We start from the raw sequence: 115,343 nt of genomic DNA on the forward strand, positions 1-115,343 counted from the left end.
CTTTTTATAATCAGCATAAAGGGATCAGAGCTGCATTTGTAAATTGGAGAACCAATGAAAATGATATAAGTATGGTTTTTGATCTCATGAAGGAGATATCAAAGACATTGAACTAAAAAATAACGCTGTAGAACCAATCGTTCTACAGCGTTTTATTTTTGATCAGATCACAAAACCAAAAGACATATTCATCACCATTTTCATGATCCTCTGCATTTGGTTTTGGATAGGTTTTTTTTACAATATCACCAATTTCAAACTGAATTGATGTTTTAAAAATGGGACCATCAAAAGTAAAAGTATGGAACTCGCCATTTTCTCCGCAAGGGTCTACATTTTCAGGTAAGTCCGAGATGAAATTTTCATCAATAATCCTCCCTGCAAAACTTTTATCTAAATAGGTTTCATTGACGCAGGTTACGATCGTTTTAAAACCCAGATCAAGAAATTCATGAATAAGTTTTTTCGTATCTTTTTTCCAAAGTGGAAAAACAGCTTCCATCCCGATGGATTTCAATTGGTCTTCCCTGTATTTTCGCAGATCTTCGAGAAAAATATCTCCAAATATGGAATGGGTGACTCCACGGGACTTTATACCGGTCATCGTTTTGTTCATGATGTCGCGGTATTGTTCCATAGATGGTTCTTTAGGAAGTTCCATTTTAATTAAAGGAAGTCCTATGCTTGAAGCTTGTTCTTCCAATAGAGAAACATGGACCCCATGCATGGAAATCCGCTGATATTCCTGATTGATACTGGTAAGAAGACCAATTATATCTAATTTTTCCTCTTTAAAGGTTTTATATAATCCAAGGGCAGAATCTTTTCCGCTACTCCAGTTGAATAAGGCTTTGGGTTTCATGTATTACTATTTCAGATGCCTATTTTTGGATTTCTTTAATCGGAATAAATGCACCATTAAGGTAGTCAATCTTTAGTTCAAATGGGTAAGCAGAAGATGAACTGGAAGCAATTAAGCCTCCGACAATCCCAAAAAATATAGACGCTGTGACCACATCTCCCATTTTTGCGCTTCCTTTTACTTTACCGGTAAAATAGAAATCACCATCCTTCTTTTCAGCTTTTGAGAAAGCATTTTCCATCGGGACATAGATATAAGGAGATCCTTGATATACCAATGCATAATAGTCATTTTTTTTGATCTCCTTTTCTTTTGTATCAATAGTTTCGTATACCTTAATGATCTTTGGAGATTTGCCATAAAATTTGGCATTGGCAATTTGTTTTTCAGGTTCCTGATTTTTAAACGAATTATAATCTTTATATAAACCTTCCTTGAGTTGATCAGAGCTGTACAGACTCAGTTTTTGCTTTTCAATCGCATCAAAATTCTTTACATCTTCCAGAGTATAATGATCTGTTGCGGTTGCTTTTTTTGAAATATTTTTGCTGATAAAATTACTCACCATCTCACTCCCTTTTTTCATCGTTGCTTTGGTAACGTCCATTGAGGAATGATCAATAACAGAGTCGATTTTGTCAAGATAGGAGTAGGTTCCATCATCATTTTTTGCAAATAAAAATGCCTGAAAATAGCAATATCCATGTTCACTGAACGCTCCTGTTACTTCTGCAAAGTATAATTGTTTAAGATACATAACGATGGTGCCATCTTCTACATTGCTTCCATTAATATGGTTCAAAAGATTTTGAAACTGATTGGCAAGGCTTACTACGGGAACAACCTTAGCCTTTGCGTTGAATGCTCCTTTCTGTACAATCCCCAGTGAAGTGGTATCTGTCCTTATGTCAATAAGCTTAATGGTTTTATAATAGCTTTTCTCCAGTTTTTGATCAGGAAAACTGATTGAGAAATCTTCTGTGCGTTTTTGAGAAAATAGAAAGATAGAGAACAATAGCATTGAAAGAATGCTGATTTTGTTGATGTATATTTTCATGACAATGAATATAATGATGATGTTTTATTTGCGAAAATAAAGAATCTGCCTGAGATTTAATAGATTTTTTATTCGTATAAATATTTCAATCAATGATGAGAAAAACTTATTAAATTTAAGAACGAAATTTATTAAATACTATGAAAAACTTACTACTGGGGACAGCTGTCCTATTTTTTACAGGAACTATTAATCCTGTCTTTTCACAGAGTACCGAGACTCCTAAATTTATTGGCAATACGGAAGGTATTAAAGAGTATACTCTTAATAATGGGATGAAAGTTCTTTTGATTCCTGATCCTTCCCAAAGCAATATGGTTGTGAATATTGTGTATAATGTAGGATCAAAAGATGAAGGATATGGTGAAAAAGGAATGGCACATTTGCTTGAGCATATGTTGTTCAAGAGTACCAAAAACCTTGGAGATATTAAAAAGCAGCTTTCTGATAAAGGTGGGCAGGCTAATGGGACAACCTGGTATGATAGAACAAATTATTATGAAATTTTCCCATCCAATGAAGAAAACCTGAAATGGTCTTTACAGATGGAAGCGGACAGAATGATCAATGCTACGATTTTACAGAGTGATCTGGATAAAGAGTTTTCAGTGGTTAGAAACGAATTCGAAATTGGAGAGAATAATCCTACAAGAGTGATGATGCAAAATGTATTTTCTAATGGATACGTTTGGCACAATTACGGGAACAGTACAATTGGCAGTAAGGAAGATATTGAGCGTGTAAAAGCTCCGACCTTAAGAAAATTCTATGAGAAATATTACCAACCGGATAATGCAACTCTTATTGTTGCAGGAAAATTTGATGAGAAAAGCGCATTGAAATATATTTCTGATTATTTTTCAGTAATTAAAAAACCTTCACGTGAATTAGGAGGAACTTATACCGTAGAGCCAGCTCAGAACGGAGAAAAGTATTTTGAAATCAAGAGAAATAATGATCAGCAGATTATAGCTGCAGGTTATCATACTTCTGCCTATGCAGATAAAGATTATGCTGCCTTATCTGCACTTTATGAGATCCTTACCTCAAATCCTTCCGGATATTTGTATAAAACTCTGGTAGAAACTCAGAAGGTTTCCGGAGTCTGGACATTCAGCCCTGTTTTAAGAGATCCGGGGATGGTGTATTTTAATTTTGATGTTCCAAAAGATAAGAACTTAGACGAAACCACCAAACTCGTAAGGGCAGAACTTGATAAAATCTCTTCCATTCAATTTACTCAGGATGATCTTAAAAGAGCGAAAGCGAAACTGATTAAAGACATCGAAAACCAGAAAAATAATACCATTAATTTTGCAATTAATCTTACCGAAATTATCGGAGCAGGAAACTATAAATTAAATTTTCTGTACCGTGATCATGTAGAAAATCTAAAACTGGAAGATATCAGCAAGGTTGCTCAAAAATATTTTAAAAACAACAACCGTACGATGGGTGTTTTCCGGCCTTCTCCTAATGAAGAAAGGGTATTCCCTACAGAATTCAGGGATAACCAGATTGCAGATCTGGTAAAAGATTACAAAGGAAGAGCTTTGGAGAAAGAACCAGCCCCTTTCGAAGCTTCGATTGCAAATATTAAGAAAAACCTTACTGAAGGAAAGTTGTCTAATGGGATGAAGTATGGGCTTATCAATAAAGAGCTTAAAGGAGAAAAAATTCAAGCGAATTTCCGTTTAAGAATCGGAAATGAAAAAGACCTACAAGGCAAAGAAGCTATTGGAAATATTACTGCTTCTTTATTGAAATCGGGAACCAAAACCAGAACAAAAGAGCAAATAAAAGATGAATTAGATCAAATGAAATCTTCTGTGTATGCTTACGTATATGACCAGAATTTAATCATTGGAGTGAATACTTACAAACAGTATTATTCAAAAGTAATGGCCATCGTACAGGATATACTGACAAATTCTACTTTCCCGGAAAACGAAATTGCTAAAACTATTACTGAAGTAAATACTCAGTTGGAAGGACAATTAAAGGATCCTCAAGCTATTGCAGGTAATGAGTTACAGAGACTGGCATCCCCATACCCTAAAACGAGTATCTTCTATGTAGCTTCCCTACAGGAGCAAATTGATGAAAATAAAAAAGTAACTAAAGCCCAGATTGTTGATTTCTATCAGAATATTATGGGAGCATCCAATGGCGTAGGTACTGTAATCGGGAATATTGATCCAAAAATTGCTTCTTCTGAATTAGAGAAAACATTTGGAAAATTTACTGCTAAATCAAAATTTGTAGAGGTAAAACCAACATTCTTTGAAACTAAAAAACAAGATAAAAATATCATAACTCCAGATAAAGAAAATGCAGTTGCCCTTGGAACTTCAAGCTTCAAGATGTCGCAGGATCATCCTGATTACCCGGCTTTAGTGATGGCAAATGAAATTTTAGGAAGTGGAGGATTCCTTTCTGCAAGATTACCAATGAGGTTGCGTGAAAAAGAAGGGATTTCATATGGAGTTGGTTCATATCTGGATGTTCCTGTTTCAAATGATGTTGCTTCATGGAATTATTATGCTTTTTTAAATCCTACAAAAAGAAATGCTGTAGAAGCTGCTATTAAAGAGGAAATTAACAAAGCATTAGCTTCAGGTTTTACGCAGGAAGAACTTGATTCCAATAAAAAAAGTTATGCTAATGAAAGGAAAACCAGTTTAGGCTCTGATGGAACATTGGTTAACCTTGTAAATACTCAGCTTCTTTTTGGAGTTTCATTGGATAAATTTGATGAACAAAATACAAAAATTCAGAACCTGAAATTATCCGAAGTGAATGCTGCTTTGAAAAAATATCTTTCTGAGAATAATATTATCTCTGTTTTCGCCGGAGATTTCAATAAAAAATAGAAGTCTTATCAGATACAATTCAAATAAAAAACCGCAGAAATCCTGCGGTTTTTTATTCATAATATAATATTGATTACATATTACGTCTGTATTTACCTCCTACTTCAAATAAAGCATTAGTAATTTGTCCAAGAGAGCAATATTTTACAGCATCCATCATAACAGCAAAGAGGTTTTGCTGATTAATAGCTGCATATTGTAATTCTTTTAAAGCTGCCTCAGATTTATCAAGATTGGCTTGTTGGAAATTGTGAAGTGTTTCAATCTGAACCTGCTTTTCTTCTTCAGTAGATCGAATAACTTCTCCCGGACGAACAGTTGGTGAGCCATCTTTACCCAGGAATGTATTTACTCCGATTATAGGATATTCTCCGGTATGCTTCAGCCATTCGTAATGCATGGATTCTTCCTGGATTTTTGAACGTTGATACATGGTTTCCATCGCCCCAAGTACACCTCCTCTTTCTGTAATCCGGTCGAATTCTGCATACACGGCTTCTTCAACCAGATCCGTTAATTCTTCAATGATGAATGAACCCTGAAGCGGATTTTCATTTTTCGCCAGACCAAGCTCTTTATTAATGATCAGCTGGATAGCCATTGCTCTTCTAACGGATTGCTCTGTAGGAGTTGTAATGGCCTCATCGTAAGCATTCGTATGAAGTGAATTACAGTTGTCATAAATGGCATATAAAGCCTGAAGAGTTGTTCTGATGTCATTGAAATCAATTTCCTGCGCATGCAGTGAACGTCCGGAAGTCTGAATGTGATACTTCAGCATCTGACTTCTTTCATCTGCTCCATATTTTATTTTCATGGCTTTTGCCCAGATTCTCCTTGCAACACGCCCGATCACTGAATATTCGGGATCAATACCATTTGAAAAGAAGAATGAAAGGTTAGGAGCAAAATCATTGATGTCCATTCCTCGGCTTAAATAATATTCTACATATGTGAAACCATTAGCTAATGTAAATGCTAACTGGGAAACTGGATTCGCCCCGGCTTCAGCAATATGATACCCGGAAATGGAAACAGAATAGAAGTTTCTTACTTTTTCTTTTATAAAGTACTCCTGAACGTCGCCCATTAATCTCAAAGCAAATTCCGTAGAGAAGATACAGGTATTTTGTGCCTGATCTTCTTTTAATATATCGGCCTGTACAGTACCTCTTACAGTGGCAATCGTATGAGCTTTAATTTTTTCATATTCTTCTTTAGGAATAATTTCATCTCCGGTAATTCCCAGTAATTTTAGTCCTAATCCATTGTTGGAAGGAGGAAGCTCTCCATTATAATGGGGCCTTTGCAATCCTTTGTCATCGAACTTGGCTTTAAGGACAGCTTCTACTTTATCTTCAAGTTTATGCTCCGCAATATATTTTTCAACATTCTGGTCTATCGCTGCATTCATAAAAAAGGCAAGCAACATAGGAGCAGGTCCGTTGATGGTCATAGAAACCGAAGTCATTGCATTAATAAGGTCGAAGCCGGAATACAATTTTTTAGCATCATCCAGTGTCGCAATAGAAACTCCTGCGTTTCCGATTTTACCATAGATATCTGGGGGTAAGGCAGGATCCTGGCCATATAATGTTACTGAATCAAAAGCTGTAGATAAACGCTTAGCAGGCATTTCCGCAGAAACGTAATGGAATCTTCTGTTCGTTCTTTCCGGGCCACCTTCTCCCGCAAACATCCTTGTAGGATCCTCTCCGGTTCTTTTGAAGGGATAAATTCCGGCAGTGAAAGGGAAGCTTCCCGGAAGATTCTCTTTACCTTTCCATAAAATAAGATCTCCCCAGTCATTATATTTTGGTAATGCAATTTTAGGGATCTTCAGATGAGACAGGGATTCTGTTGAGGTTTCTACCTTAATTTCTTTTCCACGAACAAAATAAGAATAGAATTCCTGATGAAATGCTTTTTTGGTATCATCCCAGTTTTTAAGGAAATCAATATTCTCCTGCTGGAGGTCCTTTTCTGCCTTTTGGTATTCGGCATCTAAAGTTTCGTTAGAGATAATTTTTTTCACACCATCAATATGATACATTTTTCTGGCAAGCTCAGCCTGCTTTTCAATGTTTACATCATACTGCTTATTGTTTTCCACGATCTCTGATAAATAACGAACTCTTTTAGGTGGAATTATGGTCACTTCATCTGTGATTTCCTGCTCAACGAAAGTATTGAGGTTTAGCCCCGAAAATTTGTCGTTAACTTTAGAAATTAATCTGTTGTATAGTTCTGTAGTACCGTGATCGTTAAACTGTGAAGCCTTTGTAGCATATACCGGCATGTCATCCAATGGGCTCTCCCATAAAAGATGGTTTCTCTGGAACTGTTTTCTCACGGCCTGTAAAGCATCCAATGCGCCACGTTTATCCGATTTGTTTAGAGCTACAAGATCTGCATAATCAAGCATGTCTATCTTTTCCAGCTGTGTAGATGCTCCGTATTCAGGAGTCATTACATACATGGAAACATCTGCAAAGTCTGAAACTTCAGAGCCTGATTGTCCGATACCGGAAGTTTCAAGGATAATAACATCCGGGTGGGCAAGTTTTAAAACATTCAAAGCGGAATGAATAAATGGAGAAACGGATACATTGTTTTCTCTGGTTGCCATGGACCGCATATAAACTCTGGGATCATTGATCGCATTCATACGGATTCTGTCTCCAAGTAATGCTCCTCCTGTTTTCTTTTTAGATGGGTCAATAGATATAATCGCTATTTTCTTATCTGTATTGGAACGCAGAAAACGTCTTACCAATTCGTCAGTCAATGAGGACTTACCGGCACCACCGGTACCTGTAATACCAATAATGGGAATATTTAGATCTTTTGCTTTTTCATCGATAGCTTTAACAAGCTCCGGTTTTTCATCAGAGAAGTTTTCAACAGCAGAGATAATTTTAGCAATGCTGGTTGAATTTTCGAAATTGATAGAGTCCAGATCCTGTGCTGTTACATCTTTTCCTGTGGCAAAATCTGATCTGTTAACCAGATCATCAATCATTCCCTGAAGGCCAAGCTCTCTTCCATCATCCGGGGAATAAATTCTGTCGATTCCGTAAGACATAAGATCTTGGATTTCTTCCGGCAGGATTACTCCTCCTCCTCCTCCGAAGATTTTGATTTGTGGCGAATTTTTTTCTCTCAGAAGGTCATAAATATATTTAAAATATTCATTGTGTCCTCCCTGATAAGAGGTTAAAGCTATAGCATTTGCATCTTCTTGGATGGCAGTATTTACAACTTCTTCAGCTGATTTGTCATGTCCAAGGTGAATGACTTCGCAGCCGGTTCCCTGAATAACACGACGCATAATATTAATTGCCGCATCATGTCCGTCAAATAATGACGCTGCTGTTACAATTCTAACTTTGTTTTTAGGGGTATATTTTTGGGTTTCCATAAAAAATCTAGAAAATTTCTGAATTTCCAAATATAACAATAATACAGAACATAATATTGAACTTTATATTCCTTTAATTCAAGTGTTTAGGTGTTTTTGCCGAAATTAAGGTTCTCCATTTCCTTTGCATTCTGCACGGAAATAATAGGTAAATTAATTACTTTTGCATCATATATTATTATATGCAGAAAGCTTCGATTTATTTTGCGATAGGAACTGTGATCAGTTTTCTTATTAACTATTTCTTCTTAAGCAGTCAGAATATCGGGCTAGACCTATATTATGCTGTTGCTTTTGGTTTTGCGTGGGGATTGGCTTATTATTTAGATACGCCTAATTTTTCACTGCCTCAAAAGTTGGGATTGTCTTTCGCGGCAATGGCTGTTTTGGTGTTGGTGGGATCTGTTCTTTTTGATTTGAAACTTGCGATTCCTTCTATTCTTAAATTTTCTACTGTATTTGTTGCTTATTATTTAATTGCGAGTTTTAGAGGCAGTAAGTCTTTACGTAATTAATGCATCGTTATAAAACTGATGTAGCTTAATATCATTAGCATAAAGAGTAATCCGATACAGTTGATGATAAATAGCAATGAACCTTTTAATATGCTTTTCCTCTTGCTGTTTTCATAAAGCCTGTGGTGGGCAATAAAGAAATAGGCTGAGGTATAAAAGAATAAAGCACAATAGAATAATCCAAAAATAATTTTGATAGGGGTATAGTTGGGCAGTATTGCTGTAAGATGGTTGGTGAGAATGAAGATCAGGGTAGTTAATAAGAGAAAAGAAAAGTAATGAAGGGTAAATATTCCATGATCAAAATACCACCATTTTTTCTTATTGTGAAATACCCATAGAAAGAATGCAAATATAGGTAAGTAAAGAAAAAGGGCTTTTGGGAAAGAGTGGATGAATGTATCTACAAAACGGCCTATTATTTCTTTTCTTTTCAAACCTCTGTCCTGTAAATGGAATATTTTTTTAGCAAAAGGTCTTAAAGATTTATAATTCCCTCCTCCTTTTTTGCTTAGCGAATCATATTGTTTCATTGATGTCGCTCCTAATATTGCAAATTGGTCTTTTTCAGAACTTAGCACTTCTTTTTTGTCAATAAGATCCTCAATTTTTTTTATTTTGGATATGCTTTTATGTACAATGCTGTCATTTTTATTATACCCTTCTGCAAGCATTCCGGATTTTACACTATCAATTATTTTTGCAGTCAGTTCTTTTTTCTGCTCTTTTTCTTTTTGTATGGAATGTTTTTCAGTTGCTTCATCATCTGTATTTTCTGGCTGGGGGAAAAGGGTAGGGACGAAAAAAGTTATAAAACTCACAAATATGTAAAGCTTTACAGGGGCCACGTAAATTTGTCTTTTTCCGGATAGATATTCTTTGGTTAATTTTCCCGGCTGGAATAGCAGGTACTTTATCGTTTTCCAAAATTGTCCATCATAATGAGTAAAATCTTCAATGAAATGGGTGAAAAGAAAATAGAAGGGTTGTCTCGGTTCTGTATTTTCCTGTCCACAGTGTGGGCAGAATCTCTCTTCTACAAGGTGTCCGCAGTTGAGGCAGTTTTTTTCTTCTCTTATTTTTCCGTGACTCATGACTATTAAGGCTTTGCGGCAAATATAATTATTTCGAGAGTGAAAAATAATTTTTTACATCAAATTAATGTAAAATATAATTTCACGGATAGTTAATTGATAATAATAATGGGGTATCTTTGAATAAAAGTTAATAAAGTAAGAGTTTAGTGACTAAACTCTTTACTTTATCACCTGTGTTTTTAGAATCTTCTAAAACTTTTTTTTCATCGAATATGATTTTGCAATATCTGTGCCAAGAATATTTTCCATAGATGAAATCTGTCGAATCGTTTAAGCTAAACCCATAACCTGCATATTAAATCAAATATGTTTTTCCATTACAAATTTAATTTGTATCTTTGCACACCCTTAGAGGGAAAATTATGTTTAATCTTTAACTAAAACGTGTGAATACATTAAGTTACAAAACTGTTTCAGCGAACAAAGCTACTGCTAATAAAGAATGGGTTGTGGTAGACGCTGAAGGACAACCGTTGGGAAGACTAGCTTCTCAGGTTGCAAAGATTTTGAGAGGTAAGCACAAAACAAACTTTACACCTCACGTAGATTGTGGTGATAACGTTATTGTTTTGAATGCTGGGAAAATTACGCTTTCCGGAAACAAGTGGGAAGATAAGACTTACATCTGGCATACAGGATATCCAGGAGGTCAAAAATCTATGACTGCGGCTGAACTTCAAAAGAAAGATTCTTTGAAAGTATTAGAAAAGTCTGTAAAAGGTATGTTACCTAAAAACAGATTAGGTTCTGCTTTGTTCAAAAACCTTTACTTATATGAAGGAACTGAGCACAAGCATGAAGCTCAACAGCCTAAAACAATTAATATTAACGAATTTAAATAATTAATATGTCTACAGTTCATAAAATTGGTAGAAGAAAGACTTCTGTGGCAAGAGTTTACGTAAAGCCAGGTACTGGTAACATTACAGTAAACGGTAAAGATGCTAAAGATTATTTCTCTACAGACGTAATGGTTTACAAGTTAAATCAACCATTTATCCTTTCTGAAACTGTTGGTCAGTACGACGTTACCGTAAATGTTTTCGGTGGTGGAAATACAGGACAAGCAGAAGCTATCAGATTAGGTATTTCAAGAGCTTTATGCGAAATCAACGCTGAGTTCAGATTAGCATTAAAGCCAGCTGGTTTACTTACAAGAGACGCAAGAATGGTGGAAAGAAAGAAGCCAGGTCAGAAAAAAGCAAGAAAGAGATTCCAATTCTCAAAACGTTAATTTTTTTCAGACATCAGATTGGAGACATCAGATTTCAGACTTTTTCTTATCTGGTATCTTATATCTGAAATCTATTAATCTAAATTTTAAATTGCCCGTTACGTTTAGCATCCAAACGCTTCTCCCATCTAAAGAAGTTGTTGATTGTTTAAAAGACGGAAAGTAAACTAACAAAAACAGAAAACATGGCAAAAGCAAATGTAAAAGACCTTTTAGAGGCTGGTGTACACTTCGGTCACATGACTAGAAAGTGGAATCCAAATATGGCTCCATACATTTTTATGGAGAAAAATGGTATTCACATTGTAGACTTACATAAAACAGCAGTAAAGTTGGATGAAGCTTGTAGCGCTTTAGAAAAACTTACTTCTGCAGGTAAAAAAGTTCTTTTTGTAGCTACTAAGAAGCAAGCAAAAGAAGTTGTTGCTAAGCACGCTTCAGAACTTAATATGCCTTATATTACAGAAAGATGGCCAGGAGGAATGTTAACAAACTTTGTTACAATCAGAAAGGCTGTTAAGAAAATGAACTCTATCGATAAAATGAAAAAAGATGGAACGTTCGAAACTTTATCTAAAAAAGAGAGACTTCAGGTAGACAGACAAAGAGCTAACCTTGAGAAGAACTTAGGTTCTATCTCTGACATGGTTCGTCTTCCTTCTGCAATATTTGTTGTTGATATCTTAAGAGAGCACATCGCTGTAACTGAAGCTAAAAAATTAGGTATTCCAGTTTTCGGTATCGTAGATACCAACTCTGATCCTAGAAAAGTAGATTTCGTTATTCCTGGAAATGATGATGCTTCTAAGTCTATCGATATGATCTTAAATGTTGTTTCTGATTCTATCAGAGAAGGTCAATCTCAGAGAAAAGCTGACAAAGAAAAATCTAAAGAAGAAGGAGAAAAAGTATCTGCTGATACAGATGCTGATTTCGATGCAGAATAATTAAAGATTTTCTTTATTATATAAAAGGCCACTAATACAATTAGTGGCCTTTTTTTATGATATAAAAACTTTAGTTGGATAAAGTGATAGAGTAGGAGTTTGTAATAAATTTTGTCGATTGATATACAGAGTTGCAGACCATCCCGGAAAGCTTATAACTTTGATTTTTGGGAAGCATTACGTATCCTATTTTGTTTGCTCCAATCGGTATTTTTCTGTAGTAATTGTTTCCGCTTATTGTAAGGACCATATTACAAGGAGATTTATTCTCTACAGAAAAAGAGGTTTGTGTACTCCCTGATGAGTCATTTAACAGGTCATTTAATACTTCAGTTGTTTCAGGCTTATAAGTCTTCATTAATTCATTATACTCACGTTCCGTACTTACGCGTGATGATGTTGCAGAAGTGGATGGAAAAGGATTTCTCCTGATTGGATAATTATTATAATTTACACTACAGCTGATCATTATTAATGAGAGAATGATGCCAGGTAAGAGTAATTTCTTTTTCATATATATTTTTGAACAGTAAATGTATGATTTTACTTTTTATCTATAAAATTCTATTTCCCTATCTATTCGCATCCTATTAAAGTCAGAATAGTTGTTTTCATCAAATGTGTGTACATATAAAACTTAACTTATTCTAAACTTTATATAAGTAATAGTCTTTCCTTTTGCGGAAAAAAGTGCTTCATAATATGTTTTTATATCCCTTAAATATTTTGTGTCGGGATCATACTCCGGAGCTCCGTAAATGTCGTGATGGGCAGTGATTATTTCATAGCCGGCTCCCTGTAGAAAACCTAACGTATAGCCATGTAAAAATTCGGAATCTGTTTTCAAATGAATGATTCCGCCTGGTTTTAAGAATTTTTTATACCGATCCAGAAAGTCAGGATGAGTCAGCCTGTGTTTTGTACGTCTGTATTTTATTTGAGGATCCGGGAAAGTGATCCATATTTCATCCACTTCATTTTCTGCAAAGAAGTGATCTACAAGTTCAATCTGAGATCTTAAAAAAGCAACATTAGGCATATTGTTTTCAACAGCCTCTTTAGCTCCGAACCAGAACCTTGCTCCTTTAATGTCTATCCCTATAAAGTTCTTTTCTGGGAATGCTTTTGCAAGACCAACAGAATATTCTCCCTTTCCACACCCTAACTCAAGAACAATAGGATTATTGTTTTTAAAGAAATCAGTTCTCCAATTTCCTTTAAGTTCGAAACCACTTAAAACTTCTTCCCTTGTCGGTTGAATGACGTTAGGTAATATTTTGTTTTCTTCGAATCTTGCTATTTTATTTTTACCCATGACTATAAATGAAAATCTGGCAAAAATAGTGATTTTTATGCATAACTGGCTCCTTTTGCTCTTAAAAAGAAAAGGTTAATTTTTAGGTTCCGAGGATCCCAGTGCAACCATAATCGGTTTTTGAATCGTTTTTTGAGAGGCATATTGTGCTCCGCAAACAATGCTTGTAAAAAGATAATCTCCTTTTTGTACAACTATGGAGTTTTCATTATGTGCCGGAACAGCGAGTCTGTATTTTGTAGTACCAACACCTTCCATTCTCACGATCATGTTACAGTCTGATTTGTTTTCTATAAGCACGATACATTCTTTGCTCATAGGATCATTATCAAACAATGAATTTAGGATCTGTACTGTCCTGTTCTTATGTTCCGTGGGAGAAACTGCCATCAGCATATTGAATTCTTCTGCTTCAGCATCTGGAATTGCTACCGTTGTTGAAGATGTGTTGACTACAATTGCATTTTGTGCATTACTGGGCGTATAAACGATTGAAGATTGTTTGGCAGCTAATTCTGCTTTGTATTTTGCGATCTGCTTTTGTTTAATGATAGCATTCATTTCATCAAAAGTGATCTTGGTAGATGGCCTCCTTTTAAGCAAAGCAAGCATTTCCTGCATTTCTTTTACTTTTTGATCTGCCGGGTGAGCATTCTTGATGTACTCCCTCATCATATCCATTACTTTAGGTTTTAAAACTGATCTACGGGGATCATCCGGATGGGCATCTCTAAGAAAAGCATTGATCTCATAAATGTTTTTACTTTTTAGAATATTCGTGTAGTCCTTTCCTCTTTTCTGAGCAGAAAGGCTAATAAATAATAGTGTACTAAAGAATAGAAGTAACTTTTTCATCTGACAAATATTAGGTTAAATGGTATCTCTCCTTAATTTGTATTCAGGTCAGTTAGTCTTTAAAAAGATAACGTACCAATATAATTTTTATTTTACACTAGTACGTGAGATAAATTTAAGAATATATTGTATATAAATACAATTTTTTTGTAAATATCTCAATAACTGTATGTTATTTTACAATATCTTGCAGATGGGAGTTCTTTAGCCTTCTTTGATAGATGGGTAAATATTTTTCAATTGGAATTTTTACAGCTTCAAAGTTACCTGCCTGTACATAAGGTTGTATATTCTCTGAAGAATAAACAAATTGTAAAAAGTTATCAATTAAATTTTCAGGAATTTTAAATTTCAGGAAATAATCTTTACCCAAATAGTTCTTTATTTGAGTCACCGAATTATTCATGTTCTCGTAAGCAACATAACGTTGTTTCTTTTTTCTTTCTCCAGATAAAATATCGTAAATGCTTTCAAGACTAAATGTTAAGCCACCGTCACGAAGTCCCGCTACCGGAAGCTGTGGCGGATTGCCATCTCCCTTAGGCTCCGGAAGCCCAATTACTTTTTTCAGCTCAAGGGCTTTATCTTTCTTAGCTAAGGCATTAACATCATATCGTAAATTTCCTGTAGGTTTAAATCTGCTGATGACAACCTCCTGGATATCATGATAGGCAATTTTCAGCTCGATCAGGCTTTTAATGCCGAACATCTGAGGGGTAAGGCGGATATCTTTTCTTTCTGTAACGATTGAAGTAAAACGTATAACATCTCCAGGGTTAGCCTGAATGTTAAAATCACCATTATAATCAGTAAGAACGGTTCGCTGAGTATTCAGGTTTGTTACATAAACCTGATTTAAATATAATATGGAATTGTCTCTAAGGAATACTTCCCCGGAATATATTTGAGCATTGATCTTTGCAAGAAAAACCAATAGCAAGAGCGTTATAAGTTTCTTCATATAATGTGGCAAAATTACATAGAATTACATCAATTTATACCTAGATAGATAGTGAAAACAGGTTAAAGTTATATTAAACTTTAGTTCATAAGTGTTAATGAATGTTATAACGTTGATTTTTTAGATCATTTTCTTCTGTTGATGTTTTGCTATCTGTTTTTTACCAAAAGCCAGCTAGAATATTTTACGACAGTACTTGCCCCGTACTCAGTCCAGCTGATGGTATACCAGTATGTTGCTGTATTCACAGGTCTTCCTCCCAACTTCCCATCCCAGGTATAACGATTACTAGCAGTGCCTCTGAAGATTTCCGCGCCGTACCGGTCATAAATTCTAAACTCAATATTATCTTTTGTCATCAATGCGGAATAATCTATTCCATCATTATGACCATCATCATTTGGAGTGATGGTGTTGATCAGATTGATGATGGTAAAAGGCCTCTGAACTTCATTACATCTTTTGGAATCCCTTACATAAATAATATAGCTCCCTCGTGGCAGGTTTTGAAAAACGTTTGAAATCTGCCAGGTCGTTCCATCGAGTGAGTATTCATAAGGAGGAGTTCCTCCACTTGCCCCTATAGTTACTGTATTCCCGTTAATCTCTATGGAAACAATGGCTGGAGATTGAGATTCGGTAACATTTACAAACTGTCTGTAAATACAACCATTGTATTGCAGGTCTACCCAATAACTTCCTGCAGGTACATTGGAAATAGAAGATGTTGTTGCCCCCGTGCTCCAAAGGTAGCTTTCAAAGCCGGGACCTGCATCTAAAGTTGTTTTGGTATTAGGGCATATAATCTGATCAGTAAGTAAGTCTGATCGTTTAGGCGTTTTTATGGTTATGATTATCTTTCCTATTTCTGCACAAGCTCCCTGCTTTTGAAATCTTACGAAAGTAGTTTGTGTGCCCGTAAGGATTACGGGGTTATTGATTGGATTGATGTTATTCTGAGCATCTGTAAGAGTTGCAAAAAAAGTAGCGTTTACTGAAGGGTCTGTTGTAAATTGTGTGATATACTGACTTAAATTTACTTGTTTTATTCCGTCCAGATCATCATCACAAAAACTTTCCGTTACTGTATTTTTAAGTAAAGGAACTCTTGCACCTAGTGTAAATGTAAGGGGTTGGATTACCTTTGCACATCCGTCGGGAGAATCTACCCTTATGTAAATGGTTGTGGTAGCACTGTAGCTCCAGGTGTTGGGTAAATTATTGGCATTTCCGGCATCAGCATCAGCTAGATTTGCATAATATCTTACGTTTGTAAAATAAGTACTGTTTGAAAGCACCAAGGGAGTAATATTTGATAGTATAACCGTTACTATACCATCAAAATTATCATCACAGAAAGTACCATTATAATTCTGCAGAACAATTGCTACCGGGTACAGATTGAGTGTGATCTGGGCAATGCTTTTACATCCGGAAGGGTTTTTTACCACAGCATAAATGATAGTTCCATTCGGAGCTGTATAATTATTGGGATTTGTAATCAGAGCAGTGGCATTTTCTGTTTGCGCATCAGTCAAGGTAGGGTAATAGGTAATGGTTACAGGTGTACTGGTAGTAACATTCGCTGAAGTGAGATTGAAGGTGCCCTGACCGTTGATATCGCAGGCAGATAAAGTAGCATTAGTTACCGTTAAAACCTGAATGTGTATCGTAACAGTCACAGTTTCGCAATCAGGAAAATCCGGATCGTTTCCACAAAATGTGTAAGTAAAGGTATCTGTTCCGGCAGTTCCCGGATTAGTTACATTATATGTGATGGCCCCTGTAGTAGGATTTATCGTTGCTGTTCCTAATGTAGGGGGCGTTAAGATGGCTATTGTTGAGATTACAGGTGTCTGGGTAGAAGAACTAAATACAGGATTAATTGTATGGCTTGTACAAACATCATATGAGGCGGTGCTGAGTTTAGTACAATTTAAGACTTTATAAGGCTCGGTAATTAATGGAGCACAGCTACCCATTGTAACGGCGCAATTATAATTTCCGGACTGGGTTGGGGTATATGAAACATTCGTTGCTCCCGGAATAAGAATTCCATTGCGATACCATTGATAGGCGTTATAAATAACAGGGTCTACAGTAAGAACAATTCCCGGAACACAATCGCCCCCTGATTTTAAAATAACAGGTTGGGTCGGGAAGCCTGCAAAAAATCCTCCATAACCAACAGCGTCACTTCCGGCATTGATTCCGGCCGTAATTGCTTTATCGGAAACAACGGTAATGGTTCCCGTAACATTGGGAATTCCATAAGTTACCCAGTTATTTGTTCCTGTCATATTAAACGGTCCCGTTGTAGCAGGTGGTGTAATGCCGTTCACTGTTACATTGGCTCCTTTTTCGGTGATAAGATTAAGTTTTGTTGGAATGCTGAGGATTCCATTTGGATTATTATTGGAGTGGACAAAATTTTCATCTATAAATCCCAGTTCATTAATTTGCTTGGGAAGATAACAGTTGAGGGCAGGAATAAAATTAAAGCCCCCTGTAGCCACCTCATTTCCTGCGGTTGCATCCCCGGCTAACATCTGATATACGTAAGTATTTTTTGTCGTTTTAATATATAAATTATAGTGACCGTTTCCTTGCAGCTGGTACTTGGTATCTGGAATAATAAAGTATTGTCCTGTATTTAATGTAGCAATAGGAACGACTTCGTTATTTACACGGATTTGGGTATTATCTTCTGTTGCAATTACTAATGCCTCCTCCATATTGGCGCCGATATTTCCGTTTCCTTTGACGAGCGCAAATTCATTTCCAAGCCTGTCAACGGGGACAGCCTGATCCATTAGAATATCTGAACTGGTGGGGTAATTCCCTGCATACTGGCCATTAAAATTTCCATTGGTGATATTTACAGGTTTATTAGCGGTTATTTTCGCTCCAATAAATCCGTCAAAGTTTCCGGCAATATCTCCGATACCATCTATAATGTAAGATTTCCCCTTATTAAGTGTAAATGTAATCACAGGGTTAGTAGCTCCTGTTGTTCCATTTGAAAACTGGACAGTAGGCTTATATCCAGATATAGTAACCGTTGTATTGTCCTCAGTGGCCAGGATACTGGTCATAAAGTTTAAAATAATATTAGTAACACTGATCGGAGCATTGGCTGCGTAAAAAACTTTTCCAGTTGAGGGAATACCTTTTGAAGTGATAATTTCAGCATGGTTGAATACGGAAAATCTCAAATTTGCGTAAAAAGGAAATTCTGCTTTTAAATAAAGGCCTTTAGATGTGGGAGTAAATAGGTCCGTTTGCTGTGTTGTGATGATATAATCCCTTAATACATCAAATTTTTGAGGATTATTCTTACTGATGTTTACGGTACCGATTAATACATTATTATTATAAATACTTACAGGGAATGATGTTGTCCGGTTGGTAGAAAGATACAGTTTCTGATAGGGATTCGGATTTCCGGTTCTGTCTACCATCGGGGCAAACCAATGTTCTCTGTCCAATTGGGCAGATACAGACGAGAAAATATAAAATATAAATAAAAAAGATAGAATTTTATTCATTTAGTACTAGCTTTTAACGCAAATTTAATAATAATAAGTAGTAATATGTTGAAAAAATAATAAAAAAACCACGATTCGAAATCGTGGTTTTTATTATTATTCAAGAAAATCTTATTCTCTGTTTTTTACAAGGATCCAGCCGGAATATTTTATTGGTGTTTGCTTTTTATTAGGCTCATTCCAGCTAATATCAAACCAATAGTTTCCTGTAGATACTCTTTTACTTCCATTGGTTGTTCCATTCCATTTATAGCCATTGGTTTTATCTCCCTGATGGATTTTAGCACCATACCTGTCATAGATATTGAATGTTAAATTTGGTTTGTATGATAATGACGAATAATCAATTACATCATTTACACCATCATCATTTGGTGTAATTACATTAACCAGGTTTGGAATAGTAACGGAAACAAAAATAGGATCACAGTCATAGGCGTCTTTAACATATACAACAGCATCTCCACGTGGAATATTATTAAATACATTAGAGTCCTGCCAGTTTATGTTATCAATAGAATATTTATAAGGAGGAGTGCCTCCTATAGCATATACTGTTATGGCATTGCTCGTTATGTCAACATTAGAAATAACAGGTTGCTCTGCGGGATATACATTAACCGTTTGTGTTGTTGTACATTCACCCGTTTTTAATTGGACAGAATAAGTACCGACTCCCACGTTAGTAATAGACTGTGTAGTAGCTCCTGTACTCCATAGATAAGAAGCAAATCCGGGGCCTGCATCAAGTGTGGTTTTATCTTCCATACAGATGATTTTATCAACCAGTACTGTAGATTTTACAGGTGCCAGAACAGTCAGGGTAACTTCCGCAACTCTGTAACATCCATTGGCATTGCTTACTTTAATATACACAACTCCGGTTGGTGCAATGTAGGTAGTAGGATTTGTAATTTCATTTGTCCCATTTACTGCATCAGTAGGTGATGGGTAATATTTTTTTGTAGTTCCAGCCTGTGTGGTTACTGCAGCCAAAGTAAGATTAAATAGTCCGGTTGACGGATTTTGCTCCAGGAAGCAGGCTCTCAATGCTGCATTGGTAACAGTTGGCGTTGAAGAAACTGTTAAGTTTAACGTTACCTGTTCGCAATCAATAAATTCCGGGGCATTTCCACAGAATTTATATACAATAGTATCCGGACCAAAGTATCCGAAATTCGGAACATAAGTGATAACACCGGTTACAGGATCAATTGTTGCTGTTCCATTCGCTGGTGGAGTTACAATGGTTACCGTTCCCGGAACATAAGTTTGGGTTGAATTTGTAAATTCAGGGACAATCGCCTGGTATCCCTCACACATGATTAGAGATTTTGTAGATTGTTCAAGGCAAGAGAATACTTTGTATACAGGTGTTGTAGCAGGAGGGCAGCTTCCTACGGTAATTCTTACGGTATAATTTCCCGCCTGAGTTGGAGTGTAAGAGTTGGAAGTTGCACCCGGAATTGGATTTCCGTTTAGAGACCATTGGTAGGTTTCAAAACTGTCGTCTACCTCTAAAACTATTCCTGGAATACAGTCTCCTGTTTGCTTCGCGATTACAGGGATTGATGAGAATCCTGCGAAGTATCCGCCATAACCCGCCGTGCTATATCCACCGTTGATTCCGGCAGTTACGGCTTTTGTTGATGTAATGGTAACATTTCCTGTAATTCCTTGTATACCATATGTTACCCATTGTGTATTTCCTGTAAGAGGAAATGGTCCCTGTGCTGCGGTTGGAGTAGCACCATTTACAGTAACTGCTGCACCGGCTTCAGTTAAAATATTAAGTTTTAAGTTAACGGTACCTGTATAGGTTGGCATTTCCTGAATTTTCCCGATTTCATCTATTTTTCGGGGAAGGAAACAATTTAAAGGGGGGATGTAATTGTAACCTCCCGTATTATTGGCAGAGCCGGCACCAATTAATTGGTACAAATAAACATTTTTTGTAGTACGGATATAGATATTAGAGTGACCGCCCGCTTGAGTAGCATAGTCATTGGCCATAATTCTGTAATAGTCTCCCTCGTTGATGGTAGCAACTGGAGTTGTTCCCGCATTAAGATAAATTTCAGTATTGTTTTCTGTGGCAATTATAATTCCTCCTTCCATATTGTTCTGGCTTGTGGAAATACTTTTTACCATGGCAAACTCATTCCCAAGTCTGTTCGTTGGTACGGACTGGTCCATAATTAAATCCGAACCATCAGCAGATGTTGTTGTTGCATAAAACCCATTTGAATTACCATTGGTAACGGATATAGGCTTATCAGCAACAATTTTTGCTCCAATAAATCCCGTCTGGTTAGCAACGGTATTTCCAAGTCCGGCAAGAATATAGGATTGTCCCTTGTTTAATGTCGTCGTAAGTGATAGTGGAGGAGTGGTATTATTAATGAATTGTATATTGGGATCATATCCTGAAATGGTAACGGTAGTATTATCTTCTGTTGCCATTATTCCCGTTGTGAAGTTATTAGATGTGGAACTAACAGTCATAGGAGTCGCTGCGGCATAAAATTGAGTTCCAATTCCAGCTTTCCCCTTAGAAGTAACAATTTCTCCGTGAGAAATATTATATATTCTTAAAGAAGCGAAATAAGGCTTGTCTCCTTTGGTATAAACTCCAAGATTTGTGGGAACGGCAGCACTTGAAGAGCTTGTTGTTCTGATGTATTGAGCACCCAAAGTAAAGGATTGTGGGCTGTTTTTACTGATAGTAACGGTCCCGATTAATGCATTATTACTATAAATTTTGACATCAAAAGGAGTGACAGAGTCAGTAGAAAAGTAAAGCCCGTGTGCGTAGTTTGTAGCTGACGAAGATGAGCTATCAAAATAAGGAGCAAACCAGTGGTCTGTATCTCTTTGTGCAAAAAGGCAATTATAGGATAATAAACATAGGAATAAACTAAGTAAAAATCTTTTCATAGATATGGGAATTTAGGATTGTTGCAAAAATAGGAGATTATTTGATATATCATCAAGTAATTTAAAAAAAATGCAATAAAATAATAAAAAGAAACCACAATTCTAAGATCGTGGTTTGGAAATATTGTCAAATTTAATTTCTGTTTTTTACCAAAATCCAACCCGTATATTTTACAGGTGTTTTTTCTTTGTTGGATTCATTCCAGTTAATGTGATACCAGTAAGTTCCTGTGGAAATTTTTTTGCCTAAATGTTTTCCATCCCATTTGTAATTATTGAATTTATCGCCGGTGAATATTTTATTTCCGTACCTGTCATAGATAACTAGAATAAGATTCTCTTTATATGACAAGGCACTATAGTCAATATAATCATTATGTCCATCATCATTAGGAGTTATGGCATTAATAAGATTGACAACTGTAATCTCTACAGAAATCGGTTTACAATTATTGGCATCTTTTACATAGAATGTATGTTGACCTCTGGAAAGGTTGGTAAATACATTTGAATCCTGCCAGTTTGATGTTCCATCTACGGAATATTTGTAAGGTGGTGTACCACCAGTTACAATAACAGTTGCCGTATTGTTAGAGATTTCAATCTGAGTAATTACAGGATCCTGAGTTTTGATAACCTTTACAATCTGTGTAACAAAGCATCCGTCTTTTCCAAGAATAACGGTATATTCACCAACTCCTACTCCCTCTATGGATTGTGTAGTGGCACCCGTGCTCCATTGATATGAATCGTAACCAGGGCCTGCATCAAGATTGGTTCTAGAATCAATACAAATATATTTATCAAGCAGAGTAGAAGATTTCTTAATAGGTTTTGCAATTAGTGTAATTTTTGCAATTCCTGTACATCCTTCATTACTTGTAATTTTAACATACACAACTCCTCCTGTGGATTCGTAATTTTGTGGATTTGTGATCTGATTGGTATTAGCGTTCAGGTCAGCTAAAGTGGGGTAGTATTTTTTTGTTACTAAATTGAAGTCAATAACGTTTGCTGTTGTTAAATCAAAATAAGCTTTGTCTTCATATTGACAAGCTTCAAGGGTGGCATCTTTTACGATAAAAGGGACAACTGTCAGATTTATAGTTACTGTTTCGCAGTCGATGAATTCCGGAGCATTTCCACAGAAAGTATAAACGATTACATCTGGTCCAAAATATCCCGGCGCAGGATTGTAAGTAATTATTCCTGTAGAAGGATTTAGGATTGCTGTTCCGTGAATAGGTGCTGTTAAAATTGATACAGTACTCGGAACAGGTGTCTGTGTAGAGCTTGAAAAGGTTGGGGTTATAATTTTAGTGGCACATATATTTATACTGGTTGTTGTATTTTTCATACAGGTAAAAACCTTATAAATTGGAGTTGTTACCGGACAGCTTCCCATTGTTACTTTTACAGTGTAGTTTCCTGATTGTACTGGAGTATAGGTGCTATTTACAGCTCCGGGAATGGCGACTCCATTTAAATACCATTGATAAGTTTCATATCCATCGTCAACTTCCAAAACAATACCAGGGACACACTCACCGCTTTTTTTCGTAATTACCGGGACAGATGAAAATCCTGCGAAGTATCCTCCATAACCTGCAGTGCTATATCCTCCATTAATTCCTGCAGTTACCGCTTTTGTAGATGTGATGGACACATTTCCTGTAATCCCTTCAATGGCATAGGTTTGCCATTGGGTATTGCCCGTCAAAGGGTAAGGTCCTTGTGAAGGAGTTGGGGCGACTCCATTGACAAGGACGGCTGCACCTGTCTCAGTGAGAATATTCAATTTCAGTGTTATTGGACTGTTTATATTAGGCATTTGGTTAATATTTCCAATTTCATCTATCTTCCTGGGCAGGAAACAGTTGAGTGGTGGAATGTAATTAAATCCACAGGTCGCGTTGCTGTCTCCTACAGCTACAAATTGATATAAATATACTTTTTTAGATGTGGAGATAAACATATTGGAATGTGTTCCTGCTCCGGTTTGTGTGACATAATTGGATTCATTAATTCTATACCACTGTCCCGCATTTATGGTAGATATTGGATTTGGAGAACCATTTAAAAATATATCAGTATTATCTTCTGTTGCAATAATAATCCCGCCTTCCATATTTTGAGATGGGGCTGTGGACCTAGTTTTGACCATGGCAAAAGTATTGCCAAGTCTTTCAATAGGAACAGATTGATCAAGAACAGGATCAGAGCCCCCCGAGCTGAGTATTCCGAAATTACCATTACAGCTTCCGTTAGTAAGAGCTACAGGCTTATCAGCTACAACCTTAGCACCTATAAAACCTGTAAGGTTGGCGCTGGAATTCCCGGAACCTGCAAATATAAATGATTGTCCTTTGTTTAATGTGAAAGTATGTGAATTTCCTGTAGGTGTTCCTCCATAAAAAGTAACGCCTGTGCTATTCCATGAGACAGTTACGGTTGTGTTATCTTCTGTAGCAAGAATTCCTGCTGTAAAATTATAAATTGCACTTATTGCGCTATTTGGACTGGATGCTATGAAAAATTCTTTGCCAATACCTGCTTTCCCTTTACTGGTGATAATTTCACCATGTGCGCTTTGTGCCATTCTTAAGCTGCAGTAAAAGCGTTTATCACCTTTAAGATATAATCCTTTATTAATTACTTTAAATCCATCAGCTATATTAGTTGCAAGTATTACATTGTTATTTAGAGTGAATGTTTGTGGATTTCCTTTGCTGATTATAGCTGTTCCAATTATAGAATTGTTGTTATAGATTTTAACTTCAAATGGGATTACTGAATCTGTTGATAGGTATAAGGCATTAGTATATCCTTCAATAGTACTGTAATAAGGCGCTATCCAGTGGTCTGTATCCCTCTGGGCAAAGAGTGTATTAATTATAAAAAGAACCAGAACTAGACTAAAGAAATATTTTTTCATGGTATTGGGAATTATAATTTTATACAAAAATAGTAGATTATTTGATATGTTTTAATAATAATCTATTACAACAATAAAAAACCACGATTAATTAATCGTGGTCTAATTATTTAATAATTATTTAATGTTAATTTCTATTTTTTACTAAAATCCAACCCGTATATTTTATAGGTGTTTTTTCTTTGTTGGATTCATTCCAGTTAATGTGATACCAGTAAGTTCCTGTCACTATCTTTTTATCGAAATGTCTTCCATCCCATTTGTAATTGTTGAATTTGTCGCCGGTGAATATTTTATTTCCGTACCTGTCATAGATGACAAAGCTAAGATTCTCTTTATAACCCAGTTCACTGTAATCAATATAATCGTTGATATTGTCGCCGTTTGGAGTTATTGCGTTGATTAAGTTAGGAACCGTAATTTCAACAGAAATAGGGGTGCAATTATTGGCATCTTTTACATAGAATGTATGTTGCCCTCTGGAAAGGTTAGTAAATACATTTGAATCCTGCCAGTTTGATGTTCCGTCTACGGAATATTTGTAAGGTGGTGTACCACCAGTTACAATAACAGTTGCCGTATTGTTAGAGATTTCAATCTGAGTAATTACAGGATCCTGAGTTTTGATAACCTTTACAATCTGTGTAACAAAGCATCCGTCTTTTCCAAGAATAACGGTGTATTCACCAACTCCTACTCCCTCTATGGATTGTGTAGTGGCACCCGTGCTCCATTGATATGAATCGTAACCAGGGCCTGCATCAAGATTGGTTCTAGAATCAATACAAATATATTTATCAAGCAGAGTAGGAGATTTCTTAATAGGTTTTGCAATTAGTGTAATTTTTGCAATTCCTGTACATCCTTCATTACTTGTAATTTTAACATAAACAACTCCTCCCGCAGAACCATAGTGTTGAGGCTCTGTGATCTGATTGGTATTAGCGTTCAGGTCAGCTAAAGTGGGGTAGTATTTTTTTGTTACTAAATTGAAGTCAATAACATTGGCTGTTGTTAAATCAAAATAAGCTTTGTCTTCATATTGACATGCTTCCAGGGTGGCATCCTTTACGATAAAAGGGACAACTGTCAGATTTACAGTTACTGTTTCGCAGTCGATGAATTCCGGAGCATTTCCACAGAAAGTATAAACGATTACATCTGGTCCTAAATATCCCGGTGCAGGATTATAAGTTATTATTCCTGTCGAAGGGTTTAGGACTGCTGTTCCGTGAGTAGGTGCTGTTAAAATGGATACAGTACTCGGTACAGGTGTCTGTGTAGAGCTTGAAAAGGTTGGGGTTATAATTTTAGTAGCACAAGCATTTATACTGGTTGTTGTATTTTTCATACAATTGAAAACCTTATAAATAGGCGTTGTTACAGGAGGGCATGTTCCCATACCAACTTTCACGGTATAATTTCCTGCCTGGGTAGGCGTGTAAGTATTGGTAGTAGCGCCAGGAATGGCAACCCCATTTAAATACCATTGATAGGTTTCATATCCATCGTCAACTTCCAAAACAATACCAGGGACACACTCCCCTGTCTTTTTACTGATTACTGGGACTGATGAAAATCCTGCAAAGTAACCTCCATATCCTGCGGAGCTATATCCGCCATTAATTCCTGCAGTTACAGCTTTTGTAGATGTGATGGATACATTTCCTGTAATCCCTTCAATGGCATAGGTTTGCCATTGGGTATTTCCTGTCAATGGATAAGGTCCTTGTGCGGCCGTTGGAGCGACTCCGTTCACTAAAACAGCTGCTCCTGTCTCTGTTAAAATGTTTAGCTTTAATGTAATCCCACTTGAAATACCCGGCATCTGATTGATGTTTCCAATTTCATCAATCTTTCTGGGCAGGAAACAGTTTAGAGGTGGGATGTAATTAAATCCACAGGTAGCATTACTATCTCCTACAGCTACAAATTGATATAAATATACTTTTTTGGATGTGGAAATAAACATATTGGAATGTGTTCCCGCTCCGGTTTGTGTTACATAACTTGTTTCGTTGATTCTATACCATTGTCCTGCATTGATTGTTGCTACAGCAGTAGGAGAGCCATTTAAAAATATATCTGTATTATCTTCTGTGGCTATGATGATTCCGCCTTCCATATTTTGAGAAGGGGCTGTGGACCTAGTTTTGACCATGGCAAAAGTATTACCCAGCCTTTCTACTGGGACAGACTGGTCGAGAACAGGGTCAGAACCTCCGGATCCTAATATCCCGAAATTTCCATTGCAGCTACCATTGGTTAATGTAACGGGTTTGTCGGAGACAACTTTAGCACCGATAAATCCGGTAAGATTTGGGCTGGAATTCCCGGAACCTGCAAATATAAATGATTGTCCTTTGTTTAATGTGAAAGTATGTGAATTTCCTGTAGGTGTTCCTCCATAAAAAGTAACGCCTGTGCCATTCCATGAGACAGTTACGGTTGTGTTATCTTCTGTAGCAAGAATTCCTGCGGTAAAATTGTATAGTGAACTTGTTGAAGTGTTAGGGCTGGATGCTACGAAAAATTCTTTACCAATACCCGCTTTTCCTTTACTGGTGATGATTTCACCATGTACGCTTTGTGCTAATCTTAAACTACAATAAAAAGGCTTGTCCCCTTTAAGGTATAGTCCTTTACTTGTTGCAGTAAAAGCATTTGCCGTAGTGTTGGCCATTATGAGGGCATTGTCCGTGATGGTATAGACCTGTGGGCTCCCTTTGCTGATTGTAACAGTGGTAACCACGGCATTATTATTATAAATTTGTACATCAAAGGGAGTGACCGAATCCGTAGATAAATATAATGCATTGGTATATCCTCCAACGGTATCATAATAAGGGGCTATCCAGTGCTCAGTATCTCTTTGTGCGAAAAATAGGTTAATTGTAAAAAAGAACAGTAATAAACTGAGTAGAAATCTTTTCATAAACTTGGGAATTAGGATTTCTACAAATTTAAAATAATATTTGATATATCATTAATAAATTACGGGCTAAAATAAAAAATAATTCATAATTATATGTCAAAATCTTTTGAGTGTATGAAAATTATAATCGTAAAAAGAATAATTTTTACCATGGCGATTTTAAGTTCAAAAATAATAGTAAGAGCATAAAAAAATCCCGATGAATTTTCATCGGGATTTTATTTATCTTAAGAAGACAAGATTAGTTAAGACTTACTCTTACAAATCCTGTAACTTTTAAATCTCCATTAACAGATTTTACATAGTCTGCAACAGATTGGCTTCCATCTTTAATAAATGCTTGGTGAACCAAAGTGTTTTCTTTGTAGAATTTCTGCATTTTACCTTTAAGGATATTGTCGATAATGTTTTCAGGCTTACCTTCTTTAGTAAGAAGTTCTCTTTCGATTTCTAATTCCTTGTCAATAGTTTCTTGAGAAACTCTTGTTTCGTCAAGAGCGATAGGGTTCATTGCAGCAACCTGCATAGAAACAGCTTTAGCAGCTTCATCAGCTCCTTCTACTTTAGAAGAAAGAGATGTAATTGCAGCGATTTTGTTTCCAGCGTGGATATAAGCTCCTAAGAAAGGACCTTCTAGTCTTTCAAAAGCACCGATCTCAATTTTTTCACCAATAACTCCTGTTTGCTCGATAAGTTTTTCAGCAACAGTAATTCCGTGGAAGTCTGTAGCTAGAAGTTCTTCTTTAGTTGCAGCAAAAATTGCCATTTCAGCTAACTCATAAGCTAACTCGATGAACGCTTCGTTTTTAGCAACAAAGTCAGTCTCACAATTTAAAGAAATAACAGCACCTAAAGTGTTATCTTCATTTACTCTTGCAATAACAACTCCTTCAGTAGATTCTCTGTCAGCTCTGTTAGCCGCAACTTTTTGTCCTTTTTTTCTAAGGATATCTACTGCTTTTTCGAAATCTCCTTCAGCTTCAACTAAAGCTTTTTTGCAGTCCATCATACCTGCACCTGTTTGGTTTCTCAATTTTGCTACGTCTGCAGCAGCTGGTGTATAAGACATAATATCTATTATTTTTTTTATTAAGAATTAGTTTTGATTTTTTAGTTTATTTTTGAGCAGTGCAAAGATAATGATTTTAATGACAAACTAAAAATTGACTTTTCACGTTATTTATTTGTTAATAATTTTAAAATGCTTAGTTAATGAAAAAAATATTTCTCCTTATATTTTTATGCATTTTTACACTTGGCTTTTCTCAGAAGAAGAAAAGGGCCAAATCTAAAGCTGTTGTGGAAAAAGAGACTTTGATAATATATACTGAACAGGATGCTGAAAGTTCAAAGGAGGCAAGAGTAATAGCCGGATTTTTAAAACAAAACCCGAATCATGCAAAAACAGATTACTTTAAAAGGAAGCTGATAGAAATAATTATGGCTGATAATTCTCCGGAGGCAAAACCAACTATTAAGCCTATTAGTAAAGAAAAAATAGAAAAAATTGTTAAAAATAATGAATTGAACAGTGGCAAAACACTAGCCGTAAATTCAGCATCTGCACCTTCTGAAACAAAAGTAAATTATGCCAGCGTAAGCGGAAGCAAAAAATCAGAACCAAGTGAAGAGAATAAAAGGACAGCTGCTATGCTTACTCATCTTTTTAGCAATGATACTAATTTAAAAGAGGCATACATCAATATTAAAAATAGATCGAACTGTAATTTGATTGTAAAGATCAGTGGGAAAAAATATTACAATCTAAGTGTTCCTGCAAAAGGGCAGAATTTTATTTTAATAGATAAGGGAGAATATGTTTTGACAACAATGGTTTGTGATGCAAAATATTCTTCCATAAAAAAGATCAGCAAAGATATTGAGATTGAGCTGAATGTTTCTGAATAAAAAATTGAATGATCAATATAGAATAAAAAAACGGTTAAGAATTTCTTAACCGTTTTTATTTTTATCCTTTAAATTGCCCCATGGCAATGAATTTTTCTTGACGTTGAGTTTCAAGTTCCTGTCCTGTAAACTTAGAGAAAGCTTTTATGTTTTGCAAAATTGAACTTTTCAAATTCAAATATGCTGTTTCAGGATCGTAGTGTGCTCCTCCCAGAGGTTCTTCGATAATCCCATCAATGAATTTTTCTCTTAATGCATCTTGCGGGGTAAGATTTAATGCATTCGCTGCATCTTCCTTGTGATCCCAGTTTCTCCACAATATAGAAGAACAACTTTCGGGTGCAATTACAGTATACCATGTGTTTTCCAGCATATATACTTTATTTCCAACACCTATTCCTAATGCTCCACCGCTAGCTCCTTCACCAATAATGTAAGTGAATATCGGAGTTTTAAGCTGAACCATTTCAAAAATGTTTCGGGCAATAGCTTCACCTTGTCCACGTTCTTCTGCTTCTAATCCAGGATATGCTCCAGGTGTGTCCACTAAAGTTACAACCGGGATACGGAATTTTTCAGCTAATTTCATTAGTCTAAGAGCTTTTCTATAACCTTCAGGATTTGGCATCCCAAATCTTCTGTGCTGTCTTTCTTTGGTTGTTCTCCCTTTTTGGGTTCCGATGATCATTACTTTGTGACCATCCAGAGTAGCTAAGCCTCCAACCAATGCCGGATCATCTGCAAAATTTCTGTCTCCGTGAAGCTCCAGAAAACTACCCTTGTCTGCAATACCATTGATATGATCCAATGCATAAGGACGATCAGGGTGACGGGATAGTTGTACTCTTTGCCAAGGAGTAAGGTTTCCATAGATCTCTTTTTTCTTCTCTATGATCTTATCCTCAATTTGACTACATGCTAATTTTACATCAACACCACTTTCTTCTCCTACTAAAGAACATGTTTGGTATTGGTCCATTAATTCTTTTATAGGAAGTTCGAAACTTAAATATTCCATTCTTGAAGTAAATTATATCGTTCAAATTTATGAAAAATTATGAAACTCTATTTAAAATTATTAATAGCATTGTCTATTCTTACTATAGTTTCTTCTTTTCCAAGTAGTTCCATGATATCCGGGACATCCGGCCCTTTCAATTCTCCTACAAGAGCGAGACGTAAAGGCATCATTACTTTGCCCATTCCAAGTCCCTTGTTATCTGCAAAATCATGTACCACCTGCTTCAATGTTTCTGCATTGAATGTTTCTGTTTTTTCTAAAACAAAAGAGAGTTCACTTAAAATGGTTGTAGTGTCTTCATTCCACGCTTTCTTTGATGCTTTTTCATCATAGGAAGTAGGAGCTTCAAAGAAGAATTTTCCATTTTCATAAATGTCTTTTGGAAATGTTGCCCTTTCCTTCATAAGATGGATAATTCTGATTAGTTTATCATCAGAAATGTGGGATAAATCAAGATCTGTACTTTTTAAAATGTCAAGAAGTTCTTTATCAGACTTTAACTGAATATATTGATGGTTGAACCACTCCGCTTTCTCTTTACTGAATCTCGCACCTGCTTTATGAACTTTATGAAGATCAAATTCTTTTATCATTTCTTTCAATGAAAGAATTTCCTTATCAGCAGCAGGGGACCATCCTAAGAGAGCGACGATATTAATAAATGCATCCGGAAGATATCCGTTTTCTCTGTAACCTTTGGAGATATTTCCGGTTTCGGGATCTTTGAAATCTAACGGAAATACAGGAAATCCGAATTTATCACCATCTCTTTTGCTAAGTTTGCCTTTTCCTTCTGGTTTTAAAATAAGTGAAAGATGAGCAAATTGTGGAGCTTCCCATTGCATTGCTTCATATAATAAAGTATGTAAGCCCAAAGAAGGTAACCATTCTTCTCCACGAATAACATGAGTTATTTTCATCTCATGGTCGTCGATTACATTGGCAAAGTGATAAGTGGGCATTCCATCATTTTTAACCAAAACTTTATCATCTAAAGTATTGGTATTTACAGATGATTTACCACGGATAATATCCTCAAGATTTAAAATTCTGTCGACAGGCATTTTAAATCTCACCACGTAAGGTGTTTTTTCATCCAAAAGTTTTTGTACTTCTTCTTCGGATAATGCAAGGCTGTTTCTCAGGCGATTTCTTGTTTTGTTATCATAAGAAAAAACATCTCCTTTAGTTTCGTATTCTGCACGGATAGCATCCAGTTCTTCAGGAGTGTCAAAAGCCATATATGCATAATCCGTTTTTAAGATCTGCTCGGTATACCTGTCGTAAATTTCTCTTCTTTCAGATTGACGATAAGGAGCGTATTTTCCTCCTTTTTTAGGACTTTCATCTGGAATGATTCCACACCATTCTAAAGCTTCTTCAATATATTCTTCAGCACCTTCTACATATCTTGCTGTATCTGTATCTTCAATTCTCAATACAAACTCGCCACCTTGATTTTTAGCGAAAAGATAATCATATAATGCGGTTCTTACACCTCCCAAATGCAAAGGTCCTGTAGGACTTGGAGCAAAACGTACTCTTACTTTCTCCATTATCAATTTTAATTTTGTGCAAATTTACTTAAAAATATATTTTTTAGAAGCTAACAATGATGGTTTATTTATAATAACTAATTTTGTCTTGTTCTATAATTAAAAAGAGCAAATCAGAAAATGATTTGCTCTTTTTAATTTACCAGGTAAAATTACTTGCTCCTTCCAGACTATATTCAGCACCATTTACTGTAGTTGTAAATGTTCCTCCTATACGTGCACTTTTTGGAGCCCATCCATAATCTGTTTTTTGACCTGTATTTCGTATTACACTTCCATAATCAGATAAGAAACCTAACATTTCATGATGATAAATTGATGCTCCAAAAAAATCGGCTCTTGAATCTAGACTGGGTCTCATAGAGCTTGGATATGTTGTCCATTGTCCATTGATTTGTACATTAGATCCAATTTGTGTAAAATTACGATAAAAAGTAGTTCCTAAATCATCTTTATGCTTTTCAATTCCAACGTGCCATGTGATAGAATATGCTCCATTAGTAAGAAGTATACCCTCTTTTACTGACACAACTCCAATATATTTTCCTGTAGGATCATTGGTTTTTGTTAGCTTACTTATGTCTAAGGTAATTGCGTCTTCGTAATTAACAGTTGGTTCAACTGTGTATATCGACTTTCTTAGAAATTTTGAGTAAGAAGTAAATAATTTTTCTGATTTTTCTTTGTCAATTAATACTAACGAGTTGATCTCATCAGCCAGGTTTTGGATACTTGTAAAATGAAATTCTTGTCGTTCTTTATAGATGGACTTTAATTTTTGTTCATGAAAAAAAATAGCATTTTTCTCAATGTTCTGAGATGCCTGGCTATTGATAAAGTTTTTAAATTCTACTAAGACTTTTTTTTCTTCAACATTTCTGAATGATTGAATTTTGTTTGCTAAATTTCCATTTACCTCGGATGTGGTTACCGAATCTATGTTTTCAGAAGCATCTCTACATGAGGAGATACTTAAGAGTATAGAAAATGTAAAAGCAAGAGTGCTCAGTTTCAGTAATTTCTTTTTCATATGCTTAATTTAATTTTAAAGGCGCAAAGATAATAGAATAATCTACATATCACTAATTTGGGATAAAATAAATAAATAGCCATTCTTGAATGTAAATATTTATTTAAATCAAATAAATTTAAAATTATGTTTAATGTAAGAAGAGGTAGTGATTTAATATTTTAAAGTAATTTAAGGTGCTGCAAATAATAATTAAGCTAGAAATAGATAATAACGCTAAAAAATAAAGAAATTTAGATCCTGATGATAATTACAAGTTCTCTATGTGTTATTTTTTTAAATGTATTTTTGTAGTCCAAAAACATTGAAAGTTATACAATGAAAAAAGCGATCTGTCTTTTTATAGTAGGAGAAAAATATCAGAAAATATTTAATAAAAGTAAAACTCAGTTTGAGAAGTACGCACAAAAATGCGGTGCAGATTTAATTATTCTTGACAAACCTCTGGATGAAGACTTTTATCGCCCATTATTATCACAAAAATTACTTATACCTTCCAAAACAATGCATTATGATATCGTTTTGTTTCTGGATCTTGATATTGCGATATCAGAAAAAGCTCCATCTGTATTTGAATATCTTCCTGAGAATAAATATTTTGGAGCAGTACTTGATCCACGCGGAACAGAGGAATTTAATAAAACCTGGGGACATATTCCAAGAATATTGGAGGAAACCACTGAAATGTATTTTACAGATAGGCATTTTGATACTCATCCTTTATTAAAGGGAAGTATTAACGGAGGAGTATTTATTTTCCGTCCAAAAAAAGTGGCAGATATATTTAAAGACTATTACTTTTCAGAGCATAATCAGGGAGAATTAAATAGTTTTGAGGAAACTCCCTTCGCATATATATCCCAGGTCAATGGGTGGTTTGAAGCATTACCAGCTGAATTTAATGTTCAGGTCTTATACAAGATAAAAGGAACTAGTGAAGGAAATCAAATTGAAGCCTTTGAAAAAAATGTTCCAAAGTTCATAAAAAAGTACTTTTGTAAAAAAAATGGATACTGTGTCTTCCCTACAAAAAAATATAAAAAATTTGTAAGAAAAGTTATTGCTGAAAATTATTTTGTTCACTTTGCGGGTAATTATCCGATAATTTATAATTAATGATATGAGAGTTATTAACCAAATTCTAAAAAAAATCGTAAGTATTTCTTACGGGATAACAGTGAACAATGAAGCTGATGAAATTGTCAGACTTTTAAATGCTTTACTCCCAGCAATAAATAAAAATGATGAAGTTATTGTATTGCAGGATATAACCAATAAAAATCAAAAAGTTAGTGACATTCTTGATACGTATGGGAATAAAATTATCCGGATCGAAGCACGTCTTGACGGTGATTTTGCAACCTTTAAAAATAATCTGATAAAAGTTGCCAGGAAAGACTATTTATTTCAAATAGATGCGGATGAGATTCCTGAACCTTCTCTTATGATAAAAATAAAGCCATATCTTTTTAAAAAGAGGAAAAAAGACGTTTTCATGGTCCCTAGAATAAATATTGTTCATGGAATTACCGATGAGCACATAGAACGCTGGAATTGGCTGGTCAATGACAAGGGGTATATTAATTTTCCGGATTATCAGCATCGTATTTTTAAACTTAACAGAGGAATCAAATGGGAAAATAAGGTGCACGAAAAACTATGCAATTATAAAAAACTAGCAGGTCTTCCAGCTTCCGATTATTCAATGTGTTTGCTGCATATTAAAGAGATTAAACGACAGGAGCAGCAAAACTCTTTTTACGATACCATTGTATAGATATTCTTATGAGTATAAAAGTAATTTTAGATGCTGATGTTATAGCAGATTTTTATAAAGATAACAGGACCGGAATCTTTAGGGTCACTTTGGCCTTTTTTCGGGAATTAAGTAAGAATAGTACAATAGAAACGTTTTACTCTCATCTAAGTGTGTTGAACAATGAAACAAGTACAAAAGAAATAAATGATTTTTTTTCTGACCATTCCATATCAATAAAAGAAGCCAATCAAAGATATAGGAGGGTATTTTTACCATTCAGGAAAGAAAAGCTTTTCCGTCATTTTTATAATAGGAGAGGTATTTACAATTATAAGAATGTGCATCTTGAAGAGATTTTTAGAAAAGCTGAAATTTTTCACTCTTTCTATTACCCGATCAATAATGAAATAAGGAAGTATGGAAATTTAAAAAAGATTGTTACCGTTCATGATTTAATACCTGTTTTATTTCCGGAACTGCACTTTAATGCAACTCTTATAGAAAAAATTATAGAAAGTATAGGAGAAGATGGATATGCTATTTGTGTCTCGGAAAATACGAAAAAAGATTTACTCAACTATGCTCCTCATATCAATCCTGACCATGTCTTTGTTAATTTATTAGCAGCCTCTGAATCTCTTTTTTATGTGTGTAAAGATGTTGATAAATTTAATTCAATAAAGGAAAAGTATAATCTTCCTGAAAAATATTTTTTAAGTGTAGGAACATTGGAACCTCGTAAAAATGTTGATTTTGTAATCCGTAATTTTATCAGGGTTATTAAAGAAAATGATATTGACGATTTAGGATTAGTACTGGTAGGTGCAAAAGGATGGGATTATGATAAAATTTTCGATGAGTACAATAATGCAAAGGAACTAAAAGATAAAATTATAATAACAGGAAGAGTTCCTGACGAAGATCTGGCCAGCTTATACAGCCATGCACATTCTTTTTATTATATGTCTTTTTATGAAGGTTTTGGTTTGCCTCCTTTAGAAGCTATGCAATGTGGTGTAGCAACGGTGACTTCTAATACTTCATCTTTACCGGAGGTTGTGGGAGATGCTGGAATTATGCTGAGCCCAGACGATGATGAATTACTATATCAAACTATGCTGGATTTATATGTAAATGAAAATGTAAGAAAAGAATATGCTAAAAAGGGACTGGAGCGTTCTAAATTGTTTTCATGGAAAAAAAGTTCAGATGAACTTGTTGCTATTTATCAACAGATCATTAACCTTTGATTGTGACTTCATGGTAGAATACCAGCTTTAATCTGAAAAGGAAATCAAAACAAATGTTTCCTTTTTGAGGAAACATTTGTCAAGTGGTTTATTTAAGAAGCTCAAAAATTTCATCTTTCTGAGCCTCGATCGAAAATGGATAGATTGCTTTTTCTGAATTATTATGTAAAGTATCCCAGGTGTTTTTATCACTGCATATTTTAATGATATTATCCGCAAACTTCTGATAATCCTCATTTCCTGCAATCATTGCCGTTACTCCATCTTTCAAAAACATTCCCTCAGCACCTATTTCTGTCGTGAGTACAGGTAAAGTATATTCGAGGGCCTGTCCTATTTTTCCTTTTACACCAGCTCCGAATCTTAAAGGAGATACCGATGCAAAACAATTTTCATAGTATGGGATGATGTTTTCTACAAAACCGGCTACTTCAAATTTATCAGAATTCATATCTATAATGGATTGTGGTGCCTCAGATCCGATTATCGTAATTTTCAGATCAGGTAAAGCTTTCCAAACCAATGGCATGATCTTGTGATAGAGAATCTCTACGGCATCTACATTTGGATCGTGTAAAAATGTACCGATGAAGAATATACCATTTCGTTTTTCAAAAGGTGGCATATCTTCCGGTTTAACTTTGAGATTATGAACATTACTTACAGTAAATAATTTGAATTCATCTACAAAAGCAGTCATAAACTCCTTTTCCTTATCACTTATTACCGCAATCTTGTCTGCTTTTTTACACAGTTCAGTTTCAATATATTTATAGTGAACAAGTTCCTTAGCTCTGTTTTTATTATATTTAATTTCAAGGCCTCTTTCCATTCTTAGATAATGAATGTCTACCATATCATAAATTATTTTGGCTTTTGGCGCTTCCTTTCTGAAAAATTCCAGATAATATTCAAAAAGTTCAGGTCTATGACACCACACAAAATCAAGCTTAGGAAGAAGATTGTTGATGAAATGCTTTTTTCCTTTCATGATTCCGTATTTTCCTATAAACGGAGTATAGACAATTACATTATGATCATTCAGGTTTTTAATGTATTTTTTTGATTCTACCTTTGGAATTGCTTTTCTCCAATCCATTAAATAGACATTATAATGTTTGGCTAAAAATTTGGCAATCTCGGTGATTCGATTCGAAGCGGAATCTTTATCAAAAGTAGGAATCTGACTATCTACAATAAGGACATTTTTTTTATTCTCATCAGGAATAATGTTCTTTTCGGATAAAGGATAATGGTTCTTGAGATAGATATAATTTTTTATTTTTCTTTTAATGCCCATTGCTTTATAATTTGAATATCTTTTGTGTAAAACTCTTAACGGTATATTTATTGAGAATATCCTGTGAAATTTCCACATAATCAAGCTTTAGAAAATCCTTGATTACTTCTGTATCTAAATTACTATTATCGATTATTAACATATTATTAGGATGATAAAAATCGTATTTTTTTACTTCTGAATTTGTCGTAATCAGTTTTTTACGGTATCCTAAACTTTCAAAGGTTCTGAAAGAAAGTCCCTTCTGGTCATGTCTTTGTATATCTATCATTGCCTTGGATTGGGAGATAAGTTTCTTAGTTTCACTAAGTGTCAAGTATTCTGTTATAGAGTTTAAATGCGGATACGTTAATTTTTCATACCAAAATAAAACAAAATTAATAGAAAACCCTGCATCAAATAATGTTTTTGATACTTTGTCAATTTCTTCTATTCTTGAATCATAAGACGATATATTAAAAATATCGTATTTAGTTGGTTGATTTTCAATTGCTTCGTCGTAAATGAAATTTGAGGTTTCTATAAATTGGTGTCGATCAATGTCTTCTCTGTCATAGGAATAAATCTCGTCGAAAAAGTGTGATATTTGTAATTGTCGGGGGTATTTTTTACAACTATCATAATAATAAGCAATGAAGCTTTTTGTCTTCTTTTTTAATTCTTTTAATAGAGAATCTTCCAGCATGTCAGGTCGGATCACAAAAATAATATCCTGAACTTCGGTGATTTGATTTATTACTTGTCGGTTAAAGTATTTTTTTTTGATATTAGTCCCAAACAATTTTGTAATACCATTCCATATTTTCACAAAAAAATTAGGATAAGAATACTTTATCGTATCGGTTTTAATATCTGTAACTATTATGGATGCATCCGACTGAAGCTCTTCAACAACAAAATCAATATAACCATATGCAAAGGGATAGATTAAAGTAATTTTTTTCTTTGAAGTCATTTCGTAAATATTTCTTTTAGCTTCTCTTCAAACGAAATTTCTTCATTAAGAACCATTTTTTTGTAGGGTTCGAAATGAGGAATATGTTTAGGATAGTTTTCCAGAACATCTTTTATTTTTGCAATAATATCTGGAATTTTGTTTTCATTGAAAGTGAATTTATATTCATCCGGAATCATAAGATCTTCATAATAAGCAGATGAACCATTCTTTCCTGAAATAATACAGCAATCCTGCGAAACAGATTCTCTTAACATCTTGTCTCTTCCCGGATTTTCCCCAAAATCAACATACAGTAAAGATTTTTCCATAAGATCTTTAATCTGGCTTGCATTCATATTTTGAACTGGAACCCAACTCAGATCTGGTGAACTTTTAATTAATTGTGCGATTTCTTTTTTTCCTTTACGTGGGTTGTATAGTATTTTTTTATTGTTGAGATCTTTTATAATAGGCTTCTTGTTTTTTAAGAAGCTGGGATTGATATAGTCACATACAAAATCAATCTCATTATCGGGAATTCCATGTTCTTTAATATAAACCGATGAACGGTAAGATTGAGCCCACTGGAAAACATTAGGTAGCTTCTCAAAATGATATTCTTTGTCAGCTTGTCTATAGAAAAGCCTTGTAAATATACTTTGCTTTCTTATTCTATAGTCCATTAATATTTTATAAAAATCTACGCTCAACCACCAGATTATCTTCTGACTTAGCGGATATTCTTTTATCAAAAAGGTCATCGATTCTGGAACGATAAGAATATTTTCCGGATGATCTTCAATCTGTTCTATCTCAGTAGTCTGATAAATAGAGTAATTAGAAGGTTTTGCATTTTTCCTTTTTGGAATATAATGCATAAAAACATTTTTAACCTGTAGTTGATAGAGTTTATCTGCAAGCTGATGTAATGCCTCAGGACCTCCTGTAACACTGTTGGGTGGACAAAATATGATGATTTTAGACTGATCAGTAAGTGTAATCATTGGTTTATAGTTGAAATAATTTTTTAAGCCAGTTTAAAAACACGATCAACCCAGCTATCAATTGTGTAAAAGTAATAAATATTGTCTGGAATCTTCTCGTACGGCTGTTCAAAAAATTGGGTATTCAGATTACTGCAGGTTTCATCTAGAACTAGGATGTTGTTGGGATTATAAAAATCGTAGTCTTTAATAGCTATGTTGTCGGTAATGATTTTCTTTTCGAGTGCCATTGCTTCAAAAACCCTGAAACTTAATCCGTGTTGGTTTTCCCGTGTAAGATCGAGTAGGGCTTTCGAGTTTTTATAATATCCAGGAAGGTCCTGATGGGAAATTTTCTTGATACTAAAGATAATGGATAAGCTTTCCGGCACTGTAATAAATAAATTCTTTAGTTGATTTTTCCAGCTTTTCTTACCGATAATCATAATTTGAAATTTTAAATTCAAAGCGATTAACTTCTTCGTAAGTAACTTAATAAAAGAGACTCTTTTATTGTCATAGGAAGTAATATAGAAAAGATCCATATCCGGATTCTGCTCCTCTGAAGAATGGTGATCCAGATAAATATAATTGGTCAGCTTTTCAAAAGCATGTTTTTTAACATCAATAATATCAAATGAAAAAATTTTATCAAAAAGCTTAAGTTTTTCAATTTCAACGGGGAGCCTTTCAAGGCTATCGTATAGATAAGTAATAAGTCTTTTGCTGTATGCCTTAATTTCCTGAAGAGTAGATATGTCAAATGTGTCAGGATTTAGAACCAAAATTTGATCCTGCGGACCTAATGCTGCAAGCGAATCGATAACAAATTGTTGTCTTTTCTCCGTTTTCAGGTTTTTATTTAAAAAAACCTTACTGATGGCATTAGTTGCTCTCTCCTGAAAGTTTGAATGCGTAACGTTTCCGATTTTAATATGATGTGCATCAATACCCTTTTTACATAGTGTATCTACAATATGTTTGTCGTAGCCCCAAAAATCATAACTAATTACACAAATCTTCATTCAACTATTTTTGTTCCTTTTTTAATGATTCATACGTTTCATACGTGCTTAACGCCTGCAAATATGAAAGCTGATAACCTTCTTTTCCATCTAATATTCCTAACCGCAAAATGTATGCCTTGAAAAATTTGAACGCTGTTTTGGAATATTGTGTTATTAGATTAAATTTTTTTCCTTTATTTGATAGTTCCTGTCCTTTCAGAATTCCATAATGAATCATTTTATTTTTATAAGACTCATAATCTGAAACGGAAAAATGAAGTAGTTTATTCTTCAATTCTCCAATTGTTCCGGAAACTTCTAATGTTTCATGTACTTTTTTTTCTGAAATATATCTTGCCTTTGACTTTCTGAACAATCTGAAGTTCTTGTCAGTCTGGGTTCCTGAATAATGAATAGGTTTCCCTGCAAAGAAGAATTTTCTGTAAAAATAATAAGCATCTTTTTTGTCCGGTTTTTCGAGTTCATTAATTATTTCAGCTTTAAGATCCGGGGTAATTCTTTCATCACCATCCAGAAATAGGACCCAATCATTTTTAGCCTGATCCAGAGCTATGTTTCTTTGTTTAGTAAAATCTTCAAATTTGTTTTGGATGATTTTTACATTAGGATTAACTTTAGCAATATCTAAGGTTTTATCGGTGCTAAAAGAATCTACAATTATAATTTCATCACAAAAATCAAAACATTCAAGGACTTCCTGTATATTTTTTTCCTCGTTATATGTTATGATTAAGCCGCTTATATTTATCATAACCATTTAGATGTTTGAAAACCATTAAAGTTAGGTCTTCTAAAACAGTTTTAATTTTCCAAAGATAAGTTTTAATTTGAATTTTTCTATGGAGTCATCCCCTTTTATATCTATTCTACATAGCTCATATTTCTTAGATGGATAGTAATTTACTCTGTTTCCAATTCTTACGGCAAAATCAATTCCCAACTTTTTTAAGGTAAAAAAAAGCTTTTTCTTATCCTCACCTTTCTTGGGGTATTTCCCATAAGGATAAGCAAGGACTTTTTTATACCTAATATGATGGTCATTGAGAATTTGCATGTTTGTTTCAAGATCCTTTTCGGTTTCTTCTGGCGTTAATGTTCTCAGATTTTCATGAGCATGAGTATGCAAGGCAATCTCAAAATAATTCGGATCAAGATTTCTGATATCTTCAAAAGTCATCATGGGATAATCTTTGTATCCCTCCTGAATAAATTTTGTAGGAATAAATATAACAGCTTTTAAGTTGTATTTTTCCAATAGGGAAGGGAGATAGTCGAAATTATTTTTATAACCATCATCGAAGGTTAATATAATGCTATTCTTAGTCGGAATGTTGATTTCCGAAAAGAATTTAGAAGTGTAATTTTTGTCTTTCAGATATTTAAACTGACGCTCAAGATTATCAAGGCTTACCATGAGGTCATCTGTACTTTTTTCTCCTATCTGGTGGTACATGAGGATAATCAATCTGTTTTCAGTGAAGAAAATGAGATAGAGTCTGAAATGTATCACTAAGAATACCAATATAACAGATATAATAATTAGGGATAACATCATACGGCTTTCTTGTGGTATTTTTTTTCAAGTTCCTCTAATTTTATTTTTTCACGAAGTTTAATGTACTTGAGAAATGTATAATAAGACATAGTTTTAGCGATATAATATCCGGCAAACCCATCCAGGAAGCCCAATTTAAAGATAAAAACTTTTATAAATTCGAAAACAGGGCTTACGATAACCTTAAAACGCTTGATTCTTTTTCCTTTTTCAAACATTTTCTCGGCCATCATATCAGAATATTTATTGATTTTTGATACATGGCAATGTATACTTCTGTAGGTATAGTGATCTAGCTTGCCATCGAGATTTCCTGCTTTTTTATCAGAGATCAGATATTCATGTACTTTATCATCTGAATATTTTGCCGAATCCTTCCTGAACAATCTTTCTCGGGATACAGTTCCCCAGCCTCCATACCTTATCAAATGAGTCCCTAGGTGGTTATTAAATTTCGTCTTATAAATATGATATTCAGGATTATTTAACGACGTTACATGCCTGATAGAATTTCTTAGTTCCTTATCAGGGACTTCATCAGCGTCCAGAAATAAAATCCATTCACCAGAACATAATGAAAGGGCATGGTTTTTCTGTTCACCATACCCGTTAAATTTCTTTTCAAAAAACTTGACCTCGGGATATTGTTGAAGAACAATTTCTTTTGTGCGATCAGTTGAATAGCTATCGACAATTATAATTTCATCGACGATATTATAAAGGGAATCTAAAAGCCTTGCAATGTTATGCTCTTCATTATAAGTAATGACAGCCAGAGTAAGAGACATTATTTAAACTCGAGAATCGTTTTTTTAATGATTTCTATACAATCAAGTAACTGCTCCTCTGTAATGACCAAAGGTGGTGCTAATCTGATGATATTTCCGTGAGTAGGCTTGGCAAGCAGTCCGTTTTCTTTTAATTTCAGACACAGGTTCCACGCTGTAGAGCTGTCAGGAGTATCATTGATTAGAATAGCATTTAGCAATCCTTTACCTCGTACTTTAGTAATAAGGTCAGATTTTTCAATTAATTTTTGAATCTCATTTCTGAAAAGCTGTCCTAATTGTTCGGCTCTTTCAGATAGGTGCTCATCTGCTACAACATCTAAAGCTGCTACGGCTACTGCACAGGCTATTGGATTTCCACCAAATGTTGAACCGTGCTGTCCGGGTTTAATAACGTTCATGATTTCATTGTTAGCAAGAACAGCAGATACAGGATACATTCCTCCGGAAAGTGCTTTCCCTAAAATCAGGATATCTGGCTGCACATTTTCATGGTAACAGGCAATCAGTTTCCCGGTTCTTGCAATACCCGTCTGTACTTCGTCCGCAATAAAAAGAACATTATGTTTTTTACATAGCTCAGAAGCTCCTTTAAGAAAGCCCTCATCCGGAACATACACTCCGGCTTCACCCTGAATGGGTTCAACTAAAAATGCGGCAATATTTTCTGCTTCATTGTTTAATACTTCTTCCAGAGCTGAAAGATCATTATATGCGATTTTAATAAAACCCGGAGTAAAAGGCCCATAATTTTGATTCGCATCCGGATCGTTAGAAAATGAAACAATAGTAGTTGTTCTACCATGGAAATTATTTTCGCAAACAATTATTTTCGCTGCATTTTCTGAAATACCTTTAACTTCATAACTCCATTTTCTGGCAAGTTTCACTGCTGTTTCTACTGCTTCAGCACCAGAATTCATGGGTAACACTTTATCAAAACCAAATAAAGTAGTAATCTTCTTTTCGTACTCTCCTAATTTTGAATTGTAAAAAGCTCTTGAAGTAAGAGCAAGCTTTTTAGCCTGATTTACTAAGGCATCTACGATTTTTGGATGGGAGTGGCCCTGGTTTACGGCAGAATAAGCTGAAAGAAAATCATAATATTTCCTGCCTTCTACATCCCATACAAAGACACCTTCTCCTCGGTCTAAAACTACGGGAAGAGGATGGTAATTGTGTGCTCCATGTTTGTCTTCAAGGTCAATAAAATACTGTGAATTTTTTTCTGTTTCTACTGTTGACATATTCTTTTGGTTTTGTACAAAGTTAATAATTATAATGTTGGATTGATCAGTGATATGTTTATTTTTAATTTTGAATTTGGGGAAGGTCGTAGTTTCTTAACTCTTCCCATATTCATAAATAAAAATCCGCCTTTTGTAAAGCGGAATATTATAAAATGTAAGTGATGGTATATTACTTGACTAAAAGCACTTGATTGTTAGCAAGATATTGATCAATGTATGATTTCATTTGAGATTTCTTTATTGGATCTTTTATTAAATCGTATAGTATTACCAAACCATGAGGTCCAAAATCAACTAGTACAGAATTATCTTTCGTAGAAGTACTTTGCCAATCTGATATATTGATTTTTGGGATGCTTTGATCTATGTTTAAGATATTAGCAAAACGTTTTGAAAGTTCACCTCCCCTTGTTTTATAGTATAGTTTTTTAGAATAATTTTTAGAGGCTTCCTGTACGTCAATATCATTGGATGTGATTGATTTTAAGCCATTTACCGCAATTGCTATACCTGCTCTGGCCGCTTTGCTACGATCAAGATTTGTTGTTTGCGCCTGGAAAAAGATATCTAATTTAGCTCCTGTATAAATATCCACTGTAACGTGTGTGCCGTAATCGTGTACTATTTGTTCCGGTGTTTTTATTTGTAGATCCTTCAGGAAATTTTGGGTTACATAATTCGTAAGTAAATCTGTTGTTGCGTTGATTCTGAATCTTTTTTGCTTAATTAAAATATTATAGCTTCCATAAATAAATTTCGGATCGAAATAACTGTGATTATTAATTAAAGCAGATTTGAAAGGACTTGATATCGTCTTTCCATATAATAGCATTTGATCAGTTGCGCTCACTTTTCTTGAAATCACTTTTGAAAAAGCTGCAGCATCTTCACCATATTCATCAGAATATTCCTGCGTCAATGTATTTTCATCAACTAATCTTGCGCTTTGCTCTGTTTTAAATTTATCAATATCAAGAACTTTAAAACCCGTAGAGTTAGAATTTGCATATTCGCCGGTAACGTTATAACCATATCCTAAAGCGTTGTAGTAACCAAATTCCTTACTATCTTCAAGTGATATCGGATTTTCATTTGATGTTTCGGGGGTTGTTTCAATAACTTCATCACTGGAGCAGGATGACATAAAAAGAATAAGCGAGGTGCTTATGCAGAATAAGATTTGTTTCATCATAATTTTTTATCGCGACAAAAATAGCATTAAATCAAAAAAATGGGAAATAATGGGGTCTGATAAAAGTCATGACAGATCATTTTGTAATGTAAAAACGAAAGTAATTCAAACAAAAAACTGCCCCGATTTGAGGCAGTTTCTGTTTTTTATATTAAATAATCTTAATGATTATCATATTTTCTATCCATTACAAAGTCTTCCATGAACTTTGTAGTGTAGTTTCCTGCAAGATAATTTTCGTCATCCATTAATTGTCTGTGGAAAGGAATCGTTGTTTTTACTCCTTCAATATAAAACTCTTCCAATGCACGTCTCATTTTAGCAATTGCTTCTTCACGGGTTTGAGCCGTAGTAATTAGCTTTGCAATCATAGAGTCGTAATTAGAAGGGATCGTATATCCTGAGTAAACATGAGTGTCTACTCTGATTCCATGTCCCCCAGGGATATTTAATCCTGTTATTTTTCCTGGAGAAGGTCTGAAGTCAGCATATGGATCTTCAGCATTAATTCTACATTCAATTGAATGTAATTTCGGGTAATAATTGATTCCTGATATTGGAGTTCCTGCAGCTAACAGGATTTGCTCCCTGATCAAATCATAATCAATTACCTGCTCGGTAATAGGGTGTTCTACCTGAATCCTTGTGTTCATTTCCATGAAATAGAAATTTCTGTGTTTGTCTACCAGGAATTCGATTGTTCCCACACCTTCGTAACCAATGAATTCAGCTGCTTTTACTGCTGCTGCCCCCATTTTCTCACGAAGTTCATCGGTCATAAACGGAGAAGGAGTTTCTTCTGTCAGTTTTTGATTTCTTCTTTGTACGGAACAGTCTCTTTCAGAAAGGTGACAGGCTTTACCATATTGATCTCCGGCAACCTGAATTTCGATATGTCTAGGCTCTTCAATTAATTTTTCCATGTACATACCTCCGTTTCCAAAAGCGGCTACAGCCTCCTGAATGGCAGAATCCCAATGCTCCTTAAGATCTTCTGCTTTCCAGACAGCTCTCATTCCTTTTCCACCTCCACCGGCAGTTGCTTTGATCATTACAGGATATCCTGTCTCTTCAGCAACTTTCACTGCATGCTCGTATGATTCAATAAGACCGTCAGAACCTGGAACACATGGCACACCTGCAGCCTTCATGGTTGCTTTGGCGTTCGCTTTGTCACCCATTTTCTCAATTTGTTCTGGGGAAGCACCAATAAACTTTATCCCATTTTTCTGACAGATTCTTGAAAAATTCGCATTTTCAGATAGGAATCCATAACCAGGGTGAATAGCATCTGCATTAGTAATTTCTGCAGCAGCAATGATATTTGGAATTTTAAGGTATGAGTCTTTGCTCATTGCAGGACCAATACAAACTGCTTCATCGGCAAATCTTACGTGAAGACTGTCTTTATCTGCAGTAGAGTAAACTGCAACGGTTTTGATCCCCATTTCTTTGCAAGTACGAAGAATACGCATTGCAATCTCGCCACGGTTGGCTATTAATATTTTTTTGAACATCTTCTTCAATTTGAAAATTAGATAATTTGAAAATTAGATAATGTTATTTTAATGTAGAATTTAATCTAACATCCAATGTCTAACATCTAACTTCTAAATTAAGATGGATCTACTAGGAATAAAGGTTGGTCGTACTCTACAGGAGTAGCATCGTCTACCAATATCTTAACGATTTTACCGCTGATCTCAGATTCTATCTGATTGAATAATTTCATTGCTTCAATTACACAAACGATTTTTCCGTTGGAAACTTCATCACCTACATTTACAAAAACGTCTTTATCTGGAGATGGCTTTCTGTAGAAGGTACCAATCATTGGAGACTTAATAGTTAAATACTTGCTGTCATCAGAAGCTGCTTCTACTTTTTCAGTTGGAGTAGTGGCAGCTGGAGTTTGTACAGGAGCTGCTACTTGCTGAGGAGCAGTGTGGTAAACTGCTGGTTGTGCATAGTTTACTTCGCTTCCTGCTAATGGAGTTTTAATAGTGATTTCGAAATCTTTAGTCTTGTATTTAACCTCTGAAACTTCGGCTTTAGATACAAACTTGATAAGATTTTGTATGTCTTTAATGTCCATAAATTTGATATTTGATTTTGAGCCAAAGATACCAAAAAAACATAAAAAACAACAAAAAATCGCCCAATTTTGATGAAATTGGGCGATTTTTGTATTAAAATGAGGTTTTTTTAAATTTACCTCTTAGTTTTCTTCAGTAGTTTCCACTGTTTTCTCTAGTACTACTTTACCTCTATAGTAAAGTTTTCCTTCATGCCAGTGAGCTCTGTGGTAAAGGTGGTGTTCACCTGTAGTTGCATCTTTCGCTAATTGAGGAACTACTGCTTTGTAGTGAGTTCTTCTCTTATCTCTTCTTGTGGACGATTGTCTTCTCTTTGGATGTGCCATTGTGTAATAACTTTTTTAATTTGATGAGCGATGAGATTTTTTTCATCATCTCATCATATTTAAATTATTTTAATTTTTATCTTTTAATTTTTTTAAAGCTTCCCATCTTGGGTCACTCTCATGTTCTTCCTCTTCCTTTTCTTCAATATCTTTAGGACTGAACTGGTCCAAAATTTTTAAATCTTCATCACTTACGTCAGGAGATACTTTTTTCATAGGTATGGAAAGTACTACATTTTCGTAAATCAACTGTGCTACATTGAAAGCGTGGTCCGAGCTTGGAATAGTAATAACGTTTTCGTCACTATCATCATATTCTTCTCCAAACTTGACCAGGACTTTAATTTCATTTTCAATCTGATGGTCAAAATCGGCGCTTGTAATATCGCAAACCAATTCTACGGTTCCATCAATTTTTATTTCAAACTCTAAAAAAGTAGTATGCTTTTCCAAAAGAACATCTACTGTTATTCTAGGATTTGTAAATTCCTGTTCAGTGTCAAATAATTGAAAGAACGATTGGTCTATCTCAAATTTGAACTGATGCTTGCCGTTTTTTAATCCGGAAAAGCTTACGTCATAGTTTCTTAACTTGTCCATAAAATGAGTGTGCAAAAATATGCATTTTTTTTATAATTACAAATAAAATATCAAACAAATTAATTTTAAATGTGTTTGGAAGAGTTATGCTTCATTTTCATCAGGAAGATCTTCATCTATTCCATTATCTACAGCCATTTTTCTTGGCTGCATCCTATTGCTCATGAGATCGTTATATTCGCTTCTGTTCTTAAAAATTTTAATAGCTGTAAAAATAGCTTCTGTAAAACTCTGTTCATCGGCGATATTTTTTCCTGCAATATCATAAGCGACTCCATGGTCGGGAGAAGTTCTGATAAAAGGTAGTCCTGCAGTATAATTTACACCTTCTTCATAAGCCAGTGTTTTGAAAGGAGCAAGGCCCTGATCATGGTACATTGCTAAAACAGCATCGAAGTTTTTATATTTATTGGGTTGGAAAAAACTGTCCGCAGGAAATGGTCCGAAAGCTAAAACTCCATTGTCTGAAAGTTCTTTGATGGCTGGTCCGATGATCTCTATTTCCTCGCTGCCAATTACTCCTCCGTCTCCGGAATGGGGATTCAGTCCTAATACGGCAATTTTTGGTTTTTGAATACAGAAATCTTCAATTAAAGTTTGGTTTAAGGCTTTGATCTGTTTTTTGATTTTTTCTTTCGAAATACTTTCGGCTACCTTAGCTAAAGGAATATGATGCGTAGAAACGGCTACTTTTAAATCATCCGTTACTAAAAACATTAAGCCTTTTTTATTGAATTTTTCTTCAAAATATCCAGTATGTCCAGCATGTTTAAAGCCTAGTTTCATCATTTCATCCTTATTGATAGGCGCGGTAACAAGTACGTCAATGTCTCCTTTGATTAAAGCTTCTGTAGCAGCCTCCAGAGAGGATATTGCCATTTGGGTGGATTCTTCGGTAGGAGTTCCCAACTCTACATTAGAATTTTCCTTGGCAAGATTGACCATATTCAGTTTTCCCGTCTGAGCCTGAGAGGCTTCATTGATATAATTGAAATTAAGATTCAGTTTGAAAATATTCTTCTGATAGGTAAATAATTTCCCGGATCCGAAGATTACAGGAGTGAAAAAATCTGTGATCGTTTTGTCTTTCAAAGACTTCATAATGATCTCAGGGCCGATGCCATTGAAATCACCTATTGAAATTCCTACTCGTACTCTATAGTTTTTTGGACTCATTTTGATTATCTTTGAAGATTATAATTTTACAAATTTAGCAAAAAATAATATGTTCACAGGAATTATTGAAGCAGTTGGAGTTATTGAGAAAATTGAAGAAAAAGGAAGTAATATCGACTTTACATTAACCTGCCCTTTTACCAATGAGTTAAAAATAGATCAAAGTCTTGCACATAACGGATGTTGTTTGACGGTTGTGGAGATTAAGAATGACCAATATGTTGTAACAGCAATTAATGAGACTCTGGAAAAGACTAATCTTGGAAAATGGGAAGTGGGAACAGTAGTAAATCTTGAACGTTGTATGAAGATGGATGGCAGACTGGATGGGCATATTGTACAGGGACATGTGGATAAGACAGGTGAGGTTGTAGGAATCGAAAATAAAGACGGGAGCTATTTCATTACAGTAAAATATGATAATGACGGTGATTTTGTAACAGTACCTCAGGGATCAATTACTATGAATGGAATAAGTCTTACCGTTGCTAAAAGTGAGGATTTCCAATTTTCTGTCGCGATTATTCCATATACCTGGGAGTTTACGAATATGCAATATTTAAAAATAGGTGATAAAGTTAATCTTGAATTTGACATAATTGGTAAGTATATTGCTAGGTTAATTAAAAAACAGAATGGCAATTAATAAGTACAAAGGATATAGCTTGAGGAATCGAGTGTTTTTCGGTTTCTTGCTGGTATGTCTTTTAAGTGTTGTTGCTTCATCCCTCGTTCCTTACTTTGTTTTGAGAAACCATTCTTTGCAACAAAGCAAAATTGACATGCAGGAGAAAACCAGTGCTGTAATGCGCTTTCTGGATTATGAAGTAAGCAGTACGGTACTCGAAACTAAAGATCTCCCTCAGGTTTTAGGAAATAAAATTTTTGAAATTGCAGATATCAATCAGCATGATATTGTGATTTATGATTTGAAAGGACATTATCTTCTTTCCAACAGAGATCAGGGGTTAGTATCTCAAAAATCAATTCCCGTAGATATTGTTAATCGAATCCTGGCGACTGATGCCAGAGTGGATATTAAAGGATATGATCAGGCAAAGGATGCGGTATTCACATCCTCTTATATGATCCTAAAAAATAATGTTCTGGAGCCTATAGGAATTGTATATATTCCTTTGTATCATAATGAATCCGCTTATCTGGAAGTGCTTCACCAATATGTTAAATATATCCTTTTGGTTGATTTCTTTCTTATTATATTCAGTATCTGGATTAGTTGGGTAACCTCAAACAGTTTGGCTAAAAATATTACGAAATTCTCTGATATGATTACGCGTATTACTCTTTTTGAGAATGAAATGCGTCCTATCAGATATTATAAAAATGATGAGCTAAATGCTTTGGCAAGAGCTTATAACAGAATGATACTTCAGATTCAGGATCAAAAAGAAAGGCTTAGGTTCAAAGCATCAGAGGAAGCGTGGAGAGAAATGGCGAAACAAGTAGCCCATGAAGTAAAGAATCCTTTGACTCCGATGAAGCTTACCATCCAGAATTTTGAAAGGAAGTTTGATCCTCAGGATCCTAATGTGACGGAAAGGGTAAAAATGATGAGTAAAACGATGGTTGATCAGATCGATTTGATTGCTACCGTAGCCTCTGCTTTTTCCGAATTTGCGAAGCTTCCCGAAAAAAATAATGAGACCATCAACCTGAATGCAGAGGTTGCTGATATTCTACGTGTTTTCAGTGATGACAGTGTTTTCGTCCATACCAACAAGGCAAATATCATGATCAATATGGACAGGATCTATCTTTCCAGGATTATTACCAACCTTGTTACCAATGCAAAGCAGGCTCAGAGCGAAGATAGAAAATTAATTATCAATGTTGATATAGAGCAGCACCAAAGAAGAGTAATGATCTCTGTGCAGGATAACGGAGTAGGTATTCCGGATAATATGTATGAAAGGATTTTTGAACCTAATTTTACGTCAAAAAACAGTGGGATGGGATTAGGCCTCTCCATGGTAAGAAAAATGGTGGAAGATTATAAAGGTGAAATTTCTGTAAAATCAGAAGTTGATAAAGGTTCTACATTTACTATAACACTACCGACCAATCTATAGTGAAACCTTTTAAGTTTAAGCAGTTTGATATTCAGCAATCCCCGGATGTTTTTCGTGTAGGGACTGATGGTGTTTTGTTAGGTGCTTTAGCTAGTGTCGATCGGGCAGCCAAAGTTCTTGAGGTAGGAACCGGTACAGGCTTGATATCTTTAATGCTTGCTCAAAGGAATCTTAATGCTGTGTTTTTAGGGTTGGATATTCAGATTGGTGCTGTTGAATTAACCCGGAAGAATTTCCGGAATTCGGTTTTCAGTGAAAGATTGAAAAATATTCATCAGGATTTTAAAACTTTTGAATCAAAAGATACATTTGATCTTATTGTTTCCAATCCTCCGTATTTTGAAGAGTCTGATTCCGGTAAGGATAAAATTGCCAGGCAGACAATTGAGTTGAATTTCAGAGAACTAATCTCCAGAATTCCGTCGTTGTTGTCTGAAAAGGGTGTTTTTTCGGTGATCATTCCTGTTGAGGTGGGAGTGGATTTCATTGGTCTTGCAAAAGAATATCATTTGTTTTTGTTCAGAAGAATTCAGATCAAAGGAATTGAACATTCAAAAGTTAAAAGACTGATATTGGAATTTTCAATAAGGGAAGGTGAGGCCGAAGACTCTGAATTGGTGATAGAAAAAAGTCCGAGAAAATACTCGGACCAATATTTAGAACTCACTAAAGAGTTTCATGTTTTTAGTAAATGAAAATTATTCGAATAATTCCGTGGTATCAAGTACGGATACCTTTCCATCTTCACATCTGATCGCTTCACCAGGGAAGTTTTGGATCATATGATAATCGTGAGTAGCCATCACTACAGCAGCTCCGTTTTCCAAAGCAACCTGCTTAAGTAAAGTCATGATTTCATTAGAAGTTTCCGGATCAAGATTTCCGGTAGGCTCATCTGCAAGAATAAGATCCGGATGATTTAATAAAGCTCTTGCAATAGCTATACGCTGTTGCTCTCCTCCTGAAAGTTCGTGTGGCATTTTATGCTTTTTGCTCTTCATGTTCACGCTTCCAAGAACTTCGTTGATACGGTCTTCCATTTTGATTTTATCACTCCATCCTGTAGCCTCAAGGACAAATTTTAAATTCTTTTCCACTGTTCTGTCTGAAAGTAACTGAAAGTCCTGGAAAACAATTCCTAATTTTCTTCTCAGGTTAGGGATGTCAGACGTTCTCATTTTAGCAAGATCAAAACCTACTACATCACCGTGTCCTGAAGCCAATGGAATATGCCCGTACAATGTCTTTAAAAGTGAGCTTTTTCCTGATCCTGTTTTTCCGATAAGATAGCAAAATCTTCCTTTTTTAATATTGAGATTAACGTCAGAAAGAACAGTAAAGTTTTTTTGAGCAATCTTTGCATGTTGTAAACTTATAATGCTATCTCCTGAGATATTTGTATGTGGCATAATTTAATTTTAAGAGGGCGATTTCTAAAAAAAATCTTTTCAGATTTTAAAAATAGAAAAAAGAAACTTAAAGAACCTAAATTTTAGTAAATTTTAACAACAAAAAATGCCTGAAAAACTTCTTTTCAAGCATGATTTGTATATGATAATTTCGAGATTATCTCTTAGCGCGAGATGCACTTATCGTTAAACTCTTTCTGCCTTTAGCTCTTCTTGCAGCCAAAACTCTTCTACCGTTTGGCGTTGACATTCTTTCTCTGAAACCGTGTTTGTTTCTTCTTTTTCTTTCTGATGGCTGGAATGTTCTTTTACTCATTACTATATATTTAAATCGTAATTATCTATTTATTTTTCAGGTTGCAAAGATAAATATTTTTTTAGAAGTTACAAATTTATATTGTTTTTTTTTGAAATTAATTTAAGCGTTTCTGAAGGTGATATTAGAAAAGTTCACTATAAATAGAGTCCCTCAGCTTATTTAAATTAATGTATGTCTCATTTATTTAAAAGCTCTATCTTTGGAGACTCAAATTTAAAGAACATAATGATGTTTACACCTACTGAACTTTTAGAAATAAAGAATCTTCTTACGCCTGAAAATAAAATAGTTATCCTTACCCATTATAATCCGGATGGAGATGCTATTGGTTCCAGTTTAGGATTAAAACATTATTTGCACGCAAAAGGCATAATGGCAGAAGTGGTTGTGCCTAATGATTTTCCTAAATTTTTGAAATGGATGCCTGAAGCCAGAAAGAATATCGTTGCTGAATATAAAAGAAAGGTTGCATTTGATCTTATTAGTGATGCAGATGTTATTTTTTGCTTAGACTTCAATTCACCTTCACGAATTGGCATTCTTGGAGACTGGCTGGTAAAAGCTACCGCAAAAAAAATTCTCATTGATCACCATCAGCAGCCTGAAGAGTTTGACTATGTATATTCAGATACCATTATCCCTGCAACTTCCCAGATGATCTATCATTTTATTGAAGCAATGGAGGATGAGGATTTGGTTAATAAAGATATTGCAGAGTGTCTTTATACCGGGATCATGACTGATACAGGAGGGTTTCGTTTCCGCTCAACAAGTGCTACAACACACCGTATTATTGCTAACCTCATTGAAAAAGGAGCTGATCCTTCCGTTATTACATCTAATACGTGGGATACCAATACCGTTTCCCGTCTGCATCTTTTAGCTCTGATATTAGGAAGAATAGAAGTGGTAAATGACGGTACAGTAGCTGTTTTATACTTAACAAGAAAAGAACTTCAGGAATATGGCTTCCAAAAAGGAGATACTGAAGGTTTTGTTAATTATGGATTGAGTATTATCGGAGTGAAGATGTCTGCATTTTTCATGGAAGACCTGTATGAAGATTTTATCAAAATTTCTTTCAGAAGTAAAGATGATGTTGATGTTAATAAGTTTTCAAGGAAGTATTTCAATGGAGGAGGGCATATCAACGCAGCAGGAGGTAAATCAAATGATTCTTTACCGGATACTCTTGAAATATTTAAAAACAGAGTGGCTGAAGAGAATTTGTAAAATGAAACAGAAGAAGGAAGATACGAATCAAATAGCATTAAACCTGGCTTCAATTGTCAATTTTTAATTTTCTGTATCCCTTGTCTTCCAGTTCTGCACATGTATATTCATACACCTGCTGAAACATTTCATCCATATATTTTTTGTTAAATAAGCTGAACTTTGTCATTTTAGGAGGATCAAGAAAGATCTTACATGAATTCACTTTAGAATAAACCGATTTTGCAATGGCTAAATGGAGAATTCTATCAAATTCCTTTAGCAGACTCATTTTTTTAAGTTCATCATAACTGATCGAATTCACATGTGATGCAATCAGGAAATCGCATTTATCAATGATTGGTTCTATGGGTAAGTTGTCTAAAACGCCACCATCTACATATATTTTTTCTCCAATCCTTACGGGTGGAAGTATAAAAGGAACGCTTGAAGATGCTAAAAGGGGTTGAAAAAGTGGTCCTTCTGAAAAGAAGCTTACAATGCCGTGGGTCATTTCTGTTGCAGCCACATAAACGGGGATTTTCAGGATTTTAAAATCATCCTCAGGAAAGTGATCTGTAAATAGTTTTAAAATAAAATTTGAGCTGAAAATGCCATTTTTGGAAAGTTTTAAATAAGACCTGGAAAAAAAAGTGGTGCTTTTTACAATGTCCATCATCTCATCGGGAGTTTTTCCGAAAGAATAAAAAGCGCCAACAATAGAACCGGCGCTGGTACCTGAAATAATATCGGGTTTAAGATTGAATTCTTCCAACGCTTTTAAAACAGCAATATGGGCAATTCCACGCATGCCTCCACCGGAAAGTGTCAAGCCGATTACGGGTTTCTTTTTGTTGAAGGAGAATAAGCTCATTGAGAAAATTAATCTTCACTAATATACAAGAAATTTCAGAACCTTAATTGGGCTTATTGAGGATAAAATAGCTTGACTGTATTTAGTAATAATATGGCTCGTGTTGGAAAACAAAAAGCCTAAATGTTTATAAAACTAAGTTTTTCGGCATATTATGAAGAAGTTCAGTATTAATGATCTCTGCACAAATTCCTGGTTTTTCCCAATGTCCGTTATGTCCGCAATCCAGAATGTATGATTTTATATTCGTCCTGTCCGGAAGGTTATTGATGGTTGTTTCTGTTTTTACTGCATTATCATGCTTTCCTGAGAGGACTAATATTTTAGCCTCAAGATTTTCCAGAACATGTTTTTTATCCGTTCGTTCTACCATTCCTTTTACGCAGGCTAATGCTCCCATATTATTGGTAGACAATGCAACTTCCAGAGCTGTTTCTATTTTGCCTTCAAGAATATCTCTTTCGTTAGGGTTGAATAAATTAGGAACTCCGGCCTTTGCATAATTAGGGAATGCTTCCTGAATAATTCTGTAGCTTTTTATGCGTTGTTTTTTCTTTTCATCATCATCCGGAAAGTAGGTGGAAAAAAATAAGGTAAGACTTTTTATTGATTCGGGATATTTTTCAGCAAATGCCAATGAAGTATAACCTCCCATAGAATGTCCTAACAGGTGAACTTTTTCAAGCTTTTGATCGTTTAGAACCTTTTTTACTTCATCAGCCATAAGCTCCATCGTATGAACGTCAGCCAAAATTTCTGATTTTCCGTGACCAGGGAGATCTATTTTTAAAAGGGTGAAATTTTTAGATAAGTGCGGCTCCATATCACTCCAGATAGAAAGATTTTCCATGAAGCCATGGAGTAGTACTAAAATTTCCTTTCCGTTTCCTGTTTTTTCAAAATTCAGCATGTGTTCAGAATTAAAAGTGAATATCGATATAGTCTACAAATCCTGAGCCGTTTACCATATCCTGAAGCCTCCAGGTTTTTCCGCCGTCTTTAGATAAGAAAGTTTTTGTACCCTTTCTTATATCTATTTTCCCGTTTTCGTTTTCAGAGATGCTTTGCGAAATACTTCCTGTGAAATTCATATGCTTGTCGGAAACAACTTTCATATAGCCTTCAATATGTACATGATCTTTCCCTGATTTTATATCTCCAAGAACTTTATAATGATCCTTTTCACCCTCTGTTTTTTTGAAATTGACAGAGCCTGCTTTTTTGATGAGATTATGCGTGAATTTATGATCTCCGCTAAAGTCTTTGAAATGGTTTTTACTTCTAATGCTGTCATTTATTTTTGTACGGGCAGCATTAATAGAATCGATAATTTTGACGCTGTCTGTTTGGTTTGGGGTTGATTGTGTTTCTTTTTTTGAACAAGAAAAAAGTAGGGCTGTAATTGCCGCGATCATTAGTATATTTTTCATCGAAGGATAAAAATTGTATTCTCAAAAGTAAATAAAAAAGAGCATTATTATAATGCTCTTTCTGTTTTATTTTATTAATTCTTCATAAACTTTCTTTTCCCAAGGTTTCATGTCGGTGATTCCATAACGTTCCTTTTTAGAGATGGCAATGTTGTCCAGCATATCTACAAAATTTTTATAATTAGAATCATCTGTAGGTTCAATGATAATTGTGAAATTATCTTTTATAGGTGCGTCATTGTAAGCCTTCGAAATGATTTTTGAAATATTAACCCCATTATAATCGGTTTCTTTGAGATTGCTGGTGTTTAAATCTCCTTTTGCCTCCTGATGATAAAATATCCTATTATCCTTTCCGATAATAAATGTAACCTGGTTTTTGTTGTCAACTACATTTGTTGGTGGAGTTGGGCTTTTTGCCGGCAATCCCAGATCCATTACATTGGGTTTTGTAAAATTGGTTGTAAACATGAAAAAGGTTATTAATAAAAAACCTAAGTCTACCATTGGAGTCATGTCCACGCGGATTAATTTTTTCCGTTGTTTTCCTCCTGATTTTTCTTGTGCGATAACTTCAGCCATAAGTACAATTTTTAAATGTTAAACGGTTATTTGATAAAGATTGAATTATTGTTCTTTATCTGAAGGAATCCATACAAAGCTTGTACCTAATTTTTCAAAATCTTACAATTTTTTAAAATTTATTAAATGTTTAGCATAAAGAAACCTTAGCGTTTTTGATTTTATTAATATTTTATGATTAATTAAGAGGTTGTGTATTATTTCTCTATGATCAATTTCTCAGATAAAATATTTTTTCCCTGATGCTCACCGTGGATAATATAAATGCCATTGGTTAATTGAGAGGTATTAATAGAGCTTTTTTTATTATTATATTTTTGACTTTGCAATTTTCTTCCCGACATATCTGTTATCTGTACGGTAGTTCCGGCAGGCAGGTTATCCAGATAAATAAGATCTTTTGCAGGATTAGGATACAAGGAAATATTGTTTTTAATATTATTTTCTGTGGTACTTAGCTGTTCAGTTTGGACTTTTACCATCCAGCCATCATTAAGCCCTTTATTAATGGTAATATCCCCGTCGGTAGAATAGGTTCCGCCCACTACAATATAGGTTCCGTCAGCAATCTCTATAATACTTCTGCCCATTTCATTACCGGTGCCTCCCAACGATTTTTGCCACATGATATTTCCGGAAGAGTCAGTCTTAATAATCCAGAAGTCACTGCTTCCATGATTACCCGTCACATCTCCATTGGTTGATTGGGCGTTTCCGGCAATGATATATCCACCATCCAAGGTCCGTTGGATGGCTTCTCCATAATCAGAAGACGTTCCTCCAAATGTTTTCTGCCATTGCAGGTCACCTGACGAGTTGAGTTTCAGCATCCATACTTCACCCTGACCATGATTTCCTGTTATATCTCCATCACTGGATTGAGTGTAGCCTACAAGTATATATCCGTTATCACTGGTGTTTTGTATATCGTACGGGTTTTCCCTTGATGTTCCGCCATATGTTTTCTCCCAGATAACAACTCCTGATGGGTCTAATTTCAGAATCCAGAAATCCGAAGTGTCGGTTGAAGAAAAGTTGTAACTTCCGATAACGACATAACTTCCATCCGGAGTTTGCCTGATCTGATTTCCATCGTCTTGATAAAGAAAACCATACGTATTTTGCCATTGTATATTTCCGGAACTGTCTAATTTGATGATCCACATATCCCTTTGTCCGTGATTACTTGTAATATCACCATCTGTAGAGTAGGTAGATCCTATAGCAATATATCCTCCTTCATTTGTCTGCTGGATATCAACTCCATCTTCATCAGCACTACCACCCAGTGTTTTTTGCCATACAATATTGCCGGAGTCATCAAGTTTAAGTATCCATAAATCATATCCTCCATGATTTCCCATAATATCCCCATCCGTGGAACTTGTGGATCCAATGGCGATATATCCGCCGTCAGTGGTCTGCTGAATCTTAAATCCTCTGTCTATATTGCTTCCGCCATACGTTTTTTGCCATTGGATGGTACCGGAACTGTTTACTTTTACAATCCAAAGGTCTGTGCTTCCATGGTTTGTAGTTACGTCGCCATTTGAAGAGGTAGTATCCCCAATAGTGATGTATCCGCCGTCATTGGTTGCCTGGATATCAAAAAACTCTTCTGTACCTGTACCTCCAAAAGTCTTCTGCCATACTATGGAAGGTGCCTGGGCGCTTAAAGAAAGAAAATTTAAAGTGAAAAATAAAAGATAAAATAGATTTTTCATGTATACTTTTATTCTAAAAATAAATAAAAATTATTGGGTTTATTTATTTCAATAAGTAAGTGTAGACATTTTTCTAATAAGTGTAAAAAGCCCTGTCAATTTAATTGACAGGGCTGTAATATTTTAATTGGTAAACTATTTATTCTGTTTGTAGTAATTTACTCCGCATTCCAGGAATTTTTTAAACTCCTCTTTCGGCATATAACCTGATACAGGAGTGTTGATTACCTTTCCGTCCGGAGTTACCAAAACGTAATGGGGTTGCGAATTGTTATTGAAATTAACCTGCTGAAATAAACTCCATCTGTCTCCGATTGTTTTTACTTTTTTAATTTGACCGTCTCCCAGATCAATTTTGGTTTTCTGATCTTCCGGAAGTTCTTCTTTGTCGTCAACATACAGAGAAGCAAGAATGACATCGTTTTGAAGGATGGGTAAAATGTCGGGTTCGCTCCAGACAAACTCTTCCATTTTTCTACAGTTTTCACAACCATATCCGGTGAAGTCAATCAAAATGGGTTTGTTTTCTTTTTTGGCTAATTCTATAGCGCTGAAAAAGTCATGTTCCGGATGCATTCCCAGAATTCCGTCTTTTTCATTGTGGAAATAGCTAACGTTAAGCGGAGGAAGGATACCACTCAGTAACTGAAGTTTTGGACGCTCAGAAGGGATCAATCCCTGGATCAGATAGATTACAAATCCAATTCCTAATACTCCCAATATTTTTCTGGTGATAGATATTTTGGGTTTTTTATCATCATGAGGGAATCTGATCAGTCCAAATAAATATAAAGCAAGACCAATTGTAATGATGATCCAGATAACAATAAATAATTCTCTTTTTAATAAAAATGTTTTAGAAACAAGATCTGCTTTTGACAGGAATTTTAAAGCCAATGCGAGTTCCACGAAACCTAGCACTACTTTTACTGTATTCATCCATCCTCCTGATTTAGGAAGGCTCTGCAAAGCTTGAGGGAATAAGGCTAAAAGTCCAAAAATAATTGCCCAGGCCAAACCAAAACCAGCCAATGCAAAAGTTAGCAACATCGGTACATTGGTAGATCCGGTAACAGCACTCCCTAATAAACTTCCTAATATTGGTCCGGTACATGAGAATGAAACAATCACCAGTGTAAGAGCCATAAAGAAGATTCCAATGATACCTCCTGCTTCTTCAGCCTTGGATGATTTATTGGCAATAGCGCTTGGTAGTGTAATATCATAGTATCCGAAGAAGCTTCCGGCAAAGAAAATAAATATGATAAAGAACGCTATATTAAGCCAAACACTTGTTGAAATTTCATTAAAGATATTTCCTGCAATTCCATTAATTAAATGAAAAGGAACACTTAATAATACAAATATAAGCAGGATGAAAAAACCATAGATAAGAGCATCTCTTTTTCCTTTGGCTTTATTTTTATTTCCTTTTGTAAAGAATGATACCGTTAGAGGGATCATTGGAAAAACACAAGGAGTTAATAAGGCTATTAATCCACCGATAAATCCTAAAAATAAATAGGTCCAGTAGTTTTCATCAACTTTTGAAGACTTAGTACCACAATCCGTTAAAGGCTTTTTAAAATCTATTGTTTCTATTTTCAATTTTTTAGGATCCAGATGCGAAACCTGTGATACGACAATTTCGTCTTTAGACGGATTTTCTACAGCGGTTATAGTCGTTTTTGCAGAATCTTTAACTGTTTCTGAAACAGCTTCAGGGGTTGCTTCTTCAGTTGCTCCTTTTGGAGTGACCTTTTGATTGAATTCTAATGTATTGGGAGCCAGACATACCCTGTCATCACACGTTTGATAAGTGATCTCCGAGGTGACATCTGCGGGTTTTGTAGGATCTTTAAGTTTGAATTTTTGTTTAAAGCCTGCCGAGTTTGAATAGAAAACAATCGTTCCGCCAAAAGCCTCAGAGAATTCTTCATGCTTCTTTCCAACCTCCTGAAATTTTCCAATCAGTTCAATGTTTTTTCCCGAAACTTTATATTCTGTGGGAATCCCTGTATCTTCAGGAATATCTCTCGAGTAAATATGCCAACCACTTTCCATCGTTGCATTAAGAACTGCCTCGTATTGATTATTTCCCAGATCATTGATCGTGAACTTGAATTTTACAGGATTTTTGATCTGTGCATTGAGTCCTGAAAATAAGAATACCAAAGCTAATAACAGCCATGCTTTAAATTTACTTTTCATTTTTTACTTTTCATTAAAAAGGTTTAGGGTATGCTTTGTTTTTTCTGTACACACAAATCTTCTGTCTTGTCTGTAAGGAATAATGCCTAAGACGTTTTTATTGCCGTCCGCCAATACCCAAATTTTTTGCTTCGCTAAAATAGATAATTTTTCATCCTTAAAAAACTTGGAAACTTTCTTTTTTCCCGAAAAGAGTAATGGATAAAATAAATCACCTTCCTCTTTTTTCCTTAAAATTAATGGGAATTGAAGCTGTTCTGCATCAAAAGACCATTTGAAACTCTTGCTGTGCTCACTACTGTCTGTAATGAATGTGGCAAGATTGATATCAACTGAAACTTTATTGAAATCAAACTTCTCAATTAAAATTATCTGTTCTTCCTCTTTTTTATCAACCTTATTGATTATGATAAGTTCATCCCGATTAACCATCAGTTGATAATCATTAGAAAAAAAAGAACTTCCTGTAGAGGCAGTGAAAATTTTCCTGATTTCTTCTTCTTTGTTGAATCCGTATTTTTTTAAAATCTCGAACTTTATAAAATCACTTTCTTTAGCCAGCTTTTGCTTTGATAGGATTCTCTTTTCCAGGTTAAATGTAGAAATACTATTTTCTACTTCTTCTATTTGTTTTTGTATAAAATCTTTTGCCTGATTCAGGTAAGAAGAACTTTTTTTAAAATTTTCTAAAAAATGATCATTAGTTTCAAGAAGTTTCGGGACAATTTCATTTCTGATTTTGTTTCTTAAGTAATCGTTTTTTTTATTAGATGCATCTTCTCTGTATTCGATATTGTTTTCTTTTGCAAAACTATAAATCTCTTCTTTGGAATAATCTAAAAGAGGGCGCAGGATTTTGTTCTCATTAGCAGGAATGCCGCTCAATCCGTTAATGCCTGCTGCTTTTGACAGATTAATGATGAATGTTTCTAGTTGATCATTCAGGTGATGTGCGGTTACCAGATATTCCAGTTTTTCTGCCTCTTGTACCTTTTTAAAAAATTGATACCGGAGTTCCCTGGCCCAAAGCTGAATGGAATTTTCAGGTTGTTGATCTTCTTCCGAAACCTCATATAAATGAAATTTGATGTCATTGGCCTGACAAAAATCCTGAACAATTTTCTGATCCGAATCAGAGTCCTTACCCCGAAGTTTGTAATTGATATGTGCAATCTGAAAATTAAGACCCAGATTACTGAATAAAAAAGCTAAAACGATGGAATCTGCACCTCCGCTTACCGCTAAAAGATAATTGTGTTTTTCGGGTGAGTTAACCAGATTTTGAAGCTGTTCTTTAATACTTAATTTTTTCAACATAACTGTTGAGAATTTCATTTGTGCAAAGATAATTCATATAATTCAATTGAATTTTCTAACTTTGATCCGTCTAAAAAAGATTATTTATGAAGATATTAAAAATTTTAGCAGTTTCTGCGATGGCGTTGGGAATGACATCTTGTGTCAGCAAAAAACAGTATGATGCACTAAGTTCGAACTACAAACAGTGCATTGAAAATATTGGCGAAAGACAAAGAGAGATTCAGGATCTGAAATCTCAAAACTCCGCATTATCCGGTGAAAATAGTTTACTAAAAAGCCAGCATGATGCTCTGAAGTCATCTTTAGATGCATGCTTATCCAATACAGGAAAAAGCTCTGCAAATATTGATAAACTGGTAGGTGAGATTAATGCTTCAAACTCATACATCAAACAATTGATTTCTAATAATGCTAAAAATGACAGTCTGAATTTAGCATTGTCAAATAAACTGAAAAGATCTTTGGATAATGTAACCGATGAGGATGTTCAGGTAAAAGTATTGAAAGGAGTTGTAATGATTTCCCTTTCAGATAAAATGTTGTACAAAACAGGAGATTATAACATTCTGCCGGCAGCTCAGGAAGTACTAGGAAAAGTAGCTAAAGTGATCAACGATTACGATAAATATTCCGTACTTATTGAAGGGAATACTGATAATGCTCCTTTGAGCTCTGCTAATTTACCAAGAGACAACTGGGATCTTTCTGCATTGAGAGGAACTGCGGTTGCGAAGGTGCTGCAAACTCAGTTTGGAGTAGATCCTTCAAGAATTACAGCTGGAGGTCGTTCAGAATACAATCCTAAAGCAACAAACATGAGTGTTTCAGGAAGAGCAGAAAACAGAAGAACTGAAATTATCATTATGCCTAAGCTTGATGAGTTCATGAAACTGATGGATATTGCTCCTAAGAAATAATACTTGAAATACATAAACATAAATAAATCCCGGAGAAATTCGGGATTTATTATTTTAATCAAACTAATTCTTCTTGTTTCAATAATGAAATAATTCGCTTAATAAATGAATCGGATAATTTGCGTTTAGTTTTTTCAGAAGATACATTCTCTAATGATCCTGTAGCTTTTCTCTTTTTCTTAGTTAGGCTTTCTTCTGTTTCCATGTTATATGATGTTTTTGCGTTTGCTGCTTAGCAAAGGTACTAATGTCCTGTCTGCTAAAACACCCGTGTTTTTACGGTATTTTAGCAGGGTGATTTTCCCATGGTTAAATTGTATCTTTTATCCACAATACCACCATTTTTTCTTTTATTTAATTAAATTTGAATAACAAAAATCGATAACATGAGTTTTTTTGAAGAAAAGAACCCGGAAATGGATAGGTATCTGGAGACCCACGCTTCTTCCGAACCTGAAATTCTGAAGAGATTAAGAAAAGAAACTTTCCAGAAAACAACACAGCCGCATATGATATCCGGTTATCAGCAGGGAAGGCTTTTAACGGTTATTTCCCAGATGCTGCGGCCAGTAAATATTCTTGAAATAGGAACTTTTACGGGATATGCCACCCTTTGTTTAGCTACGGGCTTATCCAAAGAAGGAAAAATTACAACATTGGATGTTAATGAAGACCTGGCTTACCTTCCAAGGAAGTATTTTTCTGAAAGTGAATTTTCGGAGCAGATCTATTTTAAACTTCAGGATGCAAAAGACTTCTTAAAAGAAACAAATGAGATTTTTGATCTTGTTTTTATCGATGCAGATAAGGATAATTATGCAGAATATTTCAGATTAATAAAACCCCATACCCAATCCGGATCAGTGGTATTGTTTGATAATGTTCTATGGTACGGTAAAGTATTGGAAGAAAACCCAAAACAAAGATCGACCCAGGTCATTAAAGAATTAAATGATTTGATTGCAAAAGATGAAGATTTTGAAAATCTTATTTTACCTTTGCGTGACGGGGTTAATTTCCTTCGAAGGAAGTAAATAGAGAGGTTTGAAATTTAAATTTTCAAATCCTTAGTCATTTAATATATAAAGAAAGTTGATGAATAAAGGAATCTGTATTGTTACTGTAGCTCCTGTCCGTGCAGAAAACTCGGACAAAGCAGAGATTGTAACAGAAATATTGTTTGGTGAAAGTGCTGATATTTTGGAAGTGAATAAAAACTGGACCAAAATAAAAATGCATTATGATGGCTATGAAGGATGGATGGATACTAAACAGATAAAACCGGTATCAGACGAAGAACTTGAAAAGAGAAAAGTTACTCTGATTACGGAAGATTTCTCCTCTGTATTGATGAATGATGGTAAAACATTGCTTTCTATGGGATCAGAAGTTGAATTTCCGGCTGTGGCTTCAAGGAGAAGTCATGATATTCGGGAAAGCATTGCTTTAACGGCAAAAGAATTTCTTAATGTTCCTTACTTATGGGGAGGAAAAAGCTTTTTTGCGGTAGATTGTTCAGGCTTTACACAATTGGTGTATAAAGTTCACGACATCAAGCTTCCGAGAGATACCTATCAGCAGGCAGAGGTGGGGGAGCCTTTAACCTTTGTTGAGGAAAGTCAGCCCGGAGACCTGGCATTCTTTGAAAATACCGAAGGGAAAATTATTCACGTTGGAATTATGTTAGAAAATCAGAAGATCATTCATGCCTCTGGTAAGGTAAGAATTGACACCCTTGATTCCTCCGGGATTTTCAATAAGGAATTGAACAGTCATACCCATAAATTAAGAGTGATTAAAAAAGTTTTGTAATAACCGAAGCATGTCTGGTAAACTATTACTTATTGTAAATATTCTCTTGCTTATTTCAATTTGGATTTTTACCGGATGGAAATATGCAGAATTACCGGAAATTATTCCTACTCATTTTATGGTTAACGGAAGAATTGACGGTTATGATCATAAAAGGACAATTTGGATTTTACCTTCTATTGCTACCTTCTTATCTTTTATTCTTTTTGTGGTTACCAGAGATCCCAACTCTCCCATGCTTACTATTCCGGATCACTTCCGAAATAAAAAATCTTTAGAGCTTTTTGCATACAGTATTCTGCTACCTCTGCTATTGTTGTTTGGGTATACTCTTTTAGAAACCGTTTGGATAGCTGAAAACAGAACAAATACTTTGGGTAATATGTTTTTCGTTTTTTTAGGCTTGATGATCCTTGTAATAGGGACAAACATATTTGTAATGTTTAAAAAAGGAAAATATGATAAAATCCAAAAATAATTCTGATCACTATATATGGGGAGAGCATTGTGATAGCTGGGTACTGAAGGATACCCAGGAGCTTTCTGTAAAGCAGGAAAAAATGCCTTCGGGAACCTCTGAAAAACTTCATTTTCATAATAGAGCTAGCCAATTCTTTTATATTCTTAAGGGAGAGGCTTCATTTGAAATTGAGCAGGAAAAGTTTTTTATAAAAGCGGGTGAAAGTATTTCTATTGAGCCAAAAGCGCAACATTATATTTTTAATGATACAGAAGAAGAACTTGAGTTTTTAGTGATCTCTTGTCCTTCAACAAATAATGACCGGGTTGAAATTGAAAAATAGATGATGTCTTTTATTTATAACATACTGATTAATATCCTCATTTTCGGAATGAAAGTATTTTCGTTGTTCAATGAGAAAACTAAAAAAGGAATTGAGGGACGAAAACATTCTTTATCGCTTGTAAAATCTTCATTTTCAAAAACGGATAAGGTAATCTGGATGCATGCAGCAAGTCTGGGGGAATATGAGCAGGGGCTTCCTGTTCTTGAAAGGCTGAAAGAAATTTTTCCACAACATAAAATTCTGATTACATTTTTTTCACCTTCAGGATATGAAAATGTTATCAGGAAAAAACATATCGCTGATGTTATTTGCTATCTTCCTTTTGATACAAAAAAATCTGTAAGCGAGTTTGTTGCACAGTTCACTCCTGAACTATTCTTTACGGTTAAATATGATTATTGGTATAATCTTTTAGCTGAACTAAAAAAAAGGAATGCCAGAATTTATGTGATTTCTGCACTGTTCTATGAAAGGCAATCATTTTTTACATCTTACGGGAAATGGTTTGTCAAACAGCTTCAGTCAAACGTTGATTGGTTTTTTCATCAGACTGAATTTTCCTACGCTCTGGCTAAAAGTATAGGATTGGTAAAATCTTCTATAACAGGAGATACAAGATTTGACAGGGTTAAGCAACTTAGGAGCAGGGATCATCATGTAAAATTTATCAAAGACTTTACAGGAGATCAAAAAACCATTGTTTTCGGAAGTTCGTGGCATGCTGAAGAAAAAATTGCAGAGCTGGTTTCTGTAATGAATCAGAATGTGAAAATTATTATTGCTCCTCATGATTTAAAAAGAGTCCAGAACTTAAAGCAGATGTTTCCCAATGCCTTATTGTACAGTGAAATTTCTGATTCCGGATTTTCGGCTTTCAATCCTCAGTTGTTGATTATTGATAGCATCGGGCTGCTATCAAAATTATATTCTTATGCTGATATTGCCGTAGTGGGAGGTGGGTTTCATGATGCAGGTCTTCATAATATTCTTGAAGCGGCGGCTTTTGGTGTTCCTGTTGTTTTCGGAAACCACTACAGAAAAAACCCTGAAGCAGATGAACTGATTTCAGCAGATGGAGGCAAATCTTTTGAAACCGAATATTTGGCTGCGGATTTTATTCTTTTTTTAACCCATAATGAAGAGATAATTGAAGATATGTCTCACAGTGCCAGAAAATTTGTAGATGATAAACCCGATTCTTCGGAGCTTATTATTGAAAAGATGACATCATTTTAAGAATCCCTGGCTTTTGATCTCTTTAATGATTAAATCCAGATTTTCAGGAATACGGTCAGATTTAAGCCATCTCATATCAAAACTATTATTGATACAAAGTTTCTGTAGGTAGCGGTTATTTTGAATTTTATCTTCCAGTTCATTCAATTGCTCATCGAACTCAATCCAGTAATCTTCATCAAGCTTTTGTATAGTAAGAAGCGCCTTTATTGCTTTATTGATTAGATAAATGTAAAGCTTATATACAGCATCGAACCTTTGATGATTGAGCTGAGAATTTTGTTCTAAAATTCTGTTGATGAGAAACAGGTGAAGTGATACTTCACCGAATTTATCGGTAGTCACTTTTATGTGTTCAGTTATTTCAGCGCTTATTTTTCTAATAAGAACCAGGAAATATTTTGGATTAGTTATATATTTAGATGCGAAAAGAACTTTTTCTTCAATGATATCTTCCATTTGGGATCTTTTCTGATCCGTTGTTTCTGTATCAATTAACTCAAAATATAGTTTTTTAGAAAGGAGCTTGTCTTTTTTAAGAAGTCTGAAGATCAAACGGTCTTTTTCTATAGAAGAGAAATTACTCAGTGCTGCTTTGAATTCTTTTGAATACTCCATTAATTAAAAATTTTAGAATATTTCATAAACCCGTTCAACGCCCAGTTGGCAGTATAATATAGAGACTTTAACGTAGAAAACTTCATGAAATCTTTGTACACAAGGTACTGATCTTTTACGATATGCTGTTTTTTTCTGGAAACACTCGTTGAATGCATCCTGTATTTTGCCATAGTTTTTGGAAGGGGTTTTCCCACAGGAATTTTCTTTAGTAAATTGAGCCACATAACATGATCTTCCCGTTTGCTGCCTTCCGGAAAGTATTCTTTGCCTACCCTCTGGGAATCATACATCGATGATAGGAGGGATAATCGGCATGTTTTCAGTAAATTGTCAAAAGTTACTTCCTTGTCTGCTTTGAAATCTTCAATCTGAGGAATAAGCTGTTCATTGCATCTCGCATAATTGGAATAGGCAATTTCAGCATTTTCGCGCTTCATGAAGCTGATCATCTCTTCTAAAAAATCAGGCTCCCAGTAGTCATCGGCATCCAGAAAAGTAATAAATCTTCCGGTTGCTTTTTCAAGGGATAAATTTCGAGCATGTCCTGCACCTCCATTTTTTTCCGCAACAGATAACTTTATTCTTGGATCATTTACCTTACGGATTATATCCACAGAATTATCCAAAGACTTGTCATCAGTGATTAGCCACTCCCAGTCTGTAAAAGTTTGGCTCATTACAGAATGAATGGTCTCTTCCAGAAATCTGGAAGAATTATAGCATGGAGTGATTATGGAAACCTCGGGCATACGTGTTTTTATGCAAATATAAGGTTTTAAAATATCTGTTTTATTGAAGGAATTTTAAGAAAATGAAAATTATAATTGCAAAACCTAAAAAAAATGACAGAGTATTTAAAAAAAATCATAATTTTAGGCCTTGAAAAATTTGATACATGAAGAAATTAGCATTACTATTTGCAGGTTTATCATTATTAGTAGCAACCGGATGTAAGGACGACGATACTCAACAGGTATTTCCAATTAACGGACTTTGGCAACCTGTTAAAGAAGTGATTACCACTATTCCGGCAAACGGATCTGGGGTTTCAGATGAAATTACTTTTACCACTTGCCAGAAAGAATCAAGATGGTTGTTCAATGAAGGAAATACCGGAAAAAGAACCGATAAGGATGAAATAGGAACCCCTGCAATATGTAGTACTGTTTCAGACCGAAATTTTACCTATACCTATAGTACAAGTGATAAGAGGATTGAAATCAAGTATCAGGGTACAGTAGTTCCGGACAAAGGAAAAGTAACTACACTCACTGATACGACGCTGAATCTTACCATTGAAGATACTACAGATCCTAATCTATACAAGTCTACCACATATACACTAAAGAGAATTCCTCAGTAATATATATAAGGTTGAAAATAAAGAATACAGATCTCATCTTCGGATGAGATTTTTTTGTTTAAATCAAAGTATGCTAATTAATTAAAAATTAAAGTTCTATTTCTTTTAAAATCTTTATTTTTGTACCTCTTCAAATTTTTTGAAGATTAATTTTAAATAAAATCTATACATAAAGTGTTTTACGATCATCAGCAGATAGAAAAAAAGTGGCAGAAATACTGGGAAGAAAAGCAGACATACAAAACTTCCGATACAACAGATAAACCCAAATTTTATGTTCTCGATATGTTTCCTTATCCATCAGGAGCAGGATTACACGTAGGACATCCTCTTGGATATATTGCATCTGATATTTATGCAAGGTATAAAAGACATCAGGGATTTAATGTGCTTCACCCGGTTGGTTATGACAGCTTTGGACTTCCTGCGGAACAGTATGCTATTCAAACAGGACAGCATCCTGCTATTACTACTGAACAAAACATTAACAGGTATGAAGAACAATTAAGAAAAATTGGTTTTTCATTTGATTGGAGCAGGGAAGTGAGAACTTCAGATGCTTCCTATTATAAGTGGACACAATGGATATTTATCCAGTTGTTCCATTCGTGGTACAATAAAGATACCGATAAAGCAGAGCCTATAGAAACGCTGATTCAGCATTTTGAAGAAAAAGGGACACAAGGTTTAAATGCAAATCAAAATGACGAACTTGATTTCACGGCAGAAGAGTGGAAGAATGCTTCAGATATTGATAAGGAAGATATCTTATTAAATTATCGTCTGGCTTACAGAGCTGAAACGACAGTTAACTGGTGCCCTGCTCTTGGAACAGTATTAGCCAATGATGAAGTAAAAGATGGGAAGTCTGAAAGGGGAGGTTTTCCAGTATTTCAGAAAAAGATGATGCAATGGAGTATGAGGATTTCCGCATACTCTGAGAGATTACTTCAAGGATTAAATACAATAGACTGGCCACAACCTTTAAAAGATTCGCAGGAATACTGGATTGGAAAATCCCAGGGAGCGCAGGTTCAATTCAATGTTGAGAATCACGACGAAAAGATCGAGGTTTTCACCACAAGACCTGATACTATTTTCGGAGCGACTTTCATGGTGCTTGCGCCGGAAAACCCATTAGTTGATACCATTACTACGGCTGTTCAGAAGGCTGAAGTTGATGCTTATATAGAAGAGACTTCTAAGAAAACCGAGAGGGATAGAATGTCTGATGTAAAAAACGTGAGTGGTGCATTTACCGGAAGTTATGCAATCAATCCTTTCAGCAATGAGAAGATGCCGATTTATATCTCAGATTATGTATTGATGGGATATGGAACAGGAGCTGTTATGGCAGTACCTGCTCACGATGAACGTGATCACAGATTTGCAAAAAAGTTTAATCTTGAAATTAAAAAGGTTGTTGAGACCGATGAAGATGTTCAGGAAAAATCTTTTGACTCTAAGACCAGCGTTTGTGTTAATTCAGATTTCCTGAATGGATTATCTTACGATGAGGCTAAAGCAAAAATGATTGCCGAAGTTGAGAAGCGTAATATCGGTCATGGAACTACAAATTACAGACAGCGTGATGCTATTTTCTCAAGACAGCGTTATTGGGGTGAACCGGTTCCTATATATTATAAGGATGGAATGCCATATACTTTACCAATGTCTTCTTTGCCTTTGGAGCTTCCCGAAGTTGAAAAATATTTACCAACAGAAGACGGGGATCCTCCATTAGGAAACGCTAAGTTTTTTGCGTGGGATGAGACTAATCAAAAAGTTGTAGCTACAGAATTAATCGATGAGGTTAATGTATTTCCATTAGAGTTGTCCACAATGCCTGGTTGGGCTGGAAGCTCATGGTACTTCTTAAGATATATGGATCCTCATAATGAAGAAGTTTTTGCTAAAAAAGATATCACTGATTATTGGGGACAGGTAGACCTATATATAGGAGGAAGTGAACATGCAACAGGTCACTTGCTGTATTCCCGTTTTTGGAATATGTTCCTAAAGGACAGAGGATACATCAGTCAGGATGAGCCTTTCCAGAAATTGATCAATCAGGGGATGATTTTGGGAATGAGTGCATTTGTGTATAGAATCGAAATTTTCTTTGAAAGAAATTATACTAGTAATAGTTTACAAAATGATATCTGCTTTGAAATTCCTAATACTTATGCGTCGTATAACGTATTTAAAAAGTATCAAGAATCAAATGTTCTTAATGAAGATTTAAAAGAATATGTTCATGAGCAAGAGATTAAGTATAATGATTTATATAAAAGCTCAGGGTTTACTTTGAAATTTTCTCGATTAGAGTTTACACCAATCCACGTAGATGTATCCTTATTAAAAGGAACATCTGATGAATTGGATACTGAAGCATTCAAACAATGGAGACCCGACTATGCTGATGCTGAATTTATTTTGGAAGACGGAAAGTATATTACAGATCGCGAGGTAGAGAAGATGTCCAAGTCTAAATATAATGTAGTAAATCCGGATGATATCTGTGCAGAATATGGAGCGGACGGATTAAGATTATATGAAATGTTCTTAGGACCATTGGAACAATCGAAACCATGGAATACCCAGGGACTAAGTGGAGTGTACGGATTCCTTAAAAAATTCTGGAACCTTTATTTTAACGGAGATGTATTTGAAGTTTCTGATGAAGAACCGACAAAAGCAGAATATAAAGTTCTGCATACTTTAATAAAGAAGGTGGTTTACGATATCGAAAACTTCTCTTTCAATACCTCTGTATCTTCATTTATGATCGCTGTAAATGAATTACAAAAAATAAAATGCAACAAACGCAATATTCTTGAGCCATTAGCCGTTATCATTTCTCCTTATGCACCACATATTTGTGAAGAGCTTTGGAGTTTGTTAGGACATACCGATTCTATTGAATTTGAAAAATTCCCTGAATTAATAGAATCATATTTAGTAGAAGATGAAATCGAATATCCGGTGAGTGTAAATGGTAAAATGAGGTTCAAATTATCCCTATCTGCTCAATTATCACCCGCGCAAGTAGAAGATTTGGTGATTAATGACCCCAAAATGCAACAGATTTTGGAAGGAAAAACCCCGAAAAAAATCATTGTAGTCCCTCACAGAATTGTGAATATTGTAATTTAAAAAAAAATTAACATTGGCAAATTAAAAAAAATGAAGGCTTAATTTTTTGAAATTTTTAAAGTATTTAAAAATACTGAGAAATATCATTAAAAAAAAAGAGAATAATTGATTTATCGAAATCGTAATAATATTTCGTTATCAAAAAAATGCAAAATGTTTATTTGAGACTATTGTATTTTAATTAATTTTGCCTTTAATTTACAACTTGATAAAATTTTAAAACAATATAATTTAGTTAAATATGGAAATGAATGTTTCAAAAAATGATGAGCAAGTAATTGCTAGAAAGGCAGGAGGTTTAAACCCGGCTATTATTATTCCTATTTTATTCGTTATAGGAGTTTGTATTTATTTATTCGTGCTAGGGAGTCCTGGTAACTTCAAAGATGCAGATAAACTAGGTAGTGGATCTGTAGCTTTTTCAAGTGTTGAAGGAAAAGACATTCACCCAGAGTCGTTTTTAGGTATTATCTACAAAGGAGGGGTTATCGTACCAATCTTGATTACTTTCATGATCACTGTAATCGTTTTCTCTTTTGAAAGATATTTCGTACTTGGTAAAGCAGCTGGAAAAGGAAACTTGGATAGCTTCGTTGTTCAGGTAAGAAGCTTATTAAACCAAAACAAAATTGATGAGGCTTTAGAAGAGTGCGACAGACAACAAGGTTCTGTAGGTAATGTAGTAAAAGAAGGTCTTACGACTTACAAAGCTTTATCTCATGATACGACTTTAAACAAAGAGCAAAAAATGGTGGCTCTTAACAAAGCTATCGAAGAGGCTACAACTCTTGAAATGCCAATGTTGGAAAAGAATATGATGATTCTTTCTACTTTAGGTACAGTTGCAACGTTAGTAGCACTTTTAGGAACCGTAATCGGGATGATCAAAGCATTCTTCGCATTAGGTTCAGGTGGTGGTACTCCAGATGCTGCTGCACTTTCTACAGGTATCTCTGAAGCATTGATCAACACGGCTTTAGGTATTGGTACTTCAGCTATCGCTATTATCCTTTATAACTTCTTTACATCTAAAATTGATGGATTAACTTATAAGATCGATGAGATCGCAATGAGTATCCAACAATCTTTCGCGGAATTCAACTAAGAATTTCCAGCAAGGAATTTGCATTAGCAATAAAAGAAGTTTAATTAAAAATAATAAAAATAATGGCGAGAGTCAAACCAAAAAGACATGGAGTAGTGACGGATATGACCGCGATGTGTGACGTTGCGTTCCTACTACTTACATTCTTTATATTGACCACTCAGTTTAAAAAACCTGACGTGGAGCAGATTAAACCGCCATCTTCAATATCAGAGAAGTTACTTCCTGATGCTAGTTTAATGACTATCAACGCTACTCCGGACGGGAAATTCTATTTCCAACCGGTAGAGAATGCATCAGAGAGATTACAGCTTTTAGATAAAATGGGTCAAAAATATGGTATTACTTTTGACAACAACGAAAAAGCTGCATTTCAAAAAGTACAAGCGATTGGGGTTCCAATGAACCAACTTAAAAGCTATCTTGATTTGCCAGATGACGAGCAGAAGAATTTTAAGAGTCCTACAGGGATTCCTATGGATAGTACAAATAAGCAGTTAGTAGACTGGGTACAACAAAGTTTGAGCGTAAATCCTGAATACAAATTAGCGATTAAAGGAGACGTTACTACTCAATACCCTAAAGTGAAAAGCTTATTTGAAGGTTTAAGAGATATTGATTTTCTTAAATTTTGGTTGATTACATCACAAGAAGGTAAACCTAACGAATAATATCGAGCAGAAATGGCAGAAGTACAAGTACAGGAAAAGGGCGCCAAGGGCGGCAAGGTACGTTCCAAGAAGCAGAGTACCAGAGTTGACATGACTCCGATGGTGGACTTGGGTTTTCTATTGATCACCTTCTTTATGTTCACAACCACGTTTAGTAAACCAAACGTAATGGATTTGGGTCTTCCGGCAAAACCGAAAGAAAAAGATAAAAAGCCACCTCCAACTGAAATTAAACTTTCTAACTCAATTTCTTTGTTATTGGGTAAAGACAATAAAATTTTCTGGCATCAGCAAGATAATACATCTTTAACTGATCAGAATCTGAATGAAACTACTTTTGATAGAGAAGGTGTTAGAAAGGTAATTGAGCAAGCAAAAGCAAATGCGGCAGATAAAAGTAAATTTACTGTAATTATCAAGCCGACAGATGATGCTGTATATAAAAACTTTGTTGATATTCTTGATGAAATGGCAATTACCAAAAGTGAACAATACGGGGTTACCGATTTGAAACCTTGGGAGGTAGCTATTTATAACAAGAAAGTTGGGAATAATGGAGCTGCGGCTGCACCAGCTACAAAGTAATTTAACCATAAAATTGTAAATCTATGGCAGATGAAAATGTATACAGTCAGAATCTTACTTTAGACGAGATTGTATTTGAAAATAGAAACAAAGAATATGGTGCCTATGATCTGAGACATCAGTATCCAAAGCTTCTGACAAGATCTTTTCTTATCGGAACGGCACTATTCCTGATTTTGGCTTTGTCTCCTTTTATTTATCTTACGATTAAAAGACTTACTGCACCAGAGAAGAAAGAAGTAAAAGCTGATTTGGTGGAAATTCTTCAGGAAGATAAAATTATTGAGCAGCCAAAAGAAGAAGAACCACCTCCACCACCTCCACCTCCAAAAGAAGAGAAAATCGAGGTAATTCAGAACGTGGTTCCAGAGCCTGTAAAAGCTCCGAAAATTGAAACTCCACCACCACCGATTTCTAAGCAATTAGAAACAACAACTGGTTTGCAAAATCAGGAGGGGGTTAAAGCTCCGGCTTACACACCTCCACCACCTCCACCATCAACGGGGACTAAAACTTCAACTGCTGAAGTTAAGCCTCAGGTAAGTGACACTCAGGTGTATACAGAGGTAGAGCAAACTGCAGAATTCCCAGGAGGTATTAATGCCTTTAGAAATAAAGTGTCTAGTAACTTTGACGGATCTGCAATGAATGGTGATGAAGGAACTGTAAAAGCTGAAGTAACTTTCGTTGTTGAAAGAGACGGTAGTATTACAGACGTTAAAGCGAGTGGAAAAAGCTCAGACTTTAATGCTGAAGCAGTAAGAACTATTAAGTCTATTAAGACTAAATGGGCTCCTGCTAAGATTAATGGACAATCTGTACGTTACCGTTTCAGATTACCATTAACAATGAATTTTGAAGGATAATTTTTATCTTTAAATAATAATTAAAAAAGAGAAGCATATGCTTCTCTTTTTATTTTTTTTGGTATTTTTGTTATATGATGTTCAATTGGTTATCCCTGGTTACGGGATTGTTTTATATCGTTTTAGGAATTGTAGTTATTTTTTACAAATTCTTCTTTATTATTTTAGAGCCTACTGTAGCGTACCCTCTTGGAGGTGTTATGATTCTGTATGGAATCTTTAGAATTTACAGAGCGGTTTCAAGAATAAAAAATTCAGGAAATGAAGAATAATTTTAAAGTAATCATGCTTTTTGTCTTAAGTATAGTTGCAATAAGCTGTAAAAAAGAAGACAAATCCCCATCCTATTATAAGGGAGATCTTACAATCCTTACTGATGAATCCTTTAAAAGTGTTACTGAAGCTTTAGCCGACGGATACATGATTAATTATCCCGAAGCACACCTAAAGGTAGTTACAAGGAAGGAAGACCTGGGCTTTTTAGATCTTCTGAAAGGAAAGGCCAGAGTAGCGGTAATGTCCAGAGACTTAAGTCCTGAAGAGCTTAAAGCTTTTAAAGAGCAGGTGGGTTCTAAATTTTTGCCTGCCAGATTTGCTGCTGACGCAGTTGTTTTTATTGTTCCAAAAAATTCTACTAGGACCAGTATTTCAATGGATGAAATTCAAAACGGTCTTCTTTCTGATAAAAAGGAATTTATTTTTGACGGGACTAATTCTAGTAACTTAAACTATGTTGCTCAGAAGCTTAAGAAGCAGCCTAAAGATCTCCAATTTTCTGTGATTCCAGGTAGTGAAAATATCATAGAACAGCTCAATAAATATCCCGATAAAATTGGTGTCATAGGTCTTAATACCTTTAGCCGCCCTTATGATAAAACTTCTGAAAAATTAAGGGATATGGTTAAAATATTGCCGGTTGAAAACAAAGGAAAATTATATACTCCGGATTCTGCAGGACTGCGTGAAATGAAATATCCTTTTACTAGAGTTTTGTATTTTTTAACAAATGAAGGAAACTTTAACATTGCCAATGGTTTCATCAGATATTCATGTACCCAATTAGGGCAAATGATTGTGCAGAAGGAAGGTTTGCAACCCTACAATATTTACAAAAGAGAGGTGCAAATGCGTTAAAAAATATTAAATTGACTTTATCCCCCAAATAAATACACTATTTTGGTCTGAAAATTGTGTATAATATTACTCGATTTAGAAAATATAAAATGAAAGATATAATGATTATGAATGTAAAAAAGATTGCTTTTGGAGCAGCGGTGGTATTTTTTGCCAATTTTTCGTTTGCACAAACATTGCAAGATGGTATTAACAGTATCGACAGTGATAAATTTGCCCAGGCAAAGACTCAGTTCACCGATATGATTGCTAAAGCTCCTACTGCTGAAAACTATTTCTATTTAGGAAATACTTTTCTAAGACAAGGTGAGCCGGATTTTGCTAAAGCAACTGAAAGCTTCAATAAAGGTCTTGCAGCAGATAGCAAAAGCTATTTAAACAAGATCGGATTGGCAGCTGTAAAGCTTGGAAAAGGTGATAAGGCAGCTGTTGCAGAAATACAGAAAATTGTTAGCGATTCAAGAGAAAAAGATGCTGAAGTATTGTTCAGAGCTGCAGAGGCTTTAACTTTATTTGAGAAAAATAACTCTCCTGATCTTGCCATTCAATTCCTTAATAAGGCAATTGAAAGGGCACAGAAAAAAGAAGTTCCTGCGAATTATTACTATACACTGGGAGACGCTTACAGATTGAAAAAAATCCCTGGTGATGCTATGACTGCTTATGATAAAGCGTTACCTCTGGCTAAAAATAAAGCTTCTGTTTATACCAGAATGGGTACCTTATGGATGGCTGCTCAGCAATGGAAATTAGCTAAAGAGAATATTGATAAAGCAATTGCTGTAGATGCTACATATGCACCTGCTTATAAAGCTTTGGCTGCCTATGATATTAAATATCAGCAAAATGATAAAGCGACTCAGGACTTGATCAATTATACTAAATATGCGGATGAAGATCCATATACACAATTAGAAATCGCTAAGCTTTATTTTACAAACGAAGATTATAACAATTCAAGAACTGTTTTAGATAAGATCTTTGATAAAATTGATGATCCTATTAAATTCAAATTGAGAGCTTATCAATTATATTCTGAAGGTAAATATGCAGATGCTAAGCAAAACATGGATACTTTCGTTTCTCAGGCGGATAAATCAAGAGTACAACCTGCTGACCAGGGATTACAAGGTTTAATTGCCGCTGGATTGGCTAAGGATGAAAAAGATGCAGCAAAGAAAACTGCTTTAACAACTGAAGCTCAGCAGAAAATAGCTATCGCAAAAGCTGCAAAAGATGAAACAATGAAATGGGATATGGAATTAGCTAAGATTGCCGGAGGAGGAGCTTCTCAGGGATCAGCTGATGCAGGACCTACAAACCCTACCATTGAAGGATTAAAGCAAAAAGTCGCAGCTAATGCACAGGATACAGATTCATTATTCAAATTAGCGACTGCTTACCAGGATGTTAAAAACTGGAACGGAGCTATATTAACATGGCAGAAAATGAGTACACTTCTTCCTGATTGGGCTCCTGCTTATTACAGTTTAGGTTATTCTTACCAACAAGCTGGGAATAATGATGCTGCGAAAATAGCGTATGAAAAATTCATCACTACTGTAAAGCCTGCTGATGTAGAGGCTAATAAGCAAACTTTAGCTTATGCTTACTTTGCCGTAGCTTATATGAGCAAAGATTCTGATCTTGCTAAAGCTAAAGATTATGTTGCTAAGTCTGTTCAGTTGGATCCGACTTATCAGGATGCTGTTAAACTTAACGGTGAGATCAATAAGTAATTTAAAATTTAAATTATATATATTAACTTCCCATTCATAATGTTTGGGAAGTTTTTATTTTAAGCCTTATCTTTGAAAAATATGAAAACAGACATACTTGCTTTTGGAGCGCATCCTGATGACGTAGAACTGGGTTGTGGAGGTACCATTGCCAAATTGATATCAGAAGGAAAAAAATGTGTTATTGTAGATCTTACAAAAGGTGAACTGGGAACAAGAGGAACAGACGAAACCAGAAAAATGGAGGCTGCTGAATCTGCAAAAATTCTTGGGGTTTCCGCAAGGGAAAATTTAGGTATGAAAGACGGGTTTCTTGTTAATTCAGAAGAGTATCAGATGAAGATTGTAAAAATGATCCGCAAATACCGCCCGGAAATCGTCTTAGCCAATGCGATTGATGATAGACATCCGGATCATGCAAAAGGAGCGAAATTAGTTTCCGATGCATGCTTTTTAGCTGGTCTTAGAAAGGTGGAGACTGTAGAAGGAGGAGAAAGTCAGGACATATGGAGGCCTAAGCATATTTTTCATTATATCCAGTGGAAACATATTCAACCTGAATTTGTAATTGATATCTCAAATTATCTTGATAAGAAAATTGAAGCATGTCTTGCATTTAAAACTCAGTTTTATGATCCGAATTCTACCGAACCGGTAACTCCGATTGCTACAAAAGACTTTCTGGAAAGTTTAACATACAGAGCTCAGGATTTAGGGCGTCTATCGGGAGTTGCTTACGCTGAGGGATTTACGACAGAGAAGTTAATTGCTTTGAAAAATTTTGAAGGAATTGTTTTGTAATTAAAAAATCTTTCCTATATTTGCAACCACAAAACGGTGATTGTAGCTCAGTTGGTTAGAGCGTCGGATTGTGGTTCCGAAGGTCGTGGGTTCGAGACCCATCATTCACCCAAAGAAAGTACACTTTTAAAGTGTACTTTTTTATTTTATACCTTTCTGATGTTTCATTTTTTTATCCAAAAAAATATCAAAAACTTTTAATTTTATTTTAGGATCAGGATAGATTTTTATTTTGATGCTGTTTTAAGGGGAATACTTGATTGAAATAGAATGTGAAGTGATAAATATTAGGAGAATACTTTAGAAGGAGTTTTATAGCATATTTCTAACATATTACTGTTAATGAGTGGTACATCATAATTAGTATTTAAAAGTACCCTTTTGCCCATCTTTAAATTCATTGTCCTTAGAATAATCCTGTAAAAAAATAGACATAAAAAAAGCACCTTTTTTCAGATGCTTGTGTTTTTAGATATTCTTTTTTTATACTTCGTCGTCAGAATCTATAGTATAAGATTTGCTTTTGAAGTCTTTGTCATGTTTTTCTGAAATTACATCCTCACCCTTTTCATTAATGATGAAATCTGTTGACTCATTGAACATTTCCTGGAAACTCTTAAAATCTTCTTTGTAAAGGTAAATTTTGTGTTTTTCAAATGTAGCCTCTCCATTTTCACCGAAGTTCTTTTTACTTTCGGTAATCGTAAGATAATAATCCCCCGCTTTCGTCTCACGCACATCAAAGAAATATGTTCTTCTTCCTGCTTTTAACACCTTCGTGAAAATTTCATTTTCATGGCGTTCCTTGTATTCACTCATTGTTAGATATTTTTTAATCTTGTTAAGAACAAATATAAAAGATTTCTTTTAATCACAAAATTTTTTTTATGATTTATTTAACAATTTTGAATGAATCGGCTAAGCAGTTACAGAATTGGTAATTTCAGTAAGATTAAGGATTTTGTCAGCTCTTTGTGCGCTAGACTCTCTGTGTGTGATAATTATGGAGGTTGCATTGTGGATTTTTGACTCAATATTTTGCAGTATATTTTGTTCGGTTTCGGTATCTAATGCAGATAAAGAATCATCAAAAATAATGATATTTGGATCCTTAATTAGGGCTCTGGCGATACAAATTCTTTGCTTTTGTCCTCCCGAAAGCATCACTCCACGCTCTCCAACCGTTGTTTTATACTGTTCTTTAAATCCTATGATGTTTTTATGAACGTCTGCGATTTTAGCATATTCTACTACTTTCTCATGGGACGGATGGTCGATCGCAAATCCAATATTATTTTCTATAGTATCCGAGAATAAATAGCTCTCCTGAGGAATATAGCCAATAAAATCCCTGTACACTTCGAGATTGTGGTCCTTAAGATTTTTCCCGTCAATCAGAATTTCACCTTCAGTAGGGTCTATCAAACGGCATAGCAATAAGGCGATCGTAGATTTTCCGCTTCCTGTTTTCCCCATAATCGCCAATGATTGTCCCGCATTAATTGTAAAGCTTAAATTTTCTAAAGCTTTTATTCCTGTGTTAGGGTACACATATGAAACATTTCTAAATTCAATATCTCCCTTGATTTTATACTGATCAGAATTTTTGTTAATGATTTCAGATTTTTTATCCAAAAACTCATTAATCCTCTGCATGGAGGCTTCTGCTCTTTGATTGACAGATGTTACCCATCCTACCATTGAAAAGGGAAATATAAGAGTGTTGATGTACATGAAAAAGTCGGCTATTTTACCAATACTCAATTGTCCTGCAATGTATTTTTGTCCACCTATAACAATGATGGCTACGTTAAGCAATCCGATTACAAATAAAATAATGGTGAAAAAATAGGCTTCTGTCTTTGCCAGATCTAATGCCTTGTCCTGATAGTCGGTTACTTTTACCCCGTAATTCTTTTTGATGTAATTTTCTCTCGCAAAGAATTTTACAACTCTTATTCCCGAAAAGCTATCCTGCACAAAAGTTGAAATGCCGGATTGGCTTTTCTGCATTATTTTTGACTTCTTGTTAATGATTGAGCTTACTTTAAAAATAAGGTATGATAAGATCGGAAGCGGCAGTAAAGTCCACAAAGTCATGGACACATCCGTTTTTATCATGTAGATGCTTGTAATAAGAAGCAAAACCAATAAATTAACGACATACATTACTCCTGGTCCCAGATACATTCTTACTGCTACAATATCCTCGCTCAACCGGTTCATGAGGTCACCGATAGTCGTCTGCTTATAGTCTGTAAGGGAAAGCTCCTGATAGTGTCTGTAGATTTTATTTTTAAGCTCATATTCAATTCTCCTTGACGCTACAATAATGGTCTGTCTCATCATGAAAGTAAAGAATCCCGTCAATAACGAACAACCAACAATTATGGCAACGTAAATTAATACCTGCCTGTTGAATCCCATTTGTCCGTTTTTGGTAAGTTCATCAACCGATTTTCCTACAAACTGAACTTTATATGTATTAAAAAAATTACTGGCAATGATAAATAACAGCCCCCAAAACAACAATATCTTGTGTTTCCAAAAGTAGGGGTTCAGGGTTTTTAAAGCTTTCATATAGTTTTACAAAATTACAAAAATACCTTCACACTACGAATTCGATAAATTTTAAATTTTGTATCTTTGCACCCATAAAAAGCTCTTTGAATGTTAGGAAGAAGACAAATCCGTGAAAAAGTGGTGGAAAATGTGTATTCATACTACCAGAATCCGATTAAATTTGATGTTTTAGAGAAAAACATGTTTTCGGGTATAGAGAAAATCTATCATCTCTATATTTACCAACTGAATTTTTTAGTAGGTCTAAAGGCGCTTGCTGAAAACCAGATGGAAATTGGGAAGAAAAAATATCTGAAAACAGATTCTGATATTAATCCCAACCAGAAATTTATTAACAATCAGGTGTTGATCAAACTAGAGGAAAACCCTGAGAGGCTATTCTTTACAGGGCAACATAAAGAATTGAAATGGGATTTACATGATGATCTATTGGTAAAAACTTTCCAGAGAATTACAGCAGGGAAACGTTACCAGGATTTCATGAAAGTAGAAGAATATTCTTTTGAAGAGGACCAGAAGTTTATCGGAAAATTATTTTTGCGCTATATCGCTGAAAATGAAGATTTTCATGATTACCTTGGAGACAAGGAACTCACCTGGTCTGATGATATTCACATTTCCAATTCAATGGTTCAAAAGACAATTGGATTTCTGAAAGAAGATGAAGAAAGCAGAACATTAATCAAAATGATCAAGGATGAAGATGATAAGGCTTTTGCAGCTAAACTTCTAAGAGATACTTTGAACAATTGGGAAAATAATGAAAAGAAACTAAGTGAAAGATTGGAAAACTGGGATTTGGAAAGAGTTTCTTTAATGGATAAAGTTATTTTGTCTACCGCTATATCGGAACTTGATAATTTTCCTTTTACACCTTCAAGAGTTATTATCAATGAATATATTGAAATTGCTAAAGTATTTGCTACAGACAGATCCAATATCTTCATTAACGGAATTTTAGATAAATATTGTAAAGATCAAAATAGAATTTAACATGAAAAAGACGTTATCAATTATCGCTTTGTCTATTATAGGCTTTGGTTTAGTTTCTTGTAAAAAAGAAAACAAAGAGGCTCAAACTGCTGAATCTGTAGCAACAGATTCCTCTGCTGCTGCAACAACTCCCGCTGATTCTGCGGTAGCTCCTGCAACAACAGAAGCGGCAACTCCGGCTCAATCTAACCAACCTTCAACTTCACTTGCTTTATCTGAAAGCAACTTCGATTTTGGAAATATCAAAAAAGGAGATAAAGTAGAGCATGTTTATGAAGTAACCAATACAGGTAAAAATCCATTGGTAATTTCTGAAGTTAAGCCTGGATGTGGATGTACAGCTCCTGACTTTACTAAAGAGCCTATTTTACCAGGTAAAAAAGGAAAGATTACCTTACATTTTGATTCTTCAAGTTTCGATGGAAATGTTCAGAAATATGCTGACGTATATGCGAACGTAGAAAAATCTCCAATTAAATTAACATTCACTGCGAATATTCAACCTTAATTAAAATGAATACATTAACCATTTTTTTACAGGCACAGCCGGCAGGAGGATCATCTTCAATGATGCTGATCATGATGGGTGTGATGTTTGTAGGTTTTTATTTCTTAATGATAAGGCCACAAATGAAAAAACAGAAGCAGGAGAAAACCTTTCAGGAAAATCTGAAAGTAGGAAGCAGGGTAGTACTAACTTCAGGCCTTCATGGAAGAATTGCTCAAATCCAGGATGATGGTTTTGTTATTGAAACATTATCAGGAAAGTTAAAGTTCGAAAAAGCGGCTGTATCAAGAGAATTTACAGACAATCGTTTTGGAGAAAAAGCAACTAAAGCAGCTGAAAAAACTGCTGAGAAAAAAGAAATTGATACTGAAAAGAAATAATTTTTTAGTTTAAAAGATAATATAACCGGCGCGGCGAACTTTGTTCACCGCGCCGGTCTTTTATATAGAGATAAGCCGACAAAAATGGTAACCAATAAATTCCTGTTGGCATTAAATCCTTACTATTTTTATAGTTTTAAATTATCTTTGTCCTATGAAGCAAAATATACACAAAACAGTTCTTATTTTAGGAGCAAATTCTGATGTTGCAAAACAATCTTTTAAGCAGTATCTGCAAAAAGGATACTCCGTAATTGCGGCTTCCAGAAATACGGACTCGCTGGAAAATTTTGTTAAAGAAAATCAATTAGATCAAGCGAACATTAAGATTATATATTTTGATGCTTCCGATTTTGCTTCGCATCAGCAATTTTATGATAACCTGGTGATAAAACCTGCTATTGTAGTTTATGCAGCCGGATTTCTGGTTGAAAATCAAAATGCTTTGCTTGATTTTAAAGGTGCATACCAGATGATGCAGGTAAACTATATGGGTGGGGTTTCAATTCTTAATATTATTGCTATGGACAAAAGTAATAATAACCTTGAGAGAATTATCGGACTTTCTTCACTTTCCGGAGTAAGAGGAAGAAAAAGCAATTTTATATATGGAAGCACAAAATCTGCCTTCACACAATATTTAGCCGGTCTCCGACAGGAATTATCTTCAAGAAATATTATTGTCAATGCATTGGTCATTGGATATATTCGTACTAAAATGAATACAGGTTTTAAGCTTACGGAATCCCTGATAATGGAACCGGATTATGTTGCGGAATTTGTGGTCAATGCAGGGAGCTCATTTACTATAGTCCCGAATTTTAAATGGAAAATTATTTATTTTATTTTGAAAATTTTGCCTGAAAGTATGGTGGCAAAATTACCATGATATTTTTCGCTGAATTTTTATTTTTCTAAATAAATTTTAATTAAACTCTTAAATCTGTTTATTTTTAATTTTTAAGTCTCAAAAAGACTACTCTTTTTCAAAAAAGGAGTACGGTATAGAAATTGGAAATCATTCTTTTTTTCAGTATTTTTAAAATCTGAAATGATTCTTTTACCTGAATAAATTTCGAAAAATGATCATTGAGTGCACCTGAACAGGTCGTTCTGCTATCCAATACTTTTTATTATATAGATTACTTTAAACCAGGGTTTAAGGTTAATTTTTTTATGGTATGTGGATCGTTTCAGGATTTATCAGAAAAATAACATATCAATTTAAATAAATACAAAAATGGATGATTTAAAATTAGACAACGTTCAACAACAGTGGGACACCTTCTTGACCTCAGCTATTGCATGGGCACCGAAAATTATTACAGCTGTGATTTCAGCATTCCTGATATATCTGGTAGGATCGTGGATGATCAGGATGATTAAAAGACTTGTTGAAAAAGCCTTTAAAAGGCGTAATATGGAGCCGTCCTTACAGCTTTTTTTATTAAATATTATCAATTGGGGACTTAATATCCTGCTCTTTATTGTAGTGGTTACACAATTAGGAGTACAGACTTCAGCCTTTGTCGCCATGATAGGTGCTGCCGGATTAGCGGTTGGATTGGCTTTACAGGGATCTTTAACGAATTTTGCGGGAGGCATTCTTATTTTATTATTAAAACCATTTAAGATCGGAGACTTTATTTCGGCAAGTTCCGGAGTATCCGGAACGGTAAATGCAATAGACGTTTTCCATACAAGGCTTATTACGCCTCAGAATCAGTTGATCGTAATCCCTAATGGTGAAATCTCTAACAAGAGTATTACCAATTATACGCAGTTGGGAACAAGAAAAACGTGGTTTGATATAGGAGTTTCTTATAATGCAGATCTAAAGCAAGCTAAAGAAATACTGCTGGAGGCAATACATCAGAATGAATATGCTCTTAAGGAACCAGCGCCACAAGTAGTTGTTACCGAGCTAGGAGATAGTGCAGTGAATTTGTCTGTAAGGGTAATGACCACTAATGAAAATTTCTGGGCAATGAATGAAGAATTGATTATAGCTTGTAAGGCAGCCCTTGATAAGGCAGGAATTGAAATTCCTTTTCCACAAAGGGATGTACATGTATTTAATAATAACTAAAAACCTTATAATGAAAAACCTGCATTGATAAAATGCAGGTTTTTTTATTTCATCAAGGCGTTGATTTATCCTAAATTCTGCAATAAATCTAATGCCTTCATCATATCTATTTCCTTTCCTAAAACCGGTTTAAATAAATCTCCTTTTTCTTTAATCCTGTCAAGTGCGTTGTGGATATTGAAATCTGTAGGTTTTAATCCGGGCTTTAATTCTTCCCATGCAATCGGCATAGAAACCGAAGCTCCCGGTTTTGGACGTAAGCTGTAAGCACTTGCCAACGTTTGTCCTGTTCTGTTTTGAAGGTAATCCAGATAGATTTTCTTATCATCCCTTTTTTGAAGGCTTCTTTCTAAGGTGGTTATTTTAGGAAGTTTTTCATTGACCTGTTTCATGACAATATGAGCAAAATCCTTTACCTGATCGAATTCATAATTACCTCCCATAGGAATATAGATGTGAATTCCGGTACTTCCTGATGTTTTACAATACCCTTTCACTTTAATTGACTTCAGTACTTCATTTACCTGTAAAGCGGTTTCAATAACATCATCAAATGTATTTTTTTTAGAGGGATCGAGATCAAGCACTAAATAATCGGGATGTTCAAGATCAGGGAGTGAACTGTTCCAAGGGTTGAGATCTATACAACCTAGATTATTAAGATAAGCGAGTGTGGCTTTATCATTACAGTAGATATAATCAATGTACTTATCGTTGGATTCAGAATAAACCTGTGTTGTTTTTACCCATTCCGGAGTATTGTCACTGGCATCTTTCTGATAAAAACCTTGTTCTTCAATTCCGTTTGGGAAACGGTTTAAGGATAACGGACGGTTTTTCAGATGCGGTAAAATATATCTGGCAACGGATTGATAGTATTCAATTACATCTCCTTTTGATATATCATCATCCGGAAAATATATTTTATCTTGATTTGTCAATTTTACTTTATGCTTATCTAAAGTAACTTCCTTTTCTTTTTCTGTATTTTTTGATGATGTGGTGGCTTTCATTTTTTTAGGTTTTTCATTTTTTTGGTTCACTTTATTGGCGGAATCATTGATTTCTTCCGGGTTTTTATCCTCCCGGATCGTGATAAAAACAGGATGTCTGAAAATTCCGTCCTTGGTGATTTCAGAATATTTGATTTCACAAACCAGTTTCGGTTCTACCCATGTGACTGGCATATTGGTTTTGGGGATCTTGTCAAACGGTGAATTTTTTATGGTTAACTTTTCCAAACGCTGATGAAGTTGATGCAAAGATTCACTATTGAATCCCGTTCCTGTATGTCCGGAGTAAATGAGCTCTCCACCTTTATATTTTCCTAATATCAATGCTCCGAAGCCTTTTCTGGAACCTCTGGGTTCTGTGAATCCACAGATAATGACTTCTTCAGTACTGGTGAATTTTATTTTTAACCAATCAGAAGTTCTATGATTTTCAACATACTGGCTATCGGATTTTTTTGCGATCATGCCTTCAAGTTGCATTTTTTCCATCTGATTGAAAAAACTGATTCCATTTTCAGGGATATGGTCACAATATTTAATCATTTCTGTTTCTACCAATGCTTCTTTTAACAGCTCTTTTCTTTGCAATAATGGGAGTTGTTCGGTAGAATGACCATTCAGCCAAAGCAGATCAAAAACCTGATATACAAGGGCGAGATCAGGATTATCACCAATCTGTTGTAATAGTTGGAAATTGGGCTTTCCGTTTTCGTCATAGGCCACAATTTCTCCATCCAAAATCATTTTTTGCTTTTGAAGACTAAAGTCTTGGGTAACTTTTCTGAATTTTGATAAAAAAGAAATTCCGTTTCTTGAATAAAATAAAGGATCATTTTTGCTCAGATCGGCTATAGCCCTGTAGCCGTCCCATTTGATTTCAAAGATCCATTCCGGGGAATCAAATGCTTTTTCATAGGACTTCGCCAACATAGGCTTAATGAAAGAGGTAAGCTTCTTTTCATCAGCTAATGCATTGAATTTTTTAAATTCAGGCTTTGATGTTATGACTTCTTTTTGTTGTTTTTTGGGCTTTTTTTTTCCTCTAAGAATTTTGTCACCAAAGATTTGGGAGAGGTATTGTCTTCGGCATTATAGCCAGCTTCTGCAAAGTCATCCTTATGTTTTATGAGTAACCAGGAATTCCCTTCCGTGTTTTTCATTTTTACCAAAGCAAATTCACCTTTCAGCTTTTTACCGTGTAAAATAAATTTCAAAGATCCTGAATGAAGTTCTTTCAACAATTCTTTTTCGTCAGAAAGCTTGCTGTCTTTCTCTAAAGGTTCATAAGTTCCACTATCCCAGACTTCGACTTGTCCGGCTCCATAATTTCCTTCGGGTATATTTCCTTCGAAATCTTTATAGTCATAAGGATGGTCTTCAACCATCATAGCCAGACGTTTATCCTTTGGATCTAATGAAGGACCTTTAGGAACTGCCCAGCTTTTTAGAACCCCTTCCATCTCTAAACGAAAATCATAGTGAAGATGTGAGGCCGCATGTCTTTGGATGACAAAAATAAGCTGATCCTTACTCTTTTTTGTTTTGCCTTTAGGCTCACTTGTTTCGTTAAATTTCCTTTTTTCGTTATAATCTTTAAGAGCCATCAGGATGCGTTTTTAGATTTTGAACTTTGTAAACTGGCTTTTAATTGAGCCATCAAATCAATTACTTTTCCTTCTTTTGCAGGTTCAGCTTTCTGAGCCTTAACACTCTTACCTTTAGCTTTCTGTTTAATGATCTTCATGAGTGATTCAGAGTAAGTATCCTTATACATCGTAGGATCAAACTTCTGGGAAAGCTGCTCAATAAGGCTTACTGCCATTTTTAATTCTGCAGGTTTAGGAGCTTTTTTAGCCGGGATTTTTAAATCATGGTAATCTCTTATTTCCTGATCAAAGCGTAATCGGTTGAGAATAAGAACCTCTTCTTTGTATGGCCTGATCATCCCTATTGCTTCACTTTCGCGCAATACAAATGTTCCTACACCTACCATTTCGGTTTCTGTTAAAGCTTTCATGAGAAGCCTGTAAGCATTTTCCCCATTTTTCTGGGGCTCAAGAAAATATGGATTTTCAAAATAAACACTATCTACTTCAGATTCTTTTACAAACTGGTCGATCGATAATATTTTGCTTTTTTCAGGACTTGCCGCTGCATAATCCTCATCGTCGAGAACAATATACCGGTCTTCCATCAGGTAAGCCTTCACAATATTTTCCCACTTTACTTCTTTCCCTGTTTTTTCATTAACTCTTTTGAATTTAATATTAGAAAAGTCAGATTTATCCAGCATGTCAAGATCCAGTTTGCTGGTTTCTGTTGCTGAATATATTTTAACAGGGATATTTACTAAGCCAAAGCCAATGGCGCCATTCCAGATTGCTTTCATTGTACTATGTTTGTTTAGATAACGTACAATGATTGTGCCGTATGAAAAATATTTACGTAATGTGGTACTTTATTATGATTTTATAAAATGTAAAAAGAAAAATGTGTTTTTGTTTTATTCTCAATTGACAATTGAGAATAAAAAGTATTTGTATATCTTTAAAATACTAATGAATAAAGAATGAAAGAGCTATTCAGTTACATAAGGAAATTCGCGGAACTAAGTGAAGAAGAGGAAGACCTGATTGCTGTTGGAGTACAGGAACTAACTATCCAAAAAGGAGAGGTATTTGTAGAGGCGGGCAGGATAAGCCAGATGATTGCTTTTGTAAAAGAAGGTGTATTTCGTTCATTGTATTATAATAAACAAGGAGACGATTGTACACGATATTTTATTTATGAAGGCCGGTTTATCGGAGATTTTCAGGGTTTTGTTAATCAGACCCCTTCTAACGAGTATATAGAAGCAATTACGGATGGAACTTTATGGGCCATAGATTTTAATCATTTTAAAGCCATAGAAAGCAGAATATCTGTTTGGCCGGTTCTGATCGCTAAGTTGCATGCTTTTGTAGCAGAGAATAAGCTAAAGGTTGCCAGCACGATGCTGAGCCTGGATGCGAAATCCAGGTATCTTCATTTTCTGGATCATTATCCAGGATTGGCAAACCGTGTTCCTCAGGCAATGTTGGCATCTTATCTCGGAATTACACCCTCCTCATTCAGCCGGATCAGAAAAAATATAATATAGATTTCCCTTTCTTGTCAAATGACAATTGCCCCCTCGTATTCATGCTATAGTTTTGCTCTGTAAAAAGAGATAAATTATAAAATATGGATATCGTATTAGGATTACAGTGGGGAGATGAAGGGAAAGGTAAATTCATTGACCTGATCAGTCGGAATTATGACATTGTCGCACGTTTCAACGGAGGAGCAAATGCAGGACATAGTATTGAACGAAATGGAAAAAGAATAACATTGAAAACTCTTCCTTCGGGAATATTTATAGAAGGAGTAGACAATGTAATCGGAGCAGGGATCGTATTGGATCCTGTTAATTTCAAGCAGGAAGTTTTGAAACTAAATGCTTTTGATATGAATATTCAGGTTGAAAAACGCCTGGCTGTATCTAGGAAGGCACATCTTGTGTTACCCACACATACATTAAGGGACGTATTTATGGAAGAGAATTCATCCTATAATACAATTGGTACAACTAAAAATGGTATAGGACAGGCCTATGCGAACAAAATTCTGCGGCAGAATCTAAGAGTGGGTGATATTGATAGATCCGACTTTAATGAAACAGTAAATCATATTGTAGAAAGAAACTATCAGCAGCTGTTAGATTATGGTCAGATACTTCCTCCGATAACAGATCTGAAAGATACATTTTTCGATGCTATAGAGTTTCTGAAAAAATTTCGATGGATAGAAGCTGAAGTGTTTTTAAATGAATCGATCAAGAGTGGAAGAAAAATTCTTGCAGAAGGTGCACAGGCAACATTACTCGATATAGATCACGGAACCTATCCTTACGTTACATCATCTACAACGATTGCTTCAGGAGCGTGCAGCGGTTTGGGAGTCTCGCCTAAAAAGGTAGGCGAAATCTATGGGGTTACAAAAGCATATTGTACCAGGGTAGGAAATGGTGCCTTTCCTACGGAGCTTTTTGGCGAAACAGGTGAGAAGATAAGGCAAACAGGTAATGAGTTTGGTTCTAATACAGGACGGCCCCGAAGAGTAGGGTGGCTGGATCTGCCTGCTTTAAAATATGCTGTAATGATTAATGGAGTGACTCAATTGATCATTACCAAAGCTGATGTCTTGAATGGCTTTGAGTCTGTGGCTATATGTACTCACTATAAAGTCAAAGATCAGACTGTAGTGTCAGGTTTAATGACTGATGATGAAGCACGTCCGGTTTTCCGTCGGATGAAAGGATGGAAAACTGAATTTTCAGAATGTAAAGATCCTTCCTCTTTACCCGAGGAATTATTGGAGTTTATTCAATTTCTTGAAAATGAGCTTGAAATTCCTGTGAGTTATCTTTCTACAGGACCTGGCAGGGAAGATATGATAAAGGTGACTTCAAAACTGATATCTCAGATAGTATAAAATAAAAAAGCGAGGTAAAAACCTCGCTTTAATTTATGCTTTTAAATTTAATTGTAATTCCAGTTCATCCAGCTGTGCATCAGCAATTGATGCCGGTGCGTCAATCATCACATCACGTCCCGAGTTATTTTTAGGAAAGGCAATATAATCTCTGATCACTTCATTTCCGTCAAGAATGGCCACCAAACGGTCAAACCCGAAAGCTAAACCACCATGAGGAGGAGCTCCATATTTAAATGCGTTCATCAAGAACCCAAATTGCGCTTCCGCCTCTTCTTTTGAAAAACCTAATAAATCAAACATCTTAGATTGAAGTTCCCTGTCGAAAATTCTGATTGATCCTCCTCCGATTTCATTTCCATTAAGAACCATATCATAAGCATTTGCTCTGGCTTTTCCGGGATCAGTTTCCAGCAGGTGAATATCTTCCGGCTTAGGAGAAGTGAAAGGATGGTGCATCGCGTGGTATCTCTGAGTTTCCTCGTCAAATTCCAATAGTGGGAAATCGACTACCCAAAGAGGAGCAAATACATCTCCTTTTCTTAATCCCAAACGGTTTCCCAGTTCCATTCTCAATGCGGAAAGCTGAGCTCTTACTTTATTTTCATTTCCTGAAAGAATAAGCATCAAATCTCCTTCTTTCGCCCCGAATTTTTCAATGATCTTTGTTAAGTCTTCTTCGTTGTAAAACTTGTTAACAGATGATGTTTTTACGCCATCATTCTGGAATTTTGCCCACACCATCCCTGAGGCTCCGATTTGAGGACGTTTTACCCAGTCCACCAATTCGTCGATCTGTTTTCTGGTATAGTCTGCACAGCCTTCAACATTAATTCCAACTACCAATTCCGCATCATCAAATATTTTAAAATCTTTTCCTTTTACCAGTTCATTAAGCTCCACGAATTCCATTCCGAAACGGATATCCGGTTTGTCATTCCCATATTTTTGCATCGCTTCTGCAAAAGTCATTCTCGGAAAAGCTCCGAATTCCTGCCCGGTAATATCTTTGAGCAATGTTTTGGTCATTCCCTCAAATACATTCATCACATCCTCCTGTTCAACGAAGGCCATTTCGCAGTCGATCTGTGTAAATTCCGGCTGTCTGTCTGCTCTCAGGTCTTCGTCACGGAAACATTTTACAATCTGGAAATATTTATCCATTCCACCTACCATCAGAAGTTGTTTGAATGTCTGTGGAGATTGAGGTAGTGCGTAAAACTGCCCTGGGTTCATTCTGCTTGGCACCACGAAGTCTCTCGCTCCCTCCGGGGTAGACTTAATTAAAACAGGTGTTTCTACTTCAATGAATCCTTCTTCGGAAAGGTAATTTCTCACTTTCTGAGCCATTTTATGACGGAAGATTAATTTATCTTTTACCGGATTTCTTCTGATATCAAGATAACGGTATTTCATTCTTAATTCTTCACCTCCGTCTGTTTCATCTTCAATTGTAAAGGGTGGAAGTTGAGAGTCATTAAGAACGCTTAGTTTTTCAACTAAAATTTCAATTTCTCCGGTTGGAATATTAGGATTTTTGCTTACTCTCTCAATTACTTTTCCGGTAACCTGAATCACAAATTCACGTCCCAGTTTTTTAGCTTCTTCCATTAATTGAGCTGAAGAGCGATCCTGGTCTAAAACCAATTGTGTAATTCCGTAACGATCCCGAAGATCTATCCAAATCATAAATCCTTTATCACGGATAGTTTGTACCCATCCTGAAAGTGTAACTTCTTCATTAAGATTTTTTAGAGATAATTCTCCGTTTGTGTGCGATCGAAACATTAGTTTTAGATGTTAGATATTATACTTTATATACCAGACTCATTAAGGTCTGAATTTTAAAGTGCAAAGATAAGATTTTTGAAAGTCTTATAAATAAAAAAAACTTCCCAAAGGAAGTTTTTGAATATATTTTTTAAGAAAATTATTTTAGAATTTCTGTAAGAGCCGCCTGTTTATATTTTACTGAAATGTCTTTGGCTGTTTCTCCGTTTTCATTCTTCAGATTTTTTGAAGCACCTTTTTTTAATAATATTTTAGCCAGGTCAGGTCTTCCAAATTTAGCTGCGGCCATAAGCGGACTTAGATTGCTGCAGATTTTATTGACGTCTACATTATTTGTAAGTAAATAATTAAAAATATTTTTTTTGTCGAATCTTACACTGTACGCCAAAAGATTGTAGCTGATATTTTTTTCTCCCAGACATTTATCGTAGTCTTCTTTTGGAAAAGCTTTTTTAAATGTTTCAATATTATCTGTTTGAAAAGCTATTCTCTGTTCACTTGAAATTTGCTGAGCGAATAATGAACCAGCAAAAATAGAAATTGCGAAAACCAATGTAGTAGAGATTATTTTTTTCATGAAAATTTTATTTTAAGAATACACAAAGTTAATTTATTTTTTTGATACAATTTACTATGATTATGATTTCAATTTTTGAAATTAAATAAAATATATGCTATTTGTTAATAATGACAAAATGTAATTCTGCTTTTTTTAACCGGTTGTTTGTGAGAATTTAGTCTTTTGTATACTGGTTTTATAAAAATTTTAACGGCAATATTTTGTGCTTTTTTACAAGTTTTCTTACATTAGACGTAACCAACAAATAATTTATTATGGGAAAAGGAGACAAAAAATCAAGAAGAGGTAAAATTAATAATGGCAGCTATGGAAAAAGAAGACCAAGAAAAGCCTCTAAATCATTAGAAACTTCGGAGGAAAAATCAAAGAAGTAACAGAATAAAAAAGACCGGAAATAAATCCCCGGTCTTTTTTTTATACAAATTAAATTATTTTCCGAATATACTTCCCAGGATACCACCTAGTCCGCCTTGTTGTTGCTTTTGGCCTCCTCCAAGAACGCTTCCTAAAATATCATTTAATGGATTTCCTGACGATTGAGCCTGCCCGCCACCGCCAAGAACACTACCAAGAATGTCATTTAACGGACTTGATTGCTGAGCCTGTGCCTGATTAGAGGCATTTCCAAGAATTCCACCCAATAGATCTCCCAATCCACCTGCTCCAACATTGTTCTGTTGTTTTTCTTTGCCAATATAGCCCATAATAACCGGAGCAAGCATTGCCAAAACAGGACCTATTTTATCAATGGAAATTCCCGTATTTTGTGATAACTGATTTTCAACATTTTGTTTGTCGTTACCGAAAATGTGGCTAAGGATTGAGCCTCCTTCTGCCTGTCTTGCTTCAACTTGTGAAGCATCATCCAGGATACTTCCGTTATGGTCTTTATCCAGAGCATTGTTTAATGCTTCAGCTTCTTTAGAATCCTGAGATTTATTTCTTAAGTACGAAATAATTAGGGGTGCTGCTACAGCTAACAAAGCAATAATCTGGTTTTTGCTGATTCCAAATTTGTTTTCTGCCTGTACCGCAACCTGGTTGCTTGTGTTTCCTGTTAGCAAATCGATTAAACTCATGTTGTGTTTATTTAAATTGTTAATAAACCAAAGTTATCAAAAAATATTCCCTAATAATTTTTTTAATCTAAAATTACTGTTAAAGTTTTTTATTTTTTCTAAGCAGCTGGTATCGAGTTTAGTTTTTTAAAATAGGGACATTGGAACATGCTTCGCCAAACATCAGAGATTTTACGATCGGCTTCAATTGTTCTACCAATTCTACATACGCATTCTCAGGAATTTCCTTATCCGAACATCCTTTCACCAATACCCTTTTATCTCTTAAATCATCAAAGTCATAAGTCTGTATTGCATTGTGCATTAAAATAACTTCAAGATCTTCACGGTTACCAAAGACTATTTTCTTTGCAACATCAGTAAGTTTGGCTGTAAGGACAAAATAAGCCCACAATGGAACAATAGCATCTGCCGAATTGTAAATGTATATGTAAGCATCACTATATTCATCAGTATTGATAGCGGCCACCTGTGCACGAAATTCTTTTTCTTTCAAAATCATTTCCTGAAAAAGAAAATCTTTCAGGTCGATTCCTTTTCTTGTGCCTTTTGGAAGAAGCGTGGCAAGATCAAAATTTACAAGACCGCTTTCGTTTACTTTATTTCTGATTTCAAATTCTTCTGACATTTTTTATCATTATCTTTGAACAAATTTACAAATTAAGATCCAACAAAGTTTTAATTTGTTCTCTATCCTTATTATAGAAATGAAATATTATATCATTGCCGGAGAAGCCTCAGGAGATTTACACGGGAGTAATTTAATGAAGTCTTTAAAAAAGAAAGATCCGGATGCTGAATTCAGATTCTGGGGAGGTGATCTGATGGCTAAGCAGGGAGGAACCCTTGTAAAACATTACCGTGATCTTGCTTTTATGGGATTTCTGGAAGTTGCTATGAATCTCAGGACGATATTAAATAATATTAAATTCTGTAAAGAGGACATTAAAAATAATCAACCTGATATTTTAATCTTAATTGATTATCCGGGATTTAATCTAAGAATAGCCAAATTTGCCAAAGAACTTGGAATAAAAGTAGTGTATTATATTTCACCACAGCTTTGGGCATGGAAAGAAGGCAGGGTAGAGATCATAAAAAAATATGTGGACGAAATGATGGTCATTCTTCCGTTCGAAGAAGACTTTTATAAAAAACATGGAGTTCATTCCCATTTTGTAGGGCATCCTCTGTTAGATGCTATATCCAGCTTACAGGAAATCGATATTGATGCTTTTAAGAAGGAAAACGGCTTAAATGACAAAGAAATTATTGCCTTATTACCAGGTTCGCGAAAGCAGGAAGTTGAAAAAATGCTGGAAATGATGCTTTCTGTGAGATCATCTTTTAAAGAGTATCAGTTTGTGATTGCCGGAGCTCCAAGTTTACCAAAAGATTTTTATGAATCTTATGTAGATGATAATGTGCATTTTGTTTCAAATAAAACCTATGATTTACTTAGATGTTCAAAAGCCGCTTTGGTAACGTCGGGTACAGCAACACTGGAAACTGCTTTACTGAATGTTCCTGAAGTAGTTTGTTACCGGGGAAGTAAGATTTCTTATGCTATTGCTAAAAGATTGGTTAAAAATATAAAATATATTTCTTTAGTAAACTTGATTATGGATCGGGAGGTTGTAAAGGAGCTGATCCAAAATGATCTGAACACCGGAAATTTAATCGAGGAATTAAAAAAGATACTGGATGGAAATAAAAGATCACAAGTATTGAATGATTATGTTCTTTTAAAAGAAAAGCTCGGTGGAAGCGGGGCAAGTGATCATGCTGCAGATGTGATTTTGAAAGTTTGAAATATTCAATAATAAATAACATAAATCGTAGAATTTTTTTCTGCGATTTTTATTTTTTAAAACGAATTTAATAGTCTTTTAAAGATTCTGAAATTTTGATGTGCTAATTTTTGTCTCAATAAATATTTTTGAGTAACACAAATTTTCGAATTGAATAAGCAGCCACTTTTTATTCTTGTTATATGTTTTATTCTTGGAATCTTTTTTCAGGACTATGTATCACTTGATAAGAGATTTATTGTAATTGTAACAATTCTATGTTCAGTTCTTTTGCTCGCTTTGTTTCTCCGGTCCTATCTTTCCCATAGGGTCAGACCAATTTTTTTAGCGTTGATGTTCTTTTTTCTTGGCATTATTTTACATTCATTGAATACGTTTCCTTTGAATTCTGATGTAATGAAATCAAGGGAACTTGTAACATTTAAAATAGTCAGAAAGCTAAACTCAACTGAAAAATACAAGAAATATGAGGTTATTGCTCAGGCAGAAGGAAAAAACATCAAGTCAATTTTATTTATTCCTAAGAATGTTCATCAGCTTAACTTTGATTACTATTATAAAGGCTGGGTTTTTATTCAGGAATTGAAACCTCCTGTATATGATTTTCAATTTAATTATTCCGGTTACCTTAATCGCAAAAATATAAGGTACCAGATGTACCTATCGGGAGAACTGTTATCCGTTGCCAGAAACGATATGAGTTTAAAGGAATCTATTCGGCAGAGAAGGCTTGAAGTTTTGCAAAAAATTGACGGAATAAATATCTCTCCTAAAAACAGGGAGTTTTTAAAGGGAATTATCCTTGCTGATCGAACGGAAATGGATTCAGCGGTAATACAGGATTTCAGCAAATCAGGATTGGTGCATTTTCTTGCCATTTCGGGAACGCATATAATGGTGGTTTTTGGTCTGTTTTATTTTATTTTCAGAATGATCCTTCCTTTGAAATTCAGGAAATATACAGTAATACTGAGTTTAATATTTATATGGATGTTTGCTTTGTTTATTGGATTTGGAAATTCTGTTCTGCGGGCATGTATTATGCTTACTGTTTATTTTATCTATGTTTTACTCCAGAGAAAACCAGATGTACTGCATTCTGTAGCTTTGTCCGCTTTTATCATTTTATTTATGGATTCCCAACAGTTATTTACCATTGGATTTCAATTAAGCTTTATAGCTGTCATAGGAATATTCTGGTTGAATCAGCCATTGTTAAAATGCTTTCCAAAGCAGGATAGCTATTTTAAAAAATTGCTTTTCAATACGATATCTGTTTCTGTTTCTGCTCAGCTTGCAACAATTCCTTTAGTTTTATACTACTTTCATCAGTTTTCATTTATTTCCATTGTTGCTAATTTCATCGTAATTCCCTTTTCAGAGCTTATTATTATATGCTCTTTTGTTATTGCAGCTTTAGCTGCATTTAATATAGATTTTAATTTGATCAACCAAGGATATGATATCATGATTAACGGATTGCTTACAAGTATCCGTTGGTTTGCTGATTTCGATACTCTTTTTTTTGAAAATATTCCGATGAATCTTGTTGAAGTCTTTATTTTATCTGTGTCTGTCTATTGGTTGAGGTTTGTTATACTGAAATTCAATTTTGAAAACAGGATGATACTGATTTGTTTTATTCTTTTGTTTTTTATTGCAAGAGCTATCTTTACGATTGTAGATAATCAAAAGGATGAGGTTTTAATACACGATTCAGGAAAAAATAAAGTGCTTTCAATTAAATATGGCAATAAAGCCTTGTTTTGGATATCAGACTCCACTGACAGGGAGAAAATTATTAAATATATGGTTAATCCTTATTGTACTTCACGAAGAATAAAAAGTGCTGAATTAAAAAGTCTGGACGTAACCAGGAAAAAGATTATTTACAAGGGTAAGATTTATGAGATAAATTGATGCTTGTCATTCTCTGATTTTCGCTTATTTATTAAGCTTTTACAATCTTATTTAGAAAGATTACAAACTGGCTAATAGTGAGATTTCTCACTTTTCAGTATTGTTAACATTTCCTAATTTTGTAGAAATTCAAATTTAAACTTAATATGGCAGGTTTAACGAGTTCTACAATAGGTAGAAAATATGCTATGGCATTATCAGCTATGTTTTTGCTGATTTTTCTTATACTGCATTTAACAACAAATTTATTATCTGTTATAAATCGAGATGCATTCAATACAGCGTCCGATTTTATGGGGTATAATCCTTTTGTTCAATTCTTAATGCAACCTATTCTTGGTTTCGCAGTACTTTTCCATTTTATTATGGGATTTGTTTTGGAAGTTAAGAATAATAAAGCGCGTCCGATTAAATATGATTCCAACAATGCTTCTGCGAATTCTACATGGATGTCCAGAAACATGATCATTTCCGGAGCTGTTATATTAGCTTTTTTAGCGCTTCACTTTTATGATTTCTGGATTCACGAAATCAATTATAAGTACGTAGAAGTGCTTGCACCTGATGCAGAGCGTTTCTGGCCGGAATTGCATGAAAAGTTTGCAGATATCTGGAGAGTAGCTTTATATGTAATCTCATTTGTTTTATTGGGACTACACCTTGCTCACGGATTCCAATCTTCTTTTCAGTCAATTGGAGCAAGACATCCAAAATATACTCCGGTAATTAAAGCGATAGGAACATGGTATTCAATCCTTATTCCTTTTGGATTTATTTTCATCGCGATTTATCATTTTATAACTCAATAATATCACTATACTAGTATGAGTAAATTAGATTCAAAAATTCCAGCAGGTCCTCTTAAGGATAAATGGAAGCATCATAAAGACCATATGAACCTTGTTGCACCAAACAACAGAGATAAGATTGATATTATTGTTGTAGGTACTGGTTTGGCCGGAGGTTCTGCAGCTGCTACTTTAGCAGAGCAGGGATATAATGTAAAGGCATTCTGCTACCAGGATTCTCCAAGAAGAGCACACTCTATTGCAGCGCAGGGAGGTATTAACGCAGCAAAGAATTACCAGGGTGATGGTGACTCTACCTATAGATTATTCTATGACACTATCAAAGGTGGTGACTACAGAGCTAGAGAGGCTAATGTATACAGATTGGCTGAAGTATCTGCCAATATTATTGACCAGTGTGTTTCTCAAGGAGTACCTTTTGGGAGAGATTACGGTGGCCAGTTAGACAACCGTTCATTTGGTGGTGTTCAGGTAAAAAGAACATTTTATGCAAAAGGGCAAACAGGACAACAGTTATTGTTAGGTGCTTATTCTGCAATGAGCCGTCAGATCGGTAAAGGTAGAATCAAAATGTACAACCGTCATGAGATGCTGGACCTTGTTATTGTAGACGGAAAAGCCAGAGGTATTATTGCCAGAAACCTTGTTACCGGAGAAATTGAAAGACATTCTGCTCACGCAGTGGTTATTGCATCTGGAGGATACGGAAATGTTTATTTCCTTTCCACTAATGCAATGGGTTCAAACGTTTCCGCAGCATGGAAAATTCATAAGAAAGGAGCGTATTTCGCAAATCCTTGTTATGTACAGATTCACCCGACGTGTATTCCTGTTCATGGAACACAACAGTCTAAATTAACTTTGATGTCCGAATCTTTGAGAAACTCAGGAAGAATCTGGGTTCCTAAAAAGATAGAGGATTCTGTTGCAATCAGAGAAGGTAAATTAAGACCTGAAAATATAAAAGAAGAAGACAGAGATTATTATTTAGAAAGAAGATATCCTGCATTTGGTAACTTAGTACCTAGAGACGTTGCGTCTAGAGCTGCTAAAGAAAGATGTGATGCTGGTTATGGAATCGAAAATAATGATACCAAAGAAGGTGTTTATCTTGATTTCTCTACAGAGATCATGAAGAAAGGTAGAGAAGCAGCAATTGAAAAGCATATTCATAATCCTACAGATCAGCAGCTTTATGATTTAGGAAAAAAATGGGTGGAGGAAAAATATGGTAACCTATTCGTTATGTACGAAAAAATTACCGCAGATGATCCTTATAAGACACCGATGAAAATTTATCCTGCGGTACATTATACAATGGGGGGAATCTGGGTAGATTATAATCTTCAGTCAACAATTCCTGGATGTTTCGTAATTGGTGAGGCTAACTTTTCTGATCACGGAGCAAACAGACTTGGAGCATCAGCATTAATGCAAGGTCTTGCGGACGGATATTTCGTTCTTCCTTATACCATTGCAGATTATCTTTCTGCTGATATCAGAACAGGAGCTATTCCTACGAATACAGGAGCATTTGAAGAAGCTGAAAAAGGAATTAAAGAGAAAATAGATTTCTTCTTAAATAATAAAGGAACCCACTCTGTAGACCATTTCCACAAGCAACTAGGAAACATTATGTGGAACAAAGTAGGAATGGGAAGGACTCCTGAAGGTTTAAGAGAAGCGATAAAAGAAATTGAAGAAGTAAGAAACGATTTCTGGAAAAATGTAAAGGTTCCGGGAGAAGGAGAAGGAATGAATACTGAGCTTGAAAAAGCTTTCAGAGTAGCTGATTTCTTAGAGCTTGGACAGTTAATGGCTATCGATGCATTACATAGAAACGAATCTTGTGGAGGACATTTCCGTGAAGATCACTCAACTCCGGATGGAGAGGCTGAAAGAGATGACGTAAACTACAAATACGTTGGAGCCTGGGAATATCAGGGAGCAGATATCAATAATGAAATTCTGCATAAAGAAGACCTGATATATGAAAACATTGAGGTTAAAACTAGAAGCTACAAATAATCTCCAACCTATAAATATAAAATTATGAGTGCAAAAAAAGGCTTACATCTTACGCTGAAAATTTGGAGACAAAAAAATAATAAAACCAAAGGTCAGTTTGAGACCTATAAAATATCGGATGTATCAACAGATTCTTCATTCTTAGAAATGTTGGATATCCTTAATGAAAATTTAATTAACGAAGGAAAAGAACCGATCGCATTCGATCACGATTGCCGTGAAGGAATCTGCGGAATGTGTTCTCTTTATATCAATGGTAGAGCGCATGGACCTGATACAGGTATCACAACTTGCCAGCTTCACATGAGAATGTTTAAAGACGGTGAAACAATCGTTATTGAGCCATGGAGAAGTGCCGCTTTCCCGGTAATTAAAGACTTAATGGTAGACAGAAGTGCATTTGACAGAGTAATGGCTGCAGGTGGATTCATTTCTGTGAATACTTCAGGAAACACATTGGATGCTAATGCAATCCTTGTTCCTAAGGATGATGCGGACAAAGCAATGGATGCTGCAGCATGTATTGGTTGCGGAGCTTGTGTTGCTACATGTAAAAATGGTTCTGCGATGTTATTTGTTGGAGCTAAAGTTTCTCAGTTTGCCTTACTTCCTCAGGGTAGAGTTGAGGCGAAAAGAAGAGTTCTTAACATGGTGCAGGCTATGGATGAAGAAGGATTTGGTAACTGTTCAAATACAGGTGCTTGTGAAGTAGAATGTCCTAAAGGAATTTCTCTGGAAAACATTGCACGAATGAACAGAGAATATATGGCAGCACTGGTAGATAAAGGATAACACCAGCTAAAGTAAATAGAAAAAATCGTCTCCTTATAGGATGGCGATTTTTTTAGTTAAATCTTTCATAAAAAGTACTATTAAATTGTATTTAGTAATACTGAAAAACCTATTTTTGTTTAATTATAAAAATCAAAATGAAAAAATATCTTTTATTGTTTATCATTGCAATATTTGTAATGTCTTGCTCTAAAAAAGTTGAAGTAAAAGGAAAAATCACAGGTGGATCTCCATTGGAAAGAATAGAGTTCATTGAAGCTTCAGGAGTTGCTACATTACCGTTGGCAAACATTGGAGTGAAAAATGACGGAACATTCTCAGGGAGTTTTGAGGCTCCAAAAAACGGGATGTATCTTATTTCCTACGCCGGAAAACAAAATCTGGTATATCTAAAAGGAGGGCAAACACTTAACATTTCAGGTAGCGGAATGAATTTTCCGAATGATTATGTAATTACAGGTGATGCAAAAAAGAATAATGATTTCTTCACGGCAACTCAAAAATATCTTACCAATTACGCTCAAACAGTTAATATGAATGAGCTGATGATGAAAGATGAAAAGGGATTTCTGCAGGGTATTCAGAAAGTTGAAAAGGATATCAATAATAATATTGAGGAAAACGTTAAAAAATTTAGTCCTGACAGCGAGGTAGTGAATTGGAAGAAGAATGATCTTTCCAGCACTTTGTTGTCCATCATCAATCAGTATGAAATGAGACAAGGCCAAACGCCCGGAAATCCATCTTTTAAAGCCAGTAAGACTTTCACTGATTATGAAAATAAACTTCAGGAAAATAAGGATGTTATGATAAAGGAAAATCCTTACTACAGACAATACTTATTGGCTAAAATGAGTCCTGATTTTCAAAAATATGCTGAAGCCAACAGCAAAAATAAAACAGACATCACTACTTCTGAATTATTTGCTCAGTATTTAAAAACAAAAAAGGATATTTCTCAAACTACGAAAGACTATCTATTAGCATTTGTTATGGCTCAGTCTGATATCCATCCTGGATCACCGGCAAAGGTGACGGATAAAATCAAGAAGATTATTGATGAGGATATCAAAGATGCAACCATTAAAAACGACCTTAATAAGATTCAGATAGCTGTAAATGGGGTTAAAATCGGAGAAGTAGCGCCAGATGCCACTTTAATAAAGCAAGATGGAAAATCCTATAAGCTTTCTGAAAATAAAGGAAAACCTTATATGCTGTTTTTCTATGCTTCATGGAATCCGTATATCAGTGAAGCTGCTGTACCGGTACTAAAAGAAGTTGTTAATTTCTATAAATCAAAAATGAATTTTGTATTTGTAAATGTTGACGATACAAAAGATCAGTTTGTAAAAACAAGCAATTCTTTATTGAAAGGAATTCCAGGAACGAATGTTTATGGTGATGGGGGACTCAACTCTGATATTGCTAAAAAATACGGTGTTTATGGATTCAAGTTACCTTGTTTTGTAATTATTGATAAAGACGGTAAAATTGCCAGCAGATCTTTTGTAAATCTTGGAGAACCTGAATTGGTAACGATACTGGATAAATTAACCGGACTTTCTGCGCCAAAAGTTAATCCGAATGTACAATTACAACCTGGTTTGGGAGCTGATCCTTCTGCTCAGCAAGTAAATCCGCAACCTGCGAATCCTCAACCGGCTCCAACAAAATAGTAAACTTTAACATACATGAAAAACCTTGTCCTAGGATAAGGTTTTTTTTATTGTATTTTTGCAAAATGAAACCGTAAGGTTACATTAGAACAGATAGAAAAAATAGAAATTACGGATGAAAAAGAAGAAGAATATTATTCTTGAAAATATAAGATTAATAGCAGCCGGAGCAAAAGGAGTTGCCATAGGTAGAACGGAAGAAGGCAAAACGGTATTGGTTTCAGGAGCTATTCCGGGAGATGTGGTAAATGCAAGGGTGAAGAAATCGAAGTCTAAGTATTACGAAGCAGAGGCTGTAGAAGTTGTGGAAAGTTCTCCGTACAGAGTAGATCCAAAGTGTATTCATTTTGGTACTTGTGGAGGATGCAAGTGGCAAAATATGAGCTATGAAAAGCAACTGGATTTTAAACAGGAAGAGGTATATAATAATATTAAGAGAATAGGAGGAATAGAGAACTTTGAAACGTTGCCAATTCTGGGTGCTGAAGAGCAATATTATTATAGAAATAAAATGGAGTTTTCTTTTTCCAATGCAAGATGGCTTACTCAGTACGAAATCAGTTCCGAAGAAAATTTTGGAAATAAAGATGCTTTAGGATTTCATATTCCGGGAATGTGGAGCAAGATTTTAGACCTGAAAGAATGTTTTCTTCAAGAAGACCCGTCCAATGCAATTCGTTTAGCCGTAAAAAATTATGCTGTTGAAAATGGTTTGGACTTTTTTGATGTAAAAAATCAGGAAGGTTTTTTAAGAACTCTGATGATGAGGCAGAATTCCCAGGGAGAATGGATGGTCTTGTTTCAGTTATACAGGGAAGAAACTGAAAACAGAGAGAAGCTTTTTGAATTTTTATTGAGTCAGTTTCCACAGATCAAAACATTGGTGTATGCAATTAATCCAAAACAAAATGATTCGATTTACGATTTGGATATTAATGTTTACTCCGGAGAAGGATTTTTAATGGAAGAGATGGATGGGCTGAAATTTAAAATCGGGCCTAAATCTTTTTTTCAAACCAACTATAAGCAGGCATTAGAGTTATATAGAAAGACATTGGAATTTGCAGATCTGAAAGGAGATGAAGTAGTTTATGATCTCTATACGGGAACAGGTACTATTGCACAGTATGTGGCCAGAAAGGCGAAGCAGGTGATAGGTATAGAATCTGTTCAGGAGGCTATTGATGCAGCTATTGAACATGCTGAACTCAATGGTCTTACGAATTGTACATTCTATTGTGGGGATATGAAGAATGTCTTTAATGATGAATTTCTCGAAAATCATCCAAAGGCGGATGTGTTGATTACTGATCCTCCGAGAGACGGAATGCATCAGAAAGTGGTAGAACAAATATTAAAGCTTTCCCCTGAAAAAGTGGTTTATGTAAGCTGTAATTCAGCTACCCAGGCAAGAGATCTTGCGTTGATGAAAGATCAATATAAGGTTGTTAAGATATTACCTGTGGATATGTTTCCGCAAACCCACCATGTGGAGAATATTGCATTGCTGATAAAGAAATAATTTACCTAAATTTGAGTTTAAATATTATTATGAAATATTTTAAATTTCTCTTATTAACCCTGATGTTGGGAATGCTTTGCTCCTGTGGCGGAGATGATGATATCTGTGAGAGTGGTGAAGGTACGCCACGAATTAAAATTGCTTTTAAAAATGCAGATAATGACAAAATCATAACATTAGACTCTCTTTACGTAGCCGTAGATTATGGAAACGGAAAAGTGCAGTTGGGAAAACAGCAAAAAATAAGTTCAAGACTCATTCCATTAAGGGTTGACGACTCCCCTTATACAGACGTATATTTCCGGTTAGCGGACAAAGGGACTGAGTCAAAGGTAAGGATAAGTTATACCACTAAATCTACATATGTATCTCCAGGATGTGGATTGAAAAAAACATATGAAAACCTGAACTCTGATTCACCAACACCGAGCAATCCGGTAAAGAAAGTTGAAATAGGACAAAATAATATAGAGAATGAAGACAAAACTAATCTTTACCTTCTTTTTTAGCATAAGCCTGCTTGGATTTGCTCAGCAGAAAAAGTCTGTGGAAAAAAAAGAAAAATGGAAATATGAACCAAATTTTATGGTTGGTTTGGATCTTCTCAATACTGGGAGTGCCTTTTTTTCGGATAGAAAACTGTACCAAGGTTTTATATCTTCCAAAATAAACGGAAATGTACATGCAATTGCAGAAGCTGGTTTTGAAAAAAATGTATACCAGAAAAACGGATATGACGCTAAAGTGAATGGTCCATTTGTTAAGCTGGGAGCTTTTTACATGTTAGCCCAGGATCCGGAGAATGAGTTTAATGGTTTTTATGCCGGAGGAAAGGCAGCAGGATCATTTTATACTCAGGAGTATATGGCTGTGCCTGTCCGGGGGTTTGGAGGTAGTAATTCTTCTGTAGCTTTTCCGTCTTCTACCCAATCTTCTTATTGGCTTGAAGGAGTGATAGGAGGAAGAGTACAGTTATTTGAATCCAATTTTTATATTGATGTCAACCTCCAGCCTAAATATATGGTATTTACAACCAAACAGGACGATATACAGCCCATGATTGTCCCTGGATTTGGAAGGAGTTCGTCCAAATTCAATATGGGGTTCTCCTGGAATATAGCCTATAAATTTTAAAAATATCTGAACCTGAAGTTTTCTTCAGGTTTATTTTTTTAGCAGCAGATAAAGAGCTTCCAGTTCTTTTGGAGGTGCTCCGGCATCGAATCCGGAAGATTGATATATTTTCCCCTTATAGGTAATAATGATTACTGAAGATAAAGCACTATCCGAAAAGCGACCTGTTGTTGGAGCGGTATAGGAAGATAGTTTATCCAGATTCAATGAATTGGTTTGTTTTACAATGCTTGTCCATTGTGTATCATTTGATTTTGTGATCTTTGATTCTCCATTCAGATACGTTACTATAGAATCTGAGGTAAAAGTTATTTTTCTATCGGTACCTCGCGTTTGTTCTATTAATTCAATTTTTTCCAGATCGTTTTTCTGATTATTCTTTATAACATGCTTGTTTTCTGTGCTTTTTTGAGAGTGACAACTTCCAAAAATAGATGTTGTTATTGAGAATAATAATATGATAATTTTTTTCATTTTGTATTTTTTTATTTTATTTATTTAAATATAGTTAAATATAGTTAAATATATTAATCTAAACTGATATATTTGCGAATCTTATAGAAATTTATAGAATGAAAAAATCTACTACTTTGAAATTTCTTTTTTTATTACCTCTATTTGCTACGGTTGCTTTAAGCGCTCAGAGCAAAAATGGAGCTGTTAAAAAGAAAGCGGACTTTGTAAGCAAATCTTCTGAAGAACTTACACAATCCCATGGTTTTGAAAGATGCTCTACAGTAGAGTATGAGAACTATTTGCAGGCAAAATTCCCTGGCAGAATGAATGCTGACCAATTTGAAGCATGGTTGGCTCCATTGGTTCAAAATGCTAAAGCTAATAAATCCCAAAATGGTAATATAATTACAATTCCTGTTGTGGTGCATGTTATCCATAATGGTCAGAATCTGGGAGTTGCTCCTAATATAGTTGATGAGCAGGTTATTTCTCAAATTACCGTAATGAATAACGATTACCGTAGACTTGCGGGAACTCCTGGTTTTAATAATAATGCAGTGGGGGCAGACGTGCAAATCCAGTTTGCTTTGGCTAAGGTAGATCCAAATGGAAATCCTACGAATGGTATTGATAGAATTAACTTATGTCAGGCTTCATGGGCAAGAGCTGATATCGAAACTTTTGTAAAGCCTGCAACTATTTGGGATCCTACCAAATACATGAATATGTGGAGTGTGAAATTTAGTGATAATACCTTGTTAGGATATGCGCAGTTCCCTTCTTCGTCAGGACTACCTGGCTTGAATGTACAGGGAGGTGAAGCTTATTCAGATGGTGTTGTGGCTAATTATGCAACATTTGGAAGCAGCGATTATAATGTAAATAATACATTCCTTCTTGGGGCTCCTTATGATAAAGGGAGAACGATGACACATGAAGTAGGGCATTTCTTAGGTCTAAGACATATCTGGGGGGATGCAAATTGTGGTGATGATTTCTGTGCAGATACTCCTACAGCTCATACATCCAATTATACTTGTAATCCTGCAATCGCAAGTTGTACCAATCCTTCTGTATTCGAAATGGTTCAGAACTATATGGATTATACGAATGATACCTGTATGAATATCTTTACAATCAATCAAAAAGATAGAATTACTGCCGTAATGAATAATTCTCCAAGAAGAATGGAGCTGAAGACTTCAATTGCAGATCAGCCAATTCCTTTATTTCCAAATGATGCAGAAGTAAAGCTTGAAAGAGAATGTGCTACAGCAACCTGTGCTACTACAGCAGTTCAAAATCCAAAAATATCTTTATATAATAGAGGAACAAGCCCATTAACATCTGCGGTAATTACTTACTCTGTAAATGGTAATTCGAAAACATACAACTGGTCGGGAAATCTTGCTCAGGATAAATACCAGATAATTACACTACCAATGGATGCTAATGTATTAGGTGGTCAAATGAATATCAATGTAACATCAGTAAATGGTACTACGGATCAAAGAGCATCTAACAGTAATATCACAGTAAATTATCTGGGAGCTGTAGTGAGAGCTGACGCTAATGTTGTATTTAATCTTCAGTTGGATCAATATGGTTCTGAAACAAGCTGGACTTTAAAGAATAGCTCAGGGGCTACTGTGGAGAGTGGAGGTCCTTATACTGATTCATCAACGGGAGCTCTTCCTGCCCTGAAGACATTTAACTGGACCTTAAGTCCTGGTGAGTGTTATACATTAACAGTTAATGATGAATTTGGTGATGGATTCTATCCGTATGGAGGATATTACAATATTAAGTCTTTATCAGGAACAACCCTTCTTTCCGGATCTCATTTTGCTTCAACGCAAAGCAGATCTTTAAAAGTACAGGTACTGGGAACATCAGAATCTAACATTAAAAACAGTGGAATTCAAGTGTATCCTAATCCGGTAAATGATGTATTGAACATTACTAAAGTTTCCAATAAGGCCAATTTTGAAATTCATAATGCTGTTGGGCAACTTGTAAAGAGTGGTATTATAACCAACAATCAGATAAGAGTAGCTGAATTGGTGAAAGGCGCGTATGTCATTTCAATAAAAGATAATGCTGTTTCAGAAAGAATTAAGTTTATTAAAAAATAGATTCAATAGAACAATAGAAAATACCTCAGTTTACTGAGGTATTTTTTTTACTTATAATTTAACAATTGCTTTTGTGAATTATGATTTCCAATTGCTTTATAGGACTGATTTTATTATGGATTGAATGGTTTATTAAAAATTCAATAATATCCTGATATTTTCATTTAATAGTTTATAAGTATAAATAATTTTTTGATTTTATTGATGTTTTGTAGTATAAATATGTATTGGTTTCATATTTTTGTTTAACCAAATTTTTAAAAAGATATTAATTTATGAAAAAACTATTTTCTACTTTATTTTGTAGTTTAATTGGGGTTTCAGCTTTTGCGCAATGGACTCCAACTAAATTTGAAAGAAGTGACAAACTTGAATCCACTAATGTGAGAAATTACTATAAGCTGGATCTCGAGAAAATTAAAACACAACTTAGAGGTGCTCAGGAAATGGGTACTAATTCTAAACCGGTAGAGATTTTACTGCCTACTTTGAAAGGAAAGATCGAAAGATTTGCGGTGTATAGTTTCCCTGTAATGACAAAAGAATTTGCAGAGCAATACCAGCTGGGGTCTTATGTTGGGGTAAGCATGGATGATCCGGGTAAATATTTAAGATTTTCTGTGGCTCCTAATGATTTTCAGGCGATGATTATACAGGATGGGCAATACGAATTCATTGATGCTGTAAATGCTGATAAAACAGTATATGGTGTACATCCGAAAACAAAAAAAGAGGGAGCTTTTGTTTGTTCAACAAAAGAAAGTGCTGTTTCTCAGCAACAGATTAAAGAATTGTTGAAGGAAGGGAAATCCTTTGCCCATCAGCCTACTTCATTCTCTAAATCTTCTGATAAGAAATACAGAACGATGAGATTGGCTATGTCTGTGACCGGAGAATATACTCAGTATTTCGGAGGGGTTCCTCAGGCGCTTGCCCAGATTAATGCAACAATGACAAGGGTAAATGGTGTTTTTGAAAAAGATTTTGCTTTGCATTTAAATGTATTAAGTTATCCTGTTCTTATCTATGCAGATCCTGCAACAGACCCATATTCTCCTGCAGCTCAGATGGGGAACTGGAATTTACAGCTTCAAAATACACTGACTTCGGTGGTAGGCAATGCTAATTATGATATCGGACACTTATTTGGTGCTTCCGGAGGAGGAGGAAATGCAGGATGTATAGGATGTGTTTGTATAGATCCTACAACGGCAGAACCGGAAGGTAAAGGTTCCGGAATTACTTCACCTGCTAATAATGTTCCGCAGGGAGATTCTTTTGATATTGATTATGTTGCTCACGAAATGGGGCATCAGTTAGGTGGAAATCATACATTCTCGCACGGTCTTGAAGGAACAGGTGTCAATGTAGAGCCAGGTTCAGGGACCACTATTATGGGGTATGCCGGGATTACAGGTCCGAATACTGATGTTCAGCCTCATTCTGATGCATATTTTCATATTGCAACAATCAAACAGGTGCAGGCTAATTTAATAGCTAAAACCTGTGATGTGGAAACTACGGTTGCTAACAACCCTCCAGTAATTGCAGTTTTACCTACATATAATATTCCTAAAGGGACAGCATTCGTTTTAACAGCTTCTGCTACAGATGCTGAAAATGATCCCTTAACATATACCTGGGAAGAAATGGATAATGCAAGTGTTACCATTAATAAGAATAATCTGGGGACTACTACTACCGGAGCTTCATTCAGATCTGTAGTTCCTACGACAAGTCCTACAAGATATTTCCCTAAATTATCCTCGGTGTTATCAGGGGTTCTTAATAACTCAAATAACCAATGGGAATCTGTTTCCATGGTGCCAAGAACAACGAAATTTACAGTAACGGTAAGAGATAATAACCCTGCGGCTAATCAGCAGCAGACGCAATACGCCGATCAAACGATTATCGTGGGTAATACCGGTCCGTTTAAGGTTAATACTTTGTATCTTAACGGTGGCGGAGCTTCATCTTTAGAATGGGATGCTGCCAATACGACTGCGGCTCCTTATAGTGTTGCCAATGTGAAGATCGATTATACAACTGATAACGGGGCTACATGGACAGTGCTTGCTGCCACTACACCAAATGACGGTTCAGAAAACGTTACTTTACCTTCTGCTCTGAACGGACAAACTATTAAATTAAGAATTTCAGCAATAGGAAACGTTTTTTATGCCGTTAAATCAATCATGGTTACTACTCTTGCTCCTTGTACGAGTGCGGCACCAATTAATATTGTTGTTTCTAATATTACAGCAAATTCTGCGGATGTTGCGTGGCAGCCAGTTGTTGGAGCTACATATAAGCTTCGTTACAAGAAGGTGTCTGAAACAGTATGGACATCGGTGGATGTAACTACTCCTTATACTACATTGAATGGTTTGATAGATGGTACAGCTTATGAAGTACAGGTGGCTACTGTTTGTAGTGGTACAACAGGAACTTATTCAGCATCCACAAACTTCACAACACAAAATTTAGCATATTGTACTTCTTCTGCAAATGATTCTACATATGAGTATATTTCTAATGTAACGGTTGCTAATATAAACAATTCGTCTCTGGCAAGTTCTTATACCAACTATACAACTAACCCTGCTTTACAGATCAATTTGGTTAAAGGCAGTACTTATCCGATTTCTGTAACTATCGGTGATCCTGATACTGATGCAGTTGCAGCATGGATAGATTATAACAGAAATGGAGCGTTTGAAGACTCTGAAAAGGTTCTTAATTTCCCAGTAGCTGCTATATCTGCTCCTGTTACCGGATCATTTACAGTTCCACAGTCTGCGGTAACAGGCCAGGCTTTAAGAATGAGGGTTATCCTTCGTTATTCAACAAGTGCCGGGGCTTCATTGGGGGCGGCTAATACCTGCGGAACTTTTTCTTATGGAGAAGTTGAAGATTACAATGTGATGGTAACATCTAATCTCGGAACTTCAGAATCTTACGTCAAAAATGAAGGGATCCAGATCTATCCTAATCCGGCGAATGATGTGTTGAATATTACTAAGGTTTCCAACAAGGCAAATTTTGAGATTCATAATGCGGTTGGACAGCTTGTGAAAAGCGGTGTAATTACCAATAACCAGGTAAGGGTAGCTGAATTGTTGAAAGGAGCTTATATCATTTCAATAAAAGATAATACTATTTCAGAAAGTCTCAAGTTTATAAAAAAATAAATAATGAAAGGTGATTTTTATTTTTGAATATTATTAATAATAATCACTGAATTTGTTTAATTAATTTTATATTAAAATATTTAACCCCTATATTTTACAGTATAGGGGTTTTTGTATGGATGTTGGTTTTTTATGATTACCTGGTGATATAAAAGTCTTTTGTGTTAATTGTTGTTAAAATGATGTGTTTTGTATTTTTTTAAATATGATTTTTTATCTTTAAAAAATATGTTATTTTTTAACTAATTAGTTAGTCTTTTAGTTGTATTGAGTTTATCTGTATATTTATTGTGTTTTATGTAAAATATCTCTTCTATATTTTATATTTTTGTTAAATGTGAATTTAAAAATATATTAATTTATGAAGAAATTACTTACTATTTTGTTTTGTAGTTTAGTCGGTGGTTCTGCCGTTGCACAATGGACGCCAGCTGCTGCTAAACTAGATAACAAAAAAAGAGGTGGTGATGTAAAGGCTGTGGCTGTTGCATCTTATTTCAAATTGGATTTGAACCAATTAAGATCTCAATTGAAAAACGCGCAGGAAGCTGGGCGTAATGCTAAACCGGTTGTTGTTTCTATTCCGACACTGGATGGTAAGATTAAAAACTTTAATGTTTATAGTTTTCCTGTTGTGGTGAAAGAGCTTGCTGATCAATATGAATTAGGCTCATATGTAGGAACAGCAGTTGATGATCCTTCACAAAGTATCCGATTTTCTGTCGCTCCAAATGATTTCCAATCGATGTTATTCAATAATGGAAGTTATGAATTTGTAGAACCTGTAGACAAATCAACAGGATTATACTATGTGCATCCTAAAACAGCAAAAACAGGAGATAAAGCATTTGTATGTAGTACAGCAGAAGCTCCATCTTCCGTAAAGCAAATCGATGAATTGCTTAAAAAAGGCAAATCTGCATCAAGTCAGTTAGGCTTTACTAATAAAAGTTATGATAAGAAGTATAGAACACTAAGATTAGCAATGTCTGTTACAGGAGAGTATACCCAGTATTTTGGAGGAGTACCTCAGGCTCTTGCGCAAATTAATGCTACGATAACAAGAGTAAACTTTGTTTTTGAAAAAGATTTTGCTTTGCATTTAAATGTATTAAATTATCCGGCGCTTATTTATGCCGATCCTACGTCGGATCCATATGCTACAGTAACAAATGCCAATCAACCTCCATCTTCATGGAATACGTCTCTTAGAGATATACTGGCAACTAATGTTGGACAGGCTAATTATGATATAGGACATTTATTTGGCGCTTCCGGAGGAGGAGGAAATGCTGGTTGTATTGGTTGCGTTTGCCTTAACCCTGTAGGGACTACTTATGATCCTGTAGCGGGTTATGGGAAGGGGTCTGGTATTACTTCTCCTTTAACAGGGAGTGTAAATCCTAGTGCAGCAGCTCCGCCATCAGGGGATACGTTTGATATAGATTTTGTTGCTCACGAAATGGGACATCAATTAGGGGCAACTCATACCTTTGCTCATTCTTTAGAGAGTGCAGGAACAAATATGGAGCCAGGGTCAGGGTCTACCATTATGGGATATGCTGGTATCACCGGAGCTACTACTGATGTTCAGCCGCATTCTGATCCATATTTCCATATTGTAAGTATTGACCAGATTAATGAAAACCTGATTGATAAAACTTGTGATGTAGAAACTACAATTACCAATAATCCTCCTGTGATTGCAGATATGCCGGATTATAACATCCCTAAAGGAACTGCATTTGTATTAACGGCTTCTGCTACGGATGCAGAAAACGATCCTATGACGTATGCATGGGAAGAAATTGATAATGCCTCCGTTGAGATAGATAAAGATAACCTTGGGACAACAAGTAGTGGTGCCACTTTCAGATCTGTGAATCCAACCACAAGCCCAACCCGTTATTTTCCTAAATTAGAATCTGTATTAAATGGATATTTAGATAATAGCAATAATACATGGGAATCAGTTTCACAAGTTGCAAGAACTACTAATTTTGCCGTAACCGTAAGAGATAATAATACTAATCCTGCTCAACAACAATCAGATTATAATATTCAAACAGTTGTTGTTGGGAACAATGGTCCATTTAAGGTTAATACACAATATGCCAACGTCAATACTCCTACACCAATAGAGTGGGATGTTGCAGGTACTACAGCAGCTCCTTACAGTGTAGCAAACGTTAAAATTGATTATACAACAAATAACGGGACAACATGGACTGTGCTTTCTGCCTCAACACCTAATGACGGATCAGAATCTTATACGTTCCCGACTTCATTGAACGGGCAGGTGATTAAATTGAGAATTTCTGCTATCGGAAATATTTTCTATGCTGTGAAGCCTATTACTGTTGAAGCTTTTGCTCCTTGTGATGGTACGGCTCCTACCGGAATTACTACAAGTAATATTACAATTAACGGAGCAACGATCAGCTGGACTCCGGTAGCTAATGCAACATATAATATCCGTTATAGAAAAGTAGGGCAGGCTGTTTGGCAACAAACAACTTCTACTTCTCCAATAGTAACATTAACAGGATTAACAGATGGAACAGCTTACGAAGTGCAGATATCTGCAGTTTGTTCTGGAACTCCAGGTGCATATTCAGCTTCGACAAACTTTACCACTTCAGCTGTAACTTACTGTACTTCATCAAGTACAAGTGGACAAGTTAATTATATTTCCAATGTAACGTTGGGAACAGTAAATAATACTACTGTAGGAAGTTCATACTCAAACTTTACCACTAATGCTGCATTACAACCTACTTTGTTGCCTAATAGTACTAATTCAATAAGTGTTTCCGTTACTACAACAATCAGTGGTGCTTCAGTTAATGGTATGGCTGCATGGATTGATTATAATAAGAATGGGGTTTTTGAAGCTAATGAAAGAGTTTTAAATATGCCTGTGGTAGCATTACCGGTTGGAGCTACAGTTAAGACAGGAAACTTTACGGTGCCTGCAAGTGCTATGACTAATACTCCTTTAAGAATGAGAGTTGTTACTGTTCTGATAAATCCTGCAGGTATAGGCGCTACTATTCCAGATTCTTTTGCATGTGGAGGTTTCCCGAACGGAGAAGTTGAGGATTA

102 protein-coding genes and 1 tRNA gene (2 of these 103 cut by a window edge) are annotated in these 115,343 nt (G+C 35.1%); 51 read left to right on the top strand and 52 right to left on the bottom strand.

Annotation, left to right across the window (positions count from 1 at the left end):
* Positions 1–116, top strand: partial view of a pyridoxal phosphate-dependent decarboxylase family protein gene (locus AC0INN_RS20435; RefSeq protein WP_273649783.1) — the 3' end only. The gene continues 1,294 nt to the left of window position 1, outside the view; 116 of the gene's 1,410 nt are visible here — the last part of the coding sequence; its start codon lies off the left edge, out of view; the stop codon is at positions 114–116.
* A 26-nt stretch (positions 117–142) separates the two neighbouring features.
* On the opposite strand, the gene AC0INN_RS20440 is transcribed toward AC0INN_RS20435, so the two are convergent.
* Positions 143–862 carry a Dph6-related ATP pyrophosphatase gene (locus tag AC0INN_RS20440; protein WP_273649781.1) on the bottom strand — a complete coding sequence of 240 codons (720 nt, stop codon included), beginning with the start codon at positions 860–862 and terminating at the stop codon, positions 143–145.
* 19 nt (positions 863–881) lie between these two features.
* Positions 882–1,919, bottom strand: a complete 1,038-nt coding sequence (locus AC0INN_RS20445) for a hypothetical protein (RefSeq protein WP_306614892.1) — start codon at positions 1,917–1,919, stop codon at positions 882–884.
* Between the two features lie 140 nt (positions 1,920–2,059).
* Between AC0INN_RS20445 and AC0INN_RS20450 the strand changes: the two genes are divergently transcribed.
* Positions 2,060–4,792 carry a M16 family metallopeptidase gene (locus AC0INN_RS20450; protein ID WP_273649777.1) on the top strand — a complete coding sequence of 911 codons (2,733 nt, stop codon included), beginning with the start codon at positions 2,060–2,062 and terminating at the stop codon, positions 4,790–4,792.
* Between the two features lie 73 nt (positions 4,793–4,865).
* Here the strand turns inward: AC0INN_RS20450 and AC0INN_RS20455 are convergent, their stop codons facing one another.
* Positions 4,866–8,213 carry a methylmalonyl-CoA mutase family protein gene (locus AC0INN_RS20455; protein ID WP_273649775.1) on the bottom strand — a complete coding sequence of 1,116 codons (3,348 nt, stop codon included), beginning with the start codon at positions 8,211–8,213 and terminating at the stop codon, positions 4,866–4,868.
* Between the two features lie 182 nt (positions 8,214–8,395).
* Between AC0INN_RS20455 and AC0INN_RS20460 the strand changes: the two genes are divergently transcribed.
* The gene (locus AC0INN_RS20460; RefSeq protein WP_172280903.1) at positions 8,396–8,728 is read left to right on the top strand and encodes a hypothetical protein; all 333 of its coding nucleotides are present in this window, start codon (positions 8,396–8,398) and stop codon (positions 8,726–8,728) included.
* Here AC0INN_RS20460 and AC0INN_RS20465 read toward each other — a convergent pair.
* Positions 8,725–9,822 carry a DUF3667 domain-containing protein gene (locus tag AC0INN_RS20465; RefSeq protein WP_273649774.1) on the bottom strand — a complete coding sequence of 366 codons (1,098 nt, stop codon included), beginning with the start codon at positions 9,820–9,822 and terminating at the stop codon, positions 8,725–8,727. The two genes, AC0INN_RS20460 and AC0INN_RS20465, sit on opposite strands and share 4 nt — an antisense overlap.
* Before the next feature lie 389 nt (positions 9,823–10,211).
* Here AC0INN_RS20465 and rplM point away from each other — a divergent pair, with 389 nt between their 5' ends.
* From rplM to rpsB, 3 genes are all read left to right on the top strand, one after another.
* Positions 10,212–10,667, top strand: a complete 456-nt coding sequence (gene rplM / locus AC0INN_RS20470) for a 50S ribosomal protein L13 (RefSeq protein ID WP_089027987.1) — start codon at positions 10,212–10,214, stop codon at positions 10,665–10,667.
* A gap of 5 nt (positions 10,668–10,672) precedes the next feature.
* Positions 10,673–11,059: a 30S ribosomal protein S9 gene (rpsI, locus tag AC0INN_RS20475; RefSeq protein WP_172280899.1), complete on the top strand. Its 387-nt coding sequence runs from the start codon at positions 10,673–10,675 to the stop codon at positions 11,057–11,059.
* Between the two features lie 185 nt (positions 11,060–11,244).
* On the top strand, positions 11,245–12,006 hold the full coding sequence (gene rpsB / locus AC0INN_RS20480; RefSeq protein ID WP_172280898.1) for a 30S ribosomal protein S2: 762 nt from the start codon (positions 11,245–11,247) through the stop codon (positions 12,004–12,006).
* A gap of 70 nt (positions 12,007–12,076) precedes the next feature.
* On the opposite strand, the gene AC0INN_RS20485 is transcribed toward rpsB, so the two are convergent.
* The 9 genes from AC0INN_RS20485 to tsf form a co-directional block, all read right to left on the bottom strand.
* Positions 12,077–12,520, bottom strand: a complete 444-nt coding sequence (locus AC0INN_RS20485) for a DUF6759 domain-containing protein (RefSeq protein WP_172280896.1) — start codon at positions 12,518–12,520, stop codon at positions 12,077–12,079.
* Between the two features lie 123 nt (positions 12,521–12,643).
* Complete coding sequence (gene trmB / locus AC0INN_RS20490) at positions 12,644–13,321, bottom strand: tRNA (guanosine(46)-N7)-methyltransferase TrmB (protein ID WP_172280894.1); 678 nt, start codon at positions 13,319–13,321, stop codon at positions 12,644–12,646.
* A gap of 75 nt (positions 13,322–13,396) precedes the next feature.
* On the bottom strand, positions 13,397–14,176 hold the full coding sequence (locus tag AC0INN_RS20495) for a DUF6759 domain-containing protein (RefSeq protein WP_273649769.1): 780 nt from the start codon (positions 14,174–14,176) through the stop codon (positions 13,397–13,399).
* A 172-nt stretch (positions 14,177–14,348) separates the two neighbouring features.
* A complete protein-coding gene (locus AC0INN_RS20500; protein ID WP_273649767.1) occupies positions 14,349–15,137 on the bottom strand; it encodes a hypothetical protein in 789 nt (262 codons plus the stop codon).
* 149 nt (positions 15,138–15,286) lie between these two features.
* Positions 15,287–18,685, bottom strand: a complete 3,399-nt coding sequence (locus tag AC0INN_RS20505; protein ID WP_273649765.1) for a T9SS type B sorting domain-containing protein — start codon at positions 18,683–18,685, stop codon at positions 15,287–15,289.
* A 111-nt stretch (positions 18,686–18,796) separates the two neighbouring features.
* Entirely contained in the window at positions 18,797–21,622 is a 2,826-nt protein-coding gene (locus AC0INN_RS20510; RefSeq protein ID WP_306614899.1) for a T9SS type B sorting domain-containing protein, read from the bottom strand.
* 133 nt (positions 21,623–21,755) lie between these two features.
* The gene (locus tag AC0INN_RS20515; protein WP_306614901.1) at positions 21,756–24,557 is read right to left on the bottom strand and encodes a T9SS type B sorting domain-containing protein; all 2,802 of its coding nucleotides are present in this window, start codon (positions 24,555–24,557) and stop codon (positions 21,756–21,758) included.
* 127 nt (positions 24,558–24,684) lie between these two features.
* Positions 24,685–27,492 (bottom strand): T9SS type B sorting domain-containing protein, encoded by a 2,808-nt coding sequence (locus AC0INN_RS20520; RefSeq protein ID WP_306614903.1) that lies wholly within the window; start codon positions 27,490–27,492, stop codon positions 24,685–24,687.
* Positions 27,493–27,733: 241 nt separating this feature from the next.
* On the bottom strand, positions 27,734–28,561 hold the full coding sequence (gene tsf / locus AC0INN_RS20525) for a translation elongation factor Ts (protein WP_172280880.1): 828 nt from the start codon (positions 28,559–28,561) through the stop codon (positions 27,734–27,736).
* A gap of 143 nt (positions 28,562–28,704) precedes the next feature.
* Here tsf and AC0INN_RS20530 point away from each other — a divergent pair, with 143 nt between their 5' ends.
* Positions 28,705–29,400, top strand: a complete 696-nt coding sequence (locus tag AC0INN_RS20530; protein WP_172280878.1) for a DUF6759 domain-containing protein — start codon at positions 28,705–28,707, stop codon at positions 29,398–29,400.
* Positions 29,401–29,461: 61 nt separating this feature from the next.
* Here AC0INN_RS20530 and AC0INN_RS20535 read toward each other — a convergent pair whose 3' ends face one another.
* From AC0INN_RS20535 to AC0INN_RS20545, 3 genes are all read right to left on the bottom strand, one after another.
* Entirely contained in the window at positions 29,462–30,418 is a 957-nt protein-coding gene (locus AC0INN_RS20535; RefSeq protein ID WP_172280876.1) for an acetyl-CoA carboxylase carboxyltransferase subunit alpha, read from the bottom strand.
* Between the two features lie 47 nt (positions 30,419–30,465).
* The gene (gltX, locus tag AC0INN_RS20540; RefSeq protein ID WP_273649750.1) at positions 30,466–31,977 is read right to left on the bottom strand and encodes a glutamate--tRNA ligase; all 1,512 of its coding nucleotides are present in this window, start codon (positions 31,975–31,977) and stop codon (positions 30,466–30,468) included.
* Between the two features lie 139 nt (positions 31,978–32,116).
* Entirely contained in the window at positions 32,117–33,007 is an 891-nt protein-coding gene (locus tag AC0INN_RS20545) for a hypothetical protein (RefSeq protein ID WP_273649748.1), read from the bottom strand.
* Between the two features lie 318 nt (positions 33,008–33,325).
* Here AC0INN_RS20545 and AC0INN_RS20550 point away from each other — a divergent pair, with 318 nt between their 5' ends.
* Genes AC0INN_RS20550 through AC0INN_RS20560 form a run of 3 tightly spaced genes read left to right on the top strand, consistent with a single transcriptional unit; the run spans position 33,326 to position 36,016 of the window.
* A complete protein-coding gene (locus AC0INN_RS20550) occupies positions 33,326–34,123 on the top strand; it encodes a hypothetical protein (protein WP_273649746.1) in 798 nt (265 codons plus the stop codon).
* A gap of 4 nt (positions 34,124–34,127) precedes the next feature.
* Positions 34,128–34,784, top strand: a complete 657-nt coding sequence (locus tag AC0INN_RS20555; RefSeq protein ID WP_273649744.1) for a glycosyltransferase — start codon at positions 34,128–34,130, stop codon at positions 34,782–34,784.
* An 8-nt stretch (positions 34,785–34,792) separates the two neighbouring features.
* Positions 34,793–36,016, top strand: coding sequence for a glycosyltransferase family 4 protein (locus AC0INN_RS20560; RefSeq protein ID WP_273649742.1), 1,224 nt, complete (start codon positions 34,793–34,795; stop codon positions 36,014–36,016).
* A gap of 88 nt (positions 36,017–36,104) precedes the next feature.
* Here the strand turns inward: AC0INN_RS20560 and AC0INN_RS20565 are convergent, their stop codons facing one another.
* The 14 genes from AC0INN_RS20565 to pdxA form a co-directional block, all read right to left on the bottom strand.
* On the bottom strand, positions 36,105–37,316 hold the full coding sequence (locus tag AC0INN_RS20565) for a glycosyltransferase (protein WP_306614909.1): 1,212 nt from the start codon (positions 37,314–37,316) through the stop codon (positions 36,105–36,107).
* Positions 37,317–37,320: 4 nt separating this feature from the next.
* Complete coding sequence (locus AC0INN_RS20570; RefSeq protein WP_273649738.1) at positions 37,321–38,271, bottom strand: WaaS/CpsH family glycosyltransferase; 951 nt, start codon at positions 38,269–38,271, stop codon at positions 37,321–37,323.
* On the bottom strand, positions 38,268–39,257 hold the full coding sequence (locus AC0INN_RS20575; RefSeq protein WP_306614912.1) for a hypothetical protein: 990 nt from the start codon (positions 39,255–39,257) through the stop codon (positions 38,268–38,270). Before AC0INN_RS20575 ends, AC0INN_RS20570 begins: the two co-directional genes overlap by 4 nt.
* Before the next feature lie 23 nt (positions 39,258–39,280).
* Positions 39,281–40,261 (bottom strand): WaaS/CpsH family glycosyltransferase, encoded by a 981-nt coding sequence (locus tag AC0INN_RS20580; protein WP_273649734.1) that lies wholly within the window; start codon positions 40,259–40,261, stop codon positions 39,281–39,283.
* A 4-nt stretch (positions 40,262–40,265) separates the two neighbouring features.
* A complete protein-coding gene (locus AC0INN_RS20585; RefSeq protein WP_273649732.1) occupies positions 40,266–41,015 on the bottom strand; it encodes a glycosyltransferase family 2 protein in 750 nt (249 codons plus the stop codon).
* A gap of 39 nt (positions 41,016–41,054) precedes the next feature.
* Positions 41,055–41,717, bottom strand: a complete 663-nt coding sequence (locus AC0INN_RS20590; RefSeq protein ID WP_273649730.1) for a polysaccharide deacetylase family protein — start codon at positions 41,715–41,717, stop codon at positions 41,055–41,057.
* A gap of 98 nt (positions 41,718–41,815) precedes the next feature.
* Entirely contained in the window at positions 41,816–42,607 is a 792-nt protein-coding gene (locus AC0INN_RS20595; RefSeq protein ID WP_273649728.1) for a glycosyltransferase family 2 protein, read from the bottom strand.
* Positions 42,607–43,854, bottom strand: coding sequence for an ornithine--oxo-acid transaminase (rocD, locus tag AC0INN_RS20600; RefSeq protein ID WP_273649726.1), 1,248 nt, complete (start codon positions 43,852–43,854; stop codon positions 42,607–42,609). Before rocD ends, AC0INN_RS20595 begins: the two co-directional genes overlap by 1 nt.
* Before the next feature lie 172 nt (positions 43,855–44,026).
* Positions 44,027–45,049, bottom strand: coding sequence for an MAC/perforin domain-containing protein (locus AC0INN_RS20605; RefSeq protein WP_273649724.1), 1,023 nt, complete (start codon positions 45,047–45,049; stop codon positions 44,027–44,029).
* A 161-nt stretch (positions 45,050–45,210) separates the two neighbouring features.
* Complete coding sequence (accC, locus tag AC0INN_RS20610; protein WP_172280855.1) at positions 45,211–46,566, bottom strand: acetyl-CoA carboxylase biotin carboxylase subunit; 1,356 nt, start codon at positions 46,564–46,566, stop codon at positions 45,211–45,213.
* A 98-nt stretch (positions 46,567–46,664) separates the two neighbouring features.
* A complete protein-coding gene (gene accB, locus AC0INN_RS20615) occupies positions 46,665–47,144 on the bottom strand; it encodes an acetyl-CoA carboxylase biotin carboxyl carrier protein (protein ID WP_172280853.1) in 480 nt (159 codons plus the stop codon).
* Positions 47,145–47,267: 123 nt separating this feature from the next.
* Positions 47,268–47,471 (bottom strand): 50S ribosomal protein L32, encoded by a 204-nt coding sequence (gene rpmF, locus AC0INN_RS20620; protein WP_172280851.1) that lies wholly within the window; start codon positions 47,469–47,471, stop codon positions 47,268–47,270.
* 69 nt (positions 47,472–47,540) lie between these two features.
* Positions 47,541–48,071, bottom strand: a complete 531-nt coding sequence (locus tag AC0INN_RS20625) for a YceD family protein (RefSeq protein ID WP_172280849.1) — start codon at positions 48,069–48,071, stop codon at positions 47,541–47,543.
* A gap of 84 nt (positions 48,072–48,155) precedes the next feature.
* Positions 48,156–49,247, bottom strand: a complete 1,092-nt coding sequence (gene pdxA / locus AC0INN_RS20630) for a 4-hydroxythreonine-4-phosphate dehydrogenase PdxA (protein ID WP_273649721.1) — start codon at positions 49,245–49,247, stop codon at positions 48,156–48,158.
* A gap of 49 nt (positions 49,248–49,296) precedes the next feature.
* Here pdxA and AC0INN_RS20635 point away from each other — a divergent pair, with 49 nt between their 5' ends.
* From AC0INN_RS20635 to AC0INN_RS20645, 3 genes are read left to right on the top strand one after another with little or no spacing between them, the layout of a single operon-like run.
* A complete protein-coding gene (locus AC0INN_RS20635) occupies positions 49,297–49,893 on the top strand; it encodes a riboflavin synthase (RefSeq protein WP_273649719.1) in 597 nt (198 codons plus the stop codon).
* Positions 49,883–51,337 (top strand): sensor histidine kinase, encoded by a 1,455-nt coding sequence (locus AC0INN_RS20640; protein ID WP_172280843.1) that lies wholly within the window; start codon positions 49,883–49,885, stop codon positions 51,335–51,337. The genes AC0INN_RS20635 and AC0INN_RS20640 overlap by 11 nt, the downstream gene beginning before the upstream one ends.
* The gene (locus tag AC0INN_RS20645) at positions 51,337–52,032 is read left to right on the top strand and encodes a tRNA1(Val) (adenine(37)-N6)-methyltransferase (protein WP_306614920.1); all 696 of its coding nucleotides are present in this window, start codon (positions 51,337–51,339) and stop codon (positions 52,030–52,032) included. The genes AC0INN_RS20640 and AC0INN_RS20645 overlap by 1 nt, the downstream gene beginning before the upstream one ends.
* A 3-nt stretch (positions 52,033–52,035) precedes the next feature.
* Here the strand turns inward: AC0INN_RS20645 and AC0INN_RS20650 are convergent, their stop codons facing one another.
* Entirely contained in the window at positions 52,036–52,746 is a 711-nt protein-coding gene (locus AC0INN_RS20650; protein ID WP_172280839.1) for a cell division ATP-binding protein FtsE, read from the bottom strand.
* A 157-nt stretch (positions 52,747–52,903) separates the two neighbouring features.
* On the bottom strand, positions 52,904–53,062 hold the full coding sequence (gene rpmH / locus AC0INN_RS20655) for a 50S ribosomal protein L34 (RefSeq protein ID WP_172280837.1): 159 nt from the start codon (positions 53,060–53,062) through the stop codon (positions 52,904–52,906).
* A gap of 231 nt (positions 53,063–53,293) precedes the next feature.
* Here rpmH and AC0INN_RS20660 point away from each other — a divergent pair, with 231 nt between their 5' ends.
* Positions 53,294–54,298, top strand: a complete 1,005-nt coding sequence (locus AC0INN_RS20660; protein WP_273651065.1) for a DHH family phosphoesterase — start codon at positions 53,294–53,296, stop codon at positions 54,296–54,298.
* A 49-nt stretch (positions 54,299–54,347) separates the two neighbouring features.
* On the opposite strand, the gene AC0INN_RS20665 is transcribed toward AC0INN_RS20660, so the two are convergent.
* The 7 genes from AC0INN_RS20665 to tilS form a co-directional block, all read right to left on the bottom strand.
* Positions 54,348–55,151 (bottom strand): patatin-like phospholipase family protein, encoded by an 804-nt coding sequence (locus tag AC0INN_RS20665; protein WP_273649714.1) that lies wholly within the window; start codon positions 55,149–55,151, stop codon positions 54,348–54,350.
* Between the two features lie 127 nt (positions 55,152–55,278).
* Positions 55,279–56,061: an alpha/beta fold hydrolase gene (locus tag AC0INN_RS20670; protein WP_273649712.1), complete on the bottom strand. Its 783-nt coding sequence runs from the start codon at positions 56,059–56,061 to the stop codon at positions 55,279–55,281.
* Positions 56,062–56,071: 10 nt separating this feature from the next.
* Positions 56,072–56,581, bottom strand: a complete 510-nt coding sequence (locus tag AC0INN_RS20675; RefSeq protein ID WP_273649710.1) for a hypothetical protein — start codon at positions 56,579–56,581, stop codon at positions 56,072–56,074.
* A gap of 66 nt (positions 56,582–56,647) precedes the next feature.
* Positions 56,648–57,163: a biopolymer transporter ExbD gene (locus tag AC0INN_RS20680; protein WP_273649708.1), complete on the bottom strand. Its 516-nt coding sequence runs from the start codon at positions 57,161–57,163 to the stop codon at positions 56,648–56,650.
* Positions 57,164–57,360: 197 nt separating this feature from the next.
* Complete coding sequence (locus AC0INN_RS20685) at positions 57,361–58,887, bottom strand: T9SS type A sorting domain-containing protein (protein ID WP_273649705.1); 1,527 nt, start codon at positions 58,885–58,887, stop codon at positions 57,361–57,363.
* A 135-nt stretch (positions 58,888–59,022) separates the two neighbouring features.
* A complete protein-coding gene (locus AC0INN_RS20690) occupies positions 59,023–61,098 on the bottom strand; it encodes a protein-disulfide reductase DsbD family protein (RefSeq protein ID WP_306614924.1) in 2,076 nt (691 codons plus the stop codon).
* Between the two features lie 3 nt (positions 61,099–61,101).
* On the bottom strand, positions 61,102–62,415 hold the full coding sequence (tilS, locus tag AC0INN_RS20695) for a tRNA lysidine(34) synthetase TilS (protein ID WP_273649703.1): 1,314 nt from the start codon (positions 62,413–62,415) through the stop codon (positions 61,102–61,104).
* Between the two features lie 86 nt (positions 62,416–62,501).
* Between tilS and AC0INN_RS20700 the strand changes: the two genes are divergently transcribed.
* Complete coding sequence (locus tag AC0INN_RS20700; protein WP_172280821.1) at positions 62,502–63,335, top strand: OmpA family protein; 834 nt, start codon at positions 62,502–62,504, stop codon at positions 63,333–63,335.
* 58 nt (positions 63,336–63,393) lie between these two features.
* Here AC0INN_RS20700 and AC0INN_RS20705 read toward each other — a convergent pair whose 3' ends face one another.
* The gene (locus AC0INN_RS20705) at positions 63,394–63,540 is read right to left on the bottom strand and encodes a hypothetical protein (protein ID WP_172280819.1); all 147 of its coding nucleotides are present in this window, start codon (positions 63,538–63,540) and stop codon (positions 63,394–63,396) included.
* 181 nt (positions 63,541–63,721) lie between these two features.
* On the opposite strand from AC0INN_RS20705, the gene AC0INN_RS20710 reads away from it, so the two are divergent.
* From AC0INN_RS20710 to AC0INN_RS20730, 5 genes are all read left to right on the top strand, one after another.
* Complete coding sequence (locus tag AC0INN_RS20710) at positions 63,722–64,369, top strand: O-methyltransferase (protein ID WP_306614927.1); 648 nt, start codon at positions 63,722–63,724, stop codon at positions 64,367–64,369.
* Positions 64,370–64,430: 61 nt separating this feature from the next.
* A complete protein-coding gene (locus AC0INN_RS20715; protein WP_306614929.1) occupies positions 64,431–65,147 on the top strand; it encodes a C40 family peptidase in 717 nt (238 codons plus the stop codon).
* 10 nt (positions 65,148–65,157) lie between these two features.
* Positions 65,158–65,625, top strand: a complete 468-nt coding sequence (locus tag AC0INN_RS20720) for a DUF1648 domain-containing protein (protein WP_306614931.1) — start codon at positions 65,158–65,160, stop codon at positions 65,623–65,625.
* Positions 65,606–65,950 (top strand): cupin domain-containing protein, encoded by a 345-nt coding sequence (locus AC0INN_RS20725; protein WP_273649696.1) that lies wholly within the window; start codon positions 65,606–65,608, stop codon positions 65,948–65,950. Before AC0INN_RS20720 ends, AC0INN_RS20725 begins: the two co-directional genes overlap by 20 nt.
* A gap of 3 nt (positions 65,951–65,953) precedes the next feature.
* Positions 65,954–67,189 (top strand): 3-deoxy-D-manno-octulosonic acid transferase, encoded by a 1,236-nt coding sequence (locus AC0INN_RS20730; protein ID WP_306614980.1) that lies wholly within the window; start codon positions 65,954–65,956, stop codon positions 67,187–67,189.
* On the opposite strand, the gene AC0INN_RS20735 is transcribed toward AC0INN_RS20730, so the two are convergent.
* A complete protein-coding gene (locus tag AC0INN_RS20735; protein WP_273649695.1) occupies positions 67,181–67,807 on the bottom strand; it encodes a deoxyuridine 5'-triphosphate nucleotidohydrolase in 627 nt (208 codons plus the stop codon). The two genes, AC0INN_RS20730 and AC0INN_RS20735, sit on opposite strands and share 9 nt — an antisense overlap.
* Positions 67,807–68,559 (bottom strand): glycosyltransferase family 2 protein, encoded by a 753-nt coding sequence (locus AC0INN_RS20740; protein WP_172280806.1) that lies wholly within the window; start codon positions 68,557–68,559, stop codon positions 67,807–67,809. Before AC0INN_RS20740 ends, AC0INN_RS20735 begins: the two co-directional genes overlap by 1 nt.
* A 146-nt stretch (positions 68,560–68,705) precedes the next feature.
* On the opposite strand from AC0INN_RS20740, the gene AC0INN_RS20745 reads away from it, so the two are divergent.
* From AC0INN_RS20745 to AC0INN_RS20795, 11 genes are all read left to right on the top strand, one after another.
* Positions 68,706–69,173: a lipocalin family protein gene (locus AC0INN_RS20745; RefSeq protein ID WP_273649692.1), complete on the top strand. Its 468-nt coding sequence runs from the start codon at positions 68,706–68,708 to the stop codon at positions 69,171–69,173.
* A gap of 174 nt (positions 69,174–69,347) precedes the next feature.
* Positions 69,348–72,329 (top strand): leucine--tRNA ligase, encoded by a 2,982-nt coding sequence (locus AC0INN_RS20750; protein ID WP_273649690.1) that lies wholly within the window; start codon positions 69,348–69,350, stop codon positions 72,327–72,329.
* 241 nt (positions 72,330–72,570) lie between these two features.
* A complete protein-coding gene (locus AC0INN_RS20755; RefSeq protein WP_172280800.1) occupies positions 72,571–73,434 on the top strand; it encodes a MotA/TolQ/ExbB proton channel family protein in 864 nt (287 codons plus the stop codon).
* A gap of 62 nt (positions 73,435–73,496) precedes the next feature.
* Positions 73,497–74,105 (top strand): ExbD/TolR family protein, encoded by a 609-nt coding sequence (locus tag AC0INN_RS20760; RefSeq protein WP_172280798.1) that lies wholly within the window; start codon positions 73,497–73,499, stop codon positions 74,103–74,105.
* Between the two features lie 12 nt (positions 74,106–74,117).
* Entirely contained in the window at positions 74,118–74,690 is a 573-nt protein-coding gene (locus tag AC0INN_RS20765; protein WP_172280796.1) for an ExbD/TolR family protein, read from the top strand.
* A 23-nt stretch (positions 74,691–74,713) separates the two neighbouring features.
* Positions 74,714–75,556, top strand: a complete 843-nt coding sequence (locus AC0INN_RS20770) for an energy transducer TonB (protein WP_172280794.1) — start codon at positions 74,714–74,716, stop codon at positions 75,554–75,556.
* Between the two features lie 74 nt (positions 75,557–75,630).
* Positions 75,631–75,828: a DUF308 domain-containing protein gene (locus AC0INN_RS20775; RefSeq protein WP_373428030.1), complete on the top strand. Its 198-nt coding sequence runs from the start codon at positions 75,631–75,633 to the stop codon at positions 75,826–75,828.
* On the top strand, positions 75,818–76,690 hold the full coding sequence (locus AC0INN_RS20780; protein WP_273649685.1) for a PstS family phosphate ABC transporter substrate-binding protein: 873 nt from the start codon (positions 75,818–75,820) through the stop codon (positions 76,688–76,690). The genes AC0INN_RS20775 and AC0INN_RS20780 overlap by 11 nt, the downstream gene beginning before the upstream one ends.
* Positions 76,691–76,779: 89 nt before the next feature.
* Complete coding sequence (locus tag AC0INN_RS20785) at positions 76,780–78,429, top strand: tetratricopeptide repeat protein (RefSeq protein WP_273649683.1); 1,650 nt, start codon at positions 76,780–76,782, stop codon at positions 78,427–78,429.
* Between the two features lie 81 nt (positions 78,430–78,510).
* On the top strand, positions 78,511–79,230 hold the full coding sequence (bshB1, locus tag AC0INN_RS20790) for a bacillithiol biosynthesis deacetylase BshB1 (protein ID WP_306614936.1): 720 nt from the start codon (positions 78,511–78,513) through the stop codon (positions 79,228–79,230).
* A 35-nt stretch (positions 79,231–79,265) separates the two neighbouring features.
* Positions 79,266–79,341: transfer RNA gene (locus tag AC0INN_RS20795), tRNA-His, on the top strand.
* A 372-nt stretch (positions 79,342–79,713) separates the two neighbouring features.
* On the opposite strand, the gene AC0INN_RS20800 is transcribed toward AC0INN_RS20795, so the two are convergent.
* Both AC0INN_RS20800 and AC0INN_RS20805 read right to left on the bottom strand, forming a co-directional pair.
* Complete coding sequence (locus tag AC0INN_RS20800; protein ID WP_034679055.1) at positions 79,714–80,049, bottom strand: DUF3276 family protein; 336 nt, start codon at positions 80,047–80,049, stop codon at positions 79,714–79,716.
* 99 nt (positions 80,050–80,148) lie between these two features.
* On the bottom strand, positions 80,149–81,810 hold the full coding sequence (locus AC0INN_RS20805) for an ABC transporter ATP-binding protein (protein ID WP_273649677.1): 1,662 nt from the start codon (positions 81,808–81,810) through the stop codon (positions 80,149–80,151).
* Between the two features lie 90 nt (positions 81,811–81,900).
* On the opposite strand from AC0INN_RS20805, the gene AC0INN_RS20810 reads away from it, so the two are divergent.
* The 5 genes from AC0INN_RS20810 (at position 81,901) to AC0INN_RS20830 (ending at position 85,783) form a co-directional block, all read left to right on the top strand.
* Complete coding sequence (locus AC0INN_RS20810) at positions 81,901–82,806, top strand: transcription antitermination protein NusB (RefSeq protein ID WP_172280784.1); 906 nt, start codon at positions 81,901–81,903, stop codon at positions 82,804–82,806.
* A gap of 1 nt (position 82,807) precedes the next feature.
* A complete protein-coding gene (locus AC0INN_RS20815; RefSeq protein ID WP_273649674.1) occupies positions 82,808–83,314 on the top strand; it encodes a DUF1573 domain-containing protein in 507 nt (168 codons plus the stop codon).
* Positions 83,315–83,319: 5 nt separating this feature from the next.
* The gene (gene yajC, locus AC0INN_RS20820; protein WP_172280780.1) at positions 83,320–83,694 is read left to right on the top strand and encodes a preprotein translocase subunit YajC; all 375 of its coding nucleotides are present in this window, start codon (positions 83,320–83,322) and stop codon (positions 83,692–83,694) included.
* Positions 83,695–83,848: 154 nt separating this feature from the next.
* Positions 83,849–84,583 carry an SDR family NAD(P)-dependent oxidoreductase gene (locus tag AC0INN_RS20825; RefSeq protein ID WP_306614940.1) on the top strand — a complete coding sequence of 245 codons (735 nt, stop codon included), beginning with the start codon at positions 83,849–83,851 and terminating at the stop codon, positions 84,581–84,583.
* A gap of 351 nt (positions 84,584–84,934) precedes the next feature.
* Positions 84,935–85,783 (top strand): mechanosensitive ion channel family protein, encoded by an 849-nt coding sequence (locus AC0INN_RS20830; protein WP_273649669.1) that lies wholly within the window; start codon positions 84,935–84,937, stop codon positions 85,781–85,783.
* 65 nt (positions 85,784–85,848) lie between these two features.
* On the opposite strand, the gene ligD is transcribed toward AC0INN_RS20830, so the two are convergent.
* The 3 genes from ligD to ku all read right to left on the bottom strand — a co-directional run bounded on the left by ligD (position 85,849) and on the right by ku (position 89,185).
* Positions 85,849–87,726 carry a DNA ligase D gene (gene ligD / locus AC0INN_RS20835; protein WP_273649667.1) on the bottom strand — a complete coding sequence of 626 codons (1,878 nt, stop codon included), beginning with the start codon at positions 87,724–87,726 and terminating at the stop codon, positions 85,849–85,851.
* A 71-nt stretch (positions 87,727–87,797) separates the two neighbouring features.
* On the bottom strand, positions 87,798–88,400 hold the full coding sequence (locus tag AC0INN_RS20840) for a DNA polymerase ligase N-terminal domain-containing protein (protein ID WP_273649666.1): 603 nt from the start codon (positions 88,398–88,400) through the stop codon (positions 87,798–87,800).
* Entirely contained in the window at positions 88,400–89,185 is a 786-nt protein-coding gene (gene ku, locus AC0INN_RS20845; RefSeq protein WP_273649665.1) for a non-homologous end joining protein Ku, read from the bottom strand. The genes AC0INN_RS20840 and ku overlap by 1 nt, the downstream gene beginning before the upstream one ends.
* A gap of 180 nt (positions 89,186–89,365) precedes the next feature.
* Here ku and AC0INN_RS20850 point away from each other — a divergent pair, with 180 nt between their 5' ends.
* Together AC0INN_RS20850 and AC0INN_RS20855 are read left to right on the top strand one after the other, a co-directional pair.
* A complete protein-coding gene (locus AC0INN_RS20850; protein ID WP_273649663.1) occupies positions 89,366–89,935 on the top strand; it encodes a Crp/Fnr family transcriptional regulator in 570 nt (189 codons plus the stop codon).
* Between the two features lie 83 nt (positions 89,936–90,018).
* A complete protein-coding gene (locus AC0INN_RS20855) occupies positions 90,019–91,308 on the top strand; it encodes an adenylosuccinate synthase (protein WP_273649661.1) in 1,290 nt (429 codons plus the stop codon).
* Positions 91,309–91,341: 33 nt separating this feature from the next.
* Here AC0INN_RS20855 and aspS read toward each other — a convergent pair whose 3' ends face one another.
* Together aspS and AC0INN_RS20865 are read right to left on the bottom strand one after the other, a co-directional pair.
* Positions 91,342–93,096 carry an aspartate--tRNA ligase gene (gene aspS / locus AC0INN_RS20860; RefSeq protein ID WP_273649659.1) on the bottom strand — a complete coding sequence of 585 codons (1,755 nt, stop codon included), beginning with the start codon at positions 93,094–93,096 and terminating at the stop codon, positions 91,342–91,344.
* A 142-nt stretch (positions 93,097–93,238) separates the two neighbouring features.
* On the bottom strand, positions 93,239–93,676 hold the full coding sequence (locus tag AC0INN_RS20865; protein ID WP_172280763.1) for an ankyrin repeat domain-containing protein: 438 nt from the start codon (positions 93,674–93,676) through the stop codon (positions 93,239–93,241).
* Positions 93,677–93,933: 257 nt separating this feature from the next.
* On the opposite strand from AC0INN_RS20865, the gene AC0INN_RS20870 reads away from it, so the two are divergent.
* Positions 93,934–94,053, top strand: coding sequence for a 30S ribosomal protein THX (locus AC0INN_RS20870; protein WP_172280761.1), 120 nt, complete (start codon positions 93,934–93,936; stop codon positions 94,051–94,053).
* A 54-nt stretch (positions 94,054–94,107) separates the two neighbouring features.
* Here the strand turns inward: AC0INN_RS20870 and AC0INN_RS20875 are convergent, their stop codons facing one another.
* Together AC0INN_RS20875 and AC0INN_RS20880 are read right to left on the bottom strand one after the other, a co-directional pair.
* Positions 94,108–94,758, bottom strand: coding sequence for a DUF937 domain-containing protein (locus AC0INN_RS20875; protein WP_172280759.1), 651 nt, complete (start codon positions 94,756–94,758; stop codon positions 94,108–94,110).
* A 118-nt stretch (positions 94,759–94,876) separates the two neighbouring features.
* Complete coding sequence (locus AC0INN_RS20880; protein WP_172280757.1) at positions 94,877–95,386, bottom strand: DUF2480 family protein; 510 nt, start codon at positions 95,384–95,386, stop codon at positions 94,877–94,879.
* A gap of 79 nt (positions 95,387–95,465) precedes the next feature.
* On the opposite strand from AC0INN_RS20880, the gene lpxB reads away from it, so the two are divergent.
* The 9 genes from lpxB to AC0INN_RS20925 all read left to right on the top strand — a co-directional run bounded on the left by lpxB (position 95,466) and on the right by AC0INN_RS20925 (position 106,453).
* On the top strand, positions 95,466–96,569 hold the full coding sequence (lpxB, locus tag AC0INN_RS20885; RefSeq protein WP_306614946.1) for a lipid-A-disaccharide synthase: 1,104 nt from the start codon (positions 95,466–95,468) through the stop codon (positions 96,567–96,569).
* 150 nt (positions 96,570–96,719) lie between these two features.
* Positions 96,720–98,489 (top strand): ComEC/Rec2 family competence protein, encoded by a 1,770-nt coding sequence (locus AC0INN_RS20890; RefSeq protein ID WP_473046859.1) that lies wholly within the window; start codon positions 96,720–96,722, stop codon positions 98,487–98,489.
* A gap of 146 nt (positions 98,490–98,635) precedes the next feature.
* The gene (locus AC0INN_RS20895) at positions 98,636–99,298 is read left to right on the top strand and encodes a succinate dehydrogenase cytochrome b subunit (protein WP_172280751.1); all 663 of its coding nucleotides are present in this window, start codon (positions 98,636–98,638) and stop codon (positions 99,296–99,298) included.
* A 15-nt stretch (positions 99,299–99,313) separates the two neighbouring features.
* The gene (locus AC0INN_RS20900) at positions 99,314–101,326 is read left to right on the top strand and encodes a fumarate reductase/succinate dehydrogenase flavoprotein subunit (RefSeq protein ID WP_172280749.1); all 2,013 of its coding nucleotides are present in this window, start codon (positions 99,314–99,316) and stop codon (positions 101,324–101,326) included.
* Positions 101,327–101,350: 24 nt separating this feature from the next.
* The gene (locus tag AC0INN_RS20905) at positions 101,351–102,118 is read left to right on the top strand and encodes a succinate dehydrogenase/fumarate reductase iron-sulfur subunit (RefSeq protein WP_172280747.1); all 768 of its coding nucleotides are present in this window, start codon (positions 101,351–101,353) and stop codon (positions 102,116–102,118) included.
* A gap of 137 nt (positions 102,119–102,255) precedes the next feature.
* Positions 102,256–103,797, top strand: coding sequence for a TlpA family protein disulfide reductase (locus tag AC0INN_RS20910; RefSeq protein WP_172280745.1), 1,542 nt, complete (start codon positions 102,256–102,258; stop codon positions 103,795–103,797).
* Positions 103,798–103,912: 115 nt separating this feature from the next.
* Positions 103,913–105,319 carry a 23S rRNA (uracil(1939)-C(5))-methyltransferase RlmD gene (gene rlmD, locus AC0INN_RS20915; RefSeq protein ID WP_273649648.1) on the top strand — a complete coding sequence of 469 codons (1,407 nt, stop codon included), beginning with the start codon at positions 103,913–103,915 and terminating at the stop codon, positions 105,317–105,319.
* Between the two features lie 29 nt (positions 105,320–105,348).
* The gene (locus AC0INN_RS20920) at positions 105,349–105,828 is read left to right on the top strand and encodes a DUF6452 family protein (protein ID WP_172280742.1); all 480 of its coding nucleotides are present in this window, start codon (positions 105,349–105,351) and stop codon (positions 105,826–105,828) included.
* Positions 105,794–106,453: a DUF6048 family protein gene (locus AC0INN_RS20925; RefSeq protein ID WP_273649644.1), complete on the top strand. Its 660-nt coding sequence runs from the start codon at positions 105,794–105,796 to the stop codon at positions 106,451–106,453. Before AC0INN_RS20920 ends, AC0INN_RS20925 begins: the two co-directional genes overlap by 35 nt.
* A gap of 30 nt (positions 106,454–106,483) precedes the next feature.
* Here AC0INN_RS20925 and AC0INN_RS20930 read toward each other — a convergent pair whose 3' ends face one another.
* Positions 106,484–106,927 carry a hypothetical protein gene (locus tag AC0INN_RS20930; protein WP_273649642.1) on the bottom strand — a complete coding sequence of 148 codons (444 nt, stop codon included), beginning with the start codon at positions 106,925–106,927 and terminating at the stop codon, positions 106,484–106,486.
* Positions 106,928–107,025: 98 nt separating this feature from the next.
* On the opposite strand from AC0INN_RS20930, the gene AC0INN_RS20935 reads away from it, so the two are divergent.
* From AC0INN_RS20935 to AC0INN_RS20945, 3 genes are all read left to right on the top strand, one after another.
* Positions 107,026–109,044, top strand: coding sequence for a M43 family zinc metalloprotease (locus AC0INN_RS20935; RefSeq protein WP_273649640.1), 2,019 nt, complete (start codon positions 107,026–107,028; stop codon positions 109,042–109,044).
* 275 nt (positions 109,045–109,319) lie between these two features.
* The gene (locus tag AC0INN_RS20940; protein ID WP_273649638.1) at positions 109,320–112,238 is read left to right on the top strand and encodes a reprolysin-like metallopeptidase; all 2,919 of its coding nucleotides are present in this window, start codon (positions 109,320–109,322) and stop codon (positions 112,236–112,238) included.
* A 361-nt stretch (positions 112,239–112,599) separates the two neighbouring features.
* Positions 112,600–115,343, top strand: the 5' portion of a protein-coding gene (locus AC0INN_RS20945) for a reprolysin-like metallopeptidase (protein WP_306614952.1). It continues 277 nt past the right edge of the window; the window shows 2,744 of its 3,021 coding nt (coding positions 1–2,744); it begins with the start codon at positions 112,600–112,602; its stop codon lies off the right edge, out of view.

The sequence above is a fragment of the Chryseobacterium subflavum genome, assembly GCF_055762745.1.

Excerpts from the sequence above, each read along its gene's own strand:
- AC0INN_RS20805 (WP_273649677.1), bottom strand. The coding sequence starts at position 81,810 with ATGAAAGCTTTAAAAACCCTGAACCCCTACTTTTGGAAACACAAGATA.
- AC0INN_RS20870 (WP_172280761.1), top strand. The coding sequence starts at position 93,934 with ATGGGAAAAGGAGACAAAAAATCAAGAAGAGGTAAAATTAATAATGGC.
- lpxB (WP_306614946.1), top strand. The coding sequence starts at position 95,466 with ATGAAATATTATATCATTGCCGGAGAAGCCTCAGGAGATTTACACGGG.
- AC0INN_RS20740 (WP_172280806.1), bottom strand. The coding sequence starts at position 68,559 with ATGCCCGAGGTTTCCATAATCACTCCATGCTATAATTCTTCCAGATTT.
- AC0INN_RS20840 (WP_273649666.1), bottom strand. The coding sequence starts at position 88,400 with ATGGCTCTTAAAGATTATAACGAAAAAAGGAAATTTAACGAAACAAGT.
- AC0INN_RS20755 (WP_172280800.1), top strand. The coding sequence starts at position 72,571 with ATGGAAATGAATGTTTCAAAAAATGATGAGCAAGTAATTGCTAGAAAG.
- AC0INN_RS20445 (WP_306614892.1), bottom strand. The coding sequence starts at position 1,919 with ATGAAAATATACATCAACAAAATCAGCATTCTTTCAATGCTATTGTTC.
- AC0INN_RS20580 (WP_273649734.1), bottom strand. The coding sequence starts at position 40,261 with ATGAAGATTTGTGTAATTAGTTATGATTTTTGGGGCTACGACAAACAT.
- pdxA (WP_273649721.1), bottom strand. The coding sequence starts at position 49,247 with ATGAGTCCAAAAAACTATAGAGTACGAGTAGGAATTTCAATAGGTGAT.
- AC0INN_RS20800 (WP_034679055.1), bottom strand. The coding sequence starts at position 80,049 with ATGAGTGAATACAAGGAACGCCATGAAAATGAAATTTTCACGAAGGTG.
- AC0INN_RS20590 (WP_273649730.1), bottom strand. The coding sequence starts at position 41,717 with ATGTACCACCAGATAGGAGAAAAAAGTACAGATGACCTCATGGTAAGC.
- AC0INN_RS20520 (WP_306614903.1), bottom strand. The coding sequence starts at position 27,492 with ATGAAAAGATTTCTACTCAGTTTATTACTGTTCTTTTTTACAATTAAC.
- AC0INN_RS20830 (WP_273649669.1), top strand. The coding sequence starts at position 84,935 with ATGGATGATTTAAAATTAGACAACGTTCAACAACAGTGGGACACCTTC.
- AC0INN_RS20745 (WP_273649692.1), top strand. The coding sequence starts at position 68,706 with ATGAAGAAATTAGCATTACTATTTGCAGGTTTATCATTATTAGTAGCA.
- AC0INN_RS20715 (WP_306614929.1), top strand. The coding sequence starts at position 64,431 with ATGAATAAAGGAATCTGTATTGTTACTGTAGCTCCTGTCCGTGCAGAA.
- AC0INN_RS20725 (WP_273649696.1), top strand. The coding sequence starts at position 65,606 with ATGATAAAATCCAAAAATAATTCTGATCACTATATATGGGGAGAGCAT.
- AC0INN_RS20625 (WP_172280849.1), bottom strand. The coding sequence starts at position 48,071 with ATGGACAAGTTAAGAAACTATGACGTAAGCTTTTCCGGATTAAAAAAC.
- AC0INN_RS20780 (WP_273649685.1), top strand. The coding sequence starts at position 75,818 with ATGAAGAATAATTTTAAAGTAATCATGCTTTTTGTCTTAAGTATAGTT.
- AC0INN_RS20910 (WP_172280745.1), top strand. The coding sequence starts at position 102,256 with ATGAAAAAATATCTTTTATTGTTTATCATTGCAATATTTGTAATGTCT.
- AC0INN_RS20775 (WP_373428030.1), top strand. The coding sequence starts at position 75,631 with ATGATGTTCAATTGGTTATCCCTGGTTACGGGATTGTTTTATATCGTT.
- AC0INN_RS20560 (WP_273649742.1), top strand. The coding sequence starts at position 34,793 with ATGAGTATAAAAGTAATTTTAGATGCTGATGTTATAGCAGATTTTTAT.
- AC0INN_RS20925 (WP_273649644.1), top strand. The coding sequence starts at position 105,794 with ATGAAGACAAAACTAATCTTTACCTTCTTTTTTAGCATAAGCCTGCTT.
- AC0INN_RS20690 (WP_306614924.1), bottom strand. The coding sequence starts at position 61,098 with ATGAAAAGTAAATTTAAAGCATGGCTGTTATTAGCTTTGGTATTCTTA.
- AC0INN_RS20640 (WP_172280843.1), top strand. The coding sequence starts at position 49,883 with ATGGCAATTAATAAGTACAAAGGATATAGCTTGAGGAATCGAGTGTTT.
- tsf (WP_172280880.1), bottom strand. The coding sequence starts at position 28,561 with ATGTCTTATACACCAGCTGCTGCAGACGTAGCAAAATTGAGAAACCAA.
- AC0INN_RS20670 (WP_273649712.1), bottom strand. The coding sequence starts at position 56,061 with ATGCTGAATTTTGAAAAAACAGGAAACGGAAAGGAAATTTTAGTACTA.
- AC0INN_RS20505 (WP_273649765.1), bottom strand. The coding sequence starts at position 18,685 with ATGAATAAAATTCTATCTTTTTTATTTATATTTTATATTTTCTCGTCT.
- AC0INN_RS20680 (WP_273649708.1), bottom strand. The coding sequence starts at position 57,163 with ATGGCTGAAGTTATCGCACAAGAAAAATCAGGAGGAAAACAACGGAAA.
- AC0INN_RS20875 (WP_172280759.1), bottom strand. The coding sequence starts at position 94,758 with ATGAGTTTAATCGATTTGCTAACAGGAAACACAAGCAACCAGGTTGCG.
- gltX (WP_273649750.1), bottom strand. The coding sequence starts at position 31,977 with ATGGAGAAAGTAAGAGTACGTTTTGCTCCAAGTCCTACAGGACCTTTG.
- AC0INN_RS20455 (WP_273649775.1), bottom strand. The coding sequence starts at position 8,213 with ATGGAAACCCAAAAATATACCCCTAAAAACAAAGTTAGAATTGTAACA.
- AC0INN_RS20865 (WP_172280763.1), bottom strand. The coding sequence starts at position 93,676 with ATGAAAAAAATAATCTCTACTACATTGGTTTTCGCAATTTCTATTTTT.
- AC0INN_RS20905 (WP_172280747.1), top strand. The coding sequence starts at position 101,351 with ATGAGTGCAAAAAAAGGCTTACATCTTACGCTGAAAATTTGGAGACAA.
- AC0INN_RS20810 (WP_172280784.1), top strand. The coding sequence starts at position 81,901 with ATGTTAGGAAGAAGACAAATCCGTGAAAAAGTGGTGGAAAATGTGTAT.
- AC0INN_RS20850 (WP_273649663.1), top strand. The coding sequence starts at position 89,366 with ATGAAAGAGCTATTCAGTTACATAAGGAAATTCGCGGAACTAAGTGAA.
- AC0INN_RS20545 (WP_273649748.1), bottom strand. The coding sequence starts at position 33,007 with ATGAAAAAGAAATTACTGAAACTGAGCACTCTTGCTTTTACATTTTCT.
- AC0INN_RS20935 (WP_273649640.1), top strand. The coding sequence starts at position 107,026 with ATGAAAAAATCTACTACTTTGAAATTTCTTTTTTTATTACCTCTATTT.
- AC0INN_RS20515 (WP_306614901.1), bottom strand. The coding sequence starts at position 24,557 with ATGAAAAAATATTTCTTTAGTCTAGTTCTGGTTCTTTTTATAATTAAT.
- AC0INN_RS20555 (WP_273649744.1), top strand. The coding sequence starts at position 34,128 with ATGAGAGTTATTAACCAAATTCTAAAAAAAATCGTAAGTATTTCTTAC.
- AC0INN_RS20465 (WP_273649774.1), bottom strand. The coding sequence starts at position 9,822 with ATGAGTCACGGAAAAATAAGAGAAGAAAAAAACTGCCTCAACTGCGGA.
- AC0INN_RS20770 (WP_172280794.1), top strand. The coding sequence starts at position 74,714 with ATGGCAGATGAAAATGTATACAGTCAGAATCTTACTTTAGACGAGATT.
- AC0INN_RS20635 (WP_273649719.1), top strand. The coding sequence starts at position 49,297 with ATGTTCACAGGAATTATTGAAGCAGTTGGAGTTATTGAGAAAATTGAA.
- tilS (WP_273649703.1), bottom strand. The coding sequence starts at position 62,415 with ATGTTGAAAAAATTAAGTATTAAAGAACAGCTTCAAAATCTGGTTAAC.
- AC0INN_RS20550 (WP_273649746.1), top strand. The coding sequence starts at position 33,326 with ATGAAAAAAGCGATCTGTCTTTTTATAGTAGGAGAAAAATATCAGAAA.
- AC0INN_RS20595 (WP_273649728.1), bottom strand. The coding sequence starts at position 42,607 with ATGTCTCTTACTCTGGCTGTCATTACTTATAATGAAGAGCATAACATT.
- AC0INN_RS20675 (WP_273649710.1), bottom strand. The coding sequence starts at position 56,581 with ATGAAAAATATACTAATGATCGCGGCAATTACAGCCCTACTTTTTTCT.
- AC0INN_RS20440 (WP_273649781.1), bottom strand. The coding sequence starts at position 862 with ATGAAACCCAAAGCCTTATTCAACTGGAGTAGCGGAAAAGATTCTGCC.
- AC0INN_RS20585 (WP_273649732.1), bottom strand. The coding sequence starts at position 41,015 with ATGATAAATATAAGCGGCTTAATCATAACATATAACGAGGAAAAAAAT.
- ligD (WP_273649667.1), bottom strand. The coding sequence starts at position 87,726 with ATGTTGGCGAAGTCCTATGAAAAAGCATTTGATTCCCCGGAATGGATC.
- AC0INN_RS20485 (WP_172280896.1), bottom strand. The coding sequence starts at position 12,520 with ATGAAAAAGAAATTACTCTTACCTGGCATCATTCTCTCATTAATAATG.
- rlmD (WP_273649648.1), top strand. The coding sequence starts at position 103,913 with ATGAAAAAGAAGAAGAATATTATTCTTGAAAATATAAGATTAATAGCA.
- AC0INN_RS20735 (WP_273649695.1), bottom strand. The coding sequence starts at position 67,807 with ATGGAGTATTCAAAAGAATTCAAAGCAGCACTGAGTAATTTCTCTTCT.
- AC0INN_RS20500 (WP_273649767.1), bottom strand. The coding sequence starts at position 15,137 with ATGAAGAAACTTATAACGCTCTTGCTATTGGTTTTTCTTGCAAAGATC.
- AC0INN_RS20895 (WP_172280751.1), top strand. The coding sequence starts at position 98,636 with ATGGCAGGTTTAACGAGTTCTACAATAGGTAGAAAATATGCTATGGCA.
- AC0INN_RS20660 (WP_273651065.1), top strand. The coding sequence starts at position 53,294 with ATGTTTACACCTACTGAACTTTTAGAAATAAAGAATCTTCTTACGCCT.
- AC0INN_RS20565 (WP_306614909.1), bottom strand. The coding sequence starts at position 37,316 with ATGGGCATTAAAAGAAAAATAAAAAATTATATCTATCTCAAGAACCAT.
- AC0INN_RS20940 (WP_273649638.1), top strand. The coding sequence starts at position 109,320 with ATGAAAAAACTATTTTCTACTTTATTTTGTAGTTTAATTGGGGTTTCA.
- AC0INN_RS20760 (WP_172280798.1), top strand. The coding sequence starts at position 73,497 with ATGGCGAGAGTCAAACCAAAAAGACATGGAGTAGTGACGGATATGACC.
- yajC (WP_172280780.1), top strand. The coding sequence starts at position 83,320 with ATGAATACATTAACCATTTTTTTACAGGCACAGCCGGCAGGAGGATCA.
- rpsB (WP_172280898.1), top strand. The coding sequence starts at position 11,245 with ATGGCAAAAGCAAATGTAAAAGACCTTTTAGAGGCTGGTGTACACTTC.
- AC0INN_RS20650 (WP_172280839.1), bottom strand. The coding sequence starts at position 52,746 with ATGCCACATACAAATATCTCAGGAGATAGCATTATAAGTTTACAACAT.
- AC0INN_RS20855 (WP_273649661.1), top strand. The coding sequence starts at position 90,019 with ATGGATATCGTATTAGGATTACAGTGGGGAGATGAAGGGAAAGGTAAA.
- AC0INN_RS20510 (WP_306614899.1), bottom strand. The coding sequence starts at position 21,622 with ATGAAAAGATTTTTACTTAGTTTATTCCTATGTTTATTATCCTATAAT.
- AC0INN_RS20825 (WP_306614940.1), top strand. The coding sequence starts at position 83,849 with ATGAAGCAAAATATACACAAAACAGTTCTTATTTTAGGAGCAAATTCT.
- AC0INN_RS20710 (WP_306614927.1), top strand. The coding sequence starts at position 63,722 with ATGAGTTTTTTTGAAGAAAAGAACCCGGAAATGGATAGGTATCTGGAG.
- AC0INN_RS20685 (WP_273649705.1), bottom strand. The coding sequence starts at position 58,887 with ATGAAAAATCTATTTTATCTTTTATTTTTCACTTTAAATTTTCTTTCT.
- AC0INN_RS20785 (WP_273649683.1), top strand. The coding sequence starts at position 76,780 with ATGAAAGATATAATGATTATGAATGTAAAAAAGATTGCTTTTGGAGCA.
- rpmH (WP_172280837.1), bottom strand. The coding sequence starts at position 53,062 with ATGAGTAAAAGAACATTCCAGCCATCAGAAAGAAAAAGAAGAAACAAA.
- AC0INN_RS20730 (WP_306614980.1), top strand. The coding sequence starts at position 65,954 with ATGTCTTTTATTTATAACATACTGATTAATATCCTCATTTTCGGAATG.
- ku (WP_273649665.1), bottom strand. The coding sequence starts at position 89,185 with ATGAAAGCAATCTGGAATGGCGCCATTGGCTTTGGCTTAGTAAATATC.
- AC0INN_RS20705 (WP_172280819.1), bottom strand. The coding sequence starts at position 63,540 with ATGGAAACAGAAGAAAGCCTAACTAAGAAAAAGAGAAAAGCTACAGGA.
- accB (WP_172280853.1), bottom strand. The coding sequence starts at position 47,144 with ATGGACATTAAAGACATACAAAATCTTATCAAGTTTGTATCTAAAGCC.
- AC0INN_RS20530 (WP_172280878.1), top strand. The coding sequence starts at position 28,705 with ATGAAAAAAATATTTCTCCTTATATTTTTATGCATTTTTACACTTGGC.
- AC0INN_RS20665 (WP_273649714.1), bottom strand. The coding sequence starts at position 55,151 with ATGAGCTTATTCTCCTTCAACAAAAAGAAACCCGTAATCGGCTTGACA.
- trmB (WP_172280894.1), bottom strand. The coding sequence starts at position 13,321 with ATGGGTAAAAATAAAATAGCAAGATTCGAAGAAAACAAAATATTACCT.
- AC0INN_RS20880 (WP_172280757.1), bottom strand. The coding sequence starts at position 95,386 with ATGTCAGAAGAATTTGAAATCAGAAATAAAGTAAACGAAAGCGGTCTT.
- aspS (WP_273649659.1), bottom strand. The coding sequence starts at position 93,096 with ATGTTTCGATCGCACACAAACGGAGAATTATCTCTAAAAAATCTTAAT.
- AC0INN_RS20720 (WP_306614931.1), top strand. The coding sequence starts at position 65,158 with ATGTCTGGTAAACTATTACTTATTGTAAATATTCTCTTGCTTATTTCA.
- rpsI (WP_172280899.1), top strand. The coding sequence starts at position 10,673 with ATGTCTACAGTTCATAAAATTGGTAGAAGAAAGACTTCTGTGGCAAGA.
- AC0INN_RS20535 (WP_172280876.1), bottom strand. The coding sequence starts at position 30,418 with ATGGAATATTTAAGTTTCGAACTTCCTATAAAAGAATTAATGGACCAA.
- AC0INN_RS20460 (WP_172280903.1), top strand. The coding sequence starts at position 8,396 with ATGCAGAAAGCTTCGATTTATTTTGCGATAGGAACTGTGATCAGTTTT.
- AC0INN_RS20765 (WP_172280796.1), top strand. The coding sequence starts at position 74,118 with ATGGCAGAAGTACAAGTACAGGAAAAGGGCGCCAAGGGCGGCAAGGTA.
- bshB1 (WP_306614936.1), top strand. The coding sequence starts at position 78,511 with ATGAAAACAGACATACTTGCTTTTGGAGCGCATCCTGATGACGTAGAA.
- AC0INN_RS20570 (WP_273649738.1), bottom strand. The coding sequence starts at position 38,271 with ATGACTTCAAAGAAAAAAATTACTTTAATCTATCCCTTTGCATATGGT.
- AC0INN_RS20450 (WP_273649777.1), top strand. The coding sequence starts at position 2,060 with ATGAAAAACTTACTACTGGGGACAGCTGTCCTATTTTTTACAGGAACT.
- rpmF (WP_172280851.1), bottom strand. The coding sequence starts at position 47,471 with ATGGCACATCCAAAGAGAAGACAATCGTCCACAAGAAGAGATAAGAGA.
- AC0INN_RS20700 (WP_172280821.1), top strand. The coding sequence starts at position 62,502 with ATGAAGATATTAAAAATTTTAGCAGTTTCTGCGATGGCGTTGGGAATG.
- AC0INN_RS20815 (WP_273649674.1), top strand. The coding sequence starts at position 82,808 with ATGAAAAAGACGTTATCAATTATCGCTTTGTCTATTATAGGCTTTGGT.
- AC0INN_RS20930 (WP_273649642.1), bottom strand. The coding sequence starts at position 106,927 with ATGAAAAAAATTATCATATTATTATTCTCAATAACAACATCTATTTTT.
- accC (WP_172280855.1), bottom strand. The coding sequence starts at position 46,566 with ATGTTCAAAAAAATATTAATAGCCAACCGTGGCGAGATTGCAATGCGT.
- AC0INN_RS20495 (WP_273649769.1), bottom strand. The coding sequence starts at position 14,176 with ATGAAAAAGTTACTTCTATTCTTTAGTACACTATTATTTATTAGCCTT.
- AC0INN_RS20920 (WP_172280742.1), top strand. The coding sequence starts at position 105,349 with ATGAAATATTTTAAATTTCTCTTATTAACCCTGATGTTGGGAATGCTT.
- AC0INN_RS20605 (WP_273649724.1), bottom strand. The coding sequence starts at position 45,049 with ATGATGAAACAAATCTTATTCTGCATAAGCACCTCGCTTATTCTTTTT.
- AC0INN_RS20900 (WP_172280749.1), top strand. The coding sequence starts at position 99,314 with ATGAGTAAATTAGATTCAAAAATTCCAGCAGGTCCTCTTAAGGATAAA.
- rocD (WP_273649726.1), bottom strand. The coding sequence starts at position 43,854 with ATGTCAACAGTAGAAACAGAAAAAAATTCACAGTATTTTATTGACCTT.
- AC0INN_RS20575 (WP_306614912.1), bottom strand. The coding sequence starts at position 39,257 with ATGATTACACTTACTGATCAGTCTAAAATCATCATATTTTGTCCACCC.